The 114,189-nt window shown below is 58.4% G+C and carries 110 protein-coding genes, 4 tRNA genes, 1 pseudogene and 1 riboswitch (1 of these 116 only partly in view); of the genes and pseudogenes, 92 read left to right on the forward strand and 23 right to left on the reverse strand.

The genetic code is table 11. The annotated features are described in order from the left end of the window. Positions 1–124: 124 nt before the first annotated feature. Positions 125–1,216 carry a DUF5074 domain-containing protein gene (locus EI290_RS05475; RefSeq protein ID WP_125427584.1) on the reverse strand — a complete coding sequence of 364 codons (1,092 nt, stop codon included), beginning with the start codon at positions 1,214–1,216 and terminating at the stop codon, positions 125–127. Between the two features lie 30 nt (positions 1,217–1,246). Further along, the gene (locus tag EI290_RS05480; protein ID WP_125427586.1) at positions 1,247–3,211 is read right to left on the reverse strand and encodes a TonB-dependent receptor; all 1,965 of its coding nucleotides are present in this window, start codon (positions 3,209–3,211) and stop codon (positions 1,247–1,249) included. A 155-nt stretch (positions 3,212–3,366) separates the two neighbouring features. Further along, positions 3,367–3,586: riboswitch (cobalamin riboswitch) on the reverse strand. 49 nt (positions 3,587–3,635) lie between these two features. Between EI290_RS05480 and EI290_RS05485 the strand changes: the two genes are divergently transcribed. Further along, positions 3,636–4,244, forward strand: coding sequence for a DNA-3-methyladenine glycosylase (locus EI290_RS05485; RefSeq protein ID WP_125427588.1), 609 nt, complete (start codon positions 3,636–3,638; stop codon positions 4,242–4,244). A gap of 200 nt (positions 4,245–4,444) precedes the next feature. Here the strand turns inward: EI290_RS05485 and EI290_RS05490 are convergent, their stop codons facing one another. Further along, positions 4,445–5,635, reverse strand: a complete 1,191-nt coding sequence (locus EI290_RS05490) for a class I SAM-dependent methyltransferase (protein ID WP_125427590.1) — start codon at positions 5,633–5,635, stop codon at positions 4,445–4,447. A gap of 231 nt (positions 5,636–5,866) precedes the next feature. Beyond that, on the reverse strand, positions 5,867–6,487 hold the full coding sequence (locus EI290_RS05495) for an aldo-keto reductase family protein (RefSeq protein ID WP_125427592.1): 621 nt from the start codon (positions 6,485–6,487) through the stop codon (positions 5,867–5,869). A 147-nt stretch (positions 6,488–6,634) separates the two neighbouring features. Between EI290_RS05495 and EI290_RS05500 the strand changes: the two genes are divergently transcribed. Together EI290_RS05500 and ahcY are read left to right on the forward strand one after the other, a co-directional pair. Continuing rightward, positions 6,635–7,387 (forward strand): DUF4397 domain-containing protein, encoded by a 753-nt coding sequence (locus EI290_RS05500; protein WP_125427594.1) that lies wholly within the window; start codon positions 6,635–6,637, stop codon positions 7,385–7,387. 266 nt (positions 7,388–7,653) lie between these two features. Continuing rightward, positions 7,654–8,970: an adenosylhomocysteinase gene (gene ahcY / locus EI290_RS05505; protein ID WP_125427596.1), complete on the forward strand. Its 1,317-nt coding sequence runs from the start codon at positions 7,654–7,656 to the stop codon at positions 8,968–8,970. Positions 8,971–9,056: 86 nt separating this feature from the next. Here the strand turns inward: ahcY and EI290_RS05510 are convergent, their stop codons facing one another. From EI290_RS05510 to EI290_RS05535, 6 genes are all read right to left on the reverse strand, one after another. After that, positions 9,057–9,404, reverse strand: a complete 348-nt coding sequence (locus EI290_RS05510) for a DUF4870 domain-containing protein (RefSeq protein WP_125427598.1) — start codon at positions 9,402–9,404, stop codon at positions 9,057–9,059. Between the two features lie 73 nt (positions 9,405–9,477). Next, positions 9,478–10,515: an LLM class flavin-dependent oxidoreductase gene (locus EI290_RS05515; protein ID WP_125427600.1), complete on the reverse strand. Its 1,038-nt coding sequence runs from the start codon at positions 10,513–10,515 to the stop codon at positions 9,478–9,480. 67 nt (positions 10,516–10,582) lie between these two features. Then, positions 10,583–11,773 (reverse strand): hypothetical protein, encoded by a 1,191-nt coding sequence (locus EI290_RS05520; RefSeq protein ID WP_125427602.1) that lies wholly within the window; start codon positions 11,771–11,773, stop codon positions 10,583–10,585. A 114-nt stretch (positions 11,774–11,887) separates the two neighbouring features. Then, complete coding sequence (locus EI290_RS05525) at positions 11,888–12,763, reverse strand: SDR family oxidoreductase (protein ID WP_185816858.1); 876 nt, start codon at positions 12,761–12,763, stop codon at positions 11,888–11,890. Positions 12,764–13,049: 286 nt separating this feature from the next. After that, positions 13,050–13,856 (reverse strand): T9SS type A sorting domain-containing protein, encoded by an 807-nt coding sequence (locus EI290_RS05530; RefSeq protein WP_185816859.1) that lies wholly within the window; start codon positions 13,854–13,856, stop codon positions 13,050–13,052. A gap of 22 nt (positions 13,857–13,878) precedes the next feature. After that, positions 13,879–14,640: a tetratricopeptide repeat protein gene (locus tag EI290_RS05535; RefSeq protein WP_125427608.1), complete on the reverse strand. Its 762-nt coding sequence runs from the start codon at positions 14,638–14,640 to the stop codon at positions 13,879–13,881. Between the two features lie 106 nt (positions 14,641–14,746). Here EI290_RS05535 and EI290_RS05540 point away from each other — a divergent pair, with 106 nt between their 5' ends. The 6 genes from EI290_RS05540 (at position 14,747) to nadD (ending at position 19,141) form a co-directional block, all read left to right on the forward strand. Continuing rightward, positions 14,747–15,511 carry a glycosyltransferase family 2 protein gene (locus EI290_RS05540; protein ID WP_125427609.1) on the forward strand — a complete coding sequence of 255 codons (765 nt, stop codon included), beginning with the start codon at positions 14,747–14,749 and terminating at the stop codon, positions 15,509–15,511. Continuing rightward, positions 15,508–16,545, forward strand: a complete 1,038-nt coding sequence (locus EI290_RS05545) for a glycosyltransferase family 9 protein (RefSeq protein WP_125427611.1) — start codon at positions 15,508–15,510, stop codon at positions 16,543–16,545. The genes EI290_RS05540 and EI290_RS05545 overlap by 4 nt, the downstream gene beginning before the upstream one ends. Before the next feature lie 434 nt (positions 16,546–16,979). Next, on the forward strand, positions 16,980–17,627 hold the full coding sequence (locus EI290_RS05550) for a sigma-70 family RNA polymerase sigma factor (protein WP_125427613.1): 648 nt from the start codon (positions 16,980–16,982) through the stop codon (positions 17,625–17,627). A 24-nt stretch (positions 17,628–17,651) separates the two neighbouring features. After that, positions 17,652–17,942 carry a hypothetical protein gene (locus tag EI290_RS05555; protein ID WP_125427615.1) on the forward strand — a complete coding sequence of 97 codons (291 nt, stop codon included), beginning with the start codon at positions 17,652–17,654 and terminating at the stop codon, positions 17,940–17,942. Between the two features lie 9 nt (positions 17,943–17,951). After that, a complete protein-coding gene (gmk, locus tag EI290_RS05560) occupies positions 17,952–18,536 on the forward strand; it encodes a guanylate kinase (RefSeq protein ID WP_125427617.1) in 585 nt (194 codons plus the stop codon). Next, positions 18,533–19,141, forward strand: coding sequence for a nicotinate (nicotinamide) nucleotide adenylyltransferase (gene nadD / locus EI290_RS05565; RefSeq protein ID WP_125427619.1), 609 nt, complete (start codon positions 18,533–18,535; stop codon positions 19,139–19,141). Before gmk ends, nadD begins: the two co-directional genes overlap by 4 nt. Positions 19,142–19,248: 107 nt before the next feature. Here nadD and frr read toward each other — a convergent pair whose 3' ends face one another. From frr to EI290_RS05580, 3 genes are all read right to left on the reverse strand, one after another. Beyond that, positions 19,249–19,812, reverse strand: coding sequence for a ribosome recycling factor (gene frr, locus EI290_RS05570; protein WP_125427621.1), 564 nt, complete (start codon positions 19,810–19,812; stop codon positions 19,249–19,251). A gap of 100 nt (positions 19,813–19,912) precedes the next feature. Further along, complete coding sequence (gene pyrH / locus EI290_RS05575; protein WP_125427623.1) at positions 19,913–20,701, reverse strand: UMP kinase; 789 nt, start codon at positions 20,699–20,701, stop codon at positions 19,913–19,915. 112 nt (positions 20,702–20,813) lie between these two features. Continuing rightward, a complete protein-coding gene (locus EI290_RS05580) occupies positions 20,814–21,323 on the reverse strand; it encodes an acetyl-CoA carboxylase biotin carboxyl carrier protein subunit (protein ID WP_125427625.1) in 510 nt (169 codons plus the stop codon). 99 nt (positions 21,324–21,422) lie between these two features. Here EI290_RS05580 and EI290_RS05585 point away from each other — a divergent pair, with 99 nt between their 5' ends. From EI290_RS05585 to EI290_RS05855, 55 genes and pseudogenes are all read left to right on the forward strand, one after another. After that, a complete protein-coding gene (locus EI290_RS05585) occupies positions 21,423–24,020 on the forward strand; it encodes a M1 family metallopeptidase (RefSeq protein WP_125427627.1) in 2,598 nt (865 codons plus the stop codon). Between the two features lie 248 nt (positions 24,021–24,268). Then, positions 24,269–24,351 (forward strand) — tRNA-Tyr (locus EI290_RS05590). 86 nt (positions 24,352–24,437) lie between these two features. Further along, positions 24,438–24,510: transfer RNA gene (locus EI290_RS05595), tRNA-Gly, on the forward strand. Positions 24,511–24,602: 92 nt separating this feature from the next. Next, positions 24,603–24,674 (forward strand) — tRNA-Thr (locus EI290_RS05600). Positions 24,675–24,841: 167 nt separating this feature from the next. Continuing rightward, entirely contained in the window at positions 24,842–26,029 is a 1,188-nt protein-coding gene (tuf, locus tag EI290_RS05605) for an elongation factor Tu (protein ID WP_125427629.1), read from the forward strand. Positions 26,030–26,157: 128 nt separating this feature from the next. Further along, a tRNA-Trp gene (locus EI290_RS05610) sits at positions 26,158–26,231 on the forward strand. Between the two features lie 64 nt (positions 26,232–26,295). Next, positions 26,296–26,490 (forward strand): preprotein translocase subunit SecE, encoded by a 195-nt coding sequence (gene secE, locus EI290_RS05615; RefSeq protein ID WP_125428268.1) that lies wholly within the window; start codon positions 26,296–26,298, stop codon positions 26,488–26,490. 21 nt (positions 26,491–26,511) lie between these two features. Next, on the forward strand, positions 26,512–27,078 hold the full coding sequence (nusG, locus tag EI290_RS05620; protein WP_125427631.1) for a transcription termination/antitermination protein NusG: 567 nt from the start codon (positions 26,512–26,514) through the stop codon (positions 27,076–27,078). Positions 27,079–27,193: 115 nt separating this feature from the next. Then, a complete protein-coding gene (gene rplK, locus EI290_RS05625; protein WP_045688441.1) occupies positions 27,194–27,637 on the forward strand; it encodes a 50S ribosomal protein L11 in 444 nt (147 codons plus the stop codon). Between the two features lie 19 nt (positions 27,638–27,656). After that, positions 27,657–28,352, forward strand: coding sequence for a 50S ribosomal protein L1 (rplA, locus tag EI290_RS05630; protein WP_125427633.1), 696 nt, complete (start codon positions 27,657–27,659; stop codon positions 28,350–28,352). Positions 28,353–28,371: 19 nt separating this feature from the next. Then, positions 28,372–28,926, forward strand: a complete 555-nt coding sequence (rplJ, locus tag EI290_RS05635) for a 50S ribosomal protein L10 (RefSeq protein ID WP_125427635.1) — start codon at positions 28,372–28,374, stop codon at positions 28,924–28,926. A 140-nt stretch (positions 28,927–29,066) separates the two neighbouring features. Then, the gene (gene rplL, locus EI290_RS05640) at positions 29,067–29,444 is read left to right on the forward strand and encodes a 50S ribosomal protein L7/L12 (protein WP_125427637.1); all 378 of its coding nucleotides are present in this window, start codon (positions 29,067–29,069) and stop codon (positions 29,442–29,444) included. Positions 29,445–29,729: 285 nt separating this feature from the next. Next, complete coding sequence (gene rpoB / locus EI290_RS05645) at positions 29,730–33,605, forward strand: DNA-directed RNA polymerase subunit beta (protein WP_185816890.1); 3,876 nt, start codon at positions 29,730–29,732, stop codon at positions 33,603–33,605. A 326-nt stretch (positions 33,606–33,931) separates the two neighbouring features. Next, positions 33,932–38,284 carry a DNA-directed RNA polymerase subunit beta' gene (gene rpoC / locus EI290_RS05650; protein ID WP_125427639.1) on the forward strand — a complete coding sequence of 1,451 codons (4,353 nt, stop codon included), beginning with the start codon at positions 33,932–33,934 and terminating at the stop codon, positions 38,282–38,284. Between the two features lie 363 nt (positions 38,285–38,647). Next, positions 38,648–39,001, forward strand: coding sequence for a DUF3467 domain-containing protein (locus tag EI290_RS05655; RefSeq protein ID WP_125427641.1), 354 nt, complete (start codon positions 38,648–38,650; stop codon positions 38,999–39,001). 290 nt (positions 39,002–39,291) lie between these two features. Then, the gene (gene rpsL / locus EI290_RS05660) at positions 39,292–39,720 is read left to right on the forward strand and encodes a 30S ribosomal protein S12 (RefSeq protein ID WP_045688446.1); all 429 of its coding nucleotides are present in this window, start codon (positions 39,292–39,294) and stop codon (positions 39,718–39,720) included. A gap of 86 nt (positions 39,721–39,806) precedes the next feature. Further along, positions 39,807–40,274 (forward strand): 30S ribosomal protein S7, encoded by a 468-nt coding sequence (gene rpsG / locus EI290_RS05665; RefSeq protein WP_110976705.1) that lies wholly within the window; start codon positions 39,807–39,809, stop codon positions 40,272–40,274. A 105-nt stretch (positions 40,275–40,379) separates the two neighbouring features. Next, entirely contained in the window at positions 40,380–42,521 is a 2,142-nt protein-coding gene (fusA, locus tag EI290_RS05670; protein WP_125417660.1) for an elongation factor G, read from the forward strand. Between the two features lie 20 nt (positions 42,522–42,541). Next, the gene (rpsJ, locus tag EI290_RS05675) at positions 42,542–42,847 is read left to right on the forward strand and encodes a 30S ribosomal protein S10 (RefSeq protein ID WP_022822123.1); all 306 of its coding nucleotides are present in this window, start codon (positions 42,542–42,544) and stop codon (positions 42,845–42,847) included. A gap of 299 nt (positions 42,848–43,146) precedes the next feature. Then, complete coding sequence (locus tag EI290_RS05680; protein ID WP_185816861.1) at positions 43,147–44,301, forward strand: O-antigen ligase family protein; 1,155 nt, start codon at positions 43,147–43,149, stop codon at positions 44,299–44,301. A gap of 251 nt (positions 44,302–44,552) precedes the next feature. Further along, a complete protein-coding gene (gene rplC, locus EI290_RS05685; protein ID WP_125427645.1) occupies positions 44,553–45,173 on the forward strand; it encodes a 50S ribosomal protein L3 in 621 nt (206 codons plus the stop codon). Between the two features lie 9 nt (positions 45,174–45,182). After that, positions 45,183–45,821, forward strand: coding sequence for a 50S ribosomal protein L4 (gene rplD / locus EI290_RS05690; RefSeq protein ID WP_044003254.1), 639 nt, complete (start codon positions 45,183–45,185; stop codon positions 45,819–45,821). Next, the gene (gene rplW / locus EI290_RS05695) at positions 45,821–46,108 is read left to right on the forward strand and encodes a 50S ribosomal protein L23 (protein WP_125417664.1); all 288 of its coding nucleotides are present in this window, start codon (positions 45,821–45,823) and stop codon (positions 46,106–46,108) included. The genes rplD and rplW overlap by 1 nt, the downstream gene beginning before the upstream one ends. A gap of 40 nt (positions 46,109–46,148) precedes the next feature. Beyond that, positions 46,149–46,976 (forward strand): 50S ribosomal protein L2, encoded by an 828-nt coding sequence (gene rplB, locus EI290_RS05700; RefSeq protein ID WP_125427647.1) that lies wholly within the window; start codon positions 46,149–46,151, stop codon positions 46,974–46,976. Between the two features lie 3 nt (positions 46,977–46,979). After that, a complete protein-coding gene (rpsS, locus tag EI290_RS05705) occupies positions 46,980–47,258 on the forward strand; it encodes a 30S ribosomal protein S19 (protein ID WP_110976712.1) in 279 nt (92 codons plus the stop codon). 2 nt (positions 47,259–47,260) lie between these two features. Further along, positions 47,261–47,746 carry a 50S ribosomal protein L22 gene (gene rplV, locus EI290_RS05710; RefSeq protein WP_125417666.1) on the forward strand — a complete coding sequence of 162 codons (486 nt, stop codon included), beginning with the start codon at positions 47,261–47,263 and terminating at the stop codon, positions 47,744–47,746. A gap of 5 nt (positions 47,747–47,751) precedes the next feature. Beyond that, positions 47,752–48,621: a 30S ribosomal protein S3 gene (gene rpsC / locus EI290_RS05715; RefSeq protein ID WP_125427649.1), complete on the forward strand. Its 870-nt coding sequence runs from the start codon at positions 47,752–47,754 to the stop codon at positions 48,619–48,621. Positions 48,622–48,660: 39 nt separating this feature from the next. Next, on the forward strand, positions 48,661–49,086 hold the full coding sequence (gene rplP / locus EI290_RS05720; protein WP_125417668.1) for a 50S ribosomal protein L16: 426 nt from the start codon (positions 48,661–48,663) through the stop codon (positions 49,084–49,086). A 3-nt stretch (positions 49,087–49,089) separates the two neighbouring features. Further along, a complete protein-coding gene (gene rpmC, locus EI290_RS05725) occupies positions 49,090–49,302 on the forward strand; it encodes a 50S ribosomal protein L29 (RefSeq protein WP_125417669.1) in 213 nt (70 codons plus the stop codon). Between the two features lie 2 nt (positions 49,303–49,304). After that, positions 49,305–49,595 (forward strand): 30S ribosomal protein S17, encoded by a 291-nt coding sequence (gene rpsQ / locus EI290_RS05730; protein WP_125417670.1) that lies wholly within the window; start codon positions 49,305–49,307, stop codon positions 49,593–49,595. 1 nt (position 49,596) lies between these two features. Further along, positions 49,597–49,965, forward strand: a complete 369-nt coding sequence (gene rplN / locus EI290_RS05735; RefSeq protein WP_110976717.1) for a 50S ribosomal protein L14 — start codon at positions 49,597–49,599, stop codon at positions 49,963–49,965. A 3-nt stretch (positions 49,966–49,968) separates the two neighbouring features. Then, positions 49,969–50,217, forward strand: a pseudogene (gene rplX / locus EI290_RS05740) (50S ribosomal protein L24); the annotation flags it as partial. A gap of 29 nt (positions 50,218–50,246) precedes the next feature. Continuing rightward, entirely contained in the window at positions 50,247–50,807 is a 561-nt protein-coding gene (gene rplE, locus EI290_RS05745) for a 50S ribosomal protein L5 (RefSeq protein WP_125417672.1), read from the forward strand. Continuing rightward, on the forward strand, positions 50,800–51,069 hold the full coding sequence (gene rpsN / locus EI290_RS05750; protein ID WP_044003242.1) for a 30S ribosomal protein S14: 270 nt from the start codon (positions 50,800–50,802) through the stop codon (positions 51,067–51,069). Before rplE ends, rpsN begins: the two co-directional genes overlap by 8 nt. Positions 51,070–51,268: 199 nt before the next feature. Continuing rightward, positions 51,269–51,667 (forward strand): 30S ribosomal protein S8, encoded by a 399-nt coding sequence (rpsH, locus tag EI290_RS05755; RefSeq protein WP_044003241.1) that lies wholly within the window; start codon positions 51,269–51,271, stop codon positions 51,665–51,667. Between the two features lie 20 nt (positions 51,668–51,687). Beyond that, positions 51,688–52,242, forward strand: coding sequence for a 50S ribosomal protein L6 (rplF, locus tag EI290_RS05760; RefSeq protein ID WP_125427651.1), 555 nt, complete (start codon positions 51,688–51,690; stop codon positions 52,240–52,242). 9 nt (positions 52,243–52,251) lie between these two features. After that, positions 52,252–52,602, forward strand: coding sequence for a 50S ribosomal protein L18 (rplR, locus tag EI290_RS05765; RefSeq protein ID WP_044003239.1), 351 nt, complete (start codon positions 52,252–52,254; stop codon positions 52,600–52,602). 6 nt (positions 52,603–52,608) lie between these two features. Beyond that, entirely contained in the window at positions 52,609–53,217 is a 609-nt protein-coding gene (rpsE, locus tag EI290_RS05770; protein WP_246008866.1) for a 30S ribosomal protein S5, read from the forward strand. A 6-nt stretch (positions 53,218–53,223) separates the two neighbouring features. After that, positions 53,224–53,403: a 50S ribosomal protein L30 gene (gene rpmD, locus EI290_RS05775; RefSeq protein WP_044003237.1), complete on the forward strand. Its 180-nt coding sequence runs from the start codon at positions 53,224–53,226 to the stop codon at positions 53,401–53,403. A 13-nt stretch (positions 53,404–53,416) separates the two neighbouring features. Beyond that, positions 53,417–53,860, forward strand: a complete 444-nt coding sequence (rplO, locus tag EI290_RS05780; RefSeq protein ID WP_125427653.1) for a 50S ribosomal protein L15 — start codon at positions 53,417–53,419, stop codon at positions 53,858–53,860. 12 nt (positions 53,861–53,872) lie between these two features. After that, positions 53,873–55,189, forward strand: coding sequence for a preprotein translocase subunit SecY (gene secY, locus EI290_RS05785; RefSeq protein ID WP_125427655.1), 1,317 nt, complete (start codon positions 53,873–53,875; stop codon positions 55,187–55,189). A 1-nt stretch (position 55,190) separates the two neighbouring features. Then, positions 55,191–55,961, forward strand: a complete 771-nt coding sequence (gene map / locus EI290_RS05790; RefSeq protein WP_125427657.1) for a type I methionyl aminopeptidase — start codon at positions 55,191–55,193, stop codon at positions 55,959–55,961. Positions 55,962–55,965: 4 nt separating this feature from the next. Next, positions 55,966–56,184 carry a translation initiation factor IF-1 gene (gene infA, locus EI290_RS05795; protein WP_022822146.1) on the forward strand — a complete coding sequence of 73 codons (219 nt, stop codon included), beginning with the start codon at positions 55,966–55,968 and terminating at the stop codon, positions 56,182–56,184. Positions 56,185–56,193: 9 nt separating this feature from the next. Further along, positions 56,194–56,310, forward strand: coding sequence for a 50S ribosomal protein L36 (gene rpmJ, locus EI290_RS05800; protein ID WP_044003233.1), 117 nt, complete (start codon positions 56,194–56,196; stop codon positions 56,308–56,310). A gap of 27 nt (positions 56,311–56,337) precedes the next feature. After that, the gene (gene rpsM, locus EI290_RS05805) at positions 56,338–56,715 is read left to right on the forward strand and encodes a 30S ribosomal protein S13 (protein ID WP_045688471.1); all 378 of its coding nucleotides are present in this window, start codon (positions 56,338–56,340) and stop codon (positions 56,713–56,715) included. A 154-nt stretch (positions 56,716–56,869) separates the two neighbouring features. Continuing rightward, positions 56,870–57,262 carry a 30S ribosomal protein S11 gene (gene rpsK, locus EI290_RS05810; protein ID WP_044003231.1) on the forward strand — a complete coding sequence of 131 codons (393 nt, stop codon included), beginning with the start codon at positions 56,870–56,872 and terminating at the stop codon, positions 57,260–57,262. 124 nt (positions 57,263–57,386) lie between these two features. Further along, positions 57,387–57,992, forward strand: coding sequence for a 30S ribosomal protein S4 (gene rpsD / locus EI290_RS05815; protein ID WP_125417677.1), 606 nt, complete (start codon positions 57,387–57,389; stop codon positions 57,990–57,992). Between the two features lie 140 nt (positions 57,993–58,132). Next, positions 58,133–59,122 (forward strand): DNA-directed RNA polymerase subunit alpha, encoded by a 990-nt coding sequence (locus EI290_RS05820; protein ID WP_125427659.1) that lies wholly within the window; start codon positions 58,133–58,135, stop codon positions 59,120–59,122. 218 nt (positions 59,123–59,340) lie between these two features. After that, on the forward strand, positions 59,341–59,949 hold the full coding sequence (gene rplQ, locus EI290_RS05825) for a 50S ribosomal protein L17 (RefSeq protein WP_125427661.1): 609 nt from the start codon (positions 59,341–59,343) through the stop codon (positions 59,947–59,949). 189 nt (positions 59,950–60,138) lie between these two features. Continuing rightward, entirely contained in the window at positions 60,139–61,425 is a 1,287-nt protein-coding gene (locus EI290_RS05830) for an erythromycin esterase family protein (RefSeq protein WP_125427663.1), read from the forward strand. Positions 61,426–61,476: 51 nt separating this feature from the next. After that, positions 61,477–62,508, forward strand: coding sequence for a sensor histidine kinase (locus EI290_RS05835; protein WP_125427664.1), 1,032 nt, complete (start codon positions 61,477–61,479; stop codon positions 62,506–62,508). Between the two features lie 20 nt (positions 62,509–62,528). Next, complete coding sequence (locus tag EI290_RS05840; RefSeq protein WP_125427665.1) at positions 62,529–63,317, forward strand: LytR/AlgR family response regulator transcription factor; 789 nt, start codon at positions 62,529–62,531, stop codon at positions 63,315–63,317. 165 nt (positions 63,318–63,482) lie between these two features. After that, positions 63,483–64,754 (forward strand): phosphopyruvate hydratase, encoded by a 1,272-nt coding sequence (gene eno, locus EI290_RS05845; protein WP_125427673.1) that lies wholly within the window; start codon positions 63,483–63,485, stop codon positions 64,752–64,754. A 244-nt stretch (positions 64,755–64,998) separates the two neighbouring features. Further along, complete coding sequence (locus EI290_RS05850) at positions 64,999–65,313, forward strand: FtsB family cell division protein (RefSeq protein WP_125427675.1); 315 nt, start codon at positions 64,999–65,001, stop codon at positions 65,311–65,313. Between the two features lie 91 nt (positions 65,314–65,404). After that, the gene (locus tag EI290_RS05855) at positions 65,405–65,794 is read left to right on the forward strand and encodes a hypothetical protein (protein ID WP_125427677.1); all 390 of its coding nucleotides are present in this window, start codon (positions 65,405–65,407) and stop codon (positions 65,792–65,794) included. Between the two features lie 64 nt (positions 65,795–65,858). Here the strand turns inward: EI290_RS05855 and EI290_RS05860 are convergent, their stop codons facing one another. The 4 genes from EI290_RS05860 to hscA all read right to left on the reverse strand — a co-directional run bounded on the left by EI290_RS05860 (position 65,859) and on the right by hscA (position 73,696). Then, positions 65,859–67,220: a RagB/SusD family nutrient uptake outer membrane protein gene (locus EI290_RS05860; protein ID WP_246008867.1), complete on the reverse strand. Its 1,362-nt coding sequence runs from the start codon at positions 67,218–67,220 to the stop codon at positions 65,859–65,861. Positions 67,221–67,247: 27 nt separating this feature from the next. Then, positions 67,248–70,319, reverse strand: coding sequence for a SusC/RagA family TonB-linked outer membrane protein (locus EI290_RS05865; protein WP_125427679.1), 3,072 nt, complete (start codon positions 70,317–70,319; stop codon positions 67,248–67,250). 112 nt (positions 70,320–70,431) lie between these two features. Then, positions 70,432–71,643: an anhydro-N-acetylmuramic acid kinase gene (locus EI290_RS05870; protein ID WP_125427681.1), complete on the reverse strand. Its 1,212-nt coding sequence runs from the start codon at positions 71,641–71,643 to the stop codon at positions 70,432–70,434. A gap of 190 nt (positions 71,644–71,833) precedes the next feature. After that, positions 71,834–73,696, reverse strand: a complete 1,863-nt coding sequence (gene hscA / locus EI290_RS05875; protein WP_125427683.1) for a Fe-S protein assembly chaperone HscA — start codon at positions 73,694–73,696, stop codon at positions 71,834–71,836. A gap of 473 nt (positions 73,697–74,169) precedes the next feature. On the opposite strand from hscA, the gene EI290_RS05880 reads away from it, so the two are divergent. From EI290_RS05880 to EI290_RS05910, 7 genes are all read left to right on the forward strand, one after another. After that, entirely contained in the window at positions 74,170–76,254 is a 2,085-nt protein-coding gene (locus EI290_RS05880) for a DUF4331 family protein (protein ID WP_125427685.1), read from the forward strand. A 215-nt stretch (positions 76,255–76,469) separates the two neighbouring features. Continuing rightward, positions 76,470–77,768 (forward strand): tetratricopeptide repeat protein, encoded by a 1,299-nt coding sequence (locus EI290_RS05885; protein WP_125427687.1) that lies wholly within the window; start codon positions 76,470–76,472, stop codon positions 77,766–77,768. Positions 77,769–77,853: 85 nt separating this feature from the next. After that, the gene (locus EI290_RS05890; RefSeq protein ID WP_246008868.1) at positions 77,854–78,516 is read left to right on the forward strand and encodes a HupE/UreJ family protein; all 663 of its coding nucleotides are present in this window, start codon (positions 77,854–77,856) and stop codon (positions 78,514–78,516) included. A 210-nt stretch (positions 78,517–78,726) separates the two neighbouring features. Beyond that, positions 78,727–79,116 carry a hypothetical protein gene (locus EI290_RS05895; protein WP_125427689.1) on the forward strand — a complete coding sequence of 130 codons (390 nt, stop codon included), beginning with the start codon at positions 78,727–78,729 and terminating at the stop codon, positions 79,114–79,116. A gap of 134 nt (positions 79,117–79,250) precedes the next feature. Next, a complete protein-coding gene (locus EI290_RS05900; protein ID WP_185816862.1) occupies positions 79,251–81,536 on the forward strand; it encodes a TonB-dependent receptor in 2,286 nt (761 codons plus the stop codon). 422 nt (positions 81,537–81,958) lie between these two features. After that, a complete protein-coding gene (locus EI290_RS05905) occupies positions 81,959–82,816 on the forward strand; it encodes a murein L,D-transpeptidase catalytic domain family protein (RefSeq protein WP_185816863.1) in 858 nt (285 codons plus the stop codon). Positions 82,817–82,826: 10 nt separating this feature from the next. Continuing rightward, positions 82,827–83,279: a hypothetical protein gene (locus EI290_RS05910; protein WP_125427695.1), complete on the forward strand. Its 453-nt coding sequence runs from the start codon at positions 82,827–82,829 to the stop codon at positions 83,277–83,279. 55 nt (positions 83,280–83,334) lie between these two features. On the opposite strand, the gene EI290_RS05915 is transcribed toward EI290_RS05910, so the two are convergent. Continuing rightward, on the reverse strand, positions 83,335–85,701 hold the full coding sequence (locus tag EI290_RS05915) for an alpha-amylase family glycosyl hydrolase (RefSeq protein WP_125427696.1): 2,367 nt from the start codon (positions 85,699–85,701) through the stop codon (positions 83,335–83,337). 310 nt (positions 85,702–86,011) lie between these two features. On the opposite strand from EI290_RS05915, the gene EI290_RS05920 reads away from it, so the two are divergent. Beyond that, on the forward strand, positions 86,012–86,845 hold the full coding sequence (locus tag EI290_RS05920; RefSeq protein ID WP_125427698.1) for a murein L,D-transpeptidase catalytic domain family protein: 834 nt from the start codon (positions 86,012–86,014) through the stop codon (positions 86,843–86,845). A 106-nt stretch (positions 86,846–86,951) separates the two neighbouring features. On the opposite strand, the gene EI290_RS05925 is transcribed toward EI290_RS05920, so the two are convergent. From EI290_RS05925 to EI290_RS05935, 3 genes are all read right to left on the reverse strand, one after another. Next, a complete protein-coding gene (locus tag EI290_RS05925; protein WP_125427700.1) occupies positions 86,952–88,022 on the reverse strand; it encodes an Ldh family oxidoreductase in 1,071 nt (356 codons plus the stop codon). Positions 88,023–88,073: 51 nt separating this feature from the next. Beyond that, positions 88,074–89,027 (reverse strand): Ppx/GppA phosphatase family protein, encoded by a 954-nt coding sequence (locus tag EI290_RS05930; protein ID WP_125427702.1) that lies wholly within the window; start codon positions 89,025–89,027, stop codon positions 88,074–88,076. A 99-nt stretch (positions 89,028–89,126) separates the two neighbouring features. Continuing rightward, positions 89,127–90,011 carry a class I SAM-dependent methyltransferase gene (locus tag EI290_RS05935; protein ID WP_125427704.1) on the reverse strand — a complete coding sequence of 295 codons (885 nt, stop codon included), beginning with the start codon at positions 90,009–90,011 and terminating at the stop codon, positions 89,127–89,129. A 104-nt stretch (positions 90,012–90,115) separates the two neighbouring features. Between EI290_RS05935 and EI290_RS05940 the strand changes: the two genes are divergently transcribed. The 14 genes from EI290_RS05940 (at position 90,116) to EI290_RS06005 (ending at position 105,985) form a co-directional block, all read left to right on the forward strand. After that, positions 90,116–90,607: a DinB family protein gene (locus tag EI290_RS05940; protein WP_125427706.1), complete on the forward strand. Its 492-nt coding sequence runs from the start codon at positions 90,116–90,118 to the stop codon at positions 90,605–90,607. A 73-nt stretch (positions 90,608–90,680) separates the two neighbouring features. After that, positions 90,681–91,478 (forward strand): diaminopimelate epimerase, encoded by a 798-nt coding sequence (gene dapF / locus EI290_RS05945; protein ID WP_125427707.1) that lies wholly within the window; start codon positions 90,681–90,683, stop codon positions 91,476–91,478. Between the two features lie 56 nt (positions 91,479–91,534). Further along, the gene (locus EI290_RS05950) at positions 91,535–92,536 is read left to right on the forward strand and encodes an ABC transporter ATP-binding protein (RefSeq protein WP_125427709.1); all 1,002 of its coding nucleotides are present in this window, start codon (positions 91,535–91,537) and stop codon (positions 92,534–92,536) included. Between the two features lie 12 nt (positions 92,537–92,548). Then, positions 92,549–93,070 carry a GNAT family N-acetyltransferase gene (locus tag EI290_RS05955; protein ID WP_125427711.1) on the forward strand — a complete coding sequence of 174 codons (522 nt, stop codon included), beginning with the start codon at positions 92,549–92,551 and terminating at the stop codon, positions 93,068–93,070. 164 nt (positions 93,071–93,234) lie between these two features. Then, complete coding sequence (locus EI290_RS05960) at positions 93,235–94,446, forward strand: glycosyltransferase family 1 protein (protein WP_125427713.1); 1,212 nt, start codon at positions 93,235–93,237, stop codon at positions 94,444–94,446. An 89-nt stretch (positions 94,447–94,535) separates the two neighbouring features. Beyond that, complete coding sequence (gene glf / locus EI290_RS05965; RefSeq protein ID WP_125427715.1) at positions 94,536–95,714, forward strand: UDP-galactopyranose mutase; 1,179 nt, start codon at positions 94,536–94,538, stop codon at positions 95,712–95,714. Positions 95,715–96,077: 363 nt separating this feature from the next. After that, positions 96,078–99,479 carry a preprotein translocase subunit SecA gene (gene secA, locus EI290_RS05970; RefSeq protein ID WP_125427717.1) on the forward strand — a complete coding sequence of 1,134 codons (3,402 nt, stop codon included), beginning with the start codon at positions 96,078–96,080 and terminating at the stop codon, positions 99,477–99,479. Positions 99,480–99,676: 197 nt separating this feature from the next. Continuing rightward, a complete protein-coding gene (gene deoC / locus EI290_RS05975; RefSeq protein WP_246008869.1) occupies positions 99,677–100,408 on the forward strand; it encodes a deoxyribose-phosphate aldolase in 732 nt (243 codons plus the stop codon). Further along, entirely contained in the window at positions 100,389–100,949 is a 561-nt protein-coding gene (locus EI290_RS05980; RefSeq protein WP_125427719.1) for a sporulation protein, read from the forward strand. Before deoC ends, EI290_RS05980 begins: the two co-directional genes overlap by 20 nt. A 44-nt stretch (positions 100,950–100,993) precedes the next feature. Continuing rightward, on the forward strand, positions 100,994–101,380 hold the full coding sequence (locus tag EI290_RS05985; protein ID WP_125427721.1) for a hypothetical protein: 387 nt from the start codon (positions 100,994–100,996) through the stop codon (positions 101,378–101,380). A gap of 97 nt (positions 101,381–101,477) precedes the next feature. Then, positions 101,478–102,674 (forward strand): M20 metallopeptidase family protein, encoded by a 1,197-nt coding sequence (locus EI290_RS05990; protein ID WP_125427723.1) that lies wholly within the window; start codon positions 101,478–101,480, stop codon positions 102,672–102,674. A 57-nt stretch (positions 102,675–102,731) separates the two neighbouring features. Beyond that, the gene (locus EI290_RS05995; RefSeq protein WP_125427725.1) at positions 102,732–103,556 is read left to right on the forward strand and encodes a hypothetical protein; all 825 of its coding nucleotides are present in this window, start codon (positions 102,732–102,734) and stop codon (positions 103,554–103,556) included. Between the two features lie 212 nt (positions 103,557–103,768). After that, positions 103,769–104,203 carry an Hsp20/alpha crystallin family protein gene (locus EI290_RS06000; protein ID WP_125427727.1) on the forward strand — a complete coding sequence of 145 codons (435 nt, stop codon included), beginning with the start codon at positions 103,769–103,771 and terminating at the stop codon, positions 104,201–104,203. A gap of 273 nt (positions 104,204–104,476) precedes the next feature. Next, on the forward strand, positions 104,477–105,985 hold the full coding sequence (locus tag EI290_RS06005) for a Do family serine endopeptidase (RefSeq protein WP_246008870.1): 1,509 nt from the start codon (positions 104,477–104,479) through the stop codon (positions 105,983–105,985). Positions 105,986–106,059: 74 nt separating this feature from the next. Here EI290_RS06005 and EI290_RS06010 read toward each other — a convergent pair whose 3' ends face one another. Then, on the reverse strand, positions 106,060–106,464 hold the full coding sequence (locus EI290_RS06010) for a hypothetical protein (RefSeq protein ID WP_125427729.1): 405 nt from the start codon (positions 106,462–106,464) through the stop codon (positions 106,060–106,062). 116 nt (positions 106,465–106,580) lie between these two features. Between EI290_RS06010 and amaB the strand changes: the two genes are divergently transcribed. Further along, positions 106,581–108,179 carry an L-piperidine-6-carboxylate dehydrogenase gene (gene amaB / locus EI290_RS06015; RefSeq protein ID WP_125427731.1) on the forward strand — a complete coding sequence of 533 codons (1,599 nt, stop codon included), beginning with the start codon at positions 106,581–106,583 and terminating at the stop codon, positions 108,177–108,179. Between the two features lie 82 nt (positions 108,180–108,261). Here amaB and EI290_RS06020 read toward each other — a convergent pair whose 3' ends face one another. After that, positions 108,262–108,762, reverse strand: coding sequence for a hypothetical protein (locus tag EI290_RS06020; RefSeq protein ID WP_125427733.1), 501 nt, complete (start codon positions 108,760–108,762; stop codon positions 108,262–108,264). A gap of 190 nt (positions 108,763–108,952) precedes the next feature. Between EI290_RS06020 and EI290_RS06025 the strand changes: the two genes are divergently transcribed. From EI290_RS06025 to EI290_RS06045, 5 genes are all read left to right on the forward strand, one after another. Next, complete coding sequence (locus EI290_RS06025) at positions 108,953–109,516, forward strand: RNA polymerase sigma factor (protein WP_125427735.1); 564 nt, start codon at positions 108,953–108,955, stop codon at positions 109,514–109,516. 133 nt (positions 109,517–109,649) lie between these two features. Next, a complete protein-coding gene (locus tag EI290_RS06030; RefSeq protein ID WP_125427737.1) occupies positions 109,650–110,402 on the forward strand; it encodes a hypothetical protein in 753 nt (250 codons plus the stop codon). A 3-nt stretch (positions 110,403–110,405) separates the two neighbouring features. After that, positions 110,406–111,650 carry a DUF4097 family beta strand repeat-containing protein gene (locus EI290_RS06035; RefSeq protein ID WP_125427739.1) on the forward strand — a complete coding sequence of 415 codons (1,245 nt, stop codon included), beginning with the start codon at positions 110,406–110,408 and terminating at the stop codon, positions 111,648–111,650. Between the two features lie 236 nt (positions 111,651–111,886). After that, positions 111,887–112,438, forward strand: a complete 552-nt coding sequence (locus tag EI290_RS06040; protein WP_317127463.1) for a PPC domain-containing DNA-binding protein — start codon at positions 111,887–111,889, stop codon at positions 112,436–112,438. 120 nt (positions 112,439–112,558) lie between these two features. Continuing rightward, positions 112,559–114,189, forward strand: the 5' end (the start) of a protein-coding gene (locus EI290_RS06045) for a toxin-antitoxin system YwqK family antitoxin (RefSeq protein WP_185816864.1). Its footprint extends 1,678 nt past the window's final position; the window shows 1,631 of its 3,309 coding nt (coding positions 1–1,631); it begins with the start codon at positions 112,559–112,561; its stop codon lies beyond the right edge, outside the window.

Here is a 114,189-nt window from a genome sequence, read left to right on the forward strand (position 1 = left end):
GGTGCGGTCCGTGCTGACTGCACGCTTCCAAACACGTCACTTCTTCCGAACTCAACTCGGTGGCAGGTCGTCGCATGCCGCAAGCTACCAATTGCGCACTATACGCTTACTTCTGTATGGCTACTTAATAAAACACGAACCCATTGGGGCCGATACCGACTGTGAACGAGTCGATGGCCACGCCGGTGCTACGGTACCGGATTACCTTATCGGCAGCCGTAAACGAGCCAATACCCCCATAAATGGTACCATCCTGCGGGTCGACGCCTAAGCCGTAGAAGCTGCGCTTGATGAGCGGGGTGGCGGGCAGGGTAGCGTCGCCGGTACCCAGCGTGTACACGCCGCCCAGGTAGGTGAAGTACAGCTGGTTTTTGGCCCCGTTACTGGTGAGGCGGTTGGGGGTGCTGCGGTTGGAGGCCACCTCGCGGGTGGTAGCCGTCAGCTGGCCCGGCACAATCTTCGAGAGGCTGCCTTTGGTGGTGCGGGTGTAGTCGGTGCTGTAGTCGGCGTTGTAATACACTTTGCCGCCGCTAAGCACCCACACGTTGCCGCCGGCATCCTGCACCAGGCTGTTCGGCGAATCACCTACCGTAACAGTGCCCTCCACGGCATCGGTGGCGGTGCTGATAACCGTAACGGTGTTGCCGCCGCTGTTGGTTACGTACAGACGGGAGCCAGCCACCAGCAGCCGCTCGGGCTGCACGCCCACTTCAATGGTCTTAACGACGGTATTGGTTTTCAAATCAATCACCGATACGCGGCCGTTGCTGCCATTATAGGCCACGGTTTCGGTAACGTAGCCTTTAGCCGCTGAGGCCGCCGCAAAGTAGCGGGGCAGCTTGAGGCCGGTAACGGTGGCCTTGGAACGGAATTTGGCCAGCGACACTACCTCCAGCTTGTTGCTGTTATTGACCACAATGTAGCCGAGGCTGTCCTGCACGGCCATACTCTGGGCCACGTCGCCGAGGGCGCGGCCGTTGGCGGTGCTGAACAGGTTTTTGTTGGTAACGGTGCTACTGGCCTTGCTGAACAGGCTGATGTCGGCGTTGGAGCGCAGGAAGTTGCCTTCGTTCACCACAAACACACTGCTGGTTACAATGGGCGGGTCGGTCGGCTCCGGGTCGGTAGAAGGGTCGCAGGCCAGGAGGCCGAGAGTGGCCACGCCGCCCAGCAGCAGGCGGCTGGGTAGGCTGGCGAGGGAGTTCAGTGCTTTCATAAAGAAAATAAGGGAAGAGTGAATGACAGGTTAGTGCCACAGCAGCCGCAGGCTCAGGCTGCCGTGGCGGGGCGGCATGGCGCGGTTCTGGTAGCTTTGGTAGTGGCGGTTGGTGAGGTTGTAGCCCTGAACCAGCAGTTGCAGCCGCCACCCAGGCTGCACCGCCAGCGTGTAGCCGGCCGTGGCGTTTAGCAGCAGGTAGCTGGGCAGAAACTCCGTAGCCGACGCATCGGTGTAGCGGTAGCCGGAGAAGGTGAGGGCCGTGCTGAGCTGCCAGCCGCGCCAGGCATGGTCGGTACTGAAAGCACCGGTATGCAAGGGCACAAAGGGCAGCTGCCGGCCCACCGGGTCGGTATCGGTGGCTACTCCCCGCGTCTTCTCCGACTGCGTGAAGCTGTAGCTGGCCCGCGCCACGGCGCTGTAGCGCCCCGGTTTCCAGGTCAACTGGCTGCTGGCCTCCAGGCCCTGGGCCCGCACCTGCCGCAGGTTCCGCGGCGACCAGTACGAAGCGCCCGGCGTCCATTGCACCCAGTTATCAACCAGCTGGCGGTAGGCCGTTAGCTCGGTGTGCAGGGCCAGGTGGGTGGGGGCCAGGGTAAACGTATGGGCCAGCCCGCCCTCGTAGCCGATGCTCTGCTCCGGCAGCAGGCCAGGGTTGCCGCCGGGCCGCCAGTACCGTTCGTTCAGGGTAGGGGCCCGGTAGCTGCGCGAAGCTGAGCCTTTGAGCTGGAGCGTATGACGGGTTGCTTGGAAAGCTGTCCATTCGGCGCCGGCGGTGGGCGTAAGGGGTGGGCGGCGGCCGGGCAGCACGGCCTGGCGCAGGTTCAGGGACAGCCGCAAGCGGGGGCGAGGATCGTAGCGGAGCAGGGCAAAGCCGGAAAAGCGGTTTTCCGTGCGCGGCTGAGTTCCGTAGCCATCCACCTGCGCCGCAAAATGCTGGGCCTCGGCCCCCAGCCGGACTGTGGCATTGGGCGCAAACGTCCAGGTGTGCTCGGCCTGGGCCTGGCTGGTGCGCACCCTCGACTCGCTCAGGCCGCTCACCTCGTCCTGGTAGTTCAGCACGTCCTCAAACCAGGCCGCCCGCCCCGCCCATTCGTGGCGGGCCGTCACGTACCGGTAGCCGGCCGTGAGGCGGCGGCTTTGGTCCCGCTCCCGGGCGTGGGTGTTGTTGGTGCCGATGCCCGGCTGAATCTGGCGGTCCGCATCCGTCAGCCAGACGGCGGCCGTTGCTTCGCTTCGCTGCCCCAGTCGCAGGGTAAGATCCTGGGTGAAACTGGCTTGCCGGAAAGCCGCGTTTTCCTGGCGCACCCGCACCCGGCCCCGTGCTTCCCGGGTGTAGTAAGGAAAGTCGTTTTCGGCCTGACGGTATAGCAAGCTGGTGCGCACGGCCAGCTTCTGGTTGCTGAACGCCGCCTCCACGGTGCCGGCTCCCAGCCCGTAGCTGCCGTAGTCAGCCTGGGCCGTGCCCCGCCAGCCCGCGCCCCACCGCGTGCCGGTCGACAGCAGCACCGTACCCCCCACCGCGCCGTTGCCGTAGGTAGCCCCAGCCGGGCCGGGCTGAATATCCACCTGCGTACTGCCGCTGAGGGGCAGGAGGGAGAAATCGGCTTCCCCCAGGGAAGGCAGGTTGATGTTGAAGCCGTTCCAGAGCACGGCCGTGTGCCGGGCTGAGGTACCCCGCAGCGTAATGGATGCAAGCTGGCCGGGGCCGTAGTTTTTGAGGTAGATGGCCGTGCGGGCGCTCAGCACATCGGTGAGGGTGCCCGTGCGGTAGTTGGCCAGCGCCACCGAGTCCAGGGAGAAGCGGTGGCTGCCCACGGCAAACCGCTCCAGGCGCACGCCCGGAATCCGGACGGTGGGCAGCTGCTGCACCCGGGCCGTGTCGGGGGCAGTTTGGGCCAGCGCCGGCAGCGTGAGCACGCCCAGGCCCGCGGTAAGCCACTGCCAGAGTAGCCACCTGCGCCGGAGGGCCGAAAAATGCGTCTTGCGAACCAAAGTTTTCGAAATCGAAAAATTCAGTTCAAAACCCCGTTGCCCGGCCGTTACCTACAGCCAAACCCCGAAGCCGAGGCCGAAAACAGAAGAGTATGCTGCCCGGCCGAAGCCGTGCCACTGATTTCATTCTCCGCCTTTCCTCCGAAGGCGCTGAACATGGGGGAAATGCAAAGGCAGGTCTCCTGGCTTGCTCCGGGCGCGTCGCCTTCCCATTTCATGGCTTCCCGCAGGAAGCCGGTGCTGAAACAGTGGCTGGTGATGACGCGCCAACTCATGAAGCGTACAGTTGCGGGGACAGCTCCGGATTTCAACCGGATTCCCTTTTCAGCCGCGCCCCGCATGTGGGGGTTGGCCACCTCTACGGCAGCAAAGGTAGGCAATGGCCCGTATAGGTTGGCTATCCGCGTGAAATTCCTGCCTGCGTATGTCCAAACTGCCCCCGGCCTTCTACCGCCGCCCCGACCCCGTTCAGATTGCCCGCGAGCTGCTGGGCAAGCACGTATACTCCTGCCTTGATGGCCAGCTGACCGGGGGGCGCATCGTGGAAACGGAAGCCTATTCGCACGAAGGCGACGCTTCCATGCAGCTGCACCTGAAACGGCGGGGCACCCACGGCCGCGCCCTGCACGAGCCCGGCGGCCGGGCCTATCTGTACCAGGTGTACAACCGCCACACGCTGTTCAACATCAGCACCAACGCCGCCGACAAACCCGATACGGTGCTCATCCGGGCCATTGAGCCGCTGGTGGGCCTGGATGTAATGATGGCCCGGCGCGGCCTTACGGCTCCATCTGCCAAGCTCACGGCCGGCCCCGGTCTGCTCACGCAGGCGTTGGGGGTTACGCCCACTCTCAGCGGCACCGACCTGCAAGGCCCCATCCTCTGGCTTGAAGACCACGGGGAAGATGTACCCGAAACCGCCGTACGCCGCAGCCCCCGCGTCGGCCTGGCCTACGCCGGCGAAACCGCTGCCACCCTGCCCTGGCGCTTCCGCATCATCGGCAGCAAATGGACCAGCCCCGCAAACCACTGATTACCCGGAGTTCGTGGACGATTGACCGGTGGTGGCACACGCTGTAGCTTGTGCCAGGCGCCTAATTCTTGGTAGGAATAGCATTGTTATGAAAAGAGGCTTGCTATATAGCAAGCCTCTTTCGTTGTCACATGGAGTTGTTATGCGGCGCCCGGCACGAGCTACAGCGTGTGCCACAATCATGCGGAAAATCCGGGCAATCAGTAGTCCTTGGAGCATACCAGCACCATCAGCCGGCCTTCCAGGTTGGTGGTGGCGAAGAGATATAAGTCGCCGCCCTCCCGGATGCCGGTGCGGTGGCGAAATTCGGCCACCGAATCGGGGAAGTTGCGGGTAGTGACGTGGGCGCGGGCCTCGGGACCCAAGTGGGCGCGCAGGGCCTGCCCGTCGTACTTCTCCACCGCCCGAATCCGGAAGATGCGGCCTGGAAAGTCAGGCCTCAATACATCTGAGGTGTACAGATGGCTGTGCTGGTGCAGCTTCAGCAGCTCGAAAGCCGTGCCGATACTTTTAAACGCGCCGGCTTTCAGTACAGCCACATTGGGCTCATAAAGGTACTGCTGGGGCTCGGCGTAGCGGGCCACCGCGCGGGTTTCGCGGGCCCGGTTCAGCCGGAACTCCTGCTGCTGTCCGGTGCGCAGCAGGTTCACGGTGTACCGCTCGGGGTCGACGGCCGGCTCGGGCCCCAACTCGTACAGCACTTCCTTGCATTCATTATCCACGGCCACTACCCACAAGCGGCGCACCTGCCGCAGCTCCTGAATGGCCTGGTCAATATCGAGCATGGGGGAGGTTTTGAGCAGTACGCACCGGCTTTTGTGGAGCAGCAGCGGCATCAGGCGCAGCACGTCCGGCTCACAGTCCTGCAGCCGGAAAATCTTCTTGGCCGCCGTGTCGCGGCGGGCAGGGTCGAGGTAGAGCCAGTCGAACGTATCGGGCGTGTTGCGCAGAAACTGCACCGCGTCGGCGGTGTGGCACTGTACGTTCCGGATGCCCAGCTGCGCCAGGTTGAAGCGTACCACATCGGCCAGTGCCGCGTGGCGCTCCACGTAATGTACTTCTGCAACAGTAGCGGCAAAATGTGCCGCGTCCACTCCGAAGCCTCCTGTAAGATCGGCCAGCCGCTGGCCCTGCACCAACGAAGCCTTAAATTCGGCCGTACGGGCCGAGGAAGCCTGCTCCACGGATAAGGCCGGCGGAAAAATCAGGTCGGGATTTTCAGCCCAGGCCGGTAGTTTGGTTTTGGCTTTCTGCCGGGCCTGGATCTGGCGGATGAGGTCGGGCACTGGCAAGCCGGGGTGGCGCCGGGCCTGAAGGGCAAGCTGAGCGGGGTCGTCGTGCAGGTGCTTGGCAACGTATTGACGGGCCGCAGTCGGCAACGGGTAGTCCATGTAGGGTTCCTACGAAAAACAGGCCGGCCCCGGATATGGCTCCGCTACCAGCCCTGGCGAAAAGCTACACCAAACGTAAGCAGGAAATCCGGCAACAGCCAGTTCTGTTCGTGCTTGCCCGACTGCCCTTCGGTAAAACAGACATTCCGGCCCCGTACACGGGCGGGGGCATCTGTTACTTAGTGCCCCCGCCCGTGTACAGGGCCGGAATGTTTGAAAACGCCGCTGCTACTACCGCAGATTCCAACTCAGGGCCAGCAAAGGCTGGCCGTTACGGCTGGCCGTAAGCCCCACTGTACTAGGCCGCAGTTGGTACAACGCCCCCGTACGGGCGGCCGTAGAACCAGCATTGTGCGCCTCTACAGCCCGCTGGAAATGCGAATTGGTATGGCGTGAAATAAAGATATTACTCAACAGGCTAAAGGCAGCTACACCAATGGCAGCCTGTTGCTGCGTATTGAAATATTGCTGTTTTTCATCCTTGGCCAATACCTGCTGACCATACACGCCTACTGCCCCAACAAAGGTGAGGCGCTCGGCCAGAAACAGCCACTTTTGCCGCCGGTACCGGTTCAGGTTATCAAGGGCCTCCTGGTTGCCGGCCAGATAAGGACGGAGCCGCTGCCCGAAGAAACCGGCACTCTGATAATCAGACTCCATAGTTCCCACACCAGTAGTGAAATAGAAGTTTTTCTGCACTCCATTCTGCCCCCGGTTCTGGTCTTCCGGAGCCAGGCGAATGATAGTAGACTGCTGGGCCTGGGCAGTTGCAGAAACCCCCAATGCACACAAAGCAACAAAGGCAACACGACGTACTACGCCGGAAATACGGGTCAGATGAGGTTGGGGCATGAGGACAAATCTACTGCATATATAGTCAGCTTGCTAAGTGTTTGAGCGAGAAAAAAGTGCAATTCATCGAGGAAAAGTTTTAGTGCTCAGCCAACAAAAGCACCTCGTCCTTCGTTCTGGCAGGCAGTTCACCCAATTTCTTCGCTCATGAAAACGCTGACTTCTCTTTTCCGTCCGGCCCTGCTGTTGGCCGCTCTGCCTACGGCGCTGGCTTTTTCGGCTTGCTCCAACGACGACGACGACAACGCTACCCCCGTGCCAGACCAAGGCAAGGTAACGGCGGTACACGCGGCCCCGAATGCCAACGTAAAGGTGTCGCTGCTGGTCGATGACAAATCGGTGAAAGATCTGAACTACGGCGAAAATTCCGGCTACCTGGCTGTGGATGCAGGCAGCCGGGTCTTCAAGATCAACGTGGCAGGCTCTTCTACCACAGTAGCTACCGCCACTCAAACAGTGGCTAAGGATAAGAACTACTCGCTTTTCGCCTACAGCCCCACCACCCAGGCCAATTCCATCAGTGCCATTTGGGTGGAGGACGACCTAACGGCTCCGGCTGCCAACCAGGCTAAAGTTCGGGTGGTGCACCTGGGCCTGAATGCGCCTTCCCCGGTTAAACTCTCCCAGGAAACCGTGGCCGGCTCCACCGATGTACCCGGTATAAGCGCAGCATTTGGCGCGGCGTCTGCTTTTGCCTCTGTTCCGGCGGGCACTTACAACCTGCTGGTAACAACCGGTGCTGCATCCACGAAGGTGGTGGCCGTTGGCGACGGTAGTGGCTCCGGTACGGGCACCAAGAATTATGAAGCCGGCAAAATATACACTGTAGTAGTGCGAGGCAGCCTGGGCAACCTCGATGCCAACCTGCAACCTAAAGCAGTGCTGATCCAAAACAACTAGGCTGCATCCTGCAACTCAAATTGCCAAAGCCCGTCCTGCAATTCGCGTAGGGCGGGCTTTTGCTTGAGTCAGCGGTGTAGCCACGCAGGCAGGATAAGGTAGCACGGGCCTGAGTATCTGACTTTTGTCTGGGCGTGCTTCTTGGGTATTCAATCGGTCGTATCAGCTGGGCTTCTGGCCTTCACTGCAGGGTTCTGCAAACCACATATAACAAATCGAGTATCTTTGCGGTTAGAAACCGACAAACTCACTTCTGTATCTGACTGATGGAGACTAAGACCACGGCCTACGTTCCGTACAAAGTAAAAGACATGAGCCTCGCCGAGTGGGGCCGCAAGGAAATCCGCCTGGCCGAAGCCGAAATGCCCGGCCTCATGTCGCTGCGGGCGGAGTATGGTGCCAGCAAGCCGCTGAAAGGCGCGCGCATTGCCGGTTGCCTGCACATGACCATCCAGACGGCCGTGCTCATCGAAACCCTCATTGAGCTGGGCGCCGACGTAACGTGGTCGTCGTGCAACATCTTCTCCACTCAGGACCACGCCGCTGCAGCCATTGCTGCGGCCGGTATTCCGGTGTATGCTTGGAAAGGCATGAACGAGGAGGAGTTTAACTGGTGCATCGAGCAGACCTTGTTCTTCGGTGAGGAGCGGCAGCCCCTGAACATGATTCTGGACGACGGGGGCGACCTGACCAACATGGTGCTCGACCAGTTCCCCGAGCTGGCCAGCGGCATCAAAGGTATTTCAGAGGAAACCACCACGGGTGTACTGCGCCTGATTGAGCGGGTGAAAGCCGGTACGCTGCCCATGCCCGCGTTCAACATCAACGATTCGGTAACCAAGTCCAAGTTCGATAACAAGTACGGCTGCAAAGAGTCGGCCGTGGATGCTATCCGCCGTGCTACCGACGTGATGATGGCCGGCAAAGTGGCCGTAGTAGCCGGTTACGGCGACGTAGGAAAAGGTACCGCCGCTTCGTTGCGCGGTGCCGGAGCCCGTGTTATCGTGACGGAAATTGACCCCATCTGCGCTTTGCAGGCGGCCATGGACAGCTATGAGGTGAAGAAGATGGAAAACGCCATTCCGCGCGCCGACATCGTCATCACCACCACCGGCAACTGCGACATTATCCGGGAGGAGCATTTCCGTGCCCTGAAGGATAAGGCTATTGTCTGCAACATCGGCCACTTCGACGATGAAATTGACATGGCTTGGCTGAACAAGAACTACGGCCACACCAAAGACACCGTGAAGCCCCAGGTGGATATTTACACCATCGACGGCAAAGAGGTGATTATTCTGGCTGAAGGCCGCCTCGTGAACCTTGGCTGTGCCACCGGCCACCCCTCGTTCGTAATGTCGAACTCTTTCACCAACCAGACGCTGGCTCAGCTGGAACTGTGGCAGCACGCTGACAAGTACGAAAACGAGGTATATACCCTGCCCAAGCACCTTGATGAGAAGGTGGCCCGCCTGCACCTCGCCAAAATTGGCGTGGAGCTGGACGAGTTGACGCCCAAGCAGGCTGACTATATCAAAGTACCCGTGGAAGGCCCGTTCAAATCGGACCTGTACCGCTACTAAGCGGATCCGACTTCCCAAAGGAAAGCCCCACCTGGCACTGCGCCGGGTGGGGCTTTCCTTTGGGAAGAAGCCAGAAAATGAATTCGCTAGGAGATAAAGCGAATAGACAGCGGATAAGGCCAGACGATGCCCTCGTTGGCCTTGATGCCCCCGATAATAGGAAACACCAGCGTCAGAATGCCCAGGATGGCCAGCAGTGGAATGCCAATCAGCAGGAAGCTTAATATACCACATACTACGCCATATAGAAGGGCGCTGAGCAGCCAGTTCATCACTACTTTGCCGTGAGCATCAATTTCCGGTAGCTCGTTCTTCTTTATCTGCCATAGCACAATGGGCAGAATAAAGCCTGCCCCCGGTACCAGCAGGCCCGCTAACAGGGAGAAGTGCAGGAACATAGCCCACTGGCGGGTGTCCGAATCGGAATAGTGCATGGCGCGCTGACCGTAAACGGCGTCGGAGTTGACAGCCGACGGTAAGTAACACAAAAATTCTGGGTCCGATTGGCTACGCTGGTACTGCCAGCCGCTCGCGCACGGCGGGGGCTACTAGTTGCCCAAACAGCTCGGTGGAGCGGAGCACTGCTTCGTGGGGCATACCTTCCAGCATCAGCTGGCCAATAAAACGAGTGTTGCCAAACAAACCGTGCAGGTACACCAGCTTCTCAATGATTTCCTGTGGGGTACCCACAAACAATGGCCCCTGCGGTCCACGCAGGTGGTCAAACTGCTGCCGCGACATAGGCGGCCAGCCCCGCTCCCGGCCAATGCGGTTCATCACCAGAGAGTAGGCAGGAAAGAACTCATCGGCAGCCTGCCGGGAGTCTTCGGCCAGGTGAAAGTGGCAGTTAATGCACAGCGGCAGCGGGTCAGTATGGCCAGCTTGTTGAGCAGCGCGGCGGTGCAGCTCGGCAAACGATACGTACTGTGCCGGTGCCCCGCCCAAAATGGCAATGGTGAGCCCCAAGCCCAGGGCGCCGGCCCGGGCCGCCGAAGCGGGCGTACCGCCCACGCCAATCCAGATAGGTAGCTTGGGCTGTACGGGGCGCGGATATACCCCTTTTCCCGTAATGGCTGCCCGGTGCTTACCCTGCCAGGTTACTATTTCCTGCTCGTTGAGCTGCAGCAGCAGGCCCAGCTTCTCGGCAAACAGCGCATCGTAATCCTGCAGATCCTGCCCAAACAGCGGAAACGACTCAATGAAGGAGCCGCGTCCGGCAATAATTTCGGCCCGACCGTTGGAAATCAGATCCAGCGTGGCAAAGTTCTGAAACGTGCGCACCGGATCAGTGGAGCTAAGCACCGTTACGGCACTGGTAAGCCGTACGCGGCTACTCACGGCTGCCACCGCCGCCAACATTATCTCCGGCGACGATACCACGTAATCAGCCCGGTGATGCTCACCAATGGCTACTACATCCAGGCCCGCCTCGTCGGCCCGGCGGCCCAGCGCCACTAGTTCCTGCGTGCGTTGGGCCGCGGCCGTGTCGCCGCCAGCTACGTGGGCGGGCGCTATTTCCCCAAATGAGCTAATGCCAAGTTCCATACAATCGTGAATCAGGTAGGTACATGAATTTGGTTGCCTAACGTGGCAATACGCCAGTTTGTTCACGCTACCTGCTCACCGTGAACCACGGAATACCCAGCCGGCCCGGAAACTGATGTATCCGCACGGAGTCGCCGGGCATCGTTTGGTTGTAGATTTCTTCCGTCACGGTTACGTCGTCGGGTGTGGCTCGGGGGCCCCAGGCGCCTACTTCGAGGTAGTAGGTGGTGGTTTTGCCGGAGGAGTAATGCTTGCCTCGTACCGGTACGCGGTACACCTGTGGCCTGGCCTCCTCGAACGCGCAGTTATAGGCCACCGGGGCCGCGTAGGCATACGGTAGCACACAGAACGTCAGCATACCCACTACACCCCAGCGGCCGTTGGGGTCCTTGATAAACCGCCAGCTGCCGTATGCCAATAGCCCTCCAAACAGCCCGCCGATTGCCGCTATCCAGGGCCACACGGGCGTAACTTCCAGCAGCTCGAAGTCAAATAGGTCACGCAGCAGCAGCGCCAGCGGAGGGGAGAACAGGGCCGGGAGCAGAGACGGGTAAGCGCTGTCGTTCCGTTCGTCGGGCCGAATGAGGCCTTGGTGCCAGAGTAAGGCAGCCAAGGCCAGGGGCGGTAGCGTGAGGCCTGCCTGTAGCGCCCACTCGTAGGGCGTGGGGTAAAAGAGCAGCCAGGCGGCCACAGCCCAGGCCAGCGTGTTCAGCACGCGACACAGTTGCCGGGCCTGGGTCAGCTTTTCTTCCCGCTCCGGAGCGGTGCGGCCCAAGGTTTCGTCCTGCAGAATCTGCTGCGCCTCCTGCTCCCGCTGCTGCACATCCAGGTTCGGAAAGCGGACGGCCAGCCACTGCTGTATGCCCGCGTAGTTTTCACTGGTATAGCCTATTCTGATGGATGGATACTCCTTCGAGACGGGCACGATATACGTATATTTATCATCGAGCCGGTACCCCCTGATGGCCGTGCGCGGAATTTCCTTGCGGCGCAGTGCTCCTTCGTAGCGGATGCTGTGCTCAGTGAGAATGTGCCGCGCTTTGTGGGTTTCATATAGTCCGTAGATGAAGAACAGACCCATAGCCCAGAACACTCCTGATAAAGCAACCAAACCGGCATTCCAGCCTTTATCGGCAAATAGCAGCGGCGCGCCCAGAAACAGCAGAATCAGGGGCGGAACAAATACATAAATGAAAATACGCCAGCCCTTAGCGGTGCCGTAGCTGTGTACTGTATTGGTGGCGGTAGAAAGAGGCATTAGCAGGGTAAGCGGGCCAGAAATTCAAATAGATACCTCAAAGCTAGGTCCCTACATGACAACGACCAACCCGAAGAGCTGGCCGTTTGCGTAAGCGAGTAGGCTGACTCCTGGTTACTCCTGAAAAAACGGCTGCCCCACCAGCCGCTCCGATTCCTGCCACAGCCGCTGGGCATTATCGGGCGTGTTGAAACCAGACTTTACTGCCTCCGGGCGCTGCTTCACGAAGTAGCCGCCGCTGGTCTGGGCCACTTCCGGCGCCGTAGCCAGGTAGATGCTGGTCTGGGCTCCATCCTCGGAGGAAGTCATGAATGGCGCGGCTACTTTATAGAAGGCCCGCGTCAGCCAGGTAGAGTTGCTGCCGAAGTTGCTGGCTACCACGCCGGGATGCAGGCTGTTGGTACTCACGTTGTGGATGCCCCGTTCCCGCAGCCGCCGCGCCAGCTCCTGCGTGAACATGATGTTGAACAGCTTGGAGTTGGCGTAGGCCCGCATGGGCGAGTAGCTGCCGGCCACATCCAGGGTAGCAAAATCGGGTTTGGCGAACTGGTAAGCCATAGAAGCCACGTTGACGATGCGTGCCGCCGGACTCTGCTGCAACTTGGGCAGCAGCAAGCTGGTGAGCAGAAACGGGCCAAGGTGGTTGGTGGTCAGTGTCATTTCCGGGCCGCTGGCGGAGGTTTCCCGCTCGTTGCCGAACACCAGCCCGGCATTGTTTACCAGCACGTCCAGCCGGGCGTAGCGCTGATTGAATTCCTCCGCCGCCCGCCGCACCTGGTTCAGGTCCGATAGGTCGCAGAGTAGCACATCCACCCGGCGGCCGGGCCAGGCCTCCGGCTGAATTTCCTGGCGGGTACGGGCCGCTTTATCGGCATTTCGGGCCAGCAGTACTACGTGGTAGCCCTGCCGGGCCAGCTGTTGGGCCGTTACCTTACCAATACCGGAAGTAGCACCCGTAACGAGGGCAATAGGTTCAAAAGAAGTTGTCATATGGCAATTGGCTAGGCTCGGTAGACTATACGCAACCCGCTGGGGTAGGGTAGGTGCTCCGGCCGATTTGCCTGATGTTGGGTGGCAGTAGCAAGGAAGCGTCATTCTGAGCGTGGCCAGGAGCGAAGCAAAGGAGTTTTGCGTGCCGACGTTGCAATGGTACTCCTTGCGTTAGCACGTAGGATTGCTTCTTTCGCCGGTGTACCAAGTTTTGAAACAGATTTTGTCAACCGTCCACGCGCGTTAACAAGCCGGCAAACCCGCTACACCAGGCCATTCCAACACACTAACGGGCCACCACCAGCCGGCAGCTGGCCGGGCGGCCACCAACCGATTCAACCCGAACCAAGTAGGTAGCTGAGGGTAAATTGGTGGTAGAAAATGTAAAGGAAGCGGCAGCCGTGGAAAACGCCCCGACCAGTCGCCCCTGCAAGTCCAGCACCTGTATTTGCCGGTGCGCCGGGCCGGAGAAGCGCAGGGTAGTTTCGGTGGTGGCGGGGTTGGGGTAGAGTTCTGGCGCCGCCGTGGGCTGGGCCCCGGCCAGCGGCACCGCTCGTGCGTCAACGGCGGGCCGCAGCCGGTACGCCGGAAAACTATCGGGCATAGCAGCATAAAACGAGTGAAGCTGCCGCTTGTCGAAGCGTACCCGCACACTGTCGCCGCTGAAGCTGCGGAAGCGCACCAGCTGCGCAAACCGGCCTCCTTCAATGGCTCCCGATAAGTCTTGCATCTGCGCGTGGCCCGTGTTCAGACCTTGCACCAAGCCGCGCCGGATTCGGACGGCATGTACCCAGCTACCCCCCGAATTTGGCCGTGCGGTAACCAGGTAGTATAGTCCCCGATACCGGAAAGCCTGGGCACTGAGCCATTCTTCGCGGCTACTATCATGCTCTATGCTGAAGGTGTTGAGGCCCGTTTGAGCGTCGTACGTCAGGCCGAATTGGATGGTGTCTTCTGCCAGCAGCATCCCCCGCGGCCCCAGCACCTGCGCCAGATTCAGGGGCCGGGCCACCACAACCTCATCAAACCGGGCCGCCGGTTCCTCGCAGGCCGTTAGCAGGCTCAGCAGTATCAACAGAAAAGCAGTGCGCATACCGCAGATAGGACAAATGGAGTTACTTGCGGCGGATTTTACCTGGTGCCAACCGTGGCAACCGGGCCAGATATGGCCGCACGTAGGTATTGCGGGGGAACAGCCGCAAGGTTTGCTGCCCGAACTGACGGCAGAGGTCGGCCTCTCCCAACTCGAATAAGCACTCCGTCTGATACTGAAGCATTTGCTCCTGCAATTTGCTACCTGCGTACAGGTCAGTGGGAGCAGCCAGTACCGCCTGTGAGATGCAGAGCAACGCCTCGGCCCATTGCGCATTATCCATGTGCAAAGTCCCTAGTTTCCAGTACGCTTCCGCAAATTGCGCATCCACTACCACCGCTGAGTCACTGGCAGGAACGGCACTGCGTACCCGGTTCACTAACTGCTGATACAGCGTGTGGGCGCGGGGCTTTTGGGCATCGGTCCGGTAAAGGGCACGGGCCAGCTGATTCAGAATAAATGGATTATCCGGCTCTTTCTGATAAGCTTCCTCCACCAGAGCCGCCGCTTCGGCGTAGCGGCCCGCCCCGTAGGCCTCCTCCGACTTCACCAACGCTAGGCCATACCGCACCGACCGGATCAGCGGCATTTCGGAGGTATACCCCACTACTTGCCCGGGCTGAATTTTGGTGCCCAGTAGCCGGGTATCAAAGTCGACGTGCAGCATTTCAATTGTGTTAATACCCCGGGGCAGAACTACCTGTGGGCTGTGCACCCAATACCGGTTCTGAGCCTGGCCAGCTGTGGAGAGGCTGAAAAAGAGCAGTAGGAACAGGATGCGCATACTGGCGAAAGAGTTAGACAACGGATACCTCTCAATACCAGCAGCAGCCCTCACGTAACCCTACCAGGCGGCTGCCCCGGCATAAACCCCGATATTTGCCCGCGTTATGTCCCAGGTTCCGCTGTCCGTCGTCATCATCACCTTCAACGAAGAAGCCAACATTGCCCGCTGCCTCGAAGCCGCCCGCCCCATTGCCGACGAGCTGCTAGTGGTAGACAGCTTCTCCACCGACCGCACGACGGAAATTTGCCGGGAGCTGGGTGCCCGGGTGGTTCAGCACGCTTTTGAAGGATACGTGGAGCAGAAAAACTACGCCACGGAGCAGGCCCGCCACAACCACGTACTGCAGCTCGATGCCGATGAGGTACTGACCGAAGAGCTGCGCCACAGCATCCGGCGGGCCACGGAGCACTGGCAGGGCGGGGGCTATACTCTGGCCCGCCTCACCAACTACTGCGGCCATTGGGTGCGCCACGGCGGCTGGTACCCCGACCGGAAGCTGCGCCTCTACGACCGGCGCCTGGGCCGCTGGGAGGGTCTGCTGCTGCACGAGCGGTATGCGCTGGCCGCCGGCCAACCGGCCCCGCTGCCCCTGGCCGGCGACGCCCTGCACTACTCTTACAATTCCGTGGCGCAGCACGTAACCCAGCTCAACCGCTTCACCAGTATTGCCGCCGATGAGCTGTGGCTGCGGGGCAAGCGCCGCGTTACGCTGTTTCACCTGCTGCTGAAGCCCTGGTGGAAGTTCGTGCACGGCTACGTGCTGCGGCGGGGCTTCCTGGATGGATTTGCGGGCCTGAGCATTGCCGTCATTTCGGCCTGGGGCGTGTTTCTGAAGTTTGCCAAGCTCAAAACCAAAGCCTCCGCATGAGCCGCACCTTCCTGCTCAGCCGCACCGATGCCATCGGCGACGTGGTGCTCACGCTACCCGTGGCCGGCCGCCTGAAACAGCTGTTTCCGGGCTGCCGGGTGCTGCTGCTGGGGCGCACCTACACCCAGGCCGTAGCCGCCGCCTGCCCCTGGCTGGATGGGTTTCTGAATTTCGACGAACTACGGCAGCTGCCCGAAGCCGCTCAGGTAGCTGCCCTCCAGGCCACCGGCGCCGATATCATCCTGCACGTTTTTCCGAACCGCCACTTGGCCTGGCTGGCCCGCAAAGCCGGCATTGCGCACCGCCTCGGCACCTGCAGCCGGTGGTTTCACTGGCTTACCTGCACCCGGCTAGTGGCCTTAAGCCGCCGCCACTCGCCCCTGCATGAGGCCCAATTGAATCTGCAGCTGCTGCAAGGCCTGGGCATATCCGAAACCATGCCCCTGGCAGCCGTTGCGCCGCTGGTGCAGCTCACGCCCACCGTGCCGCTTCGGCCGGAGCTGTTGGCGCTTCTGCAGGCCCGCCAGCCTGGCCAGCTCAACCTTATCCTGCACCCGCGCAGCCGGGGCAGCGCCCGGGAGTGGGGACTGGCGCATTTTGGGCAGTTGGTCCGGCTGCTCTACCAGGCCGGGCACCGCGTATTCATCACCGGTACCGCCGCCGAGGGCGAGGAGCTACGGGAGTGGCTGCCGCAGCACCAGCCCTATCTGGCCGCCGACCTGACGGGTCAGCTCAGTCTGCCCGAGTTCATTGCCTTTATTGCCGCCGCCGACGGGCTGGTGGCCGGTAGCACCGGCCCTTTGCACTTGGCTGCCGCGTTGGGCCGATACGCGCTGGGACTGTATCCGCCTATTCGGCCCATGCACCCCGGCCGTTGGGCTCCATTGGGTCCTCACGCCGGGTTTATGGTGTTTGATAAACCCAACTGCCAGGACTGCCGCACCCAGCCGGCCGCCTGCACCTGCATTAAGGCGTTGGAGCCGCTCGGGGTGCTGGCGCGCATCCGGCAGTGGGTGCCGCTGCCTATTGCTTAAGCTGAGCCCCGCACGCCAAATAGTATAACCATGTGCTTTGCAGCAGAAATACGTCCGGGCCGAACGCAGGCGGGAGATTATCTTCCCGGGTAGTAATATTCTCCCCAGGCAATCTATATGTAGGGTAAGTATGCGGCCGCCTGCCAGTTTACAGTTGAGTTTGATCCTACTGTTTGGGCTGGAAGTGCAACCCGCATAACCTCCCTGCCCGTACGTGTACCATTCCCGACTGCTATGTTTGTCGATGCCTGATCAGGAAGGCCAGTTATTTTCTTGCACCATAGCACCACATACATAGTTTGGGGCCATTCCGTGGGCGCCGGCTCAAGCTAGGCGCTTCTACCGCAAAAACCTTCTTCCATCCCCGCGGTATAACCCATACATTTGTCTAACGGCGGTATTTTTTTAATATTCAGCCGCAATATTCAGCGTTCATGAGCGACTCTCCCGAGCGGATTCCTAAACTGAGTAAAGAGGAAAAGGACCGGCGTTTTCAGGCCGAACTAATGCCCGTACTCGACCCCCTGTACAACTTTGCGTTTCGCCTCACTCTCGATGAAGATGATGCAAATGACCTCGTGCAGGAAACTTATCTGAAAGCATATCGCTTCTTTGAGTACTTCGAGCCGGGAACAAACGCCAAAGCGTGGCTGTTTCGCATCCTGAAAAATTCGTTCATCAACGATTTTCGCAAAAAGAGCAAGCAGCCTGCTAAGGTTGACTATAGCGAAATCGAAGGATACTACAACTCGGAAGATGTAGAAGCCGACAGTGATGCTGGCTCTACTTCAACCGACATGCGGCAGCAGGCCGTGCGCGACCTGATCGGTGATGAGGTGGCGCGTGCGCTGAACTCGCTGCCCGTGGATTTTCGCACGGTCATCATCCTCTGCGACCTGGAAGGGTTCACGTATGAGGAAATGGCAAAAGTGCTGGACATCCCCATCGGTACGGTGCGCTCCCGCTTGCACCGGGCACGCAATTTCCTCAAAGAAAAACTCGAAAAATACGCTAAGTCGATGGGGTATGGCTCCGAAGGCGACGGCGAAGATGATTTTCCCCTTACTGAAGAGTCTGAATAACATCCCCTCAGCCAAGCCCCCGCTATGGAAACTACTTCTACAAAGCAAACCAACCAGAGCGGCGCCCCTGTCACCAGCGGCCCCGACTGTGAACGTGTGAATACCATACTCGACCAAATCATCGTTGGGCAGGATCCCACGGCGGAGGATGCAGATTATTTCGTCAACCACGCCGAAGATTGTTCCCCGTGCTTCGATAGCCTCGAAAAACAGCACATTTTCATCGACTTCCTGGGTGAGCATCTGGGGCGCAAAAAGGCCCCCGTAGCATTGTCAAACTCAATTCTTGCAAGACTTCAGGGAGAAATGGCCTAATTTTGCCCGATGCAGGGTAAAATCATCGCCTTTTCAGCCCCATCCGGAGCTGGCAAGACCACCATCGTACATCGGCTACTGGAGCGTATTCCGGAGCTAAGTTTTTCAATTTCAGCCTGTACCCGCGACAAGCGCGGGCGCACCGAAGCCAACGGCAAGGATTATTACTTCATCTCCGTTCAGGAGTTTCAGGAGAAAATCCGGCATGATGACTTTGTGGAATGGGAGGAAGTGTACGAAGGTGCCTTCTACGGCACGCTGAAGTCCGAAATTGAGCGCATCTGGGACAATGGTAACCACGCCATTCTGGATGTAGATGTGAAAGGCGGTCTTAGCATCAAGGAGTTTTACAAAGACCGTGCCCTTGCGGTATTTGTGAAGCCGCCGTCGTTGCAGGTGCTGGAACAGCGCCTGCGCAACCGTGCTACCGACTCCGAAGCCAGCATTTCAGCCCGCATTTACAAAGCCAACTTTGAGCTGACGTTTGAAGACCGCTTTGACGTGGTAATCGTTAACGACGACTTGGAGCGAGCCATCGACGAAGCTGAAAAGATGGTGCGCGCCTTTATTACTGCCGAGTCGGCCATTCTGTGAGCAGTCCCGCTACCGTTGCCCCTGTGGGCCGGAAAGTAGGACTGCTTTTTGGTTCCTTCAACCCCATCCACACCGGCCACCTGATTCTGGCCCACTTTATGGCCACGCACACCGATCTGGCTGAAGTATGGTTGGTGGTGTCTCCGCAGAGTCCGTTCAAAATAGGGCAGGAGTTGCTGGGTGAGAGGCAGCGGCTCGAACTGGTGGAACGAGCCATTGCCGGCAACCACCAGTTGCGGGCGTTGGATGTAGAGTTTGCCATGCCCAAACCCAGCTACACCATTGATACCCTGGATGAGCTGCGGCGGCAATACCCCACGCACCGGTTCGTGCTGCTGATGGGGGAGGATAACCTGCCGGGCCTGCCCCGCTGGAAACAAGCCGACCGAATTTTGGCCGAAAATGAAGTGTACGTGTACCCGCGCCCGGGTGTGGATGCCACTGAGGTAAATGCCCACCCCGGCGTACGGGTGGTAGAGGCTCCGCTGCTCGATATTTCGGCCACGTTCATCCGGGAGTGCGTGCGGGAGGGCAAATCCATCCGCTACCTCGTGCCGGAAGCCGTGGAGCAGCAGATTCTGGCAGCTGGTTACTGGCAAGGATAGAAGCGTAAGATGGTGAGATATGCGAAGTGAGACTTTCATTCTGTTGGCCCGGCAGGGTTCCAGAACGAAAGTCTCACTTCGCATATCTCACCATCTTACGTTTATAATCAGATGGTCATGATTTCTGATTCTTTCTTGCTGAGCAGCTCGTCTACCTTACTGATGTAGCTGTCCGTGAACTTCTGCACCTTGGCCTCCGCGTCTTTCACGGCGTCTTCCGAGGCACCCTCTTTCTGTAGTTTCCGCAACGACTCGTTTACATCCTTACGGATACCCCGAATGCGGACTTTTCCGTTTTCCGACTCGTTTTTAGCCTGCTTTACCAGGTCGCGGCGGCGCTCCTCCGTCATAGGCGGAATGTTCAGGCGTACACCCTCGGCATCCGACTGCGGATTCAGGCCCAGGTCACTGTTCTTAATGGCCTTGGCAATTTCGCTGATCATGTTTTTCTCCCAGGGCTTGATGAACAGCGTGCGGGCGTCGGGGGCTGCTACGTTAGCTACCTGGGCTACCGGCGTAGGCGTACCATAGTAGTCAACCCGCAACGAGTCGAGCATAGCGGGGGAGGCTTTGCCGGCCCGGATCCGGGCAAACTCAACTTGCGTGTGCTGCAGGGCTTTGCCCATCGACTCTTCGGCCTCGTCCAGGTAAAACTTAATTTCTTCGTCCACTTCGTAAAAAGTTGAGTGTTGAATGTAGAGAGTAGGTTAAACGCAGAGTAAATGGACCAGTGAGTGCCTACCAGGCTCTACGGCTGGCCCATCTGAAATGCTACGCCTGCTCCGAAGAGCCGGTATGTACTGCTGGTTGCAGGCTGCTATGGTTGGGGTCTGAGGTCGGGGCCTTGCTGCCGTGCATGCTGACCAAGGTGCCAATGCTTTCCCCATCCAGCAGGCGTTGCAGGTTGCCTTCCTTGTTCATATCGAATACAATGATAGGCAGGTTATTCTCTTTGCACAGCGTGAAGGCTGTCATATCCATCACGTTCAGGTTTTTCTCCATTACCTCGTCGAAGGTAATTTCGGGGAAGCGCACTGCCGTGGGGTCTTTCTCAGGGTCAGCAGTGTAGATACCGTCTACCCGGGTACCTTTCAGCACTACATCGGCCTCAATTTCAATGGCCCGCAAAGAGGCCGCCGAGTCGGTGGTGAAGTAGGGAGAGCCGATGCCAGCGCCAAAAATAACCACCCGACCCTTCTCCAGGTGACGCATGGCCCGGCGGCGGATGTACGGTTCACATACCCGCTGAATCGTCACGCCCGACAGCAGCCGGGTGCTGGTACCCAGCTTTTCCAGTGCGCTCTGCAGGGCCATGGAGTTGATAACGGTGGCCAGCATACCCATATAGTCGCCCTGCACCCGGTCGAGGCCAAACGCTTCGGCCTGTACTCCCCGGAAGATATTTCCACCGCCAATAACAACGGCTACCTGCGTGCCCGTATCGGCTACGGCTTTAATTTCTTCGGCGTATTGCATGAGCCGGGTGGCATCAATGCCATACTGTTGCTGGCCCATCAGAGCCTCGCCGCTTAGCTTCAGCAGGATTCGGTTGTACTTCAAGGTGAGAGAGATTAGGCGTGAAACACGAGTGTACGTACCAAGGCCGTAAGCAACTACCTGCGGAGAAGGCCGCATGGTATCCGCTTACGGCCCCGGTTAAAGAAAGTAGCAGTTAGCTGAACTGAACCAACACTTGGCCTTTGGTTACGTTGTCGCGCAAACTGACTTTAATAGCGGCAATGGTACCGTCGCCGGGGGCTTTCAGAATATTTTCCATCTTCATGGCCTCCAGCACCAGCAACGGGTCCCCTTTCTGAACTGTTTGGCCGGGCGCTACCCGAATATCCACGATAAGGCCCGGCATGGGGGCCTTCAGCTCGTTTACTTTCTGGCTGGTGGCGTTGCTCATGCCCAGCTTATCCAGCAGCAGGTCAAACCGGTCTTTGGCTTGTAGCTCCAGGCGCTGTCCGTTCAGCTTCAGCACCACCGCTTTGGTTGCATAGTCCACCGACACCAGCTCAGCCGTGAAAGAGCGTCCCGCCTGTAGCAAATGGAAGCGCCCATTGCCCAGTGCCGTCATATTCCAATCGAAAGGTTGCCCGTTTACGGTAATGGGGCCGTTCGGCTGATAATCAACTTCCCAGACCTGCTGGGGGGCGGCTTCGGTGCGTACCTGGAACATAGGGAATGGGTGGGGGTAGGGCGGAAAAGGGGCTTAAAGATAGGCCAATTCTGAAATAAATTCGGAACTTGACCCTCCAATGTCCTAGTGCCTTCCCGCATGAAATATCCACTCTTCGGTGCCCTTGTCCTGGTGCTGATGTGTTACGTATACGCTCCCGCTCAGGCCGTTAAGTCCAGCCGCCCTGCCTCCACGGTTAGTCATCCTGCGCGCAAAAAAGTAGCCGAACCGGTAGCTGCTCCGGTGGCAGTGGCAGCTAGTGTTGCTGTCCCTAACTGGTTGCCATCCACCAACCCCGTGCAGCCTTCCGCTACGGTTCTGCACGACCTCACCGATACCAAGCTCGATGTCCGCTTCGACTGGGCCAAACAGTGGCTGATCGGAACGGCCACGCTTACTCTGCGGCCCCATTTTTACCCACAAAGCCAGCTGCTGCTGGATGCCAAAGGCTTCGATGTGAAAAGCGTGGAGCTGATGAACGGCTCTCGCAAAGGCAAGGACCTCAAATTTAGCTACGATAAGAAAAAGCTGACCATCAGCCTCGACCGGCTCTACCAGCGCACCGAGCAGTATCAGGTGCGCATTCAGTATGTAGCCAAGCCTAACGAGCTGCCCAAGGGCGGCAGCGAGGCCATTACCGACGCTAAGGGCCTGTACTTTATCAACCCCTTGGGTGCCGATAAAACCAAGCCCCGCCAGGTCTGGACCCAGGGCGAGACGGAAGGTAGCTCTTGCTGGTTTCCAACCATCGACCGGCCCAACCAACGCATGACCCAGGAAATCAGCCTGACGGTAGAAAGCGGCCTGAAAACCTTGTCGAACGGACTGTTGGTTTCTTCCCGTCGCAACCCCGATGGTACCCGGACTGACCTGTGGAAACTCAGCCAGCCTCATGCGCCCTATCTGGCCATGCTGGCCGTCGGCGACTTTGCCGTAGTATCAGATACCTGGCGCGGCAAACCCGTGGATTATTATGTGGACCCGGCCTATCAGTACACCGCCAAACGAGTGTTCGGCAATACCCCCGAAATGCTGGAGTTCTTCTCCAAAAAACTGGCCGTCGACTATCCCTGGGACAAGTACGCTCAGGTAGCCGTCCACGATTTTGTGTCGGGTGCCATGGAAAATACCACGGCTTCTACCTTCCAGCAGCAGCTGGTGCAATTCACACCCCGGGAGCTAGCCGACGTGTCGTACGCTGCCTCCGAGTCGGTTATTGCTCATGAGCTGTTTCACCAGTGGTTCGGCGACTACGTGACTACGGAATCCTGGAGCAACCTTCCCCTCAACGAATCCTTTGCCGACTATTCCGAGCTACTGTGGGCTGAGCACAAGTACGGGGCTGATGCCGCGGCCTTGGTGCAGCAAACCAAACTGCGTAACTACCTGGAGGAAGCCCAAACCAAGCGGGAGCCCCTGATCCGGTACCAGTATGCGGAGCGGGAGGATATGTTCGACCGGCATTCTTACGACAAGGGTGGCCGGGTATTACACATGCTACGCAGCTATGTGGGGGATGAGGCCTTCTACGCCTCCCTTAATCGTTACCTCACGCACAACAAGTTTTCTACCACCGAAATAGCCAAGCTGCGCATTGCCTTCGAGGAAACCACGGGCGAGGACCTGATGTGGTTTTTCGACCAGTGGTTTATGCAGCGTGGTCACCCTGAGTTGCGCGTTACGCACAGCTTTGAAAACAGCCAGGTGGTGTTACGTGTGCAGCAGGTGCAGGATACTCTGCATCAACCCGTTTATCGGCTGCCGGTTACGGTAGCCACTTGGAGTGGTAACCAGGCGGCTGAACACCGCATCCTTATTACCAAAGCCGACCAAACCTTCCGGCTGTCAGTCAGTCAGCGCCCTAGCTTAGTCAAGTTTGATGACGAAGGCATACTGCTGGCAGACCTCGACGAAACCCAAAGCCAGGAAGAGCTCCTGTACCAGCTCAGCCATGCGCGCGGCTACTTACAGAAATACCAAGCCATCCAGGGCCTCCGCACCAAGTCCGCCGATTTGCTGGTTAGCTCAGCATTCCGCGCCGCTCTCAACGACCCTTTCTGGGCTACCCGCGTGGCTGCCCTGGACGGTTTGCGGCGGTATCGGGGAGCCGAGGGAAGCGCCGTCCGTAAAGATTTGCAGCGTGTCGCCTTAAGCGAGAAGAACGGTACAGTACGGGCCACTGCCATCAGTGTATTATCGTCTTTTCCCAATGAGGATTTCAGTGAAGTATACAACGCGGCCCTCAAGGATAGCTCTTATGTAGTGGCCAGTGCTGCTGTGAATGCCCTGGCACATGCGCCTACCTCCACTACCCGCGCCCAGCTTAGTGCTTTGCAGAGCACTAATAATGCAGCCTTGTTAACCGCATTATCTAACTATTATGGGTTAAATGGCACATTGGATGATTACCAATGGTTTCTGCAGCGCAGCAAGGATGCTCCCGCGGAAGTATTGTATGTAATGCTGGAAAACTTCGGGCTCCTGATGCAGCGAATTCCCCCCATTGAGCGGGAAAAGGGTATTCAGCGGCTGGAAGCATTAGCGCGCACGCATCCACAGATGTATGTGCGCCTGGGTGCCTACAAAGGACTACACGAATTAGTGGCCAGTATGCCCGCCCTAAAAACAACTCTGCAGGATATCCGCAATAAGGAAAAAGACAGTGGGCTGAAGTCGATGTACAGCTTGATTCAGTAAAAGCACAGTTTTTTCATTCGTGCCAGATTATTTTTCGGCAAGGCGCTTGTACTAGGTAGTCAGCCAATTACCAGTTGCGAGAACCATCTAACAGGTTTGCTAGCAGGAAAAAGTTAAAACCTTTTTGGTAGAAGGCTTGACTTGCATCAGAAAGCCACTAATTTTGCAACTCCAATCGACACAGTAACGGTTTCGGCCGCCAAAGTTGAGAGAGGAAAACCTGGGCAAGCGGCTCAGGAAATCTAGCTGGGGGCGTCGCATAGCGGCAATTGCGGGTGACTGTAACTCACCTCCTTCGGGTTCAAAGGTTCGAGTCCTTTCGCCCCCACCATAAAGTAAGGTATGAGTTTATAAGGGTAGGGGTGCATGAGGTTTCCTCTCACACACTTACCCTCATCGCCTCAGGTCTTATGAAATGCGGGAGTAGCTCAGTTGGTAGAGCGGCAGCCTTCCAAGCTGCAGGTCGCGGGTTCGAACCTCGTCTCCCGCTCGGTGTCAGGATTGGCAGCGAGAAGTTACATAGATAGCAGCGCTGGTAAATGTTTCTCTCCTGTTGTATCTTTGCCAAACAAACAAAAATAAGCCGTTTTAGCTCAGTGGTAGAGCACTTCCTTGGTAAGGAAGAGGTCATGGGTTCAAATCCCATAAATGGCTCAGAATTACGAGTACCAACGGGGCAGCGCGACTGCACCGTTTGGAACTGTCAGCAAAGTAAAGCGACGTGCAGTCCCGACTAAACGGAGCTGTGTTTCGCTTTCTTACTGTATAGTCTAGTCGCGTTTCCCCCTCATCACCTCAAAATTCCTCTTAATCTCTTTACAATGGCTAAAGAAAATTTTGACCGGTCCAAGCCGCACGTAAACATCGGCACGATTGGTCACGTGGACCACGGCAAAACCACCCTCACCGCTGCCATCACCACGGTTCTGGCTAACAAGGGTCTGGCTGCCAAGCGCGACTTCTCTTCGATTGACAATGCTCCCGAAGAAAAAGAGCGTGGTATCACCATCAACACCGCTCACGTAGAATACGCTACCGAAAACCGTCACTACGCTCACGTTGACTGCCCCGGTCACGCTGACTACGTGAAGAACATGGTAACGGGTGCTGCCCAGATGGACGGCGCTATCCTCGTAGTAGCTGCTACTGACGGCCCCATGCCCCAGACTCGTGAGCACATCCTGCTCGCTCGTCAGGTAGGTGTTCCTCAGTTGGTAGTGTTCATGAACAAAGTGGACATGGTGGATGACCCCGAGCTGCTCGAGCTGGTGGAGATGGAAATCCGTGAGCTGCTCTCGTTCTACGACTTCGACGGCGACAACATTCCGGTTATCCAGGGTTCGGCTCTGGGCGGCCTGAACGGCGACGCCAACTGGGTTCCCAAGATTGAGGAGTTGATGGCCGCTGTTGACAGCTACATTCCAATTCCTGCCCGTCTGACCGACCTGCCCTTCCTGATGCCCGTAGAGGACGTATTCTCTATCACGGGTCGTGGAACGGTTGCAACCGGCCGTATCGAGCGTGGCATCATCAACTCGGGTGAGCAAGTAGAAATCCTCGGTATGGGTGCTGAGAACCTCAAGTCGACCGTAACGGGCGTTGAGATGTTCCGCAAAATCCTTGACCGTGGTGAAGCTGGCGACAACGTAGGTCTGCTGCTCCGCGGTATTGAAAAAGAAGCCATCCGTCGCGGTATGGTTATCTGCAAGCCCGGTTCGGTTAAGCCCCACACCAAGTTCAAAGCTGAGGTGTACGTGCTGTCGAAAGAAGAAGGTGGCCGTCACACGCCCTTCTTCAACAACTACCGTCCTCAGTTCTATTTCCGCACCACCGACGTTACCGGCATCATCTCGCTGGGCGAAGGCGTAGAAATGGTAATGCCCGGTGACAACGTAACTATCTCGGTTGAGCTGATCAACTCGGTAGCTATGGAGAAAGGCCTACGTTTCGCTATCCGCGAGGGTGGCCGTACGGTAGGTGCCGGTCAGGTAACCGAAATTACTGAATAGTTTTCGCTGGAAACCTAGTGAAACAATACAATCCGCCTCCGATTTTTTCGGGGGCGGATTTGTTTTGTGTAAAGAGTTCCATACATTTGCAGTCCCAATCCAGTCCCTTGACTGGTTAGGACGCACACACGGGCGTAGTTCAAGGGTAGAATAGAGGTCTCCAAAACCTTTGATGGGAGTTCGAATCTCTCCGCCCGTGCCATTAATACAGAACTACGGCTGCTTCGGCAGCCGTAGTTTTACACCCCAAACCGGTGCTTATCATCATGAGCAAGCTCACCAACTACTTCCGGGAAACTTCTGAGGAAATGCGTTATAAGGTAACGTGGCCTTCTTTGGAAGAATTGCAGAAAAGCGCCGGGTTGGTGCTCATCGGCTCGTTGCTGTTTGCTGCTGTTGTAGGCGTGCTGGATGTAGCCTTCAAGGAAGGGTTAGAGGCTTTCTATAACTCAGTCCGTTAATCGGAAGAATATTCGACGACAATGGGTGAGTTGAAATGGTATGTGGTTCGCTCGGTCAGCGGACAGGAAAAAAAAGCCAAGACCTATCTGGAGACGGAAATCGGCCGCCACGGCCTTTCTGATTTGGTGCCCCAGGTGCTGATTCCGGTAGAAAAGGTATTCGAAATGCGCAATGGCAAAAAGCGTGTGCGCGAGCGTAACCTGTATCCTGGGTATATCATTATCCATGCTGATCTGACTCACGGAGAAGTGGACCACATTATTACCAGCACGCCTGGTGTAATCGGCTTCCTGAGTGATAAAGAAGGCAAAGCCGCTAACCAGAACACTAAACCAGTTCCGCTGCATATTTCTGAAGTAAACCGCATCCTTGGGATTGTGGATGAAGTGGAAGAGCAAGCTGCCACGCTGGAGACTCCTTTTGTGGTAGGTGAACTGGTAAAGATTGTGGACGGTGGTTTCGCGGGAATGTCGGGCACGGTGTCCGAAGTTTTCGAGGAACGGAAAAAATTGAATGTTATCGTGAAAATTTTCGGCCGTAGCACTCCTATGGAGCTCAGCTACACACAGGTTGAAAAGGAGGCGTAAACACCTATAACGTCACCGGTTATTCGCTCCGAACCGGTGGTGCTTCCACTTTGGAGCAATTTTCATCTGAGGGCCACTACGTGTTACCGTAGGAACCCGAAGCCTTTCAAACCAAATGGCCAAGGAAATTAGAGGTTATCTGAAGCTTCAGATAAAGGGAGGCGCCGCAAACCCTGCGCCGCCGGTTGGACCTGCACTTGGTAGCAAAGGCCTTAACATTATGGAGTTCTGCAAGCAGTTCAATGCGCGGACCCAGGATAAGGCCGGCCAAGTTTGTCCTGTACTCATCACCATGTACACCGACAAGTCGTTTGACTTCGTGGTGAAGACCCCCCCAGTGCCGGTTCTGCTCATGGACGCTGCCAAGCTCCAGAGCGGCTCGAAAGAGCCGAACCGTAACAAGGTAGGGTCGGTATCATGGGACCAAGTGCGCACCATCGCCGAGACGAAAATGCCCGACCTGAACGCCTTTAAGGTGGAGTCGGCCATGAAGCAGGTGGCTGGTACGGCTCGTAGCATGGGCATCACCATCTCGGGTACTTCTCCCTTTGCTGAATAATTAACGACGGAGAAGACACATGGCAAAGATTAGCAAGAAGCGCAAGGAAGCCCTTGCCAAGCACGACCTGACCGAAGTTCGGAACTTGGTGGAAGCTGCCAAAGTGGTAAAGGATATCACCTATACCAAATTTGACGCCTCCGTTGACATCGACGTGCGGCTGGGTGTGGACCCCCGTAAAGCTGACCAGATGGTACGTGGCGTAGCCACGCTGCCCCATGGCACCGGCAAAACGGTTCGCGTTCTGGCCCTCGTTACGGCCGACAAAGAAGCCGAAGCTACTGCAGCTGGTGCTGACTACGTTGGTCTGGACGACTACATCTCGAAAATCGAGAAAGGCTGGACTGATATCGACGTAATCATTACGATGCCGTCGGTAATGGCCAAGGTTGGCCGTCTGGGTCGCGTACTGGGTCCTCGTGGCCTGATGCCGAACCCCAAGTCGGGCACCGTAACCACGGATGTAGCCAAGGCTGTGCAGGAGGTGAAGGCTGGTAAAATCGACTTCAAAGTTGACAAAACCGGTATCATCCACTGCTCGGTTGGTAAAGTGTCATTCGATGACCAGAAGCTGGCTGAAAATGCCATTGAGGTTATCCAGACGCTGATTCGTCTGAAGCCTTCGTCGGCTAAAGGCACCTACATCAAGAGCATTACGCTTTCGAGCACGATGTCGCCCGCCGTTCCGGTTGACACCACGGTAACTTCCGCCTAATTTTAATCAACACGACGATATGATCCGGGAAGACAAACAAGCCCTCGTCGACGAGTTGAGCGAGAAGTTCCAATCGCACAACGCGTTCTACATTGCCGATGCTTCGGGAATGTCGGTGGCGAAAATCAATGAATTCCGTCGCCTGTGCTTCACGCGCGGTCTGGAGTTCAAGGTGTACAAGAACACGTTCATCCGCAAAGCCCTCGACACCCTGGGTGCTGATACTGCCGAGATGGACGCTGCGCTGAAAGGCCAATCGGGTATCCTGTTCTCGAAAGAGTCGGGTAACGCGCCTGCCAAACTGCTGCAAGACTTCTACAAGTCGCAGAATTACGGCAAGAACGTAGAGCCCAAGCCCGCTCTGAAAGGTGCTTACGTAGATGCCAGCATCTACATCGGTGCCAACCAGCTGGCTGGTCTGAGCACGCTGAAAGGCAAAAACGAGCTTATCGGTGATGTTATCGGTCTGCTCCAGTCGCCCGCCAAAAATGTTATCTCTGCTCTGTCGAGCGGCGGCAGCAAGCTGGCTGGTATCCTCAAAACGCTTTCCGAAAAAGAAGAGGTTGCAGGCTAACCGCTGCTCATCTTTTTCAAAGGAGTATTGAGTATCAGGTATTGTGTAGTAAGACAAAGGTCTATTATCTCAATACCAAGTACCCAATACTCAATACTGACAATTTCCTTCAACAACCCCCTTTTTAACAATCTACAGAAATGGCAGATTTGAAAGCATTCGCCGAGCAGCTCGTTAGCCTGACGGTAAAAGAAGTAAACGAACTGGCTACCATCCTGAAAGACGAGTATGGCATTGAGCCTGCTGCTGCTGCTCCCGTAATGGTTGCTGGTGGTGGTGCCGCTGCTGCTGATGCTCCCGAGGAGAAGACCTCGTTCGACGTAATCCTGAAGTCGGCTGGTGCTGGCAAACTGGCTGTGGTGAAACTGGTGAAGGACCTGACCGGTCTGGGCCTGAAAGAAGCCAAAGAACTGGTTGACGGTGCTCCCAAAGCTCTGAAAGAAGGTGTTGCCAAAGACGAGGCTGAAGGCCTGAAGAAGCAACTGGAAGAAGCCGGCGCTGAAGTAGAAATCAAGTAGTTTCTGCTGCCTGCTCTTAAAACCAGCAAATAAGGGAGAGGCCTGGCAACTAAGCCAGGTCTTTTCCTGTTTGTAGGCAACAAACTAATCGGAAGTTCGTTTGCGCGCCGCTTTGCGGCTTTTCGTGCCTACGGACGCCAGAGGCGCAAAGTTTTGCTTTGCGCTTTCGTGCGCTCAATACTTCCGGAATTTTCAAGGTAGGGGCGCTGCCGCTATCCTGTTCTGGATTCTCTCAGTATCCATTTCCTAACCCCACATACATTGGCTACACCGAAAGCAACAGGCCTGCAAAAGCTGCAGGCGGCTGACGAGCGGATCAACTTCGCCAAGATTAAAAAGGTTATTGAGTACCCGGATTTCCTCGACGTGCAGGTTCGCTCGTTCATGGATTTCTTCCAGCTGGAAACGGCTGCCGAGAGCCGGACCGATGAGGGGCTTTTCAAGGTATTCGCCGAGAATTTTCCGATTTCGGACTCGCGCGAAAACTTCGTGCTGACCTTCCTCGATTACCACGTTGACCCGCCCAAGTACTCCGTTGACGAGTGCATTGACCGGGGCCTCACGTACTCGGTACCGCTGAAAGCCAAGTTGCGCCTGGTCTGCAATGATACGGACAACGAGGATTTCGAGACGATTGAGCAAGAGGTTTTCTTAGGGAACATTCCCTACATGACCGAAAAGGGCTCGTTCGTTATTAATGGGGCGGAGCGCGTGATTGTGTCGCAGCTGCACCGCTCTCCGGGCGTATTCTTCGCTCAGAGCAAGCACACGAACGGCACCAAGCTGTACTCGGCCCGTATCATTCCGTTCAAAGGCTCGTGGATTGAGTTTGCCACGGACGTGAACAACGTAATGTACGCCTACATCGACCGGAAGAAGAAATTCCCGGTTACGACGCTGCTGCGCGCCATCGGCTACGGCACCGACAAAGACATTCTCGACTTGTTCGGGCTGTCGGAGGAAGTGAAGGCCGATAAAAAGAACCTCAAGAAAGCCGTTGGCCGCAAGCTGGCTGCCCGGGTGCTGCGCACCTGGACGGAAGACTTCGTGGACGAGGACACCGGCGAAGTGGTTTCCATCGACCGGAACGAGGTGCTGCTGGAGCGTGACTCCACCATCGAGGAGGAGGACATCGACACGATCCTGAATGCCGGGGCCAAGTCGGTGATTCTGCACCGCGAGAACGTAAACATTGCCGACTACGCAATCATTTACAACACGCTGCAGAAGGACAACTCCAACTCGGAGAAAGAAGCTGTGGAGCAAATCTATCGTCAGCTCCGGAACACGGAGGCTCCCGACGAAGAGACGGCCCGCGACATCATCCAAAAGCTGTTCTTCTCGGATAAGCGCTACGACCTCGGCGACGTAGGCCGCTACCGTATCAATAAGAAACTGGGTATCGACACCGGTTGGGACGCCCGCGTCCTGACCAATGAGGACATTGTTCTCATCGTGAAATACCTGATCGGTCTGATCAACTCGAAGGCCATTGTCGATGACATTGACCACTTGAGCAACCGCCGCGTGCGCACGGTAGGGGAGCAGCTCTACGCTCAGTTCGGCGTGGGCCTGGCCCGTATGGCGCGTACCATCAAGGAGCGCATGAACGTGCGTGATAACGAAGACTTCAAGCCGGTTGACCTGATCAACGCCCGTACGCTGTCGTCGGTTATCAACTCGTTCTTCGGTACCAACCAGCTGTCGCAGTTCATGGACCAGACCAACCCGCTGGCCGAGGTGACGCACAAGCGTCGCGTATCGGCACTGGGGCCGGGAGGTCTGTCGCGCGAGCGGGCTGGTTTCGAAGTACGTGACGTTCACTACACGCACTACGGCCGCCTTTGCACCATTGAAACGCCGGAAGGCCCGAACATCGGTCTGATTTCGTCGCTGTGCGTGCATGCCCGGGTTAACTCGATGGGCTTCATCGAGACGCCCTACCGCACGGTAGAAAACGGCAAGGTAGACACCACGGAAAACGTGAAATACCTGACCGCCGAAGAAGAAGATACCCACCACATTGCGCAGGCCAACGCCCGCATCGATGAGTCGGGTAACTTTATCAACGACTTGGTAAAAGGCCGTTTCGAAGGTGACTTCCCGGTAGTAGGTCCTACGGAGTACTCCTACATGGACGTAGCGCCGAACCAGATTGTATCGGTGGCTGCTTCGCTGATTCCGTTCCTGGAGCACGATGACGCAAACCGTGCCCTGATGGGTTCAAACATGCAACGCCAGGCCGTACCGCTGCTGCGCGCTGAGGCGCCCATCGTAGGTACCGGTCTGGAAGGCCGCGTGGCCATTGACTCCCGCACCCTAGTAGTAGCCGAGGGCGAAGGTGTGATTGACTACGTAGACGCCAACAAGATTGTGGTGAAGTACGACCTGACGGCCGACGATATCCTCGTAAGCTTCGACGCGGAGAAGATTTCGTACGACCTGATTAAGTTCCGTCGTACCAACCAGGATACCTGCATCAACCTGACGCCCATCGTGAAGAAGGGTGAGCGGGTAACCAAAGGACAGCCCCTGTGCGAAGGCTACGGCACGAACAAGGGTGAGCTGGCGCTGGGCCGCAACATGCAGGTGGCCTTCATGCCGTGGCAGGGCTACAACTTCGAGGATGCTATTGTTATTTCGGAGAAGGTAGTGCGCGACGACATCTTCACCTCGATTCACATTGAGGAGTTTGAGCTGGAAGTGCGCGAGACCAAGCGTGGCGAAGAAGAGCTGACCTCGGAAATTCCGAACGTAAGCGAAGAAGCCGTGCGCAACCTCGACGACAACGGCATCATCCGTCTAGGGGCTGAGGTGCGCGAAGGTGACATCCTCATCGGTAAGATTACGCCCAAAGGTGAAACCGATCCGACCCCGGAGGAGAAGCTGCTCCGCGCCATCTTCGGCGACAAAGCCGGCGACGTGAAGGATGCCTCCCTTAAGGCGCCACCGTCCTTGAACGGGGTGGTTATCGGCACCAAGCTGTTCTCGCGTCCGAAGAAAGACAAAAACCTGCGGGCCAAGTCGAAGAAGGAAGTAGAAGAGCTGAAGGAGTCGTACGCCCGCGAATTGCGCGGCATCAAAGCCGTGATGATTGAGAAGCTGGTGGACTTGCTGGAAGGCAAAACCTCCCAGGGCGTGAAGCACAAGTTCGGCGACGAAATCCTGACCAAAGGGGCCAAATTCGGGAAGAAGAACATCACGGAAGCGTTGTTTCCCGAGAAGAACCCTTATAAGGACGAGAGCAACTACGCCGTGCCGGAAGAGGTGAACATGTTCAAAGACCTCATTCTGGAGAACTGGACCGCCGACGCCCGCGTGAATGGGATGGTGCTCGAACTGGTGAAAAACTACACCAAGAAGCGCAATACCATCACGGCCCGCTTCAAGCGTGACCGGTTCACGCTGGAGGTTGGCGACGAGCTGCCCGCCGGTATCGTACAGCTGGCCAAAGTGTACATCGCCAAGAAGCGCAAGCTGAAGGTGGGCGACAAGATGGCTGGTCGTCACGGTAACAAAGGGGTAGTAGCCCGCATCGTGCGCGACGAGGACATGCCCTTCCTGCCCGATGGCACCCCGATGGACATCGTGCTCAACCCGCTGGGTGTACCGAGCCGGATGAACATCGGTCAGATTTACGAGACCGTACTGGGCTGGGCTGGCCTGAAGCTGGGCCGCACCTACGCTACCCCCATTTTCGATGGTGCAACCGAAGAGGAAGTATCGAAGGAACTGGAGGAGGCCGGGCTGCCGCACTTCGGCCGTGCCTACCTGCACGACGGTCTGACGGGTCAGCGTTTTGACCAGCCGGTGACTGTGGGCGTGATTTACATGCTCAAACTCGGTCACTTGGTTGACGACAAGATGCACGCCCGTTCGATCGGTCCGTACTCGCTCATCACGCAGCAGCCGCTGGGTGGTAAGGCACAGTTCGGTGGTCAGCGCTTCGGTGAGATGGAAGTGTGGGCGCTGGAAGCCTTCGGTGCTTCCAACGTGCTGCAGGAAATCCTGACGGTGAAGTCGGACGACGTGGTAGGCCGTGCAAAAGCGTACGAAGCCATTGTGAAAGGCGACGTTCTGCCCAAGCCGAATATCCCCGAGTCATTCAACGTACTCATCCACGAGCTACGCGGTCTGGCACTGGAAATTACGCTTGACTAAGGTTTGAAAGAGGTGGCTGCTGATGCGCGAGTATCGGCAGCCACTTTTCAAGTCTTACACTATAGAATACCGCAGCCGAAACTGCCGGCGTCGTTCCGAGATAAGGTCAGAACGACATCAACCGCCGACAGCCAACGCCGCAAATCGGTTCAGTTAGCTGAGCCACCCGCATACCAGACCTGGCGAAGAACTACTGCGCGGCGTACCTATCCGACCCACAGAGCACTTTTCGCAGAGTCGAACTGTTACGTTCTTTCTGACCCCTCTTAAGAGGGGCAGAGCCAACGGACAGAAAACAAGCCACCAGCTAACAACAGCTACCCTACATGGCGTTTGCAAAAAACAAGAAACTGGTACAGGACTTCTCGAAAGTTACCATTTCGCTGGCCTCGCCCGAATCCATTCTGGAGCGGTCGAACGGTGAGGTTGTGAAGCCCGAGACGATCAACTACCGGACGTACAAGCCCGAGATGGGCGGCCTGTTTTGCGAGCGGATTTTCGGTCCCGTGAAGGACTGGGAATGCCACTGCGGCAAATACAAGCGGATTCGCTACAAAGGCATCATCTGCGACCGTTGCGGCGTGGAGGTGACCGAGAAGAAAGTACGCCGGGAGCGGATGGGCCACATCGAACTGGTAGTGCCTGTTGCGCACATCTGGTACTTCAAGTCCCTGCCCAATAAAATCGGCTACCTGCTGGGCCTGCCCACCAAGAAGCTCGATCAAATCATCTATTACGAGCGGTATGTAGTCGTACAGCCGGGCGTACTGGGCGAAGAAGGCGTGCAACAGCTCGACTTCCTCACCGAAGACGAATACCTCGACATCATCGACAAACTCCCCCGGGAGAACCAGATGCTGCCGAACGAGGACCCCAACAAGTTCATTGCCCGCATGGGTGCCGATGCCCTGCAACTCCTGCTGGAGCGCATCAACTTGGACGAGCTGAGCTACTCGCTGCGTGACTCTGCCGCTCACGAAACGTCGCAGCAGCGTAAGGCTGAGGCGTTGAAGCGTCTGCGCGTAGTGGAAGCATTCCGTGATGCCGCTACCCGCGTGGAGAACAAGCCCGAGTGGATGGTAATCCGCATGGTGCCCGTTATTCCGCCGGAACTGCGTCCCCTCGTTCCACTGGACGGTGGCCGTTTCGCTACCTCCGACCTGAACGACTTGTACCGTCGCGTAATCATCCGCAACAACCGCCTCAAGCGCCTGATCGAAATCAAAGCGCCCGAGGTGATTCTGCGGAACGAGAAGCGCATGTTGCAGGAAGCCGTCGATTCGCTGTTCGACAACTCGCGTAAGGTGAATGCCGTGCGCGCCGAAGGCAACCGCGCCCTGAAGTCGCTGTCCGATATGCTGAAAGGCAAGCAGGGCCGCTTCCGTCAGAATCTGCTCGGTAAGCGTGTCGACTACTCCGGTCGTTCGGTTATTGTCGTTGGCCCTGAGTTGAAGCTGCACGAGTGCGGCTTGCCCAAGAATATGGCCGCCGAGCTATTCAAGCCGTTCATCATCCGTAAGCTCATTGAGCGCGGCATCGTGAAAACGGTAAAGTCGGCCAAGAAAATCGTGGACCGCAAGGACGCTGTGGTATGGGACATCCTGGAGAACGTGCTGAAAGGCCACCCGGTGCTCCTGAACCGGGCTCCTACGCTGCACCGCTTGGGTATCCAGGCGTTCCAGCCCCGCCTCATCGAGGGCAAGGCTATTCAGCTGCACCCGCTTGTTTGTACCGCCTTCAACGCTGACTTTGACGGTGACCAGATGGCTGTGCACGTTCCCCTGGGACCGGCCGCTATTCTGGAAGCCTCCATGCTCATGCTGGCGTCGCACAACATCCTGAACCCGGCCAACGGCGCACCCATTGCGGTACCGTCGCAGGACATGGTTCTGGGTCTGTACTACGTGACCAAAGGCAAGCGCAGCACCGACGACGAGCAGATCCAGGGCGAAGGCCGCATGTTCTACTCGGACGAAGAAGTGGTAATTGCTCTCAACGAAGGTCAACTGTCGAAGCACGCCTACATCAAGGTGCGCACGCAGGTTCGCGACGAGGACGATAACCTCGTAACGAAGATTATTGAGACGGTAGCTGGTCGCGTACTGTTCAACCAGCTCGTACCTACTGAAGTAGGTTTCGTGGATGAACTGCTGACCAAGAAGAAGCTGCAGCAAATCATTTCGATGGTGTTCAAGCGGACCGGCATGGCCCGCACCGCGCAGTTCCTCGACGACATCAAGACGCTGGGTTTCCAGTCGGCTTACAAAGGTGGTCTGTCGATGGGTCTGGGCGATATCAACATCCCCGCCGAGAAAGATATCCTCGTAGCGCAGGCGCAAGCCGACGTGAAAGCCGTAACCCAGAACTACCAGATGGGTCTGATTACGGACAACGAGCGGTACAACCAGGTTATCGACATCTGGACCCGCATCAACAACCAAATCACTGAAACCCTCATGGGTCGCCTCGAAAAGGAGAACCAGGGCTTCAACTCGATTTACATGATGATGCACTCCGGAGCCCGTGGTTCGCGCGAGCAGATTCGTCAGCTCGGCGGTATGCGGGGTCTGATGGCCAAGCCGCAGAAGTCGCTGCAGGGTTCGGTGGGTGAGATTATCGAAAACCCGATTCTGTCGAACTTCAAAGAAGGCCTCGACGTAATTGAGTACTTCATTTCGACCCACGGTGCCCGGAAAGGTCTGGCTGATACGGCTCTGAAGACGGCTGACGCCGGCTACCTGACCCGTCGTCTGGTAGACGTTTCGCAGGACGTAATCGTGAATGAAGTAGACTGCGGTACCCTCCGCGGCATCGAAACCTTCGCACTGAAAGACAACGAGGACGTAGTAGAACCCCTGGCCGAGCGTATCCTGGGCCGCGTAGCCGTGCACGACATCGTGGACCCGCTGACGGACGAAGTGATTCTGCCTGCCGGTGAGGAAATCACCGAAGAGGTAACCCGTCGCATCGATGCTACCAGCATCGAGTCGGTGGAAATCCGTTCGGTACTGACCTGCGAAAGCAAGCGTGGTATCTGCGGTAAGTGCTACGGCCGTAACCTGTCGTCGGGCCGCATGGTACAGAAGGGTGAGGCTGTCGGCGTAATTGCTGCTCAGTCAATCGGTGAACCTGGCACCCAGCTGACCCTGCGTACGTTCCACGTAGGTGGTACGGCTTCTAACATTGCCGTGGAAGCCAGCCTGCGCGCCAAGTTCGCCGGTGTAATTGAGTTTGAAGATATCCGCACTGTAGAAACCGCCAACGCCGATGGCGAGCCGGTGAAAGTAGTGATGGGTCGCTCGGGCGAGATTCGCATCGTGGAGAAAGGCACCGGCAAGGTGTTTATCTCGAACCACGTACCCTACGGCTCTTTCCTGCTCGTAAACGAAGGTCAGGAAGTAGAGAAAGGCCAGGAGTTGAACAACTGGGACCCCTACAACGCCGTTATTCTGGCCGAGTTTGATGGTACCGTTCAGTACGACGCCATCACCGAAGGCATTACCTACCGTGAGGAGTCAGACGAACAGACCGGTCACCGCGAGAAAGTAATCATCGAATCGAAGGCCAAGGACCAAAACCCAGCCATCATCGTGCGCCCCGGCAAAAAGGGCGACATGGAAGGTTCGAAAGGCTACTCCATCCCGGTGGGCTCTCACTTGAACGTGGAGAACGGCGAGAAAATCAAGGCTGGTCAGATTCTGGCCAAGATTCCGCGTGCCGTGGGCAAAACCCGCGACATTACCGGTGGTCTGCCCCGTGTTACGGAGCTCTTCGAAGCCCGTAACCCCTCGAACCCGGCCGTTGTGGCTGAAATCGACGGTGTAGTAACCTACGGTACGGTGAAGCGTGGTAACCGTGAAATCTTCGTGGAGTCGAAAGACGGCGTGAAGAAGAAATACATGGTGCCGCTGTCCAAGCACATTCTCGTGCAGGACAACGACTTCATCCGCGCTGGCTCGCCGCTGTCCGATGGTGCCATCACCCCGTCCGATATCCTGAACATTCAGGGTCCCGGCGCGGTGCAGGAGTACCTCGTGAACGAGATTCAGGAAGTGTACCGCTTGCAGGGTGTGAAAATCAACGATAAGCACATCGAGGTGGTTGTTCGCCAGATGATGCAGAAAGTGGTTATCCTCGACGCCGGCGACACGACCTTCCTGGAGCACCAGGTAATCGACAAGATTATCTTCATGGAGGAAAACGATACCATCATCGACATGAAGGTGGTAACCAACGCGGGCGACTCCACGAACCTGAAGCCCGGCCAGATTGTAACGGCTCGTCGCCTACGCGACGAGAACAGCAGCCTGCGCCGCCGCGACTTGCAGCTGGTAGAAGTACGCGACGCTCAGCCGGCCGTATCTCGCCCCACGCTGCAGGGTATCACCCAGGCTTCGTTGGGTACTCAGTCGTTCATCTCGGCCGCATCCTTCCAGGAAACGACCAAGGTGCTGTCGGAAGCCGCCATTCGTGGCAAGGCCGACGAACTGCTGGGCCTGAAGGAGAACGTAATCGTAGGTCACCTCATTCCGGCCGGTACCGGTCTGCGCGAGTACACTCGCCAGATTGTGGGCTCGAAAGAGGAAATGGAAGCCGCTCAGGCCGCCAAGACCGAGGAAGCCGCTGCTCCTACCAAGCGCCCCGCCCGTGCCTCGCGCCGCGAGTCGGTTTCGGAGTAGTTTTGAGTTGAGTGAATAAGAGAAGCCGGCTGGGGAAACCCGGCCGGCTTTTTCTTTTAATTTGCACTGATGAAAATACTACTCAATCTAGCATTGGCCCTTGCTTTTGCGCTTGCATTGTTCATGGCGCTTGGCTGTATGATATTGGCCTTTGTACTGATCAATTCTTCGTTGAAGCACAGTTTGACACAACAAGAATTCTTAGGAATGCTATTCACGCTTGTGCTCAACTTATTCTTAACATTCTTAGCAATTCGATTCACGAAGAAGCTATGGAAAAACAGATCCTAGCATTACGGTTATGTAGTAGCTACGATTACTTTTTTGAAAATTTAGAATCAATAAACCTTCTGTCTTAAATACATGGCCCAACAGAACCAACCCGAAAACACGCCCGAAACCATCCAACCCCAGGACCCCAACGCCATCAGCATCGAGCTGTCGGAGGAAATTGCCGAGGGTGAATACGCCAACCTTGCCATGATTGCGCACAGCAACAGCGAGTTCGTCATTGACTTTATCCGGCTGATGCCCGGCTTGCCCAAAGCCAAGGTAAAATCCCGCATCATCCTTACGCCGGAGCACGCCAAGCGGCTGGTTGCCGCCCTGAACGAGAACATCGAGCGGTTCGAGCAGGCCAACGGCACCATCAAGGAGCAACCCAACGACGGTCCGCTTTATCCAATGGGTTTCGGCGGGAAGATAGGAGAGGCCTAAAACCTCGTAATACTACAACACCTGAAGCGGCTTTTATCGAGAAGATAGAAGCCGCTTCTGCGTTGAGTGCAAAACCTGCCGGATGAATGCGCCACGGCACTGCCAGTGAGTTAGCCGTTTGGTACTACCAGCCGAATCAGCTCCGTAAGTCGGTGGAGTAGGGCCGGTTGACAGGCATGGAAGCACTCTAAAATTAACTAATTCAACCTGTTTGCTATTTGGCGGCAACTTGTCTACCTTTGCAAGCCTAATTTTTGGGAGAGAACCCTCCTTGACAAAACCTACCGTAGATGCCTACCATCAACCAGTTAGTACGAAAAGGCCGCGAGAAGCTGACGACCAAGTCGAAGTCGCCGGCTCTGGATTCGTGCCCGCAGCGCCGTGGCGTTTGCACCCGTGTGTACACCACCACGCCCAAGAAGCCGAACTCGGCTATGCGTAAAGTGGCCCGTGTGCGCCTCACCAACGGCAAAGAAGTTAACGCCTACATCCCTGGTGAAGGCCACAACCTGCAGGAGCACAGCATCGTGCTGATCCGTGGTGGCCGGGTGAAAGACCTTCCCGGCGTACGTTACCACATCATCCGTGGCGCTCTGGACACCGCCGGCGTAAACGGCCGTCTGCAGCGTCGCTCGAAATACGGCGCTAAGCGTCCGAAGCCCGGCCAGGCTGCAGCAGCTGGCAAAGGCGGCAAACCAGCTCCCGGCAAGAAAAAATAAGTGAAACCGAGGGCGGCAGCGCCCGGCGCCGGCTAGCAAATGGTTCTTAGCCCGTTGCCTGCTGTCCGTCGCTCATTTCTACACCCATGAGAAAGTCAAAACCAAAAAAGCGTATCCTCCTGCCCGACCCTAAGTTCAAGGAGACGCTGGTAACCCGTTTCGTCAACTACATGATGTACGACGGGAAGAAAAACCTGGCCTACACCATTTTCTACGATGCCTGCGAACTGGTTGAGCAGCGCACCAAGGAAAGCGGCCTGGAAATGTGGCGTAAGGCCCTGAACAACGTAATGCCGACCGTGGAGGTGAAAAGCCGCCGCGTAGGTGGTGCTACCTTCCAGGTGCCCACCGAGGTTCGTCCGGACCGTCGTATTGCTGTTGGCTCGAAGTGGCTGATTCAATATGCTCGTCGTCGTGGTGAGAAAACCATGAAAGACAAGCTGGCTGGCGAAATCATTGCCGCCGCCAAAGGTGAAGGTGCTGCCGTGAAGAAAAAAGACGACACGCACCGGATGGCAGAAGCCAACAAGGCTTTCTCGCACTTCCGCTTCTAATCAGACCAGCAGGAAGGCTAGAAGTTTGGCGCGGCTGGAATGCGAAATGCATTTTTCGCGTTCTGCCAGCTCAACTACGAACATTCCTACGTCACAACAAAAGCAATGGCTGTTAATCAAGATCTGCAATACCTCCGGAACATCGGGATTATGGCGCACATCGACGCCGGTAAGACCACCACGTCGGAGCGCATTCTCTACTACACCGGTAAAACCCACAAAATCGGGGAGGTGCACGAAGGTGCTGCCACGATGGACTGGATGGAGCAGGAGCAGGAGCGTGGTATCACCATCACGTCGGCTGCTACTACTACCTTCTGGAACTACCCGACCGTACAGGGCGACCCGACTCCGGAGACCAAGCAATACAAAATCAACCTGATCGATACCCCCGGTCACGTGGACTTCACCGTAGAGGTGGAACGTTCCCTGCGTGTACTGGACGGTGCCGTAGCACTGTTCTGCGCCGTTTCGGGCGTAGAGCCGCAGTCGGAAACCGTATGGCGTCAGGCTGACAAATACAAAGTGCCCCGCATCTGCTTCGTCAACAAGATGGACCGTGCCGGCGCTGACTTCTTCAAAGCCGTAAACGAAATCAAAGACAAGCTGGGTGCTAACCCCGTGCCGCTGCAGATTCCGATTGGCGCTGAAGACACGTTCAAAGGTGTAGTTGACCTGCTGACTGGCAAAGCCATCGTGTGGGACGATGCCACCCAGGGCAAAACCTACAAGGAAGTTCCGGTTCCCGAAGACCTCGTGGATACGGTAGCCGAGTGGCGTGAGAAGCTCGTGGAAAGCGTAGCCGAGTACGATGACACGTTGATGGAGAAATTCTTCGACGACCCGGACTCCATTACCCGTGAGGAAATGATGACGGTAATCCGCAAAGCGGTTATCGACATGAAGTTCTCGCCCGTAATGTGCGGCTCGGCCTTCAAAAACAAAGGTGTTCAGGCTATGCTGGACGCGGTAATGGCCTACCTGCCCTCGCCGCTGGACATGCCCGCCATCATCGGTACCAACCCCGATACCGGCGAGGAAGTAGAGCGTCACCCCGACAACTCGGAGCCCTTCACCGCCTTGGCGTTCAAAATTGCTACCGACCCCTTCGTAGGTCGTCTGTGCTTCTTCCGCTGCTACAGCGGTCAGCTCGACGCTGGTTCGTACGTGCACAACAACCGCACGAACAAGAAGGAGCGTATCTCGCGCCTGATGCAGATGCACTCCAACAAGCAGAACCCCATCGACAAAATCCAGGCTGGTGACATTGCTGCCGGCGTGGGTTTCAAAGACATCAAAACCGGTGACACGCTGACTGACGAGAAGTCGCGCGTAGTACTGGAATCGATGAGCTTCCCCGAGCCCGTAATCGGCTACGCCATTGAGCCCAAAACTCAGGCCGACGTTGATAAAATGGGTATGGCTATTGCCAAACTGGTAGAAGAAGACCCCACCCTGGTAGTGCAGACGGACCCCGAGACGGGCCAGACGGTACTGAAAGGCATGGGTGAGCTTCACCTTGAAATCATCATCGACCGGATGCGTCGTGAGTTCAAGGTTGAAATCAACCAGGGTGCTCCTCAGGTTGCTTACAAAGAGGTTCTTACCAAAACGGTTGAACACCGTGAGACCTACAAGAAGCAGACGGGTGGTCGTGGTAAATTCGGTGACATTGTATTCGAACTCGGTCCGAAACTGACCGATCCGGAGAAACCCGGCCTGGAGTTCGTAAACGACATCACGGGTGGTGTTATCCCCCGCGAATTCATTGCGCCGGTTCAGAAAGGTTTCGAAGAAGCCATGAAGAACGGTCCGCTGGCGGGCTTCCCCATCGAAGGCATGCGCGTGCGTCTGTTCTTCGGTTCGTACCACGACGTTGACTCGGACGCTCTGTCGTTCGAACTCGCTGCCCGTGGTGGTTTCCGGGAAGCTGGTAAGCAAGCTGGTCCTAAACTGCTCGAGCCTATCATGGCTGTAGAAGTAGTTTCGCCGGACGAGTACACCGGCTCGGTAACGGGTGACCTGAACCGTCGTCGGGGCATCATGAAGGGTATGGACACGAAAGGTGGTGCCAACGTTATCAAGGCTGACGTTCCACTGTCGGAACTGTTCGGCTACGTAACGTCGCTGCGTACCATCTCTTCGGGCCGTGCTTCCGCCTCGCTGACGTTCTCGCACTACGACCAGGTGCCCGCTAACTTGGCCGAAGGCATCATTGCTAAGCAAAAGGGTAACGCCATTCGCTAATACCGCTTTCATTCAAAGACATGAACCAGAAAATTCGCATCAAACTCAAATCCTACGACCACAACCTGGTGGACAAATCGTCGGAGAAGATTGTGAAGGCGGTAAAGGCTACGGGCGCCATCGTAAGCGGCCCCATTCCATTGCCGACCGACAAGGAAAAATTCACCGTTCTTCGTTCGCCCCACGTGAACAAGAAGTCGCGTGAGCAATTCCAGCTCTGCACCTACAAGCGCCTCGTGGACATCTACTCGACTTCGTCGAAGACCGTAGATGCCCTGATGAAGCTGGAACTGCCCAGCGGCGTTGACGTAGAAATCAAAGTCTGAGGACTGATTTCACCCGATAGGTGAGACAAACGCTCCACTGGTTCTTCGGAACCGGTGGAGCGTTTTCTATTTTTATTGATGCAACTTGTCCCTTAAGTAAAGGCTCGATGTACAGTGGAGCTTCTGGCCGACGTTGACGAACGGGCCACTTGGCAAGCTCCTTACTTAGTTTCATGGCATCTTCCATAGGGTCCGTTTTGACCATTCTCCGGCTGTTGGCAGCAGCCACCTTTTTCTGTGTCTGTATCATAGTTGGCTTATTTACCAGCAGCTTCTTCCGGGTGTTACCCAGCTTGGGTATGATGGGCCTGGCAGGTACTGCGCTTATCTGTTTCCTGTTGCACGGCCGCCGCTACCAACGAGCTACCATAAACAACTACCTGCCGTTTCTCCTGATTTTTCTGGTACATGTGGGGGCTGGGCTAACTACCTCGGCGGCCCGTATGGGGGAATACAGTCGGGACGTAGTGTTGCAGTTACCGTTCGTCGTGCTGCCCGTGGCGTTTTGGCTGCTGCCTCCGCTGTCGACCCGTCAACTGCGGCTGCTGTGGTTGGTACTGCTTACTACCACGGTAGTGGCTGCGCTGCTGAGTACGGGCAACTACCTGCTGCATTTCGACCAGATCAATGAAATGTATCTGCGCTCCAAAGTAATGCCCACGGAGCCGGATCATATTCGGTTTAGCCTATTGATTACCTTGGCTATTGTGGCTGGTGTCTGCTTATTAGCTCACCGGAGTATAGTAGGCCGGGGGCATGCGCTATTATGGGGGGCGGTGCTCTACCTGGCCTTTTATCAGCATTTGCTGGCAGTACGCAGTGGGCTGGTAACGCTCTATACAATGGCCGTAATTGCGCTACTCTGGCTGGTGTTCCGGACGCGTCAGTATCAACAGGCGCTAGTGCTGGCCGCTACTCTGGTGGTAATTCCGGCTATCAGCTACTCCGTGTTTCCGACGCTACAGAATAAATCGGCCAATACCCGCGAGGATATGGGTCGGGTTGATAATACGGCTTCAGCTAACAATTATTCCTTGGTTGGGCGGGTGTACTCCTACAAAGTGGCGCTGGACGTAGTGAAAGATAACCCCTGGTTTGGCGTAGGGCGGGCGGATATTGAGCCAGAAATGGCCGTGCGTTACCAGCGCGATTATCCAAACATCCGTCCGGAAGCCTATATCCAGCCCCATAACCAGTTTCTGTTTTCGGCCGTGGCATTTGGGCTGGTAGGCTTGGTGCTTTTTATCGTTGGCTTCTACTATGCTGGTATCAGCGTATGGCCGCAATACGCTCCACTACTACTGGCACAGTATTGTATCGTCACGCTTTCATTCTTGGTAGAATACACCCTGGAAACACAGGTTGGACTAGGGTATGCGCTGTTTTTCATTCTGCTGGCGCTGGAAGGGCAGAAGCCTGCTTTAGAGCCGGGAACAGAGTGGCGGCCGGTATAGCGCCTCCAAACAATTGCGAGCATTTGTATGCCAGCCGGTATCTTCTATCGGTTGGCATTCTACTTTATGTTCTAGCTAAAATGCTACCTCACTATTCGCCATAAGCCAGTTATAGAAGCTAACTATCTAACGCTTAAAATATTTCAGAAGGTAGTTAGATTATCACATAACAATTTCCTAGCTTTGCACTCCATTTCCGAAAACGCCACTTGGGCGTTTTCAAGTGTGTCTTTTTCTAAAACCCCAATCGAATGCCTGGCATCATCGGTAAAAAAATCGGTATGACAAGCCTCTTCACTCCGGACGGGAAGAACATCCCTGTTACGCTCATCGAAGCGGGTCCGTGCGTAGTGACGCAGGTTAAGACCATCGAAACGGACGGCTACACGGCCATCCAGCTCGGTTACGGCGAGAAGAAGGCGAAGAACACCACCAAAGCACTGGCTGGTCACTTCGCTAAAGCCGGAACCACCCCCAAGAAAAAACTCGTTGAGTTCCGCACCGACGAGACCAGCAGCTTCACTGCTGGTTCTACCATCGACGCTACCCTTTTCGAAGAAGGTGAGTTCGTTGACGTAGTAGGTACCTCCAAAGGTAAAGGCTTCCAGGGCGTTGTAAAGCGTTACAACTTCGCCGGTGTTGGTGGCCAGACCCACGGTCAGCACAACCGCGGCCGTCACCCCGGTTCTATCGGTGCTTGCTCCTGGCCTTCGCGCGTATTCAAAGGAATGCGCATGGGTGGCCGCATGGGCAACGACCGTGTGAAAGTGCAGAACCTGAAGGTAATGCGCATTGTAGCCGACAAAAACCTCATCGTGGTGAGCGGCTCGGTTCCCGGTGCCAAGAACTCTTTCGTGGTCCTGGAAAAATAAGCTAGCAAGATGGAACTGTCAGTAATCAACATCAAAGGCGAGGACACCGGCCGTAAGGTTACCCTGTCCGACGCCATCTTCGGCCTGGAGCCGAACGAGCACGTGATGTACCTCGACGTGAAGCAGTACCTGGCCAATCAGCGCCAGGGCACGCACAAGTCGAAGCAGCGCAACGAAGTACACGGCACCACCAAGAAGCTGAAAAAGCAAAAAGGTACGGGTGGAGCTCGTGCCGGCTCCATGAAGTCGGGTGTATTCGTAGGTGGTGGCCGTATTTTCGGTCCGCAGCCCCGCGACTATGGCTTCAAGCTGAACAAGAAAACCAAGCGTCTGGCTCGTCTGTCGGCTCTGTCGGCGCTGGCCAAAGACGGTAAGGTATCGGTAGTGGAAAACATTTCCCTGTCGACCCCCAAAACCAAGGAGTTTGCCGCCATCCTGGCTGGTCTGAAGCTGAACAACGGCCGCAAGACCCTGCTGGTAACTGGTTCGGTTGACAAGAACGTCGTTCTGTCGGCCCGCAACATTCAGCGCGTGAGCGTAGCTACCCCCGTAGCTCTCAACACCCACGACCTGCTGAACACCGACACCCTACTGCTGTCGGAAGATGGGTTGAGCGCACTGGAACAACTCTATACCACTGCTGAGTAATGAGCATCCTGAAGAAACCCATCGTAACTGAAAAGGCTACGGGTCTGAACGAGAAAAGCCAGTACGCTTTCGAAGTGGCCATCGACGCCAACAAGGTTCAGATCAAGAAAGAGATTGAGCAATTGTACGGGGTAACGGTAACGGGCATCAGCACCATCCGCACCATCGGCAAAGTGAAATCGAAGTTCACGAAAGGCGGCGCCGTTTCCGGTCGTCGTCCGCACGGCAAAAAAGCCATCGTGACCGTGAAAGAAGGCGACGTAATCGACTTCTATAGCACGCTCTAAGCCTGCCTTCCCGCCAAGAATTTTTTCCTAAGCAAGAGTAATGGCACTCAAAAAACTAAGACCAACATCACCGGGTCAGCGCTTCCGCATCGCCCCGGCCTTCGACGAGATTACCGCGTCGACGCCGGAGAAGTCGCTGTTGGCACCCCTGAAAAACTCCGGTGGCCGTAACAACTCGGGCAAAATGTCCAACCGCTACATCGGCGGTGGTCACAAAGCCAAGTACCGTATCATCGACTTCAAGCGTGATAAAGCCGGTGTTCCGGCCACGGTGAAGACGATTGAGTACGATCCTAACCGCACCGCCCGTATTGCCTTGCTGCAGTACGCCGATGGTGAGAAGCGCTACATCATTGCTCCTGCCGGCCTGGCCGTAGGTGCTTCGGTAGTGTCGGGTTCGGGCGTAGCTCCGGAAGTAGGCAACTCCCTGCCCCTGCGCGAGATTCCGCTGGGTACCATTGTGCACAACATCGAGCTGATGCCCGGTGGAGGAGCAGCTATGGCCCGCTCGGCTGGCACCTACGCGCAGCTGGTAGCCCGCGAAGACAAGTACGCCACCCTGAAACTGCCCTCCGGCGAAATGCGCATGGTACTGGTTACCTGCATGGCTACGGTTGGTACCGTTTCGAACGGTGACCACATGAACGTACGTCTCGGCAAAGCCGGTCGTAACCGGTGGTTGGGTCGTCGTCCGCGCGTACGTGGTGTAGCTATGAACCCCGTAGATCACCCCATGGGCGGTGGTGAAGGCAAGTCGTCGGGTGGTCACCCACGCAGCCGTAACGGTATCTTCGCGAAAGGCCAGAAGACCCGCAACAAGAATAAGTATTCCGAGAACCTGATCGTAAGCCGGAAAGGCAAGAAATAAGCAATGGCACGTTCACTAAAAAAAGGGCCGTACATTGACTTCCGGCTCGAGAAGAAAGTATCGGCAATGGACGAGTCCGGCAAAAAGTCGGTGGTGAAGACTTGGTCGCGCCGCTCGATGATTTCGCCTGATTTCGTTGGCCACACCTTCGCTGTGCACAACGGCAATAAGTTCATCCCGGTGTATGTAACGGAGAACATGGTAGGACACAAACTCGGTGAGTTTGCCCCCACCCGTAACTTCCGCGGCCATATCGCCAAGAAAGATAAAGGCAAGCGCTAATCATGGAAGCAGTAGCTAAACTCCGGAACGTGCCTACCTCGCCGCGCAAAATGCGCTTGGTAGCCAACCTGGTACGCGGTCAGAAAGTGACTCGTGCTCTGGGCCTGCTGAAATTCGAGGCTAACTCGGGTGCTCCTAAAATCGAAAAACTGCTCCTGTCGGCTCTGGCCAACTGGCAGCAGAAAAACGAGGATGAGCGCATCGAAGATGCTAACCTCTATATCAAAGAGATTTTCGTGGACGAAGGCCGTATGCTGAAGCGCCTGCGCCCCGCCCCCCAGGGCCGTGGCCACCGCATCCGCAAGCGCAGCAACCACGTGACGCTGATCATCGATTCGAAAGTGGAGCCCCTCGGTAGCAAAGCTGCCGCCAAGCAAGCTGCCGAAACTAAATCAGCTGCCACGGGTGTTGACGAGGCTCCGAAAAAATCGACCCGTCGCAGCTCGGCTAAAAAATCCACTGAAACCACGGCAGAAGCCACCGCATAAGCACTATGGGACAGAAAGTAAATCCGGTTGGCTTCCGTCTGGGCGTCATCAAAGGATGGGACTCGAACTGGTACGGCGGCAAGGACTTTGCCGACAAACTGGTTGAGGACGAGAAAATCCGCAAATACATCAACGCTCGTATCCCGAAAGGTGGCATCAGCCGCATCGTAATCGAGCGTACCCTGAAGCGTGTAACCATCACCATCAACACGGCTCGTCCGGGTGTGGTAATCGGTAAAGGCGGTCAGGAAGTTGATAAGATCAAAGACGAGCTGAAGCAGATTACCGGCAAAGACGTTCAGATCAACATCTTCGAAATTAAGCGCCCGGAACTCGACGCGAAACTGGTAGGTGAGAGCATTGCTCAGCAGCTGCAGGCGCGTATTTCGTTCCGTCGGGCCATGAAGATGGCTATCCAGGCTGCCCTGCGCGTTGGTGCCGAAGGCATCAAGATCCAGTGCGGTGGCCGTTTGGGCGGTGCTGAAATTGCTCGTTCCGAGCAATACAAAGAAGGACGCACTCCGCTGCATACCCTGCGCGCTGACATCGACTACGCTCTGTCGGAAGCTCAGACGGTGTATGGCAAAATCGGCATCAAGGTGTGGGTTATGCGTGGTGAGGTATTCGGCAAGCCCGACCTCTCCCCCAACCAGCAGCCGGCCGGTGGTCAGGGTGGCGACAGCCGCAACGACCGTGGCCCGCGCGGTGAGCGTGGTGACCGTGGCGGTGACCGTGGCCCGCGTCGCGACCGGAATGACCGGGGTGGCGAAGGCCGTGGCGGTGACAACCGTGGTGGCCAAGGTGGCGGACAGCGCCGCGGCGGCCAGGGTGGCCAGAACCGTGGCGGTCAGGGCGGTGGCGCCCCCCGTCGCTAGTCCTTTTCTTTTCTCTCGAATTTTAATTCAAGATAACTCATGTTACAACCGAAAAGGACCAAGTATCGCAAGATGCAAAAGGGTCGCGTGCATGGCTTAGCCCACCGCGGCAGCTCCATTGACTTCGGTTCGTTCGCCATCAAGTCGCTGGAACAAGCGTGGATTACGGCTCGCCAGATTGAGGCAGCTCGTATTGCCATGACCCGCGCCATGAAACGCGAAGGTCAAGTTTGGATCCGCATCTTCCCAGATAAGCCGATCACCAAGAAGCCCGCTGAAGTGCGGATGGGTAAGGGTAAAGGTTCGCCCGAGTATTGGGTAGCCTGCGTGAAGCCTGGCACCATCATGTTCGAATCGGATGGGGTTTCCCTAGAAGTAGCGCAGGAGTCGCTGCGTCTGGCTGCGCAGAAACTGCCAGTTCGGACCTCTTTTGTTGTTCGTCGCGACTACGTAGAAAGCAAGTAAAAGATGAAGAACGCAGAAATCCGCGCCCTCTCGCTGGAGGACCTCAAAAACCAGATTAAGTCGGAGCAGACCAACGGCCAGACCATGCGCTTTGCGCATGCCATCTCGCCCCTGGAGAACCCCCTCCGTCTGAAGCAAGCCCGCAAAAATGTCGCCCGTCTGCTGACCGAGTTGAAGCGTCGCGAGAACGAGCAGGCTACTAACACTGCTAACTAACGATGGCAAGCAACGAAGAACAGCAAGGCACTACCGCCGTTGAGCGGAACCTGCGCAAAGAAATCATCGGGCGCGTTACCTCCTCGAAAATGGACAAGTCCATTACGGTGATGGTAGAAAGCAAAATGAAACACCCGATCTACGGCAAGTTCGTTACCAAGTCGACCAAATTTATGGCCCACGACGAGAACAACGAATGTGGCGAAGGGGATACGGTTCGCATCATGTCGACCCGTCCACTGAGCAAGAACAAGCGGTGGAGACTGGTAGAAATTGTAGAACGCGCCAAGTAAGATGATACAGCAAGAATCCCGTCTGACCGTCGCTGATAACAGCGGCGCCAAAGAAGTTCTCTGCATCCGTGTCCTCGGTGGCACGGGCAAGAAATACGCCAGCGTAGGCGACAAGATTGTAGTAGCCATCAAATCGGCTATTCCTTCCGGCAACGCTAAAAAAGGCGCAGTTTCGAAAGCAGTAGTTGTTCGCACGAAGAAGGAAGTACGCCGCAAAGACGGTTCGTACATCCGCTTCGACGACAACGCTGCCGTACTGCTCAACAATAACGACGAGCCCCGCGGTACCCGCATCTTCGGCCCAGTGGCCCGCGAACTGCGTGAAAAGCAGTTCATGAAGATTGTTTCGCTGGCTCCTGAAGTTCTCTAAGCAATGGCAACGAAAACCAAAGCAACGCCCGCGAAACTGCACGTGAAAACCGGTGACACCGTTCTGGTGATTGCCGGCGACGAGAAAGGCAAAACCGGTGTTATCAAATCGGTGAACCGTTCGACGCAGCGTGTTATCGTGGAAGGCCTGAACCTGGCTACCAAGCACAACAAACCCAGTGCGAAGAATCCCCAGGGCGGCATCACCAAGATCGAGGCACCGATTCACGTGAGCAACGTGAAGCGCGTAGACTCGGCTAACGCCTAATCCGCTCTACGACCATGGCTCGACTGAAAGAAAAATATCAGAAAGAAGTAGTACCGGCGCTCCAAGAGAAATTCCAGTTCAAGAGCATCATGCAGGTACCGCGCATCACCAAAATCTGCATTAACCGCGGTATTGGTGCTGCTGTAGCTGACAAGAAGCTGGTTGACAACGGTGTTGATGAGTTGACCATCATCACCGGTCAGAAAGCTGTTCCAACCATTGCCAAGCGCTCGGTTTCGAACTTTAAGCTGCGTGAAGGTATGCCCATCGGCGCCCGCGTTACCCTGCGCGGTGAGCAGATGTACGAATTCCTTGACCGTCTGCTGACGGTGGCTCTGCCTCGTGTTCGTGACTTCAAAGGCATCAACGACAAAGGCTTCGATGGCCGCGGTAACTATACCCTGGGCATCAAAGAGCAAATCATCTTCCCGGAAATTTCGATTGACAAAATCAAGTCGATTGCCGGTATGGATATTACCTTCGTAACGACGGCTGAGAACGACGAGCAGAGCTACGAGCTGCTCCGCGCTTTCGGAATGCCTTTCGCTAACGCCAAGAAACAGAACAATGGCTAAGGAATCAATGAAAGCACGGGAGCGGAAGCGTATTGCTACCGTAGCCCGTTACGCTGAGAAGCGCAAGGCTCTGAAAGAGGCTGGCGACTTCGAAGGCCTAGACAAACTGCCGCGCAATGCGTCGCCCGTGCGTCTGCACAACCGCGACAAAATCGACGGCCGTCCCCGTGGTTACATGCGTAAGTTCGGCATCAGCCGCGTACGTTTCCGCGAAATGGCTCTCGCCGGCAAAATCCCCGGTGTAACCAAGTCCAGCTGGTAATCCCACTGTTCTTCCTGCCATTACAGAGCTTTCTGTAAGGCATTATTACTTGGCAGGTTGCCACAAGAAACCATCAGCCGAGCCCTCAAAAGCCGAGTTGAGTAGTCTTAACCGAAAATTTCGTCGCCTCTTTCCGTGGCGGCGAAATTTTCATATCTTTGCGGCTCCCTAAAAATGGGCGCTTCATTTTCATAATCGAATGAACACAGATCCAATTGCCGACTACCTGACCCGGGTACGCAATGCCATCAAGGCAAATCACCGGGTGGTAGAAATCCCGGCCAGCAACATCAAAAAGGAGATTACGAAAGTGCTCTATAAGAAGGGCTACATTCAGAGCTACCGGTTTGATGATGCCGCGGTACAGGGCACGATTAAAATCGCGCTGAAGTACAACCCGGCTACCAAAAAGCCCGCCATCACGAAGCTGGAGCGCATCAGCTCGCCTGGTCTGCGTACGTACGCTCACGTGGAGAACCTGCCGCGCGTACTCAGCGGTCTGGGTATTGCAATCCTGTCAACGTCCAAGGGCGTGATGACGGAGAAAGAGGCGAAAGCCGAGAACGTGGGCGGCGAAGTGCTGTGCTACGTCTACTAATCTGAAAGGAAAACGAGACTATGTCACGCATTGGTAAACTGCCCATCAGCCTGCCCAGCAACGTGCAGGTTGAAGTGAGCAACGAAAACACGGTTACCGTGAAGGGTCCGAAAGGCACTCTGACGGTTCCGGTTGACCGCGACATTACCGTAGCAACCGAAGACGGTCAGCTGGTAGTGACCCGCCCCACCGAACAGAAGCGCCACAAAGCCATGCACGGCCTGTACCGCTCGCTGCTCAACAACGCCGTGAACGGCGTGAGCAACGGTCAGGAAGTGAAGCTGGAACTGGTAGGTGTAGGTTACAAAGCCTCAATGGCTGGTACTACGCTGGAACTGTCGCTGGGTTACTCGCACAACATCTTCCTGGCTCTGCCGAAAGAAGTAACGGCTACAGCTGTAACAGAGAAAGGTAAAAACCCTATCGTTACGCTGACCAGCATTGATAAGCAACTGCTGGGCCAAGTAGCTGCCAAGATTCGCTCGTTGCGCAAAGTTGAGCCATACAAAGGCAAAGGCGTGCGCTTCGTGGGTGAGCAGATTCGTCGTAAGGCTGGTAAAACGGCTTCGAAATAACATCACACCATGGCTTTCGATAAAGCAACTAGAAGAAAACGGATCCAGCGCATCATCCGCACTAAGGTGGCTGGCACGTCCGAGCGTCCACGTTTGTCGGTGTTCCGCAGCAATACGGGCATTTATGCTCAGATTATTGACGACACCACCGGCCACACGCTGGCGTCTGCTTCCTCGAAGCACGTATCGGTGGAAGGGGGCAACGGAGTCGCCCTCGCTGCCGCAGTCGGCAAAGAACTTGCTGCCCGTGCTACAGGAAAAGGAATTTCGAAAGTGGTATTTGACCGTTCCGGTTACCTCTACCACGGCCGCGTAAAATCATTGGCAGAAGGAGCCCGCGAAGGCGGCCTCAATTTCTAAATCATCATGGCAGAATTTAACAACGGCCCACGTGGTGGCAACGGCGACAACCGTGGCGGTGGTAATGACCGTCGTGGTGGTGGCAATGACCGTCGCGGCGGCAATGACCGGAAGGAAGAGTCACGCACTGGCGACTCCGATTTGAAAGAAAAAGTGGTTGCTATCAACCGCGTGGCCAAAGTAGTAAAAGGCGGTCGTCGCTTCAGCTTCTCGGCTATTGTGGTAGTTGGTGACGGCAATGGCACCGTAGGTTACGGCTTGGGCAAAGCCAACGAAGTAACTGACGCCATTGCCAAAGGCATTGACGACGCGAAGAAAAACCTGGTGAAGGTACCGCTGTACAAGCACACGGTTCCTCACATCATGGAAGGCAAATACTCCGGCGGCTTCGTGCTGGTTCAGCCGGCTGCTGCTGGTACAGGTGTAATTGCTGGCGGTGCCATGCGTGCCGTATTCGAAAGCGCTGGTATTAAAGACGTACTGGCCAAGTCGAAAGGTTCGTCGAACCCCCACAACGTGGTAAAGGCTACTTTCGATGCCCTGCTGAAAATGCGTGACCCCATGCAAATCGCACAGGCTCGCGGCATTACTCTCTCCCAAGTTTTTAACGGTTAAGAGCAGATGGCGCAGATCCAAATCAAACTCGTAAAAAGCGTTATTGACCGCCCCGAGCGTCAGAAGCGCACTGTGCAGGCCCTGGGCCTCGGCAAAATGGGCAGCACCAAAAGCGTGGAGAACACGCCTCAGGTTGCTGGCATGATTAACGCCGTTAAGCACTTGTTGGAAGTAACCGAACTCTAGGAATCTCCCGAAAATGAATCTCAGCAATCTCCAACCCGCCGCTGGTGCCACGCGCAACGAAAAGCGCATTGGCCGTGGTACGGGTTCCGGCCGCGGCGGCACGTCGACGCGTGGTCACAAAGGTGCCAAGTCCCGTTCGGGTTACTCCAAGAAGTCGGGCTTCGAAGGTGGTCAGATGCCTCTGCAGCGCCGCGTACCTAAATTTGGTTTCAAGAACATCAACCGTGTAGAGTACAAAGCCATCAACTTGGATGTTCTGGCTGCTCTGACGGAGAATGGTGCTTCCACTTTGGATGCCGCCTTCTTCGTAACGGCTGGTCTGGCTTCGAAGAACGCCAAGATTAAAGTGCTAGGCCGTGGTGAAATCACCAAGGCATTGGAAGTACATGCTCATGCTTTCTCCAAATCGGCTGTTGAAGCCATTGAGAAGGCTGGTGGCAAAGCTGTGACGCTGTAAGCCTGACTGGCAATGAACAAGTTCATCACCACGATTAAGAACATTTTTGCTATTGAAGATCTGCGTATGCGGATCTTCAATACGCTTTTTTTCATTGCCATCTACCGGCTGGGTTCTTACGTGGTGCTCCCCGGCGTCGACCCAAATCGGTTGAAGCAGGAGGGGGCTACTGGTGTGTTGGGTATCTTAGATACTCTACTCGGCGGTGCATTCAGTCATGCTTCAATTTTCGCGCTGGGCATCATGCCCTATATTTCCGCGTCGATTGTCCTGCAACTGCTCACAATTGCCGTTCCTTACTTCCAGAAGCTCCAGAAGGAAGGGGAATCAGGACGTAAGAAGATCAACCAGTATACTCGTATTCTCACCATTCCCATTGTAGCTCTACAATCCGTAGGGTTTATAGCTACAATTAATGCGGAGGCCATCGTAAATCCTGGCGTGTTCTTCACCATCTCTACCGCTATGATTGTTACAGCAGGTACGCTGTTCTGCATGTGGTTGGGGGAGAAGATTACCGACAAAGGTATCGGCAACGGCATTTCCATGATTATCATGATTGGAATTGTGTCGCGCCTGCCTGGTGCGCTGATTGGCGAAGGACAAGCACGGGGTATGAATGGGGCGCTTCTCTTCCTGATTGAGCTGGTTCTGCTGTTTGTAGTTGTAATGGCAGTTATTATTCTCACGCAGGCAGTTCGCCAGATTCCTGTTCAATACGCTAAGCAAATTGGCGGTGCTGCAAGTCTCAGCTCACAGCGGCAGTATATTCCGATGAAGGTAAATGCGGCTGGTGTAATGCCAATCATCTTTGCCCAGTCACTCATGTTTGTGCCGGCTATTGCTGCTTCGGCATGGAATAAGAATAGTGATACCGCTACGCTCATTGGTACTTGGTTCCAACCGAATCACTGGGTGTACAATGTGGTGTTTGGGCTGTTAATCATCATCTTCACCTACTTCTACACTGCCATCAGTGTCAATCCTAATCAGATTGCCGACGACTTGAAGCGTAGTGGGGGATTCATTCCGGGTGTAAAACCTGGTCGTGATACCTCTGAGTATATCGATGATGTGCTAACTCGTATCACGCTTCCAGGAGCGGTTGCTCTGGCCGTAATTGCCATCCTGCCTTCGCTGGCTACGGTAGCTGGCGTTACTCGTCCATTCGCCCAATTCTATGGCGGCACTTCTCTGATCATTATGGTGGGGGTTGTACTAGATACCATGAACCAGGTGAAAAGCTACCTGCTCATGCGTCACTACGATGGCATGATGAAAACTGGTAAGGTGCGGGGACGGTCGCAAAACATTGCCCTCGCTTCGTAAGATGATTGTTTACAAAACCGAGGAGGAAATTGAGTTAATTCGGGCAAGTGCGAAAGTGCTTGCCCAAGCTCACGGTGAGGTAGCCAAACTCGTTCGGGAAGGAGTTATGACGCTAGAGCTGGACAAGCGGGCGGAAGAATTCATCCGGGATAATGGAGGTAAGCCTTCGTTTAAAGGGTATAGAGGATTTGAGTACAGCCTCTGCATCTCCCCGAATTCAGTAGTGGTGCACGGTTTTCCGGGCGACTATACACTGAAAAGCGGAGATGTTGTTTCCATCGACTGCGGAGTTGAACTCAACGGTTACCATGCCGACAGTGCATACACCCACCCGGTAGGGGAGGTAGCACCCGAGGTTCTTCAGTTGCTGGAGGAAACGAAAAAGTCGTTGTACCTGGGCATTGAACAGGCAGTGGCCGGTAACCGAATGGGCGACATAAGCTATGCTATTCAGAACCACGTTGAGAAACAGGGGTATGGCGTAGTACGGGAACTGGTCGGCCACGGTATTGGAAAAAAGCTGCATGAGCGGCCTGATGTTCCAAACTTTGGCAAGCGCGGAGCAGGTCTGAAACTGCAGAGCGGCTTAGTACTTGCCATTGAGCCTATGGTAAACTTGGGTACCAAAAGTATTTTTTTAGAAAAAGACGGTTGGACCTTTCGAACCAAAGACCTGAAGCCATCGGCTCATTTTGAACATACCGTAGTAATTCGCAAAGACAAGGCGGAAATCCTCACCTCCTTCGAATACATAGAAAAAGCCTTACAGTAGCCTTATGGCCAAACAAACTTCCATTGAGCAGGACGGTGTCATCCTGGAAGCCTTATCCAATGCCATGTTCCGCGTGGAGCTGGAAAATGGTCACCAGTTGATTGCCCACATTTCGGGCAAGATGCGGATGCACTACATCAAGATCCTGCCGGGAGATAAGGTAAAACTCGAAATGTCGCCCTACGATTTGTCGAAGGGACGCATTGTGTACCGTTACAAATAACCCGACGACATGAAAGTCAAAACCTCCGTAAAGAAGCGTAGCGTTGATTGCAAAATCATCCGCCGCAAAGGCAAGCTCTACGTGATCAACAAAAAGAACCCGCGCTATAAGCAGCGCCAGGGCTAGTAGCACCAGACCTTTTTACAAAAGCACATGGCTCGTATTGCAGGGGTAGATATCCCAGACAACAAGCGCGGCGAAATCGCGCTGACCTACATTTTCGGCATTGGCCGTCCTTCTGCCCAGCAGATCCTCACCAAAGCAGGCGTTGACCTGAACAAGAAGGTGAAAGACTGGACTGAAGCCGAAGCCGGTGAAATCCGCGGCGTGATTGCCGCCGAGTATAAGACCGAAGGTGTGCTGCGCTCAGAAGTGCAGTTGAACATCAAGCGCCTGATGGACATCGGTTGCTACCGGGGTCTGCGTCACCGCAAAGGTCTGCCGGTTCGTGGTCAGCGTACCAAGAACAACTCCCGCACCCGTAAGGGCAAGCGGAAGACCGTTGCTGGCAAGAAAAAGGCTACTAAATAATCTGTAGCGGGAATCGGCCTGCGGTGAATTAAAAATTGAGAATTAAAAATTAAAAATTTTGGTTGCGGGTAAACTTACTCGCTCTTGTAATTTTTAATTCTCAATTTTTAATTGATTTCAGCCAACACCTTCCGCAGTTTTTTGCGATAACCAAATGGCACAAAAAAGAAAAGACAAAGCCAAAAAGCGCGTTGTCGTTGTAGAACCCGTAGGTCAGGTACACATCAAGGCCTCGTTCAACAACATCATCATCTCCATTACCAACAACAACGGCCAGGTAATTTCCTGGGCATCGGCTGGTAAAATGGGCTTCCGCGGTTCGAAAAAGAACACGCCTTACGCCGCTCAAATGGCTATGACGGATTGCGGCAAAGTTGCTCACGACCTGGGCATGCGCAAAGCCGAAGTATTCGTGAAGGGTCCGGGTGCTGGTCGTGAATCGGCCATCCGTACGCTGGGTAACGTGGGTATTGAGGTAACGACCATTAAGGACGTGACGCCGCTGCCCCACAACGGCTGCCGTCCTCCCAAACGTCGTCGCGTTTGATTTATTGAACCTGTTCGCCTGGCGGACTTCCTGAGCCGGTTGCTGCAGCTGCTTCTCCCCCTTGCGAAGCCTGTTTCTGCCCGGTTCGAACGGTTCAACCCCCTCAACCCTCAACAACTCCGAAATGGCACGTTATACTGGTCCTAAAACCAAGATTGCCCGTCGCTTTAATGAGCCGATCTTCGGCCCAAGCAAGGCACTCACCAAAAAAGCATACCCTCCCGGCCAGCACGGCCGTGGCCGTCGTAAGAAGCAGAGCGAGTACGCTGTCCAGCTGATGGAAAAGCAGAAAGTGAAGTACATGTACGGCGTACTGGAAAAGCAGTTCGAGAACCTGTTCCACAAGGCTGCCACGATGCCCGGCATCACCGGCGACAACCTGCTGGGCCTGCTCGAGTCGCGCCTCGACAACACGGTGTACCGTTTGGGCATTGCTCCGACGCGCCGGGCTGCTCGTCAGCTCGTTTTGCACAAGCACATCACCGTGAACGGTGAGATTGTAAACATTGCTTCGTACAAACTGCGCGCTGGTGACGTTGTTGCCGTACGTGAGAAGTCGAAGTCGCTGGAGGCCATCACTACGAGCCTGAGCGCCCGCAACGCGCGTGCTTTCTCGTGGCTGGAGTGGGACGGCAAAGAAATGGTGGGCAAATTTATCAGTGCCCCCTCGCGTGAGCTGATTCCGGAGAAAATCACGGAGCAGCTTATCGTCGAGTTGTACTCGAAGTAATTTTTGGAACGGCCCGGCAGTCCGGGCCGTTTCTCTGCTTCGACCTTTTTACATGGATTCAGGTATTGGGTATTGGGTATTGGGACATTTTGTCTAACTACCTAATACCTTTTACTCAATACTAACAAACCGCCCCACTTATGTCAATCTTAGCTTTTCAAATGCCGGAGAAGGTGGTAATGGAGAAATCCGACGACTTCTACGGAACGTTTGAATTCAAACCGCTGGAGAAAGGCTACGGCGTCACGATCGGCAACGCTCTGCGCCGCATCCTGCTGTCGTCGCTGGAGGGCTATGCCATCACGTCGGTTCGCACCAACAGCGTTCTGCATGAGTTCATGACTATTGAAGGTGTGATTGAGGACATGTCCGAAATCATTCTGAACCTGAAACAGGTTCGTTTCAAGAAAGTGAGCGACGCCATCGAGGATAAAATCACGGTGCGCGTGAAAGGCCAAGACACCTTCTCGGCTGGCGACATCAACAAGTTTACGACCGGTTTCCAGGTACTAAACCCGGAGCTGGTTATCTGCAACGTGGACCCCAGCACCGAGCTGGAATTTGAATTCACGATTCAGAAAGGCCGTGGTTACGTTCCCGCCGAGGAGAACAAGCCGGCTGATCAGGTTTTCGGTCAGATTGCCATTGATGCCATCTTCACGCCCATCAAGAATGTGAAGTATAGCATTGAGAACACCCGCGTGGAGCAGAAGACGGACTATGAGAAGCTCGTTATTGAGATTCACACCGACGGCTCAATTCACCCGGAGGACGCGCTGAAAGGCGCTGCCAACATCCTGATTCAGCACTTCATGCTGTTCTCGGACAGCACTATGACCTTCGAAACGGTGAAAGCCGAAGAGGAGGAAACTGTGGACGAAGAGACGCTGCACATGCGTAAGGTGCTGAAGACGCCGCTGGCGGATATGGACCTGAGCGTGCGCGCTTACAACTGCCTCAAAGCCGCCGATATCAAAACCCTCGGCGACTTGGTGCAGCTGGACATGGCCGACATGATGAAGTTCCGCAACTTTGGTAAGAAGTCGCTGACGGAGCTGGAAAACCTGGTAGAGGAAAAGGGTTTAACCTTCGGGATGGACCTGAGCCGCTACAAGCTCGACGAAGAATAGGCGTTGGCCTGCTAATGTGCTGCTGCTGAATTGGTGCATTCCTGCACAATTTCGCAGCAGCACATTTTTTTTGCCTGGGTATTTCCTACCTTTGCACCCCCATCACACTTTTAACTTAGTAGGCCCGGAGGGGTAACGGTTCTAATGTGAGGACAGCTAGCTAGTCAGGCTGTTTTCCGCCGTGGTCGTTGCCCGCAAGCCTACATATTCTCTTTTTTATGCGTCACGGTAAAACCATCAACCACCTGGGCCGCACGGCCTCGCACCGCAACGCCATGTTGTCGAACATGGCCTCGTCGCTGATTCTGCACAAGCGCATCACCACGACGGTTGCCAAAGCCAAGGCACTGCGCAAGTTTGTAGAGCCTCTGCTCACCAAGTCCAAGAACGATACCACGCACTCGCGTCGTCTGGTGTTCTCAGAACTGGGCAACAAAGACGTGCTGAAAGAGCTGTTCGGCACGGTATCGGCTAAAATTGCTGGCCGTCCTGGTGGTTACACCCGGATCATCAAGCTGAGCCAGAACCGTCTGGGTGACAACGCTGAATTGTGCATTATTGAGCTGGTGGACTTCAATGACACCCTGCTGGAAGCCAAAAATGCTGGTGAAGCCAAGGCTACTACCACGCGCCGTTCGCGCCGTGGCGGCAGCAAAAAAGCTGCTGGCGACGTTACCACCGAAGCTGGTACCTCGGCTGAAGTAGTTGCTGAAGCAAAGCCCGCTAAGAAGGCTAAAGCTGCTACCACGGAGGTTTCGGCCCCCGAGGATACAGCCACCGAAACACTGAAAGACGGCGAAACCCGCGAGGAGAAAGCCGCTGAGTAGTTGCTTTGGTAAGCGCCAAGCTTACGTTTTGAAAGGGGCTGCGCCAGATGGCGCAGCCCCTTTCTATTTTACTTTGCTGGCCGTTTTGCTCGATTCAATGGTTCTAACAGTGGATTGGAAAGAATGGCATGAGGGAAGAGAGGCAGAAAGGAGTGATTTGAGGTAATCAACCACTTATTCTTCCTGATTATGCTGTACTCTCTCTCCGCATTCCGACTAGCCGCGCTGACGCTTGCGGCCCATTGCTGTCTGGTGGGCGCCACCCGGGCGCAGGATACCAGGCCGGACACGGCGCTATTCGTGGGCGTGCCGCAGGCTACGGTGTCGCTCGGACAGCCGACAACGTTTCCGGCGTTTGAGGCCGGTTTTTACGACAATCAGCTGTTTCTGCTGGGAGAAGCCCACGGCACGGAGCGCCCCCAGGAAATTGACCTGGCCTTGCTGCAACATCTGAACCAGCGGGCGGGAGTACGGACGTACGTGGGAGAGGTGGACTGTGCCAAAGCCTATTTCCTGAACGAGTACCTGCGTACCGGGAAGGAAGCAACCCTGGACCTGATATTTCGCAGCTGGCAGGCCGACGGGTCGCAGTGGGCCAATACGGCGATGCGCGCCAAGTTCCAGCGACTGCGCAGCTGGAATCAGACGCTGCCAGCCAAGCGGCGGGTGCGGGTGCTGGGGCTTGATCAGTTGCAGGATTTACCGCTGGCGGCCGAGTATCTGCACATACTGACGCGGGGGCTGGCATTACCGTCGGCCGTGCGGCTGCCGCTCGACTCGGTAGCCATGGCGTTGCAACGGGCGGATGGTAGGGCAGCGGCGGCGGGGGCTACCCGGATCATGCGCATGTTGGCAGAAAGCAAGGCTAACAACGCACTGTTCGACCTGAACCATTTGCTGCGTAACGTGGCCTATGACCGCCAAAACATGATGGTGCGGGAGCAGAACATTTTTGCCAATTTCCGGGAGCTGTATCAGGGGCTGCACCTGGAACGGGAGAAACTGTACGGCATGTGGGGGCTGGCGCACGTGTTGCAGAGCCCATTACAGAGCGGAACTACACTTTTTGCCGGGTTGGTGCGCCAGAGTAATCTGCCGGTGCGGGATAAGGTAGCGTCGTTGCTATGCGTGTTTGCCGATTGCCAGCTGCTGATGCCGACCAGCTTTCTGCCCGCCGCCTGGCAGGTTCCTGGCCAGCGGTACACCGCTACCAACAAATTCAACCACGACGGCCCCCTAACGCAAATTGCAGGATTGGACGAGCTGAAGCGCCGCACGCGGCCGGGTAGTACTACTATCTTCCAGCTCAACGCTCCGGCGGCCCCCACGAACCGGCAGCCCATCCGGGTGACGTACGCGCCGGGTATTCCGGCTGGCCAGCAGGTCCGGTTTCGGGCCGACTTGCCGGCTACGGCATATGTGCAGTACCTGGTGCTGGTGCGCGACTCACCGGCCCTTGCGCCCTTGGTGCCCTAGCGGACACCATGCGGGGGGAACTGGTATCTTGCCCACTCTGACTACGTAACTATGAAACTTACTGGGATGCGCCAGTGGGGCACCGGCTCCGATGCAAAGCTAATAGGGGGTTACTGGGCGGTGGTGGGGCCGGTGCTGCTGCTGCAATACGTGGCCGATACGGGCTGGGGCTGGTGGCGGGTGCTGCCGGTGCTGGCCGTGACGGTGCTGCTGGATACGACTATGGTGGCGGTGCTGGTGGAATGGTTTCTGCCCCTGTTCCTGAGCCGGAGCTGGTGGCGTGGCCTGTTGCAGCTGCCGTTGCTACTGCTGCTGAGCGGCAGCCTGTACCTGCTGTTATACGGAAGTCTGCTGGGACGCGGCATCGACTTGTCGGGGGCACGCATAGTGCTGGGGGTGGTGGCCCACGCCAAAAGCTATGGGCTGCTGGCCGTGCTGCTCACCGGTAAGCGGTACGTAGAGCTGCAACAAACCCTGCTGCGTACCCGCCAGGCCCAGACGGAAAGCGAGCTTCGCAATCTGAAAGCCCAACTCGACCCGCATTTCCTGTTCAACAACCTTAACGTACTGCGCGGCCTGATTCAGCACGACCCGGCGGAGGCCCACGAGTTTCTGAACCGCTTTGCCGCGCTGTACCGCTTTCTGATCCGCTACAAGGAAGAGGATGTGGTGCCGCTGAGCGAAGAGCTGCAATTTGTGCGGGAATACATCTATTTGCTGCGGCATCGTTTCGGGGCGGCCTATAGCTTCCGGGAGGAAATAGCCGATACTGTAGGTTTGCCGCGGGGGCTGGTGGTACCGGGGACGCTGCAACTGCTGGTGGAAAATGCCATCAAGCACAACGCCGGCGACGAAGAGAACCCGCTGCTCATCACCATTATGATAACGGAGGCGGCCCTGACGGTTGCGCACCCTCGCCGGCCCAAGCTCACCGCCGTGGAGTCGATGGGGACGGGACTGGCTAACCTGCGGGAGCGGTACCGCCTGCTGCTGGGCCGCAACATTGAGGTGGAGCAAAGCCCCGCCCACTTTACTGTAACGGTACCAGTTGTACCACCAGGCCGAATGGGGGCGGCAGCTTAGCAGCGTAATTGACAACCCACATGGATATTCTGATTCTGGAAGATGAGGAGCTGGCCGCCCGCCAAACGGTAGAGTTTCTGCGGCAGGCCGGGGCGGTGGCTGAAGCTGCCCCGCCCGTGCTGCGGAGCGTGGAAAAAGCGCTGGCCTGGTTGCAAACCAACCCCATGCCCGACCTGATTTTCTCCGATATTGAGTTACTGGATGGCAACGTATTCCTACTGTACGAGCGGTTTGCAGTGACCTGTCCCATTATTTTCACTACGGCCTACGACCAGTTTCTGCTGCCCGCCTTTCGTGGCAACGGCATTGCCTATTTGCTCAAGCCTTTCACCTACGAGCAGTTTCGGGAAGCACTGGCCAAGTATCAGGGCCTGAAAACCAGCCTGGGCAACTCCGGTCCGGCCCCGGCGCTGTCGCCGGAAGTACTCCACGAGCTGAGCCAGGCCCTGCGGCAAAACAGCCAGCCCCAGTACAAGCAGCGGTTTTCGGTGCGGATGCGCAACGGCCTGTACGTGCTCCCGGTGGAAGAAGTGGCGTATATGCAGGCCGATGAAGGCGTGGTATTCGCGGTAGACCGCACCGGTAGCCGCTACCCGCTGCAAGGCACGCTCACGGAGCTGGAGCGGCAGCTTGACCCCACCCGCTTTGGGCGGCTGAATCGCTCGGAGCTGGTTAATATTGCCTTCGTAGAGAAAAGTGAGGCCTACTTCAACAACCGCCTGGCCGTAACGCTGCGCGGGTTGCCGGGCACACCGCTTCTTACCAGCACTGCCCAGACCCCGGAATTTCGCCGCTGGCTGGAAGGGTAGTGCGCTATGCGCTTTTTTCGGTGCTGGCTTGGCAACTGCCGGATTTCGCACTGGGCAAAAACGACCAATTGAGTACCTTGCCCCCGCAACGCGGTACCGCGGCCCGGCGGGCCGGAGTGCAGCGGGGCACGGCGTTGTATTCCTTACTCAACCAACCTCTTTCACATGAGCATTATCACCGAAATTCACGCTCGTCAGATTTTCGATTCGCGCGGCAACCCGACCGTTGAGGTAGACGTGACCACCGAAAGCGGCACTGTGGGCCGCGCGGCCGTGCCTTCGGGAGCCAGCACCGGCAAACACGAAGCCGTGGAGCTGCGCGACGACGACAAAGCCAAGTACATGGGCAAGGGCGTGCTGAAGGCGGTGGAAAACGTGAATACCAAAATTGCCGAAGAGCTGGTGGGCTTCTCGGTGTTCGAGCAGGGTTTGCTCGATAAGATTATGCTGGAGCTGGATGGTACGCCCAACAAGGCCAACCTGGGGGCCAATGCCATTCTGGGGGCTTCGCTGGCCATTGCCCGCGCCGCTGCCGCCGAGGCCGGTATGCCGCTCTACCGCTACGTGGGGGGCGTGAATGCCACCACGCTGCCGGTGCCTATGATGAACATCCTGAACGGGGGCTCGCACGCCGACAACAGCATCGACTTCCAGGAATTCATGATTATGCCGGTGGGCGCTCCTTCGTTTTCGGAGGCGCTGCGCTGGGGCACGGAAATCTTCCACCACCTCAAAAACGTGCTCAAGAAGCAGGGCTTCAGCACCAACGTGGGCGACGAGGGCGGTTTTGCGCCCAACATCAAATCCAACGAAGACGCTATCAAGATTGTGTTGCAGGCCATTGAGACGGCCGGCTACAAGCCCGGCGACGACGTGATGATTGCCATGGACGCGGCGGCTTCGGAGTTCTATTCCGATGGCCACTACCACTTCAAGAAGAGCACCGGCGACAAGCTGACTTCCTCGGAAATGGTAAGCTACTGGACCGACTGGACCAAGAAGTACCCCATCATCAGCATTGAGGATGGCATGGACGAGGACGACTGGACGGGCTGGAAAAACCTGACTGACAGCATTGGCAGCACCACCCAACTGGTGGGCGACGACCTGTTTGTGACCAACGTAAACCGCTTGCAGCGTGGTATTGATGAGAAGATTGCCAACGCCATTCTCATCAAGGTAAACCAGATTGGCACCCTGTCGGAGACGATTGACGCCATCAACCTGGGCCGCCGCAATGGGTACAAGAGCATCATGAGCCACCGCTCGGGCGAAACGGAGGATAACACCATTGCCGACCTGGCCGTGGCCCTGAACACCGGCCAGATCAAGACTGGCTCGGCCTCGCGCTCCGACCGCATGGCCAAGTACAACCAACTGCTCCGCATTGAGGAAGAGCTGGGCGAAGTGGCTTATTTCCCCGGCCGCAAAATGTAAATCACGGATTTAGACGGATTTTTCGGATTACGCGGATTCCGTGTGCGAAACGGCACCGTTGCTTTCGGGCGACGGTGCCGTTTGTATTTCCGAAATGGTGCAGGTTGATGCATGAGGCCGGCTACGGGTGTGTAGTAGCGGCGGGTAGGGGAAGATGAGGACGGAATGCGGGGAATACCAGATATTTGTTGAGGTGACGCCAGCATCTGCGTCATCTGCGAAAAATCAGCGTAATCGGTGACTTATGAGTGCTTCGGAACTAGTTGAGCGGGTACCACGCTTTTTGCGCAGCTTTTATTTTCTGGCGGGGCTGGCTTTCCTGGTGTGGATGTTCCTGTTTGATGCCAACGACTTCATCAAGCAGTACGATATGTACGCCAAGTGGAAGGAGTTGAATACGGACAAGGAGTATTACCTGCGCGAAATTGATAAGGTGAAGAAGGACCGCGCGGAGCTGCTGAGTAGCCCGGAGCTGCTGGAGAAATTTGCCCGCGAAAAGTACATTATGAAGCGTCCTGGGGAGGATGTATTTGTGCTGGTACCACAGGAGAAAGAATAACCCTCCCTTAGCTGGCGTGGTACTTGCAGCGCAGCCAATTATGCAGACACACTTTTTGCGAACAATCGGCTGGTTGCTGCTACTGTTATTCATGCTGGCAGAACCGGCCCAGGCCCAGGCGGTAAAATCGTCGCAGGTACAGGTGGCGCGGCAGTTTCTGCTGGCGGTGCTGGCCGGCAACTGGGAGGGGGCCTATCAGCTGCTGAGCCCCGTTACCCAACGGCAAATGCCGCTGCCGGCGTTTCGGGCGGCCACTCAGCCTATCATCGACCAGGCCCGGACCTACGGCCCCGTTATCGACCTGTACAAGCTGGGGTACCGGTTGCGGGAGGAAGAAACCATTCAGCCCTTTGTCGGCTTCACCTACCGCGCCGACAGCTTGCGCCCCGGGCCGCACGTGCAGCTTGATGTGACATTTCAGGACTCCGCAGCCCGGCAGATTCAGGGTTTCAGCATCATTCCCCTGCGGATAAGTAAGTAGATGCACAATGCAAAAGGCCGCTATCCATAAGGAAGCGGCCTTTTTTGGCTGATGTGGTACCGGTTTAAATGGCTGGGTCGGCGGGCGTGTTGGAGTTGTTCACGCGCTCCTGTTGGGGGTAGGGGTAGAAGTTGCGGGTCCGTTCCGTGAGGCTGGTAGGCGGAGCAGGGCGGCCGAAGCGGCGGCTGTCGTCGAGGCGCAGACCGGAGAGGTAGAGCTCGGCGCTGCGCTGCTTGTACACTTCCAGGAGCAGATCGGGCACCGTAACCGGGCCGCTGTAGGCAGGCAGGTTGGCGTGCACGCCCCAGGGGTCGCCGCTGGCCTGGGTACGCACCGCGTTGATATCGAGGAGGGCGGCGGCGGTATTGGGCGTGGCGGCGCGCAGGTTGGCCTCGGCCCGGATCAGGCGCATCTCATCGGGCAGGTAGGCCGGTATTGGGCTGTTGATAGTGCCGAAGAAGCCCGCCAGAGTGCGGATGTTGTCGGTGCTGCCGTTGTTGGCATCCACTACCACTGGGCCGGTGAGGTAAAACGCCAGGCGGCCGTCCCCGGCTTCTACCAGGCTGGCGGGGAGGCCAAACCGGTCACGAGGGCGGAAATTGGTGCCGGGCAGGGCCGTGAACTGGTACACCGGGTTGGGGTTCTGGGCCGAGTAAGTGAAACCCGAGCGCACCGTTAGGGTTACCTGGTTGGCAGCCGTGAGGGCGGCGGCGTAGTTGCCGGCCATCAGGTTGAAGCGCGCCCGGTAGGCCTGCACGGTGTTGAGCAGGCTGAAGTCGGTTCCCAGTACCTGCGTAGTGAACTCCGCAGAGGGTGGGTTGGCAGTCAGCTCCTGCACAGCCTGATCGAGCAGACTAATGGCCTGCCCCAGCAACTGCTGCCGCGGCACGAAGCCCGGAGCCGTGCCCGTGGTCAACGGGCCCTGCTCAAAGCCCAGCGCCACGCCGGCCAGAGCCGCCGCCTTGAATAAGTACGCATGGGCCAGCACCCCACTACGGGCCGGCGCATCGGCCGCCAGCACGGTGGGGGCGGCAGCAATAAGGCGGTCGGCCACGCCAACTACGCGGTAGTTACGGGCAAACAGGGCGGACGTGTTGGCGTTGCTGGGGGAGAGGTTGGCGCCGCCCTGCTCCAGTTCGGTAACGTTGAAAAACGTGGTAATGCCCTTTACCTCGCGGCTGCTGGTACCGGTGGTCAGGATAATGGGCTCCAGGGCCGCCGTGGAGTAGAGTTGGCGCAGGCCCACGCTCAGGGCGAATACGCCTTCCCGCGTGGTCAGGGTCTGCTCGTCGGTGGCGGCGTTGGGGTTGGGCAGATCGAGCTGGCAGGCACCCAGCAGGCCCAGGCCGCTGAGCAGCAGCAGCGCCAAGCCGCGCCGCGCCCCAGCCGGCAAGCAGGATGATGGGCGGAGGAATCGGAAATTCATATCGAGAGGAAGTAAAAGCCGGAAAAATTAGAATGACGCATTCAGGCCCACCGACAAGGTGCGGGGAATGGGTACTTCCACGAAATCGAAGCCGCGCACGGCGTTGCTCTGGCCCGCAGCGCTAACCTCCGGGTCGTAGCCGGAGTAATCGGTGAACACCCAGAGGTTGCGGCCCGATACCGAAACGCGCAGATCTTTCAGGCCCAGTAGCTTCGGGCGCAGCAGGTAGCTGACGGAAGCCTCGCGCAGCTTCACAAAAGAGCCATCCTCAATCCAGACATCAAACGTGTTGTAGGTGGCCGTGCTGCTGCCCTTGGGTACTTCGCCGCGCAACTCCCGCTCGTAGCGGGCCAGGCCCCCGAAAATGTCGCGGGAGCCCACGCGCTGGGTGAAGTTGAACACGTCGAAGCCCTGCTGGGTGTCAAACTGCACCCGCAAGGTGAGGCGGCTGTCGAGCAGGCTGACTTCGTTGATGAGGGAGGCCACAAAATCGGGGTTTGGGTCGCCCAGCACCCCGTTCACCAGGTTGCCGGAGGGCTGGCCGTCGGCGGCGCGCAGGGGCGTGTTGGGCGCCCCGAAAGTACCCTGAATGCCCCGCTCGCGTTGGGGCAGGCCAGCCGGCGTGAGCAGCAGCGAGCCATCGGGGTTGCGGGCGGAGTAGGTGCCGTAGTAAGTTCCCAAGGGCTGGCCCTCCACCGCCGCCACCAGCCCGAAGCCGTTGGGGAAGGTCACCAGCCCGTTCGGAATGTTGGTGATGCGGTTGCGGTTGCGCGAGTACGTGGCCGTCACGTTCCAGCGCACCGCCGCGGTTTGCACCGGTGTGGCCCGCAGCAGTAGCTCCAGGCCCTTGTTGCGCATGTTACCCACGTTGTCAAAGCGGGTGCTGAAACCGGAGCTGAAGTTCAGGTCGCGCTGGAGCAGCAAATCCTCCACCCGCTTATCGTAGTACGAAAACTCCAGGCCCAGCCGGTCCTTGATAAAGCTGGCGTCGAAGCCGGCCTCAAACTCCTTCTGCCGCTCGGGCTTGAGCTGGTCGTTGCCCTGCAGAGTGGAGGTAACCAGGCCCGGCAGCGTACCCACCGTCACCGGGTCGAAGTTGGTAAACCGGTCGTAGGGGCCGATGGCCGTGAGGTTGCCGGCCTGCCCATAGGAGGCCCGCAGCTTGAATTGGGGCACCAGTTGGGCCAGGGAACCCGCCCGCCAGAATTCCTGATCCGACAGCACGTAGGAGGCGCTCAGCTTGGGGTAGTACTGGGTCCGGACTTTAGTGCCGTACACGGAGGCTGCATCCACGCGCAACGCACCAGTCAGAAACAGCCGGTTGTAGAGCCCCACCGTCTGCTGCACAAAGGCCCCGCGAATGGTACGCTCGGTGCGGTAGTCGCCGAGGTAGCGCGGGTTCTGCACCACCGACGTACCGCTGGCCGTCGTTTGAATAACCGGGGAGAGGCCGATGGTCTGCTGCGCAGTTTGCAACGACTGCTCCGACTGCAGGGTGCCGCCCAGGGTAGTAGTACTGGCCAGCCACTCTGTAAAGTCGCGGCGGTAGCCCAGGGTCAGGTCGTTGTTGACGAGCAGGGCCGTGCGGTCGGCGCGGCGGGCCAGGCCGGTGCTATAGGTAGGAGCCGTGCTGTTGGTGGGGATGAAGCCCGTGGCCACCTGGGTGCTGGCGTCATAGCCCAGCACGTAGTCAATGGTGAAGCCAGCAAATGGCGTCAGGTTCAGCTGCGCATCCCCGATAAAACGGGAGGTGCGCTGGCGGAAGTCGAAGCGGTCCACGGCTTCCAGCGGGTTGGTGCGGGCAATGTTGGCGGCGGTGCTGGGGTAGCGGCCCGTTACCGGGTCTCGCGCCGGGTTGAGGTAGTTGTTGGCGAAAATAAAGCCCGTAAGGGCCCCGTAGGCCTCGTTGATGCCCCCGTTGGGCACTTCCCGGCTCTGGCTGAGCGTGTAGTTAGCGCCCACGCTCACGCTGGCTTTGGAGCCCAGCGTCTGCTGGAGGCGCAGCCGCCCGCCGCCCCGGTTGAAGTCGGTATTTTCCACAATACCCTGATTGCGGAAGTAGTTGCCGGAGGCGAAATACTTGGTGCCCGCCGCCCCACCGGTTACTGATACATAGTTATCGGTACCCACAGCCGTGCGGAAAATATCCTTCTGCAGGTCGTAGCGCTGCACCGGTACCTGGGTCAGGTCGGCGTTGTTGGCGGTGTTGGCAAAGCGGAAAGGGTAGTCGTTGTAGTCGAGGGTTTTGCGAATCTGGGAAGTCAGAAACTGCGAGGACACCGTTACCTGGGGCTTACCTTCCTGGCCGCGCTTGGTAAAAATCTGGACCACCCCGTTGCTGGCCCGGGAGCCGTAGATGGCCGCCGCCGCCGCGCCCTTAATCACCTCAATGCGCTCCACGTCGTTGGGGCTGATATCCACGAGGCGGTTTTGGGCGTAGCCACCCAGATCCAGCAGCTGGGGGGAGTCGTTGTTGATGATAACCCCATCAATGATGTAGAGCGGATCGGAGGAGCCGGCCACGGTGCTGGGGCCGCGCAGGCGCACGGATATGCCACCGGCCGGGTTGCCGGAGTTCTGGGTAATCTGCACCCCCGAAAACTTGCCTTGCAAAGCCTGGTCAATCTGGGTGGGCACGGCCGTGCGCAGCTCCGCCCCCGAAACCGTGGCAATAGTGTTGCCCAGCTGCTTTTTGCTGGTGGCTACCGAGGTGCCGGTTACCACTACGTCGTTCAGGCGCACCAGATCCTCGCTCAATGTCACGTCGGGTACCGTCACGGTAGGGTCAGCACCCAGGGCAACGGTACGGCGCAGGGGGGTATAGCCCACCGAGCTGATTTCCAGCTGATACGTGCCGGGAGCAAGGCCGGAAGTCAGCTCAAATGTGCCCTCGGCGTTGGAGCTGGCCCCCAGCACCGTGTTGAGCAGACGCACGGTAGCGCCGGGCAGGGCCTCGCCGCGGGCATCCACCACGCGGCCCCGGATGGTGTAGCGGGTGGTCTGGGCCGTGGCAACCTGCAGAGTACCCAGCAGCGGAACCAGCAGGGCTATACCAGCCAGATAACGTCGGTGCCCAGTGAGAGAGTAGGCGTGTGGCATAGGAAGTAGGGTAGGGGTGAAAAAGAACGGCTTGCCCCGGCCCGATTCGCGCCGATGGCAAGCCATTAAACATAGTGAAAAGAAGGATGCTTTGTACTTCCCCTAGCTGCGTTTACCCCGGAAAAGAAATCTTACCCATGCTCACGGCCGGCACCCGCTGCCGCCCGGCCCCAATGCTCACCGGCTGGCCCGCCACGGCTTCATTGGCCAGCAAGGCAAACAGGATAGCCTCCTTGGCATCGGGCAGCACGCCCAGCGCCTCGGTGGTGGCAAAGGTGCAGGCGGGCAGCTGCCGCCGCAGGGCTGCCTGCAGGGCCGGGTTATGGGCCCCGCCCCCGCTGGCGTACACCGTCAACGCCGGCTGCGCCCCGAATACCTGTCGGGCTGCCCGCGCCACGCCCACGGCGCTTAGCTCGGTAAGGGTTGCCAGCGTGTCTTCCAGGCCCAGCTGCGTGGTGTGGCTGCGCGCCTGCGCCTGTTGCAGATACGCCGGGCCGAACAGCTCCGGTCCGGTAGTTTTGGGCAGGGGGGCGGCGAAAAACGGGTGGGCCAGCAGCTCCCGCAGTAGCCCCTCGTGCACCTGGCCGGCCAGGGCCAGGCGGCCGTCCTCATCGTAGGCCAGCCTGGGGCGGTGCTGGCGCACGGTGGCATCCAGCAGGGTATTGCCGGGGCCGGTATCGGTGCTGAAGGCGGTGCTGGCATCCTGACCAGTGCGAGGAAGGTAGGTGAAGTTGGCAATGCCGCCCAGGTTGAGCAGCAGCCGCTCCTCGTGGGGGCTGCTGAGCAGCAGATAGTCACCGTAGGCAGCCAATGGTGCCCCCTCGCCGCCGCCGGCAATGTGCTTCTGCCGGAAGTCGCTGAGGGTGATAATGCCGGTGCCCACCGCCACGTGGTCCCCGTCGCCGAGCTGCAGAGTGGCGTTCAGGCCCGCAAAATCGGGATGCTGGTGCTGGTGGGCGGGGGCGTGGTACACCGTCTGGCCGTGGCTGGCTACCAGATCAACATCCGAAGCAGTTACCTGCCACTGCTTCAGGCACTGCGTAATCATGGTGGCGTGCAGGCTACCCAGCCAGGGGTTCAGCAAGGTGAGGTACTCCAGGCTTACCTGCTCGCGGGCAAATACCTCCCGGATGCGGCGGCGCACGTCGTCGGGGTAGGGTACGGTGGCAAACTGCTCCAGCTCCAGCCGCGTGCCGGCACCGTGCCCGTGCAGGCGGCACAGGGCCACATCCAGCCCATCCAGGGAAGTGCCCGACATCAGCCCGATGATGCGGCGGCTGGGTTGCTGGGCTAGGCGGTGCAGGCGGGCGAGGTGCGGATTCATGGGAACTTTATGTGCTGTTTACTGCTGCTTCGGGAACCCAATGTAACCCCAAAATGTGCTGTGTGCCTTTTAGTGCTGGCCGCCGGATGATACAATGAGATGAGCAAGCCTACGAATCGGGAATAAAAAAGCCCGACGGTCAAGGCTGACCGCCGGGCTTTTACCGGTTAATTGTGCTCAGAAATACTCGTTAGCCAATTTTTTTACCCGCCATGGCCTGGCTGATGCTGATGTTCATCACCCGCTCGGCGAAGGGGCGGGTAAGTTCTTCCAGCTCATCCACGGCTTTCAGAATGGTATCTTTTTCCTTGGTTTCGAGGGCGGCCTTCAGCTTGGTTACACCAGCCTGGGTCTGGGTAACTTCCTCGGGCGTGAGGTGCTGCCCATTTTTGGCCACGAAGCGCTCTACCTGGTACAGCATCTGCTCGGCTACGGTGCGGGCCTCAATTACCATGCGGGCGGCAATATCCTCGCGGGCGTTGGTCATGGAGTCCAGCAGCATCTGCTCCACCTGTTCATCGGTAAGGCCGTACTGGGGCTTGATTTCCACGCTCTGGCGGGTGTTGGAGCGCAGTTCAATGGCTTCCACCTTCAGAATGCCGTCGGCGTTAAGCAGGAAGTTCACATCCACTTTGGGCAGGCCGGCGGGCATGGCCGGAATGCCGCGCAGGTCGAACTCGGCCAGCTTGCGGTTTTCCTTCACCAAATCCCGCTCACCCTGGTACACCGATATTTTCAGGTTCACCTGCCCGTCTACCGAGGTGGTGTACTGGCGGCCGGCTTTGGTAGGAATTTTAGAGTTGCGCGGGATAATGGGGTCCATCAGCCCGCCCATGGTTTCAATGCCCAGCGTGAGGGGCGTCACGTCCAGCAGCAGCACGTCGCGGCGGTTGCCGGCCAGGATGTCGGCCTGAATGGCAGCTCCCAGAGCCACTACCTCGTCGGGGTTGAGCGAGTTATTGGCGGCCTGTCCAAAAAACTGGCTTACGCTGTCGTACACCAGCGGCACGCGGGTGGAACCGCCCACCAGCAGCACGGCGTCGAGCTGCTGGGGCGTGAGCTTGGCGTCGGCCAGGGCCTGGCGGCAGGCCGCCAGGGTGCGGTCCACCAGGGGCTGTACCAGCTGGTTGAACTCGGTTTTGGTGAGGCGCACCACCACGTCGTCGCCCAGGTTGCCGGCAAAGTCGTCGTGCTGGCTGAGGTAGCGCTTGGCCGATTCGGCCAGCAGGCGCAGCTCCTGCTGCAGCGGGCCGTTGCCCTGCAGGCGTCCGCCGAGGCTGTGTTGGGCGGTCCAGTGGTCAGAAATGGCGCGGTCCAGGTCGTCGCCGCCCAGGTAGGTGTCGCCGTTGGTGCTCAGCACCTCAAAAATACCCTGGTGCAGGTGCAGGATGCTGATATCGAAGGTGCCGCCGCCCAGGTCGTACACGGCTACGGTTTTCTCCTCGTCGGGCGAGAGGCCGATGCCGTAGGCCAGGGCCGCGGCGGTGGGCTCGTTCACAATGCGCAGCACCTCCAGCCCGGCCAGGCGGCCGGCGTCGCGGGTGGCTTGGCGCTGGGAGTCGTTGAAGTAGGCCGGCACCGTAATAACGGCCTTGTTCACGGGCGTTTTGAGGGCGTGCTCGGCCCGGGCGCGCAGCTCCTTCAGGATTTCCGCCGACAGCTCAATAGGGGAGTAGAACGTGTCGCCCACCCGGATTTTCACCAGGCCCTCGGAGTTGTCGTCAATCACCTTGTAGCCCAGCTCCTGCGCGTGCTGGCCCAGGTCTTTGTAGCTCTTGCCCAGCAGGCGCTTCACCGAGTAAATAGTGTTCTGCGGGTCGGTCAGCAGATATTCCTTAGCCTCGGTGCCTACAATGGGGGCGTCGCCGGTGGTGGGAAAGTGCACCACGGAGGGCACGATGGTGCCCCGGCCCTGGTCGTTGATGGCCTGGGGCTGCCGGCCGTCCGGGTGAATGTAGGCCACCAGTGAGTTGGTAGTGCCCAGGTCAATGCCTACAATAATTTCTTCTTGCTGCAGGCTCCCGGTGGAGAGGTTGATTGCGACTTTGGCCATATAGTTAGGATGCGCTATTGTGAAGCGCCGGAGAGAGGCAGAGGAATATCCCTAGTTGCTAGAACTGTTTTGGGCGCGAAAAGGCACAAAAATACGCAACAAAAGTGCGCCGGCCGGTACCCCGTCAACTCACTACCATCGGGGTGGGCAAACCTACCTACAGCAGAAGAAAAGTGCGCGTAGGGAGCCGGAGCAAGATTAGTTCCAGTGCATTCAAAAATAGGTGTATAAGATTCAGGCTATTTAAATCCGGAGGGCGCTTTAAGGCCGTAGTGTAAATCAGTTATTCGCTCTATAAGCGGCTGGCCGGCAAACTAGCCGGGCAGTCCTTCTATTCAATCCGTCGGCAGGCTGGCGGAGTTGCACACACCGTTTTCTCTTGTCTTTTCCGCTCACCGCGCCAGCCGTGAGGTATTGCCCCGTCTGATTTCAGGCGGGCGTTTTTCATCCATCTTCCCAACCCTATTCACGTTATGGCAAAAGTGCTTACACGTCCTATTCTGCACCTGTCACTGGCCGCCGCGGCGGCAGTGGGCCTCCTGGCCTGGAGCGGACAACATGCTCCCCTGGAAGCTTCCAGTCACCGCGAGGCTCCGTTGATTGCCGACGACCCGTTGGCTGACAACACCGACCTGTACGCTTTCCGCGACCCGAACAACGCGGAGATGATCAACATCATCGCCAACTACATTCCGTTGGAGCTGCCGCAGGGCGGGCCCAACTTCAACACGTTCGGCGAAAACGTGCGCTACGAGATTCACATCAAGAACTCGGGTGCCAACCCCAACCAGGACGATATTACATACCGCTTCACTTTCAGGCGGACGAATGAAGATCCGACCACGTTCTTTAACGTGCGCCTGGGCAAGCAAAACCTGAAAGCCACTTACACGCTGGAAGTAAGCCGCAACGGGGGTGCCTTTACCACGCTCACCAGCACCGGCGTGGTGCCGCCACCCAACATTGGGCCCCGCTCTATTCAGGGCGCTGCCGGCCTGAACGCCTCCAGCTACGAAAGCCTGATGACTGGCGCCATTCAGACGGTGGGCACTAACGTGCGCGTATTCTGCGGACCGGTGGATGACCCGTTCTTCACCGATCTGGGCGGTATTTTTGATCTGGGGGGTATCCGGACGGCGGCAGCCCGCGACGGGCTGGCCCGCAAAAATACCCATACCATTGCCCTGCAGATTCCTATTTCGCAATTGCAGAAGGATGGTAAAACCGGCGCTCAGGCGGCCAACATCCTGGATTCGGACTACGTGATTGGGGTGTGGGCGTCGGCGAGTCGCCCGGCCCTGCGCACCCTCAACACCGACGGCACGCAAACCCATAGCGGCAACTGGGTGCAGGTGTCGCGCATTGGCATGCCGCTCACCAACGAGGTAATTCAGCCCATCGGGGCCAAGGATGCCTGGAATGCCGCTACGCCTTACACCGAAGCCGCCGCCACGGAAGACTATATGTCGAACCCGGAGCTGGGACTGTACGTGGCCGAGGGTACGGGCTACTTTGGCACGGCGGTACCCGGTCTGAGCCAGTTGCGCATTCAGCGCAGTTCACTGGGTACGTTTGACTTTGCCAACGGAAAAGACGGGGTGTCGGGCCTGCTGAACGCGCCGGCCGCTGATGTGGCCAATACGGCTTTTGCTAAAATTGCCAACGGTGGCTACGCCGAATACCTGCTGCGCCCCGGCAAGCCCCGCTCGGTAGATATTCTGCCGATTTTCCACACCGGCGTACCCAATGTGCGGCCTTACCAGCTGGCTACTGGTAAGCCCACCGGCCAGCCTCTGGCCGCCGGGAAACCATTCATCAACAACTTCCTGCCCCTCATCGACAACCCGGCCGCGGCTGGTGGGGTAGGCGGCGACATGCTGCGCCTGAACATGGCCGTGCCCACTACCCCGCGCAACTCGGCCGATTTCAGCTCGGAAGGTCTGCTGGCGGCGGCCGTACTGGGCCTCACCGACGCCCGCTTCAATACCACTACCAATCTGGAAGCTATTCCGAACATGGACGGTTTCCCGAACGGTCGGCGGTTGGAAGATGACGTGACCCGCATTGAGTTGCAAGCCGTAGGTGGCGTAGTGCTGGCCGCCATTGGCCTGCCCTACGAAACTACCACCGGCCTGGGCAACGTGCTGGCTTTCCGCACCGGCATTGAGGCGAATGATACCACTTTCCGCAACTCGTTCCCTTACGCCCAAACACCCTGGAGCGGTACTAAAGCCCAGCGCACCATCACGGCGCAGCGCGGTGCTTCGGGCCTGGGCCTGCAGCCCACCATTGTGGCCATGGCGCAAAACTATCCGAACCCCTTTGCTGAGTCCACGAGCCTGCACTACGAAGTGGCCGAGAAAACGCCGCTGACCATGTTTGTGAGTGACCTGACCGGCCGCCGCGTGGCTACGCTCATGAACGGCAAACTGCACAAGCCCGGTGCCTACGATATGACGTGGAAAGCTACCCCCGATCTGGCGGCTGGTACCTACGTGCTGACCATTGCGGCCGGCAATACCGTGCTGCAATCGGTGAAGCTGGTGCACACCCGCTAAACCTGTGCTTAACTGACCGGCCTGTTTACCCATGGTGGGCCGGCTGGTTTGGTACAGGTGGATAGCCGGGCCCTGGGTGAGTTCGGCTATCTTTTTTACTGCTTATAAGGGACCCAGCCAGTCGGTTGGGTCCCTTCTGGGCTGACATCTGCTTCTTCTATTCCAACCAATCAGAACCAAACAGGCGCGTGCGGAAATACTTCTACCCAATTCTAATGGTGTTGTTTCTGGGGTTTGTGGCCGTCATTTTCCTGACCCAGAAACCCGACCCTGTACCCACGCTCAAGGAACGCCACGGCGACCTGGCGGCGGGCGGGGAGTGGCTGAACACCAAAGCCGCCATCAACGGTCTGCTGGCCCGCTTGCGGGCTAAGCCCAACGACAACCAGGCCCGGGTGCTGCTGGCCGAGGCCTACATGCAGGAGGCCCGCGTTACGGGCGACCATCCGTACTACGATACGGCCGCCATGCAGCTGCTGGATCAGGCCCTGCGCCAGGAGCCGGAAAACTTCGAGGCCCTGTGCTGTAAAGCGTCGCTGTGCCTCACCCAGCACCATTTTTCGGAGGGGCTGGCCGTGGCCGAGAAAGCCGTGGCCGTGAATTCCCGCAATGCCTTTGTGTATGGGCTGCTGTGCGATGCCAACGTGGAGCTGGGCCGTTACCCCGAGGCCGTGCGCATGGCCGACAAGATGAACCAGGTGCGCCCCGATTTGCGCTCCTATACCCGCGTATCGTACCTGCGCGAAATTCACGGCGACCTGCCGGGGGCCATTGAGGCTATGCAGATGGCCGTGCAGGCCGGCTACGCGGGTCTGGAGCAAACGGAGTGGGCCCGCGTGATGCTGGGCCACCTCTACGAAACCAGCGGCAACCTAGGGCAGGCCGAGCAGCAGTACCAACTGGCCCTGACTGCCCGCCCGCACTACGCCTACGCCCTGGCCGGACTGGGCCGGGTGGCGCAGGCCCGCCAGAACTACGCGGCGGCTATCAAGTACCTGCAGGAAGCCCGTCTGACGGTAAAGGATTACGCCTTCGCCGATGAACTGGCCGACCTGTACCAGCAAAACCAACAGCCCGCCGAAGCCCGCCAAATGGCCCGGGAGGCCATTACCATGCTGGCTGCCGCCGCCAATGAGGCCGACGAAAACGAAGCTATGGGGCACTACGCCGACCGGGAGCTGGCCTACGCCTACCTAAAGACCGGTGAACTGGACAAAGCTCTCGAACACGCGCAAATTGAGTATGAACGCCGCCCCGACAACATTGACGCCTGCGAAACCATGGCTTGGGTGTACTATAAGCGGGGCGAATACGCCACGGCGGAAAAATTTATGAAAACGGCCCGCCGCACTAACTCGCAAAATCCCATGCTGTTGTGCCGGGCCGGGCTGATTGCCACCAAAAACGGTCGGCCTGCCGAAGGGCAGGCGCTTATCAAGCAAGCCTTGGCCATTAATCCCTACCTCTCGTTGGATCTGGCTGAGGAGGGCCGCAAGCTGCTGGCCGTGCGGTAGTTTTCCCGGCTGAGCCAACCGGTTCCTACAAACTGCAAGAGCGGATAGGAGCGGTGAAGCCGCCAGATTTCAGTTGCTTTGTCTGATGCCCGCTGTTCGCTATTTACGGTATGTGCTGCCTGCTGCCCTGCTGCTGTTGCCGGGCCTGGCTTCCGCGCACGTGCTGGATGCCGACCTGAGCAAACTCTCCCGCACCGACGTTTTCCTGACCTACCTTAAACTCGGCTTCACCCACATTCTGCCCCTGGGCTTCGACCACGTGCTGTTTGTGCTGAGTCTGTACTTGCTGGAGCCTCGCCTGAAACCGGTGCTGTGGCAGGCCACGGCCTTCACAGTGGCGCACTCCATCACGCTGGGCCTGGCCATGTACGGAGTGGTGTCGCCCCCGCCCACGCTGGTGGAGCCGCTGATTGCGCTATCTATCCTATTCGTGGCCATTGAAAACATTGTGGTGGAGCGGCTGAATCCGTGGCGGGTGGTAGTGGTATTCGGGTTTGGGCTGCTTCACGGGCTGGGCTTTGCCGGGGCACTGACTAGCCTGGGACTACCGCGGGCCATGTTTGTGGAGTCGTTGGTGGCGTTCAACGTGGGCGTAGAACTGGGCCAGGTAGCCGTGATTCTGCTGGCCTGGGTACTAGTGGGCCGCTGGGCCGCCGATAAGCCCTGGTACAAGCGCCGCGTATTGGTGCCCACCTCCGTGGCCATCGGCCTGCTGGCCGCCTACTGGACAATTGAGCGACTGAGTTAGTGGGCAGTTGGTAGAGCGGTTTTGCCAATGGCCGGCCAATTGAACGGCTCGTCCGAACCGCTTTATGCAACGTCAGCAACGAGGAAACGCGAAGTGTCGCGTCTCTACAAGCTGGTCCGACCGTGCCCGAATCCGTTATAGAGCTACCCGATAGGTATCAGAAACGGAGTATTGAAGAACTGTCACCAACCACGACCACCAACCAATCCAATGCTCCGCCACTGCCTTACTCTGCTGCTGTTGCTGCCCTACCTGCTGGGGCTGAGCGCGGGCTTGGTGGGCCGGCCGGAGCCGGTGGGCCCCACTGCCGCCCACCCATACGTACACAGCGCCGAGTGCCAGCGGCAGAACTACCTGCGCCTCGACTGCTTTGATACCTGCAACGGCGACCAGTACGCCGTGCAGGCCCAGTGCAAAACTAATACTGCCGCGCAGCTGCTGGCATCTTTTCAGAGCATTGACCTGCATTGCCTGCCCGAATTGCCGGGCGTGCAACCTATGCGGGTGCAATGGCTGCTGGCCCGGTATCAACCCCTGCCGCCGCGGCAGCCCCTGGCCGGGCTGGCTGCGGCCATCTACCAGCCCCCCCGGCAAGCATAAGCAGAACGGTGAGCCTGCCCGCAGGCTCACGCAGTCGGCGTGCCCTGAGCCAGCCGACATCTTCTCCTTATTCTTTCTACCCGACGCCTCCGTTTTTCCTGCCGCTGCGGCCGGAGGCGTCTCATCGTGGCTGTATGCGTTCTACTGTTTACTGGATTTTTGCCGCCGGCCTGGAGCTGGCGGCTTGGGGGGGCGCCACTACGGCCCAGGCCCAGCAAACCACGCTGCGCGGCACCGTGGCCGATTCGGCCACCGGCCGGCCCCTGAGTGGAGTGCACGTGCGGGTGCTGAATCACGCCGGCGGCACCACCGCCGATGAACTGGGCCACTTTCAGCTGGGTACTTTGCCGGCCGGTACCTACACGGTGCGGGCCGGCGGGCTGGGTTATGCCACGCGCAACCAAACGGTAACGCTCCTGGCTGGCCAGCCCGCCACTGTGGCGTTGCGCCTGCCCACGGCCCCCCTCGCGCTGGCCGAGGTAACGGTGGCCCAGCCCCGCGACCCAAACCAGACGCTGGCCGTCATTTCGCATATTGATAAGCTGCTGCGGCCCGTCAACTCGGCGCAGGACCTGCTACCGCTGGTGCCGGGCCTCGTCATTGCCCAGCACGCGGGTGGGGGCAAGGCCGAACAGATTTTCATCCGGGGCTTCGATGTGGACCACGGCACCGATTTCAACGTGAGCATTGACGGGCTGCCGGTGAACATGGTCAGCCACGCCCACGGCCAGGGCTACGCCGATTTCCACTTTGTAATCCCCGAGACGGTGGACCAGCTGCGGGTATATAAAGGCCCCTATACGGCCCGGTTCGGGGATTTCGCTACGGCCGGGGCGGGTGAATTCACTACCAAAACCCGCCTGGAGCAGAGCCAGGTAAAAGTGGAGCTGGGGCAGTTTGCTACCCGCCGGGCCGTGGCTTTGGTGAATTTACTGCCCGTGAATGGCCACCTGCTGGGCACCGGCCCCGAAAACGCCTACGTGGCCGCTGAGTACAGCTTCACCAACGCCTACTTCGACGCCAAGCAGCATTTCCGGCGGTTCAACGGGCTGGCTAAATACACCGGCCAGCTATCCGACCGCACTTCCCTCATGCTGCTGGCTTCCCGGTTTAACTCCCGCTGGGATGCCTCGGGGCAGGTGCCGGAGCGGGCTATCCGGGAGGGGCTGATTTCGCGCTTCGGCAGCATTGACCCCACCGAGGGCGGCTCCACGGGCCGCACCAACGCCACGGCGGTGCTTACCACCGACCTGCCCCACGCGGCCGTGCTGCGCCAGCAGGTGTACTACTCCCGCTACGACTTCAACCTGTTCTCCAACTTCACCTTCTTCCTGCGCAACCCGGTTGATGGGGACCAGATCCGGCAGACCGATGGCCGCCATATCTACGGCTACACCGGCACCTACGAGCGGAGCTTTCAACTGGGCAGCCGCACGCTACGCACCACCGCCGGCCTGGGCACCCGCCTCGACGACATCGATGTGGCCCTGCGCAACTCCGTGCGGCGCACCGTAACCGATACCATTGTAACGGGCCGCGTGTACGAGCAGAACCTGAATGGCTACCTCGATGCCACGCTCAGCCTCACCGACCGCCTGACCCTGAACGCCGCCCTACGCGCCGATTATTTCCGCTTCCGGTTCCGGGAAGACCGGGTCGATTCGCTGTCGGGCCGGGCGGGTAAGGCCCGGGTGAGCCCCAAGCTGAATCTGTACTATGATGTGACGCCGGCCGTGCAGCTGTTCGTGCGCTCGGGCTTCGGGTTTCACTCCAACGATGCCCGCGCCGTGGTTACCAACCCGGCCGGCAACGTGCTGCCCCGGGCCATTGGCTACGAGGTGGGTAGCACCTTTAAGCCGGTGCCTGCGCTGGTAGTCAATACCGCGCTGTGGGCCCTGCACCTGCAGGATGAGCTGGTGTACGTGGGCGACGAGGGCGTGGTGGAAAGCGCCGGCCGCACCCGCCGCTACGGCCTCGATGTGGCGGCCCGCTACCAGCTCACCCGCAGCCTGTTTGCCGATGTGGACCTGAATTTCAACCACGGCCGGCTGGTGGGGGAGCCCCGCACGGCCAACCGCATTCCGTTGGCCCCCACGTTCACCAGCGTAGGCGGCCTCACGCTGCGCCGGCCCGGCGGGCTGAGCGCCAGCCTGCGCTACCGCCACATCGATTCCCGCCCCGCCAACGAAGACAACTCAGTGCGGGCCCGGGGCTATTTTCTGCTCGATGCCGTGGTGAGCTATACCCGCCGACGCTTCCAAGTGGGCGCTACCGTGGAGAACCTGCTGAACGTAGCGTGGAATCAGGCCCAGTTTGATACCACCACCCGCCTGCGCAACGAGGCCGTGCCGGTGCAGGAACTGCACTTCACGCCCGGTACGCCCTTCTACGCCAAGCTCAACGCCAGCGTCCTGTTTTAGCCACGTCGGTCCGCGCCGTTGGCGGCCAATGCGCAACGCCGGTCAGATGGGCCATCTTCTCATTTTCTACTGCTGTTCATCATGTCTTTTCTGGTTCTACCCTCGCGTACTACCGTTGCCTCACAACTTCCCGCTGCCATCCGAACCCGCAGTGTTTCCGCTGAACCTGGGCTGCCCTTACCGCCACCCGTTTGGCAGCGCAGTTCGGGGCTGCCCGTGGCGGCCCGCTGCCGCAGCGGCGCCCGCACCAAACCGTACCAATCGGGTAAACGCTGGTAAACTCAGCCAGGAAAGGCCTTCCTCAATTGTAGAGGAAGGCCTTTTTATTGGTCACGTGCAAGCTGACCACGGTAGATAAAGAGCAGCCAGGCTTGGATAGCGGCCGGTAAATGCGGATTTTCGGCCAGGATTTCGTAGCCGCCATGATGTTGACTTCTATTCTGAACCGGCTGCCCGGGCGGCGGTATGTGTTAGGGTTTTTTCTAGGAGCTGCTGCGGCAGGGTGTCAATCCTCGGCCGGTGAAGTGGCAGCTACCCGCCTGCCGATAACCGCCGCCCGAGTTACGGACCCCGATTCGGCCGCTGCCCCGGCTTTACCCGACTCCTTGCGCCTCACGCCCCTGGCCCCCCTTACCGCTGTACCCGATTCCCTGCACCAAGCCGTGCAGCAACTGCACGCGCAACTGGGACTAGAGGCGGCGCAACTGCGGCCAGAAGTGCTGGAACGTGCCTGCGTGGGCTACCTCACCCTGCGGAAAGCGGGCAAAATCAGCCAGCCCGGCATTCTGGCGGTGGCCGATATGGACTTGCCCTCCTCCGAAAAGCGGCTCTGGGTGCTGGATTTACGCAAGGCCGAAGTGCTCCAGAACAGCCATGTAGCCCACGGCCGGGGCTCGGGCCATTTGCGCGCCCGGCGCTTCTCCAACGTCCTGAAATCGGCTTGTACAGCCCTCGGCTTCTACCGCACCCAGGATACCTACCAGGGTAAGCACGGCCTGTCCCGCCGCCTGCGCGGCCTCGATGCGGGCGAGAACGACAACGCCCTGCGCCGCTACGTGGTGCTGCACGCCGCCGACTACGTGAGCCGGCAGCACCTGCAGCGCCACGGCCAGGCCGGTTACAGCCGCGGCTGCCCCGCTTTGCCGCCTGATCAGTACCGCGCCATCATCCGCACGGTAGGGGAGGGCAGCTGCCTGTTTCTGAGCGGCCCCGGCCTGGAATCAAAATGGCTCAACCCTGCAGCAGCAGCCCAGCAGCTGGCGGCGCGAGGGTGGCGGTGAAGCGCCTGTTATGAAATCCCCTAACCGTATCCGCGTCGACTTTGAGCGGCCAAGCCACGGTTGGCTGCCGGTTAAAGTCATTATGAATGACTTTGAGCTTGATATTAACACTTCAGACGTTCCATTCAATCCCATATATCTGTTGTATTTAGCAATTCTAGATGTGGTTGATGGAATAGCGTCGAAGGTATGGTGGCATTTGGAGCCAGCTGGCTACTATTTCGATTTCACCCAGCCACAGCCGGGGGTATATCGTCTAGGTATCAGCTACCATTCCGATAGCCAAGTATCAGAATTTATGCACGAGACGAAGGGTAGCGCTGCCGACGTCATTCTACCATTTTGCCGGGCCATCAAAAATCTGAGTTCCTACAAGTATGACGAACAGGACTGGCCCAGTCTCGAAGAAAAGCAATTAAATCGTCTGTCAAACGTCATCGAGTTACTGAAGAAAAGAGCATAGAAAAGCCCCGCCGAAGCATTCCGGCGGGGCTTTTCAATTCAAACAGAGTCAGCAGTTACTTCACCACTACCTTCCGGCTCAGGTTCAGCTCGGGTATGCTAAGCACGTATACGCCGGCCGGCAGGCTACGGGCAACGCCCAGGCGCTGCTCGGTGGAGCCAGGGTACAAGCGTACCGACTGCTCATGCACAGCCCGGCCCAGCAGGTCAACCAGGCGCAGGGTTGCCGTCAGTTCCTTCGGCGACTGAATTACCACGTCAATCCGGTCGGAGGCCGTTGGGTTAGGATATACGGCCAAGCCAGCCCCTACAGTTGCTTCCTTGGTGGTAGCCGTTACGGTGGTTTCGCGCAGGGCCGTAGTGCTGAGCACGGCCGGTGCCGTGTAGGTTGCTTTCACAAATGCCCGCTGAGCCGGGTTGGCCGTGGAGGCGTTTTTGGCCCGTAGTGTCAGCCAGCCCGTAGCGGTGGGCGTGTAGGTGCCGGTAAGGGTGCCGGTGCCGGTTTTGCTGCTTACAATGGTGCTCGTGCCGCTTACCAGCTCCACCGTGAGGCTGCGGGTGGCATCGGTGGGGAACAGGTTGTAGGTGACAGCTTTGCCCGATTCTACGTAAATGCGGCCGGCCGTGCGGTAGGCCGTCGACGAAGCCGGCAGCTGTCCGCCCTGCTTGAGCGAGGACGCATGGGAGTCACCCAGGTCGTCGGCCAGTTCCCACTCCTGGGTGGTGGCCATGGCCGCCCGGTTGTAATTGTTGCCGATGCCCGTAGGAGCCCATACCGAGTAGCCCCGGCGGCCGCCACTGGCCGTACCGTTGCAGGGAGGCGTGTTAATGCTCACGGTTTGGGAAGCGCTAACTGTCACGGTAGCTGTGCCGTTGGCACCAGAGTAATCTTTCAGCACCGTGCCGGGCGCAAAGTCGCAGCTTACGGTGTTGTTCTGCCAAGCCGTCCAGTTGTCGTTAATACCAATAATGGCCTTGGTGCTACGCTCAATTACCAGGTGGTCCTGGGCCTGGTAGCGCACTTTGTAGGCCCCATCCTTAAACCGCAGATTCTGGTGGCACCAGATCAGGTTTTCGATGTCAGAGCGCTGCGGCAGGTCGGTGGTGCTGGTGGGCTGGTGCGAGTACCGCTTGCTGGTGCTGCCCACGTTGAATAGGTCCTCAAAAAAGATTTGGGGAGAGCCATCTACGGCCAGGGCAGCGGCATATGCCGCCGAGAGGCGCCCGTCGGAGGGGTCGATGTGGGGGGCCAGCTCCGAACCGGTATTCCAGCCGGTATAATTGCCATTGGCATCGGTCTGGGGCCGGAAAGTATCGTGGTTATTCACGAAAGGCACCGTGCGATGCACGTACGTGCCATTGATGTTTACCACGCGCGTTGCCTGCTGATAGCCAGGCAGACTGCCCAGGTCGAAGTTGCCGCCCCCACTCACAATGCTGTAGAGGCCATTGCGCAGGGAGAAGTCGAAGGTGCCGGCGCGGTTCTGTACGTTGGCTACCCATCCATCCATCTGGCCGCCACTGCCCACCCATTCGCCGACGGCATACATGGTGGCTCCGCCCGAAGCCCAGCCCGCATTGCTTTGCAGGTTATACAGGAAATCTTCGGAGGCAAAATCCGGGAAGTGCTTCACGGCGTCCATGCGCACCCCATCAAAGCCCTCCTGCTTTTTGTACCATACCAGCCAGTCGCGCACCCCGTTGCGCATATAGTCGGCGCCCTGGGCCGGGTTGAAGGTGGCATTGGAGCTCTGGCCGTAGGAGCCGTTGTAGTAGCTCACATCGGGCCCGAAATACACCGCATTCCAGTCGCCGGAGGTTGAGTTGTTGCCGGGATTGGGATTGAAGTTCTGCCAGTTTTTCGGGAAGCGGCCGTTACGGGCCAGGTAGTTGGCGGCATCCTCGGCCGTGGCGGGCTTGGAGTAGCTTACGTACCGGAAGTTTTTGTAGCGGCTGGTCGAGCCGTCGTCCCAGGCGGCGGGGTCCTGACCCCCGGCCCCGGTCTGGGAGCCAGCTCCGTCGTTGTGGTTCAGTACAATATCCTGTACTACCTCAATGCCATTGGCGTGGAGCACAGCCACTGCCCGCAGCAGCTCATCCTTAGTACCAAGGCGGGTAGCGGTAAAGCCTTTTTGGTACTTATCCCCCAGGTCGTAGTTATCGAAGGGAGAGTAGCCGTTGCCCTGGTTACCATTTTTAATGCTGGGTGGCAGCCACACGGCATCAATACCCATGGCCTTGAGGCGCGGGGCCAGCAGCGCAATGTAATTGGCCCAGCCGTTGGGGTAGTTGGAGTTCCAATAATCCCACCAGTAGCCTTGTAGGATTACTTTTTGGGCTTTTGCGGGCTGTCCGCCCAGAACTAACAGGGCAGCCGCGGCCAGGGTGAGCTTGCGCCACCAGGAGTGTGTACCAGTGTACATGTGGGAATTGTGGGATTTGGTTGGTGGGAAAAGAAACGGCGCGTGGGGGCGTCGAAAAGCGCGAGTTTGGGGTGTCTAAAATCAGTATTAAAATTGTAAAATATTGGTGTTGTATTATCGAATGATGGTTCTCTTTTAGCCAGTTCAAGTGCCAGAAGGAATTTTTCGGTCCGGACCGGCGTTGTAGCCAAAGCCCAAACTCCCGCACACCTCCTGCATCTGGAATGGTGCAGTTCTCGTAAAACTCCAGAGCAGCTGTTTCAGGCATTGAGGCGGCTGCTTTACCGCAACCCGAAACCGAACTGTGTCGATGGAAAATCAGAGTGTTGTTCGCCGTCAGCGTATTAAGCGCCGGGCCCGCCTAATGGCCCGGCGGGTACTGCCCTTCGTGGCTTCCTTGTTTCTGGCTACGCCCCTGGCGGCACCCGTTACCAAGTCGAAAGCGGCCACCACTGGCACGGAGCAGCGCCTGCCGGAGGTAGCCGTTACAAAGAGTATGCTCTTCGACCAACGCCTGCATGATATGTACCGTGACCTGCAGGTGGAGGAACAAGGTCTACGATTCGAGGTGTTTGAGAAGGCTATGACGGGCTATCTGAATCTGGAGAAGCAGGGCAAGCTTGGCAGCAAGCAACTGCTCACGGTAGTGGATTTTAGCCTGCCCTCTACCGAAAAGCGCCTGTGGGTGCTGGATTTGGCCGCCAAGCAGGTGAAGTTTCACACGCTGGTAGCCCATGGTCACAATTCCGGCGAAAACATGGCCACTAACTTCTCCAATGAGAATGAGTCGAACATGAGCAGCCTGGGTTTTTACGTGACGCAGGGCGAGTACCAGGGCAAGCACGGCCGCAGCCTTAAGTTGCAGGGTATGGATGAGGGGTACAATACCAATGCCCTCAGCCGCTCGGTGGTTATGCACGGCGCCGACTATGTGAGCGAAGATTTTATTCGTCAGTATGGTCGCCTGGGCCGCAGCCTGGGGTGCCCGGCGCTGCCTATGGATCAGAAAGATGCCATTATTGCAAGCGTAGAAGGCCAGACCTGCCTGTTCCTGAATGGTCCCGATCAGGCGTACTCCTCCAAGTACCTGAACCAGGATGTGGCCGTAACCAGCCTGCTGGACCGGGACAACCAGATGATATAAGGAGTTATTGGACTAACAAAACGGCCCGGCTGTACCTGCAGCCGGGCCGTTTTGCGGTAGGGCGCAGTTCCGCTCGTGCGTGAAGTGGAATAGCGCCCTACCACACTTACAGCTTTACGCCAAACTTGGCACCAACGCTTTCCAGATCCTGAATTACCGGGTCCAGCAGCGAAATTCCTTCCATAAGCCGTCTGGACGACATTTCCCGCTCCGGGTCGCCGGGAATGAGCACGTGCTGGCCTGCCACGGCCCGGGCCTCCCGGAATGTAGTTATCCAGTTGTCCATGTGGGCTTTAAACTCGGCAGCAGGACGGAAGGCATCCACGCGCATGGCCCCAAAAAAATGGCCCAGCCCGGCCCCGACCGGGTTGTCGGAAGGCTGCAGAAAAGCAACGAAAGGAGGTACCCAGGGCCCGTAATTAGCTCCGCTAAGCACGGCTGAGAAAATATCAACCACAGCCCCGAGGCCATAGCCTTTATGCGAGCCTGTGGCTCCGCCCAGCGGCAGCAGCGCACCGCCATTTTTTACGGCATTGGGGTCGGTGGTGCTTATGCCCTCGGCGGTTTGGGCCCAGCCTTCCGGAATGGGACTGTTTTTGCGCTGGGCAATTTCCAGCTTGCCATTGGCAGCAGTGGTAGTGGCCATATCCAGCACAAAATCGGGCTGGTCGCCGGCGGGTACGGCCACGGCAATGGGGTTGGTGCCCAGCAGCCGCTCCAGGGAGTAGGTGGGTGCCACCAGGGGCGAGGCATTGGTCATGGCAATGCCAATCATATCGTGAGCCAGGGCCTGCATGGCGTGGTAGCCGGCAATGCCGAAGTGGTTGGAGTTTTTCACCGACACCCAGCCGGAACCTACCTGACGGGCCTTTTCCAGGGCTACCTGCATGGCCTTGGGGCCTACCACCAGCCCCAGGCCCCCGTCGCCATCCACCACGGCAGTACTGGGGGTTTCGTAGGTAACGCCCACGCGCGGGGTGGCATTGATGCGGCCGGCTTCCCAGAGACGGACATAGCCGATAAGCCGGGCTACCCCGTGTGAATCTACCCCGCGTAAATCGGCGGAAAGCAGGGTTTCGGTGGCCAAGGTGGCGTCCTCGGCGGAGCAGCCCATACCGCTGAATACCGACTCCGTGAAGGTAAAAAGCTGAGTGTAGGAAAAAAGAGTTGGATTCATAAGTGCAATGAGCGGGTGGCGGAAGCCTCCGGGGAACTACGGAATGACAGGTTACTCTGCAGCTGAGCCCGCCAGCATTTCGGCCAGCAGCCCTTCTTTGAGGGCATAGGCTGAGGTGCGCATGTGCGTGATGCCGGTGAGCTGCAGAACCAGCTCAATCAGCACCGATGCTACCACCAGCATATCGGCGCGCATGGGCAGAATGCCGGGCAGGGCCGTGCGTTGCTCGTGGGTGAGGCTCAGCAGTTGCCCGTAGCTGCGGCGGAAGCTCTCCAGCGTCAGCTCGGAGGAGGGGGGCAGCTCCGCCTCCCTGCGCAGGCGCCCGATCTGCATATCGGCCAAGCTGTCGAAAGACCCCGAGGCGCCCACCAGCCCTACCGGCCGGTGCTGCTGCACGGCTGCCGACAGCGGAGCCAGTACCTCCCGCAGATACTCCTGTTCAGCGGCCACCGCCTCGGGAGGAAAAATCCCGCTGGGGTCCGGGAAAAACCTGTCTAGTAGTCGTTGCGCCCCAATTTCGAAGCTTTGCTTCCAGAAAATCTGGCTGTCGTTGGCAATAATAAACTCCACCGAGCCGCCGCCAATATCCAGAATCAGGTGGGGCTCCGGGCCGAGCGGTACCGCCTGCCGTACTCCTTTGGCAATTAGCTCAGCTTCCCGCTCCCCACCAATTACCTCCACCCGGATGCCGGTCTGCTCGAAAATATCCTGCACCAGTGCCGGGCCGTTCTGCGAAACCCGCATGGCGCTGGTGGCCGTAGCACGTACATCCGTTACCTGGTGCAGCTCCATTTCCTCCTTAAAACCGGCCAGGGCATGCAACGCCCGCTCGTAAGGCGCCTGCGCAATGCGCCCCTGACTGATGCCGCCCTCCCCCAGCCGAACGCCCACTTTAGTGCGCAGCAGGGTAATGGGCTGCGCGTGCCGGGCTTCGGGCATTTCCACAATCAGCAGATGAAACGTATTGGTGCCCATATCAATAAGGGCAAGGCGGCGGTGGCGCATAGCAGTTGTTCGTTGTCAGTTATCAGTTGCTGGTTATGCATTACTGGGGTTGATTGTTAGAACGACACTGACAACCAGCAACCAGCAACGGGCAACTAATCAGGTGGCAAACCGGCAAAACGTACCAAGCGGCAGCTTACGGGCAGCCCGGTCGTGCAGGTAAATCTCGCCTATTTCGCGGTGTTGGCGCGCTGCCGGAAAGATTTCGTGTACCAGGTTTTCCAGAATCAGGGCTGAGAAGCCGAGGGAATACAGATTGATAAGGAAAAAGTGGTCTTCGGGGTCGAGCAGCTCTTTGCAGAGCTTGAGCATTTCGTTCAACTCGTCCTCCAGCTGCCATTTCTCGCCGTTGGGGCCCCGGCCGTAGGCGGGTGGGTCCAGGATGAGGCCCTGGTACTTGGAGCCACGCTTTACTTCGCGTCGCACGTACTTCATGGCATCTTCTACCAGCCAGCGCACCCCATCCAGGCCGGAAGCCTCCATATTGTCGCGGGCCCAGAAGTTCACCTGCTTCACCGAGTCGAGGTGGGTGACGTCGGCTCCGGCGGCCCGGGCGGCCAGAGTAGCGGCTCCGGTGTAGGCAAACAGGTTCAGCACGCGCGGCTGGGCGGCTTTGCGCTGGCGCGTCTGGTTGTAGATGAACTGCCAGTTGGGGTCCTGCTCCGGAAACAGGCCCACGTGCTTGAAGGATGACATGCCCAGCCGGAACCGCAGCTTCAGTCCCTCGGGCCGCTCGTAGCCAATTATCCATTGTTCGGGCGTGCCTGCTTTAATTTTCCACTGGCCTCGTTCCTGGCTACCTTTTTCGCGGGTGAAAATGGCGTTGGCCCGCTGCCATTCCGAGGCGGGCAGGTGCGGGTCCCAGATGGCCTGGGGCTCGGGCCGGGCCAGAATGTGCTTGCCGAAGCGCTCCAGCTTCTCAAAATTGCCGGCATCAATCAGCTCGTAATCGGTCCAGGGGCTGGTAGTCAGAAACGTGTACATAGAACTGCGGGTATACTGCCTGCTAAGGCAGGCGGGCAAAGGTACGGTATGGCAAAGTTCTGGCCGGTGTCGTACAAGCCCTACACCTTGCCTACCCTCTCAACATGAGCGAAATCAACCGACTACTGGACCAGCTGCAGCGCGCCTTCGAGGGCGACGCCTGGTCGGGCCCCAACCTGCTGGCCACCCTGGCTGGCATTACGGCCGAGCAGGCGGCTGCCCGCCCGCTGGCCGGCGCGCACCGCATCTGGGAGCTGGTGCTGCACCTCACTACCTGGCTGCAAGTAGGGCGGCAGCGGCTGCTTACCCACTCGCTCATTGGTCCTTCGGAAGCCGAAAACTGGCCGGATGTTCCCGCCGAGGCCACCGAAGCGGCCTGGCAACAGGCGCTGCTTCGGCTTAGGCAGGCGCATGAGCAACTGCTGGCTGCCGTGGCCTCGCTCACCGATGCCGACCTGGACCGTAGCCCCAGGCCCCTGCCGGAATACCCGGCGGGCACTCCGGGCTCCTATTACGTGTTGCTGCATGGATTGGTGCAGCATAACCAGTACCACACCGGCCAGATAGCCCTGCTGCGAAAAGCATTGAGCGCCTGAATCTGTTCACAGACCAAAGGGTATGCGGTTGTCAGGCTGCAGTTACGCATCTTTGCTTCGTTAATCTGTAGCTATGAATACGCTTTCTTTTTTCAAATACCAAGGCACCGGCAACGACTTCGTGATGCTTGATGACCGGGAGCAGCGGTTCAATGAGGCCGATTACCACCTGGTGCGCCTGCTGTGCGACCGGCGGCGCGGTATTGGGGCCGATGGGTTGATCCTGATTCGGCTGCATCAGCAGCACGATTTTGAGATGGTGTATTTTAATGCTGATGGCTACCTCGGTTCCTTGTGCGGCAATGGAAGCCGCTGCGCCGTGGCGTTTGCCCAGGAGCTAGGCCTCATTGGTACGCATACCATCTTTATGGCTGCCGATGGCTCCCACGAAGCTCGCATCGATGCCGATGGCACCGTGCACCTGCGTATGCAGGATGTGCTGGGTCAGCAGGAGGTAGAAGAGTACGGCGTGTTTCTGGACACCGGCTCTCCTCACCTGGTGCGCTTTCAGCCTGCCAGCACCCTGGCCGAGCTGAACGTATTTGCCGAAGGCCGTGCGATACGCTACAACGAGCGGTTTCGGGAGAAAGGTACCAACGTGAACTTTGTGGAAGGACCCGCTACGCCCGGCCAGCCCTGGCAGGTACGCACCTACGAGCGGGGCGTGGAAGATGAAACCCTAAGCTGCGGCACGGGCGTAACGGCGGTGGCCCTGGCTGCCAGCCGGCGTGGGGCTACCAGCCCCGTGCACCTGCGTACCCCCGGCGGCGACCTGCACGTAGCTTTCGACGCCCGCCCCGATGGGTCTTTTACCAACGTATTCCTGAGCGGCCCCGCTCAGCGGGTATTCAGCGGCACCATCACCGTATAGGGCCGTAGCGCGAAGCAAGGGCTTTGCGCTACGCTACGTCTGTATATTCTCCTGCCATGCCCGATTCCGAAGAATTTCTGACCGTTACGGACCTGAGTCTGGAAGAGCGGGGGGCGGTGGCATTGCAGAACATCAGCTTCCGGCAGCAGCCCGGCCAGCGGCTGGCGCTGGTTGGCGAATCGGGGGCGGGTAAAAGCACCTTGCTGCAATGCATAGCCGGGCTGGTACAACCGAGCGGTGGTGAAATATGCTTTGCGGGACGGCGCGTGAAGGGCCCCCAGGAAGTGTTGGTGCCAGGCCATCCGGGCATCCTCTACCTGTCGCAAAAGTCGGAGCTGCCGCACTCATTGCGGGTAGGGCAGGTGCTGCGCTATGCCAACAAACAAGCCACTGCCGAGGCCGGGGCCGTGTACGAAATCTGCCGCATCACCCAGCTTATGAGCCGCCGCACCGACCAGCTTTCCGGGGGCGAGCAGCAGCGCGTGGCCCTGGCCCGGCTGCTGCTGTCGGCGCCCCGGCTGTTGCTGCTCGATGAGCCCTTCTCCAACCTCGACCGAAGCCATAAGCAGCAAATGCAGCGCATTGTCCGGGAAGTAGGGCAGGAGTTGGCCATTACCTGCCTGCTCGTGTCGCACGACTCGGTGGATACCCTGCCCTGGGCCGATGAGTTGCTGGTGCTCCACAAGGGCCGCCTGGTGCAGCAGGGGCCGCCGCAGCAGGTGTATCAGCAGCCCGCCAGCGAGTATACCGCCGCCTTGCTCGGCGACTACAGCCTGGCTCAGGGCTCCGATGTGCGGGCCTTGCTGGCTGCCCCGCGCCGCAAGCTGCCGGGTACTACGTTGCTGCTCCGCCCTGAAGCAGTGCAGGTGCATGGGCCCACGGAGCCCGGCGTACCGGCCCGGGTGCTGTCCGTACAGTTTATGGGCAGTTATTTTGAAGCAGACCTGCTGCTGCCGGCTGGTAGCCAGGTGCGGGCGCGGGTGCCGGTGGCTCCGCCCGTGCATAGTACTGTAGCGGTCCGGCTGGCAGTTGGGGTGCCACACGTGTTTTTCGCCTGATTTGCCTTGCTCATGCTCCGTTCCGACCTCATTTTTCTGCGCCCCCTGGAAGCCGACGACCTGGAGTTTCTGTACGCGCTGGAAAATGATCCGGCAGTGTGGGGCGTGTCAGACACCCTGGCTCCCGTGTCGCGGCATGTGCTGCGCCAGTACCTGGATAGCGCCGCCGCCGATTTTTTTGAGGTGCGGCAGCTGCGGCTGGTGATAGGGGAGGCGGCTACCGGTGCAGCCGTGGGCACGCTGGATATTTTTGGATTTGAGCCCCTGCACCAGCGGGCCGGGGTGGGCATTACGCTGCTGGCTGCGCATCGGCAACGGGGCTATGCCCAAGCGGCCTTGGCGCTGCTGTTGCCCTATGCCCGGCAGGTACTACGGCTTCACCAGCTGCACTGCACCGTGGCCGCCGATAATGAGGCCAGTCTGCGCCTGTTTGCGGCGGCCGGGTTCCGGGAGGTGGGTGTACGCTACCAGTGGCTGCGCACTGCAGCCGGCTGGCAGAATGCCGTAGAGTTTCAGCGGCTGCTGGCGGAGTAACGGCCCGGAAACACGGGCAGCAATACGGTCTGTAACCAACAGCCAGAACAGCTTTCAAGCTCGACAATATCCTTTTGCAGAGGGGGGCGTATAGTACATACCCGTTCGGTTAGTGGGCCCGTGTTGCTGCCGGATAGTACCTATCATCTCATTCCTGCCCCTCTATGCCGCTGTCCACAACTGCGGAGCCGCCCCTGCGTGCCTCTGCCACTTCTCAATCTGAACCCGCTGCCCCTGCCCAACCCGTACATTCTCCTTTACCCGACCTGGTGTGCTTTGCCCATTTGCACTGGGACTTTGTGTGGCAGCGCCCCCAGCACCTGATGTCGCGCTTTGCCCAGCACGGCCGGGTGTATTACGTGGAAGAGCCCTTCTTCCATATCGACGACCTGATTGAGCCCCACTTGGAAGTGAAGGAGCGCCAGCACGGATTGAAAGTGCTGGTAGTACACTTGCCCAGCCAGCTGCGTAGCCAGGAGGAAGCGGCCGACCAAGCTCAGTATGAGGTGCTCCGCCAGTATTTCGCCGAGCAGGAGCTGCAGCAGTACATTTTCTGGTACTACACGCCCATGGCCCTGGGCAAGTCGCGCCAGTTCTCGCCCGTCCTGACCATCTACGACTGCATGGATGAGCTGGCCGCTTTCAAGTTTGCGCCCCCTGCTTTACGGGAGCGGGAGCAGGAGTTGTTTGGCCGAGCTGAGTACGTTTTCACGGGTGGCCACACGCTCTACGAGGCCAAGCGCCAGCAGCACCCCAATGCGCACCCTTTTCCCAGCAGCATCGATAAAGCCCACTTTGGCCAGGCCCGGCAGCCCATGCCCGAGCCCCAGGACCAGGCCGGTATTGCGCACCCGCGCATTGGCTTCTTTGGTGTGGTTGATGAGCGGCTGGATATTGAGCTGCTGCGTCAGCTGGCCGATAACCACCCGGAGTGGCAGTTTGTCATTATTGGACCGGTGGTGAAGATTGACCCCGCTACCCTGCCCCGCCAACAGAACGTGCATTACCTGGGCAGTAAGGACTATCAGGAACTACCAGCGTATTTGCGGGGTTGGGATGTAGCCACGCTGCTCTTTGCCGATAACGAGAGCACCAAATTCATCTCGCCCACCAAAACACCGGAATACCTGGCCGCTGGCCGACCCGTGGTGAGCACCCCCATCCGCGACGTGGTACGCCCCTACGGCGAGTTGGACCTCGTGCAGATTGCTGCTACTGCCCCCGAATTCGGGGAGGCCATTGAGCGGGCCCTTACGCAAACCCAGGATGCTGATTGGCGCCAGCGCACCGATGCGTATCTGGCTACCATCAGCTGGGACCAGACCTGGGACCAGATGGTAGCACTCATACGCCACAAGCTACCGGCTTCCCGCTAATACTGATTGTGGCTTTCTGCCCCCTCCGCTCCGAGTACCACACAACCCGCCCCATTTCCCCTATCCTTTCTCCCCAAACACTGCTAGTTATGTTCGATTATCTCATCGTGGGCGCCGGTTTTGCCGGTAGTGTGCTAGCCGAGCGGCTGGCCACACGCTCCAACAAAAAAGTGCTGATTGTAGACAAGCGCTGCCACATTGCCGGCAATGCCTACGACCACTATAACGAGGAAGGCATCCTGGTCCATAAATACGGCCCGCATATCTTTCATACCAACTCCAAAGAGGTATTCGAATACCTCTCTAATTTCACCGAGTGGCGCCCGTATGAGCACCGCGTATTGGCTTCCGTGGACGGACAGCTGGTGCCCATGCCCATTAACCTGGACACCATTAATAAGCTCTACGGCCTCTCGCTGAACAGCTTCGAGGTGGAACAATTCTTTGAGTCGCAAGCCGAGGAAGTGCCCGTTATCCGCACCTCCGAAGATGTTGTGGTGAGCAAAGTAGGCCGCCAGCTCTACGAGAAGTTCTTCAAGAACTACACCCGTAAGCAGTGGGGCCTCGACCCCTCGGAGCTGGACAAATCAGTAACGAGCCGCGTACCCACTCGCACCAACCGCGACGACCGGTACTTCACCGACACGTATCAGGCCATGCCCCTGCACGGCTACACCCGCATGTTCGAGCGGCTGCTGGACCACCCCAACATTAAGGTGATGCTCAACACCGACTACCACGACATCATCGACTTCATTCCCTTCAAGGAAATGATTTTTACGGGCCCCGTGGACGAGTACTTCGACTTCAAGTACGGCAAGCTGCCCTACCGCTCCCTGGAGTTCAAGCATGAAACCCTGAACGTGGAGCAGCACCTGGCCGCCCCGGTAGTGAACTACCCCAACGACAACCTCTACACCCGCATCACCGAGTTCAAAGCCCTCACCGGCCAGAAACACCCCAAAACGGCCTTGGTGTACGAGTACCCCAAAGCCGAAGGCGACCCATACTATCCCGTACCGCGCCTGGAAAATGCTGAGCTGTACAACAAGTACAAGAAACTGGCCGATGAGACCCCCAACGTGCATTTCGTGGGTCGCCTAGCGACTTATAAGTACTACAACATGGATCAGGTAGTGGCCCAAGCCCTCACGCTCTACAAGAAGCTCACCGAGAAAGAGGAAAGCTTCAAGCCCAAAAAGCCCGCTATTACCGGCTCCACCTCCATCATGGAGAAGCTGGTCCCCCGCGACCCGGCCAAGGAGTAGCAGTGAAATGGTGAGGTTGGCGTAATTAGGTACTTGTCATCCTGAGCGCAGCGAAGGACCTTATCACGCTAGAACGGTTGTCGGAATAACGAATTGTCCAGCGTGATAAGGCCCTTCGCTGCGCTCAGAATGACAGGGGTTTCGTTCTTTCACTAGTCTGCAATTTCACCATCTCATCATCTCACCACTTCACCGTTCGTCTGACAAGAAATCCGAAACGACAAACCCCGCACACTCTTTGAGGTGCGGGGTTTGTCGTTTTGGGGGCCAGGGCGACGTGTTTGCGGCAAACTAGCCGGGAGTTTCCCGAAAAACGCCGTAAATTTGAGTTGCGCCCCGGCGTTTCAATTAAGGTAAACCAGCATGTTTGATTTTCTAGGGAAAACCGTCGCCAAAATTTTCGGCTCCAAATCGGAGCGGGATTTGAAGGAGATTGTACCGTATGTGGCGCTTGTAAACGCCGAATATGCCAAACTGGCACAACTCAGCGACGACGAGCTGCGCGCCCGCACCGACGAAGTACGGGCCCGCATTAATGCTCACCTGAAAGCCATCGACGACCAGATTGCCAACCTGCACACCCGCGTAAATGAGGACGCTTCGCTCGATGCCGTGCAAAAGGAGGAGCTGTTTGATCAGATTGACACGCTGGAAAAGCAGCGCAACAAGGAGCTGGAAGTAGTGCTCATGGAAGTGCTGCCGGTGGCCTTTGCCATCTGCAAGGAAACCGCCCGCCGCTATACTCAAAACGGCCAGCTGGTGGTTACCGCTACCGACTACGACCGGGAGTACGCCCGCCGCAAGCCCAACGTGCGCATTGAGGGCGACCTGGCCATCTGGAGCAATAAGTGGCTGGCGGCCGGGGCCGAGGTAACCTGGGACATGATTCACTACGACGTGCAGATTATCGGCGGCGTGGTGCTGCATCAGGGCAAGATTTCGGAAATGGCTACCGGCGAGGGCAAAACCCTGGTTTCGACTTTGCCGGCCTTCCTGAACTCGCTGGCCAAGCGCGGCGTGCACCTGGTAACGGTGAACGACTACCTGGCTAAGCGTGACTCGGAGTGGAATGCGCCCTTGTTCGAGTTCCACGGCATTACCGTGGACTGCATCGATAAGCACCAGCCCAACACCGACGCCCGCCGCAAAGCCTACCTGGCCGACATTACCTACGGCACCAACAACGAGTTCGGCTTCGATTACCTGCGCGACAACATGGCCCGCGACCCGGAGGAGCTGGTGCAGCGCCGCCACCACTACGCCATGGTGGACGAAGTGGACTCCGTGCTGATTGACGATGCCCGGACCCCGCTCATCATCTCCGGCCCTGTGCCCCGCGGTGATGTGCACGAGTTCTACCAGCTCAAGCCCCGCATTCAGAAGCTGGTAGAAGCCCAGAAAAAGCAGGTGCAGAACTACCTGGTGGAGGCCCGCAAGCTCATCAAGGAAGGCAACGATGGCCCCAAGGAGGGCGAAGGCGGCCTGATGCTGTTCCGCGCCCACCGCGGCCTGCCCAAGAGTAAGCCGCTCATCAAGTTTCTCTCGGAAACCGGCATGCGGGCCGTGCTCCAGAAAACGGAGAACTACTACCTCCAGGACAACCAGCGCCAGATGCCCAAGGCCGATGAGCCGCTGTTTTTCACCATCGACGAGAAAAACAACCAGATTGAGCTGACTGAAAAGGGCGTTGACCTGATTACCGGCGAGGGCGAAGACCACAGCTTCTTCATCATGCCCGATATCGGCTCGGAGCTGGCCAGCATTGAGAAGGATCAGAGCCTGAGCGGCGAAGACAAGCTGCACCGGAAGGAGAAAGTGATGGACGACTTCCAGGTGAAGTCGGAGCGCATTCACACCATCAACCAGCTGCTGAAAGCCTATACCCTGTTCGAGAAGGATGACCAGTACATCCTCACCGACGACGGCAAGGTGAAGATTGTGGACGAGCAGACCGGCCGCGTAATGGAAGGTCGCCGCTACTCCGATGGCCTGCACCAGGCCATTGAGGCCAAGGAAAACGTGCGCGTGGAAGACGCCACCCAGACCTACGCCACCGTAACCCTGCAGAACTATTTCCGCATGTACCACAAGCTGGGCGGCATGACGGGTACGGCCGAAACCGAGGCCGGCGAGTTCTGGGAAATCTACAAGCTCGACGTGGTGGTGATTCCCACCAACCGCGGCATTCAGCGCAAAGACGAGCACGACAAGGTGTACAAGACGGTGCGCGAGAAGTACAACGCCGTAGCCGAGGAAATCCAGACGCTGGTGAAAGCCGGTCGTCCGGTGCTGGTGGGTACGACCAGCGTGGAAATTTCGGAGCTGGTGAGCCGCATGCTCAAGCTGCGCAACATCCCGCACCAAGTTCTCAATGCCAAGCAGAACCAGCGCGAAGCCGAAATTGTGGCCGCCGCCGGCTACCCCGGCACCGTAACCATTGCCACCAACATGGCCGGCCGTGGTACCGACATCAAGCTGAAGGAAACCTCCAAGGAATCGGGCGGGCTGGCCATCATCGGCACCGAGCGCCACGAGTCGCGGCGCGTTGACCGCCAGCTGCGGGGCCGCGCCGGTCGCCAGGGCGACCCGGGCTCTTCGCAGTTCTTCGTTTCGCTGGAAGACAACCTGATGCGCCTGTTCGGCTCCGACCGCATTGCCAAGCTCATGGACCGCATGGGTCTGGAGGAAGGCGAGGTGATTCAGCACTCCATGATTACCAGCTCCATTGAGCGGGCGCAGAAGAAAGTGGAGGAAAACAACTTCGGCATCCGCAAGCGCCTGCTGGAGTACGACGACGTAATGAACGCCCAGCGCGAGGTAGTGTACAAGCGCCGCCGCAACGCTTTGCACGGCGAGCGGCTGGAGCTGGACATCTGGAACATGATCTACGACGTCTGCGAGGACATCGTGGTGGGCCACAAAGGCAACAACGACTTCGAGGATTTCAAGTTGGCCATCATTCGGGTGTTTGGTTACGATACCCACCTGACGGCCCAGGACCTGAACGGCATGGCCGCCGGCCCGCTTACCCAGAAGCTCTACGACGAGGCGCTGGGCTACTACCACAGCAAAAACGAGTTCATCGGCAATAACTCCATGCCGCTGATCAACGACCTGCTGAGCCAGAATGCGCCCTACGAGAACATTGCCATTCCCTTCACCGACGGCCGCAAGCAGATTCAGGCCGTAGCCAACCTGCGCCGGGCGCAGGCCACGCAGGGTCAGGAAATCATCCGGGGCATGGAGAAAGTAGTGGTGCTGTCGGTTATCGACGAGGCCTGGACCAAGCACCTGCGCGCCATGGACGACCTGAAACAGGTGGTGCAGAATGCCGTGTACGAGCAGAAAGACCCACTGCTGGTGTACAAGTTCGAGTCGTTCGAGCTGTTCAAGCAGATGATCAGCAAGGTGAACGAGGACACCATCCAGTTCCTGTTCCGCGCCGATGTGCCCATGCAGCCCGGCCAGGATGGCTACGACGAGCCGGAGTACTTTACCGAAGACGAACTGCCCGTAGCCCCGCCCCAGCCCAAGCTGAAAGCGGAGAAAGAGGTTTCGTCGGTTTCGCTTGGGGCCGGCCCCGAGGACCTGGAGCAGGACGGCACCCAGGTGCTGGAAAAGCAGACGCCCGCCAAGTCGCAGAAGATTGCCAACCGCAACGAGAAGGTAAGCGTGCAGTACATGGACGGCCGCATCGTGCGCGACGTGAAGTTCAAATCAGTGGAAGACGACCTGCTCAATGACCGGGCCGTGCTGATTGACTAAATCACGGATGTAGACGGATTTTTCGGATTACACGGATCTCGTTGACTATTACTGAACCGCCCCGGCCCTATGCCGGGGCGGTTTTTTGTAGCGCGCAGCTCTGCTTCGCGCACGAGCGAAGCGAGTAACAGGCATATGGTTCACACGCGCAGGAACTCGCTTCGCTCGTGCGCGAAGCAGAGCTGCGCGCTACTCATATGTTACTCGCTTTGCTCATGCGCGAGGCAGAGCTGCGCGCTACTCGTACCTTTGCCCTCGTGAACCTCGCCCCCTATATCGACCATACGCTGCTGAAGCCGGATGCCACGCCGGAGCAGATTGCCCGGCTTTGCGCCGAAGCCGCCCACTACCGTTTTGCCAGCGTGTGCGTGCCGCCCTGCTACGTGCGGCTGGCGGCCGAGGAGCTGCACGGCTCCGGCGTGCCGGTGTGTACGGTTATCGGCTTTCCGCTGGGCTACTCCCTGGCTAAAGTGAAGTTCTTCGAGGCGCACCAAGCGCTGGCCGAAGGCGCTACCGAACTGGACATGGTCATCAACGTGGGGGCGCTGAAGGCCGGTCGGCTGGAAGAAGTGGAGGAGGAAATCGGGCAGCTCACCGAGCTGTGCCACCTGCGTGGGGCCTTGCTCAAAGTCATCATTGAAACGGCCCTGCTGACGGAGCAGGAAATTGTAACAGCCTGCCGCCTGTGCGAAGAAGCCGGGGCCGACTTCGTAAAGACTTCTACCGGCTTCGCCAGCCGGGGCGCGTCGGTGGCCGATATTGCCCTGATGCGCCAATCGTTGCCGGCGGCTATTCGTATCAAAGCCTCGGGCGGTATCCGGGAGCGGGCGTTTGCCCTGGCGCTGGTGCAGGCCGGCGCCGACCGGATTGGTTCCTCCAATAGTCTGGCTTTAGTGGCCGAATCTTCCCATGAAACATCTGCTACGTAACGTGCTGCTGCTGTCTGCCCTGTTTTCACTTGGTGCCTGCGCCGGTTCGGGGCCAGCTGCTCCGGCTGCCTCCACTGCGCCTGATACCACGCGCAAAGCCACTACGGTACCAGCCACCACGCCCGCGGCCGAAGACCTGAGCCGCTACCGGCCGGTATTTGCTGCTCCCAAGGTATCTGCCACGGTTTCGGCGGCACCCGCCCGCCCCATAACGCCTACCAACCAGGTAAATGCCCAGGTAGAGCAGCGCCTGCGCGACCAGGCCTACACTAACCAGCAGGTGAAGTATGCTCAAGGCTACCGCATTCTGGCCTACGTGGGTCTGGAGAAAGATCAGGCTATGGCTATTCGCCGGGCCGTTATCAGCCGCTACCCCGAGGAAACTGATTATCTGGCCTTCAAACAGCCTATTTTCCGCCTCTGGGTTGGCGACTACCTGACCCGGCTGGAGGCGGAGCAGGCGCTGCTGCGCATCCGGCCGCTGGCGCCCAAAGCTGAGCTGGAATCGGCCCAGGTTATCATCAACAAGACCGCCTATTAATCAGCTGGGCCGCGTGGGGCCGATACACCTTCGGTATGGCAAGTATGCGCCAATTGCAGTGGGATGAGCTGGACCTGTTACAGGGGCTGGAAGTGGTTCCTACTGAAAACGACAACGGCGGCCTGCAGTTTGAGGTAGCCGAGGCCGGCCTGAAGCTGCTGGTAACGCTCTGGCCCCATGCCGGCGTAGTGGATGTCACGCTGGTGCACCAGGCCACCCGGGCTATTCTGCTGGATTTTACGGTGGCTGTGCGCGGCCGTATCCGCTACAACAACGACAAACGCGGCCAGTATCTGGAGTTTCCGGATTGCGTGCTGGTGAGCCGTATATCCTTTTCTTTGGAGCAGGATGAGGCCGCGTTTAATCCCAATACCTTGGGCCGGCCCATGCTCCTGGCGGTGCGCCCGTACCCCAGCGTCCTGTTCGAATAATTGCTGCCGGCCCGGCTGCCCGGTGGGAGCTTTTGTACCAGTCGGTGCGGCGTAGTCGTTTACGTTTTTACTTGTTCTGCAGCTGCAGCCTTGCCTTATGCTTCATCTGATACCCCGCATCAAAATGCTGGCCGCCGAGGCTGCCGCCGATACCGTAGCCCTGCGTCAGCACCTGCACGCCCACCCGGAGCTGTCGTTCCAGGAGCACAACACAATGGCCTTCGTCACGGGGCAGCTGCGCAAGCTGGGCCTGGAGCCGCAGCCCATTGCCGGTACCGGGGTGGTGGCCTTGGTAGAAGGCCGCAGCCCGGGCAAGCGCACCGTAGCCCTGCGTGCCGATATGGACGCGCTACCCATTACAGAGCAGAATGAGGTGCCCTACAAATCAACCAACCCCGGCGTGATGCACGCCTGCGGCCACGATGTGCACACGGCTTCCCTGCTGGGTGTGGCCCGTATTCTGGTGGCGCTGAAAGACGAGTTTGAGGGCACCGTGAAGCTCATGTTTCAGCCCGGCGAAGAGCTGCTGCCAGGCGGCGCTTCGTTGATGATTGAGGAAGGCGTGCTGGAAAACCCCAAGCCGGCCAGCGTACTGGGCCAGCACGTGTTTCCGCGCCTGCCGGCCGGCAAAGTGGGCCTGCGCGCCGGCCGCTACATGGCCAGCACCGACGAGCTGTACCTGACCGTGCGCGGCAAAGGGGGCCATGGGGCCATGCCCGAACAGAACATCGACCCCGTGCTGGTGGCCGCCCACATCATTGTGGCCGCTCAGCAGATTGTAAGCCGCCGCGCCAACCCCAAGCTGCCCTCGGTGCTGTCGTTCGGGAAAGTCATTGCCCAGGGCGCTACCAACGTCATTCCGAATGAGGTGTACCTGGAAGGCACGTTCCGGACCCTGAACGAGGAGTGGCGCAACGAGGCCCACGAGCACCTGCGCCGCCTCTGCGAAGGGCTGGCCGAGAGCATGGGTGCCACCTGTGAGCTGGAAATCCGCCGCGGCTACCCCTACCTGGAAAACGAGCCTGCCCTCACCGCCCGCACCGAGCAGGCCGCCGTGGAGTACCTGGGCCGCGAAAACGTGGTGGAGCTGGACCAGTGGATGGCCGCCGAGGACTTCGCCTATTTCAGCCAGGCCGCCAGCGCCTGCTTCTACCGCCTAGGCACCGCCGCCGCCGACGGCAGCAGCCGCTTCACGTCCTCCGTGCACACCCCCACCTTCGATATCGACGCTCAAGCCCTGCAAACCGGCCCCGGGCTGATGGCCTGGCTGGCACTGCGGGAGCTGGCAGAGTAACGAACCGTTCACTACCTGGCGTCCCTTCACCCTGGTTTTCAAGAAAATTTATATCCGATGCGTGTTTATCCCCTGTTGCTGGCAACCGTTGCCGTGCTGTTCTCCGCTTCCTCAGTCCAGGCCCAGCGCCGTACCAAGGGGTTTACCGTATTGCAGCCTCAGGTGCAAGCGGAGCTGCCGCTCAGCGGCAACGACTACCTGTTTGGAGCCCTGAACCTACAGCATTTCGATACCGACCTGGAGGCTACGCCGCTTTTTTCGGGGCAGGGCCTGCGGCTGGGCTATGAGCATTTTTTTAATGACCAATGGAGTTGGGGGGCAGTATTGAACGGGCAGCGCGTGCAAACAACTTCATTCTACTCCGCTGCAAGCTACTCGCACTTTTTGCTGCCCGAGGTTTTCGGCCGGCACTGGAATACGCTCGGTAGCGTCAATTTTCGACAACGGTTGGCTATTGGCTACACCTGGCCGTTGGATGTAGCGAATTCCGGCCGGTTTCTGGCCAGCCTCCGCCTGGACGTAGACCGGATTTTCCCGCTGGGTAGCAGTGGCCTAGCCCTGCGCCCGCGCCTGGCCCTGGAGCCTGTAACCTACCTCCGCTTCCAGCGCGACGCCAATGAAGCCAAAGAGCCATTCCTGGATTTCTCGGAGCTACGCGGAGAAGTAGGTGTGCGCCTCTCGCCCCGCTTCGATTTCACGCCTTGGTTTTCCTGGCAGAACAGCTACAGCATTGCCCTGCCCCAGTACAATGCCGATGGTACTGTGAAGATACCCGGCGGTAACAGCCGCTACGTGCAGCCAGCAGTGGGGCTGGATTTGCGCATCACGCTAGGCAAAAACGCGGGTAGTGCTGAGCGTCGGCAGCTGCCCACGCAGTATTAGTGTCATATTGTCTGATAACGTTTGCTCGGTAATTGTCACCCTGCAGCTCGTTTGGGGCGTTTTTTCGTAGATAGGTGACAAATAGTTATCTGATTATAAAAATATTAAGACATAATGTCATTAAAAGTCGATTGGTATAGGATTTATAGGTAGAGAGGGTGTCCGCGCAGTAGCGGCGGACATTCCTTCTCAACTTTAAACTCCATACTACCATGGCAACTCTGCTGTATAACAACCGCCCCGCCCGCGCTTTCAATTCGGTTCTCAGTGAAATGCTGCGCGACACCCTGCCTGCTCTCAATGAGCCGGTAAAAACCTTTGTTCCTCAGGCCGACGTGCTGGAAGGCCCCGCTGGGTTTGAACTGCACTTGCTGCTCCCAGGGGTGGCGAAGGAAGATGTGAAAATCGACTTCCAGGACAGCCAGCTTACCATCAGTGGGGAGCGTAAAGCTCCGGAAAGCACGGATGAGCAGACCCCGAAATTCCGCCGCGTGGAGTCGGGTTACGGCAGCTTCTCCCGCAGCTTCCGCCTGCCCGATACGGTGGAGGTAACGGCCATTGAGGCCGAACTCACCAACGGCATCCTGCGCCTGCAGCTGCCCTTCGACAGCAAGAAGGTAACCAAGCATCAGATAGAAGTGCGCTAACTCGCCAAAAAAGCACCGGCAACGGTGCTTTTTTGTTACGTACGGTAGCCAGGTATCCGGTTGGCGTACCTGCTGAGTGAAAAAATCTACCAACGGGCGCTTTTCTACCCTCAACAGCCATGCAACCGGACACCATTCAGGCGGTATCTGGCGTTAGGAAAGGGTGAAACCAATGCTGTGGCCCGGGTAACTGGGGCGCCGCTCATGGTCTGCTCACGTTTCCGTTGTATTTTCATCTCATCAACTTTTTTCATCCTCACCTTTTTCTTACCCATGCAAGCAAAACAAATGATGCTCGGCCTGCTCGGTTCCGCCGTTCTTGGTGGTGGCGTGGCGGTAGGTGGGTACAAGCTGCTGGAGCCGGAACGGGCCTACTCGCCCCAGGCTATTGCCGCTGACCCCAATGTGCGTTACACCAGTGAGCTGCGTAGCAGTACCTACACGGTGCCCGAAGGCCTGAATTTTACGGCTGCTGCTGCCTCCGTTACACCGGCCGTGGTGCACGTAATGACGGAATATGCTCCCAAAAACAACCAGGACGAGATGTCGCGCATGGACCCCTTCCTGCGGCAGTTTTTTGGGGATGAAATAGATCAGTACCAGGGCCGGGGCCGCCAGCAGGGGCCGCAGCAGGGCTCGGGCTCGGGCGTTATCATTGCTGCCAATGGCTACATCGTCACCAACAACCACGTGATTGATAAGGCCGATAAGATTGAGGTGGTGATGGACGATAAGCGCAAGTTCCAGGCGGAGCTGGTAGGTACCGACCCCACTACCGACCTGGCCTTGCTGAAAGTGAAGGCCGATAACCTGCCCTTTATCCGCTACGGCAACTCCGACCAGGTGAAGGTAGGGGAGTGGGTACTGGCCGTGGGCAACCCCTTCAACCTGAACTCCACCGTAACGGCCGGTATCATTTCGGCCAAGGGCCGCAACATCAACATCCTGCGCCGTGAAGACGGCATGGGCGTGGAATCGTTCCTGCAGACCGATGCCGTGGTGAACCCCGGCAACTCGGGCGGGGCGCTGGTGAACCTGAACGGCGACCTGATTGGCATCAACTCGGCCATTGCCTCGCAAACCGGCTCGTTTGTGGGCTACTCGTTTGCCGTGCCCAGCTCCATTGTGAGCAAGGTGGTAGACGACTTGCTGAAGTATAAAGTGGTGCAGCGGGCCCTGCTGGGCGTGCAGATCCGGGAGGTAGATGCCCAATTGGCTTCCGAGAAAAAGCTCAATACCCTGAACGGCGTGTACGTAATGGGCCTGGGCAAAAACAGCTCCGCCGCCGATGCCGGCCTGCGGGAAGGCGACATCATCACCGAAATCAACGGGTCCAAGGTGAATACCTCTTCGCAGCTGCAGGAGCAGGTGGCCCGCTTCCGCCCCGGCGACAAAATCAAAGTTACTTACCTGCGTGACGGCCGCGAGAATACGGCCAGCGCCACCCTGCGCAACTCCACCGGCACCACCGATATTATCCGGGAGGAAGTAGCTTCAGCCCTGAAGTATGAGGGAGCTACGCTGGCGCCGGTAACGCGCCAGGAACTGAATAAGCTGGGAATTGAAGGCGGCGCCAAAATCAGTGGCATCCGTAACTCCAACTTCCGCGAAACCGGCATTGCCGATGGGTTCATCATCACCCGCATCGACAAGAACAAAGTGGGCAAGCCCCAGGATGTGCAGCGCTACCTCGAAGCCGCCAAGGAAACGGAAGGTGCCCTGGTAGAAGGTGTGTATCCCGACGGCCGCAAGGCTTACTACCCGATCGGCCAGGCTCAGTAAAATCAGCTTGCAGGATTCTTTGTCAGAAAAGCCCTCTGCTACCGAAAGCAGAGGGCTTTTCTGGTATTGGACATTTAGCTCAACAGCCACTCCATAGCCAGGCCCTCCTCAATAAACAGGCGCAGGTCGTAGTTGCGGCCTGGCTCCAGGCCGTAGGCCAGATACTGCTGCTGAGTAGGGTCTGCTTCGTACACAGCCAGCCGAACCGGGGAGCAGAGCACCGCAATGCGCAACTGCTGCGGGGCCAGCTGGGTAGCGGCCTGGGGGTAAAATATGTGGGTAGTCCATTGGCCCAGCTCCGGGTTAAGCTGGTCGCGGCGGCGCACATCCAGCAGCCACCGCCCCAGGCCGTGCTGGTGGGCTGAGGCCAGGATGGTGGCATACTCGTGCTGGAGCTGCGCAGTAGGCCCATCGTCGGTCCAGCGGGCAACCAGAATATGTAAATCGGGGCGGGGAGTAAGGGACAGGGCGGTAGCCATGGGGTAAAGATACGGAGCAACCGTGTGCTCAGAATGGTTTTGCTAGCTTTGCTGAGCGCACAGCCGCTACCTCCTCCCAATTCTTATTCCACCCAACCATAACCCGTTTTTCTCCCATGAAACAAGCTCTTGAAGAAGCCGTTGCCACCGGCACCGATGTGCAGGACCACGACCACCACGGTATTGGGCAGGTGCTGCGCGAGCTGGGCGTTGCGGCCCATAATGCGGCCTGGAGCACCGGCCTAAGCTGGGGCGGGGCCGACAACGGCCAGACCCGTACCGTTACCTCCACCGCCGACGGCCGTACCATTGGTACCGTGGCCCTGGCCACCGCCGCCGACTATGAGCAGGTGGTGCAGAAGGCACAGGAAGCCTTTACAACCTGGCGGCTGGTGCCAGCGCCCAAGCGCGGCGAAATAGTGCGCCAGATTGGCAACAAGCTCCGCGAGTTCAAAGAACCGCTGGGCAAGCTGGTGAGCTACGAGATGGGCAAAATCCTGCAGGAAGGCCTCGGCGAAGTGCAGGAAATGATTGACATCTGCGACTTCGCGGTGGGCCTTTCGCGCCAGCTCACGGGCTATACCATGCACTCCGAGCGGCCCGGCCACCGCATGTACGAGCAGTACCATCCGCTGGGCGTAGTGGGCATTATCTCGGCCTTCAACTTCCCGGTGGCCGTGTGGAGCTGGAACGCCATGCTGGCCGCCGTGTGCGGCGACACCTGCATCTGGAAGCCCTCCGAGAAAACACCCCTCACGGCCGTAGCCGTGCAGCACATCCTGCAGGACGTACTGCGTGAGAACGAGCTGCCCGAGGGCATCTTCAACCTGATCATCGGCGACGCGGAAATTGGAGCCAAAATGGCCGCTGATACGCGCGTGCCGCTGGTGTCGGCCACGGGCAGTACCCGCATGGGCAAAAAAGTGGGCGAAGTGGTAGGCGCCCGGCTGGGCCGCGCCCTGCTGGAGTTGGGTGGCAACAACGCCATCATCCTCACCGAAAATGCCGACCTGGGCCTGGCCATGCCGGGCATCGTGTTCGGGGCTGTGGGCACGGCCGGGCAGCGCTGCACCACCACCCGCCGCCTGATTATTCACGACTCCATCTACGAGGACGTGAAGGCCCGCCTGCTCAAAATCTACCCCAGCCTACCCATCGGCCACCCGCTGCAGGAAGGCACGCTGGTTGGCCCGCTGATTGACCAGGATGCCGTAGCCAGCTTCCGGAAAGCCCTGGAAGCCGTGCAGGCCGAAGGCGGCACGCTGTTGATTGGGGGCGAAGTGCTCAGTGGTGCCGGCTACGAAACCGGCACGTACGTGCGGCCCGCCATTGTAGAGGCCCGCAACGAGTACCACACGGTGCAGGAAGAAACCTTTGCGCCCATCCTTTACCTCATCAAATACAGCGGCGGCGTGGAAAACGCCATTGACGTGCAGAACGGCGTGCGCCAGGGCCTGTCATCCAGCATCTTCACGGTGAACATGCGCGAGGCCGAAGCCTTCCTCAGCCACGCTGGCTCCGACTGCGGCATTGCCAACGTGAACATCGGCACCAGCGGCGCGGAAATCGGGGGGGCATTCGGGGGCGAAAAGGAAACCGGCGGCGGCCGGGAGTCGGGCTCCGACGCCTGGCGCGTGTACATGCGCCGCCAGACCAACACCATCAACTACAGCACCCAGCTCCCGCTGGCTCAGGGTATCAAGTTCGACGTGTAACGCGCGCATCAGCTTGCACAGATGCCAAAACGGCCCGCCTGGTTCAACCGGGCGGGCCGTTTTTTATACACCTGTCCTGTGGTTAATCAGCCATCCGGATGTCCCCGTGACCTTTACTGTATAACGTGTTGCCAGAGTAAAAAACGTAATACATACGGTACGTTTCGCCTTTTTTGAGTGAGCTGAAATCAAGCTGATACGAATAGTTCAGCGGGCCCTCCGCATAGTCCTGAACCACTTTGTACTTCCGATCTACTACCACCCAGGCTTGGCGAGTGGCGCTGCCCGGCCGCCGTACCGAAAACTGGGCTACCGTAGCCACGGGATTCGGAAACAGGCTGATTTCCTGAACGCCACCTTGCTGCGTGCCGTTCAGGTCCAGCTTAAGTGACTTGAATAACTCCAGCTCCTGCTTTTTCCAGGTGGCATCGGAGCTCCAGTCGGAGGAGTCAACGTGACCGGTCGGTCGGTTGTTGGTGTCCTTTTCGGTGATGCCACCGTCTTCGCCAAAATTCACCTTCTCGCAGGCGGAGACGAAAGTCAGAACAGCTATAAGGACCAGTAGTGTATGATAACGCTTCATCGGATAAAGTAAAAAAGCAGAGAAACGGCACAAAACTACTCAGTTAGTGTTTTCAGGCTGGACCCGGCTGCAACCCCGCCCGCCGCCCGCTGTCTTTCACCTGCTTACCTGATAGCACAAGCCTTTTTCGCCCGGAAAGTTGGATATTTACGATTCCCCCGTTTCCGAACATCCGCCAATTGAGCAACCCATGGAGGCATTTGCGTACACCGACATCAACGCCCCGCTGGTCGAGCGGTGCCGCCTGGGCGACCGGCGTGCCCAGGCCGAAATTTATAAACGCTACTCCAAGGCCATGTTCAACGCCTCGTTGCGCATCACCGGCGACTATGCCGAGGCCGAGGACGTGTTGCAGGAGTCGTTCCTGAGCGCCTTCCGCGAGCTGCATAGCTACAAGGGTGATTCGTCGTTTGGATCCTGGCTGAAACGCATTGTTATCAACAAGAGCATCAATTGTCTGCGCAACCGGCGCCTGCAGCTGGTGCCCCTGGCCGAGCAGCACGACGGCGCTGCCGCCGACCACGAGCCCCCCGGACTCGACTCGGAGGAACTAGGCTGGCGGGCCGATGTGGTGCGCCGCTGCGTGCAGGAACTCCCCGATGGGTACCGCGTAGTGCTGTCGCTTTACCTGCTGGAGGGCTATGACCACGCCGAAATTGCCGGTATTCTCAACATTACGGAATCCACCTCCAAGTCGCAGTACAGCCGGGCCCGCAAGAAGCTGCTGGAGCTGGCCCGCCAACACGGCCTGTAGCGTACCGGCATCCTTACCTTTTCTATTACCTCACCCGCCCCATGCGTTGTTTGCCGGCCCGGTAGTTTTTGCTGGTCCACCCGTTTGCCCAACCAGCCTGCCCCGCCTTACACCGCCTCTAGTACCACCTGACATGAACGAGAAGAAAACCGGACTGGAAGCCTTCGTGGAACACCACCGCGCCGACTTCGATGTGTTCGAGCCCCGCCCGAATCTGTGGGATGACATTGCACTTGACCTGGATGCCGCCGCAACGCTGGCAGAGGAGGCCGCGCCCCTGCGCGTGGTACCGCTGTTTCCGGCTGCTGAAACCCAGCCCCTGGCCCCGGCGGCAGCCCCCGACACGGCTGCGGTTCGCTCGGCCCGGCCTTACGGTGTGGCAGCGGCCGTAGCGGCCCTGCTGCTGGTAGGTACCTGGTTCTGGCAGCACCGCACCGAAGCCACCATCTGGACCCGGACCGGGCAGCCGGCCCTGACCATGGCCTCCGACCCCGACCATGACCTGTACTCCGGGCCGGCCCTGACGGCCACGGCCGCCGCCGATGGCCCGGAGCAGCGTCTGGCTAGTGCTGTACAGCGCATGGAATCCTATTATGCCGCCCAGATTGCGGAGCGCCAGCAGGAGTTGCGCGAAGTAACGGCCGAAACCGTTGGCCAAGCCCCCACCGCTGATTGGCAGCAGGAGCTGGCTGCGCTGGACTCTACCTATCAGCAGCTAAAAACCGAGCTGTACCGCAACCCCGAGCCCGATGTGGTGCTGGAGGCCATGAACCGCAACATGCAGATTCGGCTGGAGCTGCTTACTCAGCAGCTGCACACGCGGGAGCGGATTCGGGAGTACCACAGCCAACCCTACATGGTGGCCGACAGCCGCCGGATTCCGTAACCTATGCGTCCTTTTTCGCTGAATTGGAGCTGGGCCGGGCGTGCTGGGCTACTGGCTGGGTTGCTGGGTGTAGGTGTGCATACCGGACGGGCGCAACTAGTGCCGGTAGGGCCTGCCGTGGCCGCTACCTATTACCACGAGCCGGCTGCTGCTCCAGTGCCTGGTACGGAGCAAGGCACCCCCGATGCCCGCCAGGGCGGTAGCGGACAGGGGCCCCAGGAGGAAGCCCAGCCTACGCTGGCAGTGGAGAAAGTGCGCAAAATCAGCCGCACCTTTCCGGCCAGCGCCACCAAACTTTACACCCTCGATACCCGCTACGGCCGCGTGCAGGTGAACGTGTGGAATCGTCCCGAAGTCCGCACCGATGTGGACATTATCACGCGGGCCGAAACCGAGGAAAAGGCCCAGCAGCTGCAGGACATGATTCAGGTGCAGCTCCAGGATAAGGACCCCGTTACGGGGGGTATCGTGGCCCGCTCCCGTTTTGGAGCCATGCCGCGGGAGTGCTGGACGCGCACCAAGCTGTACGAAGTAAACTACACCATCTGGGTGCCCAAAAACACGCCCCTGGCGCTGCACAATACCTTCGGTGAAATCAGCCTGACCAGCGACGTGAGCGGGGCTACTGAGTTGGCCGTGGAGTACGGCAGCCTGCGCACGGCCCGGCTGGAAGGCCCGCGTAACACGGTGCGCCTGTGCAATGCGCAGTGCTCGGTGCCCTACGCCCGCCGCATGGTGGTGGATGCCTCCTACTCCAAGCTGCGCCTCACCGACGGCGGTACTATCGACCTGCGCAACAATTCCTCGGATATCGATATTGGTACGGTGCAGGACCTGACGGTGCACAGCAAGTACGGCGACGTGGCCCTGGGCACCGTGCGCAACCTGCGCGGCACGTCCGGCTACTCCCGCTTCAGCATTGACAAGCTCAGCAATCAGCTGGATATGAAGCTGCAGTATTGCCCGAACTTTGAGGTGCGCAACACTGGTAAAAACTTCCGGCAAATCAACCTCGACGGGGGCTACAGTACCATCCTGCTCAACTTCCCCGACGGTGCCGGCTTCGATTTTGACGTGAATACCGAGCACGGTAAGCTGCTGGTGGACAAGCGCCTGGTAAAAGTGGACTCCGAGGAAACCAGTGCTTCTTCCAGCGACATGCAGGGCACTTTTGGGGCTTTGCCTACCCGCAACGCCGGCAACGTTAACATTAAGGTGCGCTACGGCAACGTGAGCTTCAATCGGTAAGCACTTAGCCAAAAGAGCAGCTCCCCCGACACGCGCGAATATCAGCAGAGTAGAGGCTGAGGTTCGCGCGTGTCGGGGGAGCTGCTCTTTTGGCTATACCTTTAAGCCAAGGGGCAAACGATGTAACGCAGACTGCAGCCCACAGCCGCCGTGTTCCTTTCAGGCAGCGAAGCGCTATACCCAGCTAAGGACTACAGCCCGCGCTATGAGTTGAATATACTGTTCATGAAACTGCTATGATGCGTACTTTGCTGCTGGTATTTCTGCTAGTTGGTAGCTGCCCTGCTGCCACTGCTCAATCATCTTCCTCTCCAGCCATGACTCCCGCGCCTGCCTCTACTCTGCGTACCTATGCGCTGCGCCTGCGGCCGGGCCAGGATGTGCGCCAGGAGCTGCTGGCTTTTGTGCAGCAGCAACAGCTGCGCGCGGCGGCCGTCCTAACGGCGGTAGGCAGCCTGACCACGGCCACGCTGCGCCTGGCCAACCAGGAGGGGCCCAGCGTGTACCACGGCCACTTCGAGGTGGTGTCGTTGGTGGGCACGCTGTCCGTGAATGGCAGCCACCTGCACCTGGCCGTAGCCGACTCCACGGGCCGCACCCTGGGCGGGCACTTGCTGGATGGCAACCTTGTGTACACCACCCTGGAGTTGGTGCTGGGCGAGCTGCCAGAGCTGGAATTTCGGCGGGAAACCGATGCTACATTCGGGTATCAGGAGCTGGTGGTGTACCCTGCACCAGCCAGCAAGCCGCCTGCACCGCCAACTCCCAAACCAGCCCGAAAAAAATAGCGTCCGTCTGCGGAGGGTAGGACTTTTTCAAGCCAGCCAAAACTGGTATACTTGTAGAACTATCAACGTGCCACCGCAGGGGCGGAGGGGCCGATGGAGTATTTTATTCAGTTTATAGTAATGCGTGTTTTTACGTACGGTACGCTCCTGAGCCTGTGGGCCGGGGCGGCCGCTGCCGCGTACGGGCAACAACAGCCCGCCGCTCTGCCTACTGCTGCCCAGGTGCTGCCCGAGGCCATTGCCCTTCACGATAAAGGAGATTTTGCCGGGGCCATCCGGCAGTATCTGCTGGTACCCTCCTCCGATACGGGGTATGTGAATATTCAGGGCGAGTTGGCGCTGTCGTATCTGCAGAACAAGCAGTACAAGGAAGCTACCGAGGCCAGCCGCCGGGCCATTGCCCTCTACATGCACGACCCGCAGCCCTACTACGTGCTGGCCGAAGCCGAGGAAAACCTCAAACATGAGCCCGAAACGTTTCAGGCCTACGCCGACGGGCTCAAGCGCTTTCCCTACAACCAGCTGCTGTGGTTCAACCAGGGCGTAAGCTACGATGCCCTGAAAAAGCGGCCCGCCGCTCTGGCCAGCTGGACGCGCAGTCTGGAACTGTCGCCCACGCACCCGGGCACGCACTACCAGCTGGCCTGGCTGGCCCTGGAGCAGGGGCAGCCGGCCCGGGCCCTCATCAGCCTGCTTACCTACCTGGCCATCAACCCCGACGGGGAGAAAAGCCAGGAAGTACTGATTCTGGCTGAGCGCATTGCCCGTAATGCCCAGGAAATCGACCTCAAGGAGCAGGAAAAGCCCTTCGTGCCCAACGAGGCATTTCAGGACTTGGACCTGCTCATCACTTCAAAAGTGGCCCTGCGCAGCGACTATAAGTCGAAGGTGAAGTTTGATGCCAACATCGTGAAGCAGGCCCAGCTGCTGGTGGAGAAGTTTCCGGCGGCCGGCCCCAACGAAACCGACCTGTGGCTGCGGGCATACGGCCCCATGGTGGAAGCCCTGCGCCGCGACGATAACCTGACTGCCTTTACCTACCTCATCCTGTATTCGGCTGAGGATAAGCGGCCCGCCCAGTGGGTAAAGTCCAACAAGAGCAAGGTGGAGCGCATGAGCCAGGATGTGGCCCGGGCGCTCCTGAGCCTGCGCACTCAGCAGCCGGTAGTGGGGCAGCCGGAGGGCACCCGCCTGCAGGGCTGGTTTCACGAGAATAAGCTGCAAGGCATCGGGCAGGGCGTCTCCAAGGATGGCAACCTGCAAACCCTGAGCGGCCCCTGGCTGATTGTAGATAAAGCCGGCGCCGTTGTAAAGCAGGGCGCGTTTTCGGCCGATGGCAAGCGCACCGGCCCCTGGCGTGAGTACCACGACAACGGGCAGGTGGCCAAGGAGCTGAACTACGACGCCGAAGGTCGCCTCGACGGCCGCTACGTGGAGTACCATGACAACGGAACCCTCTCGGTAGAAGGTGCCTATAAAGCCGGGCAGATTGCGGGTACTGCCAAGCTCTACCACTACTGCGGCGAAGTGCGCGAAGTGCGCCCCTACGTGAACGGAGATGCCGTGGGCGAAGCCCTGTTCTACTACCCCAACGGCAAGCTGCAGCGCCGGGCCGTGTACAAAGCCGACAAGCTGGAGGGCGCTTCCACCAACTACTACCCCGACGGCACCACCGAAATGACGGCGACCTATGTGGCCGACAAGCGCCAGGGCCCGTTTGAGGTATTTTACCAGGACAAGACGCTGGAGCG

Source organism: Hymenobacter metallilatus (assembly GCF_003944705.1).
Taxonomy (GTDB): domain Bacteria; phylum Bacteroidota; class Bacteroidia; order Cytophagales; family Hymenobacteraceae; genus Hymenobacter; species Hymenobacter metallilatus.

Excerpts from the sequence above, each read along its gene's own strand:
- rplQ (WP_125427661.1), top strand. The coding sequence starts at position 59,341 with ATGCGTCACGGTAAAACCATCAACCACCTGGGCCGCACGGCCTCGCAC.
- EI290_RS05515 (WP_125427600.1), bottom strand. The coding sequence starts at position 10,515 with ATGGAACTTGGCATTAGCTCATTTGGGGAAATAGCGCCCGCCCACGTA.
- EI290_RS05520 (WP_125427602.1), bottom strand. The coding sequence starts at position 11,773 with ATGCCTCTTTCTACCGCCACCAATACAGTACACAGCTACGGCACCGCT.
- rplJ (WP_125427635.1), top strand. The coding sequence starts at position 28,372 with ATGATCCGGGAAGACAAACAAGCCCTCGTCGACGAGTTGAGCGAGAAG.
- amaB (WP_125427731.1), top strand. The coding sequence starts at position 106,581 with ATGAAACAAGCTCTTGAAGAAGCCGTTGCCACCGGCACCGATGTGCAG.
- EI290_RS05995 (WP_125427725.1), top strand. The coding sequence starts at position 102,732 with ATGCGTGTTTATCCCCTGTTGCTGGCAACCGTTGCCGTGCTGTTCTCC.
- EI290_RS06025 (WP_125427735.1), top strand. The coding sequence starts at position 108,953 with ATGGAGGCATTTGCGTACACCGACATCAACGCCCCGCTGGTCGAGCGG.
- EI290_RS05890 (WP_246008868.1), top strand. The coding sequence starts at position 77,854 with ATGCCCGCTGTTCGCTATTTACGGTATGTGCTGCCTGCTGCCCTGCTG.
- EI290_RS06000 (WP_125427727.1), top strand. The coding sequence starts at position 103,769 with ATGGCAACTCTGCTGTATAACAACCGCCCCGCCCGCGCTTTCAATTCG.
- EI290_RS05960 (WP_125427713.1), top strand. The coding sequence starts at position 93,235 with ATGCCGCTGTCCACAACTGCGGAGCCGCCCCTGCGTGCCTCTGCCACT.
- infA (WP_022822146.1), top strand. The coding sequence starts at position 55,966 with ATGGCCAAACAAACTTCCATTGAGCAGGACGGTGTCATCCTGGAAGCC.
- rpsQ (WP_125417670.1), top strand. The coding sequence starts at position 49,305 with ATGGCAAGCAACGAAGAACAGCAAGGCACTACCGCCGTTGAGCGGAAC.
- EI290_RS05985 (WP_125427721.1), top strand. The coding sequence starts at position 100,994 with ATGCGCCAATTGCAGTGGGATGAGCTGGACCTGTTACAGGGGCTGGAA.
- map (WP_125427657.1), top strand. The coding sequence starts at position 55,191 with ATGATTGTTTACAAAACCGAGGAGGAAATTGAGTTAATTCGGGCAAGT.
- EI290_RS05840 (WP_125427665.1), top strand. The coding sequence starts at position 62,529 with ATGGATATTCTGATTCTGGAAGATGAGGAGCTGGCCGCCCGCCAAACG.
- EI290_RS05990 (WP_125427723.1), top strand. The coding sequence starts at position 101,478 with ATGCTTCATCTGATACCCCGCATCAAAATGCTGGCCGCCGAGGCTGCC.
- rpsE (WP_246008866.1), top strand. The coding sequence starts at position 52,609 with ATGGCAGAATTTAACAACGGCCCACGTGGTGGCAACGGCGACAACCGT.
- EI290_RS05895 (WP_125427689.1), top strand. The coding sequence starts at position 78,727 with ATGCTCCGCCACTGCCTTACTCTGCTGCTGTTGCTGCCCTACCTGCTG.
- ahcY (WP_125427596.1), top strand. The coding sequence starts at position 7,654 with ATGGAGACTAAGACCACGGCCTACGTTCCGTACAAAGTAAAAGACATG.
- rpsL (WP_045688446.1), top strand. The coding sequence starts at position 39,292 with ATGCCTACCATCAACCAGTTAGTACGAAAAGGCCGCGAGAAGCTGACG.
- rplV (WP_125417666.1), top strand. The coding sequence starts at position 47,261 with ATGGAAGCAGTAGCTAAACTCCGGAACGTGCCTACCTCGCCGCGCAAA.
- EI290_RS05485 (WP_125427588.1), top strand. The coding sequence starts at position 3,636 with ATGTCCAAACTGCCCCCGGCCTTCTACCGCCGCCCCGACCCCGTTCAG.
- EI290_RS06030 (WP_125427737.1), top strand. The coding sequence starts at position 109,650 with ATGAACGAGAAGAAAACCGGACTGGAAGCCTTCGTGGAACACCACCGC.
- EI290_RS05830 (WP_125427663.1), top strand. The coding sequence starts at position 60,139 with ATGCTGTACTCTCTCTCCGCATTCCGACTAGCCGCGCTGACGCTTGCG.
- rpoC (WP_125427639.1), top strand. The coding sequence starts at position 33,932 with ATGGCGTTTGCAAAAAACAAGAAACTGGTACAGGACTTCTCGAAAGTT.
- rpsJ (WP_022822123.1), top strand. The coding sequence starts at position 42,542 with ATGAACCAGAAAATTCGCATCAAACTCAAATCCTACGACCACAACCTG.
- rplF (WP_125427651.1), top strand. The coding sequence starts at position 51,688 with ATGTCACGCATTGGTAAACTGCCCATCAGCCTGCCCAGCAACGTGCAG.
- EI290_RS05535 (WP_125427608.1), bottom strand. The coding sequence starts at position 14,640 with ATGCGCATCCTGTTCCTACTGCTCTTTTTCAGCCTCTCCACAGCTGGC.
- EI290_RS05980 (WP_125427719.1), top strand. The coding sequence starts at position 100,389 with ATGAAACATCTGCTACGTAACGTGCTGCTGCTGTCTGCCCTGTTTTCA.
- gmk (WP_125427617.1), top strand. The coding sequence starts at position 17,952 with ATGCAGGGTAAAATCATCGCCTTTTCAGCCCCATCCGGAGCTGGCAAG.
- EI290_RS06010 (WP_125427729.1), bottom strand. The coding sequence starts at position 106,464 with ATGGCTACCGCCCTGTCCCTTACTCCCCGCCCCGATTTACATATTCTG.
- rpsM (WP_045688471.1), top strand. The coding sequence starts at position 56,338 with ATGGCTCGTATTGCAGGGGTAGATATCCCAGACAACAAGCGCGGCGAA.
- rpsN (WP_044003242.1), top strand. The coding sequence starts at position 50,800 with ATGGCTAAGGAATCAATGAAAGCACGGGAGCGGAAGCGTATTGCTACC.
- EI290_RS05955 (WP_125427711.1), top strand. The coding sequence starts at position 92,549 with ATGCTCCGTTCCGACCTCATTTTTCTGCGCCCCCTGGAAGCCGACGAC.
- hscA (WP_125427683.1), bottom strand. The coding sequence starts at position 73,696 with ATGGCCAAAGTCGCAATCAACCTCTCCACCGGGAGCCTGCAGCAAGAA.
- EI290_RS05555 (WP_125427615.1), top strand. The coding sequence starts at position 17,652 with ATGGAAACTACTTCTACAAAGCAAACCAACCAGAGCGGCGCCCCTGTC.
- EI290_RS05910 (WP_125427695.1), top strand. The coding sequence starts at position 82,827 with ATGAAATCCCCTAACCGTATCCGCGTCGACTTTGAGCGGCCAAGCCAC.
- EI290_RS05880 (WP_125427685.1), top strand. The coding sequence starts at position 74,170 with ATGGCAAAAGTGCTTACACGTCCTATTCTGCACCTGTCACTGGCCGCC.
- rpmC (WP_125417669.1), top strand. The coding sequence starts at position 49,090 with ATGAAGAACGCAGAAATCCGCGCCCTCTCGCTGGAGGACCTCAAAAAC.
- EI290_RS05865 (WP_125427679.1), bottom strand. The coding sequence starts at position 70,319 with ATGCCACACGCCTACTCTCTCACTGGGCACCGACGTTATCTGGCTGGT.
- rplW (WP_125417664.1), top strand. The coding sequence starts at position 45,821 with ATGAGCATCCTGAAGAAACCCATCGTAACTGAAAAGGCTACGGGTCTG.
- EI290_RS05585 (WP_125427627.1), top strand. The coding sequence starts at position 21,423 with ATGAAATATCCACTCTTCGGTGCCCTTGTCCTGGTGCTGATGTGTTAC.
- rpsS (WP_110976712.1), top strand. The coding sequence starts at position 46,980 with ATGGCACGTTCACTAAAAAAAGGGCCGTACATTGACTTCCGGCTCGAG.
- EI290_RS06035 (WP_125427739.1), top strand. The coding sequence starts at position 110,406 with ATGCGTCCTTTTTCGCTGAATTGGAGCTGGGCCGGGCGTGCTGGGCTA.
- rpsG (WP_110976705.1), top strand. The coding sequence starts at position 39,807 with ATGAGAAAGTCAAAACCAAAAAAGCGTATCCTCCTGCCCGACCCTAAG.
- EI290_RS06020 (WP_125427733.1), bottom strand. The coding sequence starts at position 108,762 with ATGAAGCGTTATCATACACTACTGGTCCTTATAGCTGTTCTGACTTTC.
- EI290_RS05655 (WP_125427641.1), top strand. The coding sequence starts at position 38,648 with ATGGCCCAACAGAACCAACCCGAAAACACGCCCGAAACCATCCAACCC.
- EI290_RS05540 (WP_125427609.1), top strand. The coding sequence starts at position 14,747 with ATGTCCCAGGTTCCGCTGTCCGTCGTCATCATCACCTTCAACGAAGAA.
- EI290_RS05900 (WP_185816862.1), top strand. The coding sequence starts at position 79,251 with ATGCGTTCTACTGTTTACTGGATTTTTGCCGCCGGCCTGGAGCTGGCG.
- EI290_RS05545 (WP_125427611.1), top strand. The coding sequence starts at position 15,508 with ATGAGCCGCACCTTCCTGCTCAGCCGCACCGATGCCATCGGCGACGTG.
- EI290_RS05550 (WP_125427613.1), top strand. The coding sequence starts at position 16,980 with ATGAGCGACTCTCCCGAGCGGATTCCTAAACTGAGTAAAGAGGAAAAG.
- EI290_RS05525 (WP_185816858.1), bottom strand. The coding sequence starts at position 12,763 with ATGACAACTTCTTTTGAACCTATTGCCCTCGTTACGGGTGCTACTTCC.
- EI290_RS05920 (WP_125427698.1), top strand. The coding sequence starts at position 86,012 with ATGGAAAATCAGAGTGTTGTTCGCCGTCAGCGTATTAAGCGCCGGGCC.
- EI290_RS06040 (WP_317127463.1), top strand. The coding sequence starts at position 111,887 with ATGATGCGTACTTTGCTGCTGGTATTTCTGCTAGTTGGTAGCTGCCCT.
- EI290_RS05950 (WP_125427709.1), top strand. The coding sequence starts at position 91,535 with ATGCCCGATTCCGAAGAATTTCTGACCGTTACGGACCTGAGTCTGGAA.
- rplL (WP_125427637.1), top strand. The coding sequence starts at position 29,067 with ATGGCAGATTTGAAAGCATTCGCCGAGCAGCTCGTTAGCCTGACGGTA.
- rplB (WP_125427647.1), top strand. The coding sequence starts at position 46,149 with ATGGCACTCAAAAAACTAAGACCAACATCACCGGGTCAGCGCTTCCGC.
- EI290_RS05490 (WP_125427590.1), bottom strand. The coding sequence starts at position 5,635 with ATGGACTACCCGTTGCCGACTGCGGCCCGTCAATACGTTGCCAAGCAC.
- EI290_RS05475 (WP_125427584.1), bottom strand. The coding sequence starts at position 1,216 with ATGAAAGCACTGAACTCCCTCGCCAGCCTACCCAGCCGCCTGCTGCTG.
- EI290_RS05860 (WP_246008867.1), bottom strand. The coding sequence starts at position 67,220 with ATGAATTTCCGATTCCTCCGCCCATCATCCTGCTTGCCGGCTGGGGCG.
- EI290_RS05915 (WP_125427696.1), bottom strand. The coding sequence starts at position 85,701 with ATGTACACTGGTACACACTCCTGGTGGCGCAAGCTCACCCTGGCCGCG.
- glf (WP_125427715.1), top strand. The coding sequence starts at position 94,536 with ATGTTCGATTATCTCATCGTGGGCGCCGGTTTTGCCGGTAGTGTGCTA.
- rpmJ (WP_044003233.1), top strand. The coding sequence starts at position 56,194 with ATGAAAGTCAAAACCTCCGTAAAGAAGCGTAGCGTTGATTGCAAAATC.
- EI290_RS05855 (WP_125427677.1), top strand. The coding sequence starts at position 65,405 with ATGCTGGCAGAACCGGCCCAGGCCCAGGCGGTAAAATCGTCGCAGGTA.
- EI290_RS05835 (WP_125427664.1), top strand. The coding sequence starts at position 61,477 with ATGAAACTTACTGGGATGCGCCAGTGGGGCACCGGCTCCGATGCAAAG.
- secA (WP_125427717.1), top strand. The coding sequence starts at position 96,078 with ATGTTTGATTTTCTAGGGAAAACCGTCGCCAAAATTTTCGGCTCCAAA.
- rplO (WP_125427653.1), top strand. The coding sequence starts at position 53,417 with ATGAATCTCAGCAATCTCCAACCCGCCGCTGGTGCCACGCGCAACGAA.
- EI290_RS05905 (WP_185816863.1), top strand. The coding sequence starts at position 81,959 with ATGATGTTGACTTCTATTCTGAACCGGCTGCCCGGGCGGCGGTATGTG.
- EI290_RS05935 (WP_125427704.1), bottom strand. The coding sequence starts at position 90,011 with ATGTACACGTTTCTGACTACCAGCCCCTGGACCGATTACGAGCTGATT.
- EI290_RS05510 (WP_125427598.1), bottom strand. The coding sequence starts at position 9,404 with ATGCACTATTCCGATTCGGACACCCGCCAGTGGGCTATGTTCCTGCAC.
- rpsH (WP_044003241.1), top strand. The coding sequence starts at position 51,269 with ATGAACACAGATCCAATTGCCGACTACCTGACCCGGGTACGCAATGCC.
- EI290_RS05530 (WP_185816859.1), bottom strand. The coding sequence starts at position 13,856 with ATGCGCACTGCTTTTCTGTTGATACTGCTGAGCCTGCTAACGGCCTGC.
- EI290_RS05580 (WP_125427625.1), bottom strand. The coding sequence starts at position 21,323 with ATGTTCCAGGTACGCACCGAAGCCGCCCCCCAGCAGGTCTGGGAAGTT.
- EI290_RS05850 (WP_125427675.1), top strand. The coding sequence starts at position 64,999 with ATGAGTGCTTCGGAACTAGTTGAGCGGGTACCACGCTTTTTGCGCAGC.
- secE (WP_125428268.1), top strand. The coding sequence starts at position 26,296 with ATGAGCAAGCTCACCAACTACTTCCGGGAAACTTCTGAGGAAATGCGT.
- rplK (WP_045688441.1), top strand. The coding sequence starts at position 27,194 with ATGGCCAAGGAAATTAGAGGTTATCTGAAGCTTCAGATAAAGGGAGGC.
- rplN (WP_110976717.1), top strand. The coding sequence starts at position 49,597 with ATGATACAGCAAGAATCCCGTCTGACCGTCGCTGATAACAGCGGCGCC.
- secY (WP_125427655.1), top strand. The coding sequence starts at position 53,873 with ATGAACAAGTTCATCACCACGATTAAGAACATTTTTGCTATTGAAGAT.
- eno (WP_125427673.1), top strand. The coding sequence starts at position 63,483 with ATGAGCATTATCACCGAAATTCACGCTCGTCAGATTTTCGATTCGCGC.
- rplA (WP_125427633.1), top strand. The coding sequence starts at position 27,657 with ATGGCAAAGATTAGCAAGAAGCGCAAGGAAGCCCTTGCCAAGCACGAC.
- rpsC (WP_125427649.1), top strand. The coding sequence starts at position 47,752 with ATGGGACAGAAAGTAAATCCGGTTGGCTTCCGTCTGGGCGTCATCAAA.
- EI290_RS06005 (WP_246008870.1), top strand. The coding sequence starts at position 104,477 with ATGCAAGCAAAACAAATGATGCTCGGCCTGCTCGGTTCCGCCGTTCTT.
- EI290_RS05680 (WP_185816861.1), top strand. The coding sequence starts at position 43,147 with ATGATGGGCCTGGCAGGTACTGCGCTTATCTGTTTCCTGTTGCACGGC.
- EI290_RS05940 (WP_125427706.1), top strand. The coding sequence starts at position 90,116 with ATGAGCGAAATCAACCGACTACTGGACCAGCTGCAGCGCGCCTTCGAG.
- EI290_RS05930 (WP_125427702.1), bottom strand. The coding sequence starts at position 89,027 with ATGCGCCACCGCCGCCTTGCCCTTATTGATATGGGCACCAATACGTTT.
- rplE (WP_125417672.1), top strand. The coding sequence starts at position 50,247 with ATGGCTCGACTGAAAGAAAAATATCAGAAAGAAGTAGTACCGGCGCTC.
- rplD (WP_044003254.1), top strand. The coding sequence starts at position 45,183 with ATGGAACTGTCAGTAATCAACATCAAAGGCGAGGACACCGGCCGTAAG.
- EI290_RS05925 (WP_125427700.1), bottom strand. The coding sequence starts at position 88,022 with ATGAATCCAACTCTTTTTTCCTACACTCAGCTTTTTACCTTCACGGAG.
- nusG (WP_125427631.1), top strand. The coding sequence starts at position 26,512 with ATGGGTGAGTTGAAATGGTATGTGGTTCGCTCGGTCAGCGGACAGGAA.
- fusA (WP_125417660.1), top strand. The coding sequence starts at position 40,380 with ATGGCTGTTAATCAAGATCTGCAATACCTCCGGAACATCGGGATTATG.
- rplP (WP_125417668.1), top strand. The coding sequence starts at position 48,661 with ATGTTACAACCGAAAAGGACCAAGTATCGCAAGATGCAAAAGGGTCGC.
- rpsD (WP_125417677.1), top strand. The coding sequence starts at position 57,387 with ATGGCACGTTATACTGGTCCTAAAACCAAGATTGCCCGTCGCTTTAAT.
- dapF (WP_125427707.1), top strand. The coding sequence starts at position 90,681 with ATGAATACGCTTTCTTTTTTCAAATACCAAGGCACCGGCAACGACTTC.
- rplR (WP_044003239.1), top strand. The coding sequence starts at position 52,252 with ATGGCTTTCGATAAAGCAACTAGAAGAAAACGGATCCAGCGCATCATC.
- rplC (WP_125427645.1), top strand. The coding sequence starts at position 44,553 with ATGCCTGGCATCATCGGTAAAAAAATCGGTATGACAAGCCTCTTCACT.
- rpmD (WP_044003237.1), top strand. The coding sequence starts at position 53,224 with ATGGCGCAGATCCAAATCAAACTCGTAAAAAGCGTTATTGACCGCCCC.
- EI290_RS05495 (WP_125427592.1), bottom strand. The coding sequence starts at position 6,487 with ATGCCCCAACCTCATCTGACCCGTATTTCCGGCGTAGTACGTCGTGTT.
- deoC (WP_246008869.1), top strand. The coding sequence starts at position 99,677 with ATGTTACTCGCTTTGCTCATGCGCGAGGCAGAGCTGCGCGCTACTCGT.
- EI290_RS05885 (WP_125427687.1), top strand. The coding sequence starts at position 76,470 with ATGGTGTTGTTTCTGGGGTTTGTGGCCGTCATTTTCCTGACCCAGAAA.
- EI290_RS05500 (WP_125427594.1), top strand. The coding sequence starts at position 6,635 with ATGAAAACGCTGACTTCTCTTTTCCGTCCGGCCCTGCTGTTGGCCGCT.
- rpsK (WP_044003231.1), top strand. The coding sequence starts at position 56,870 with ATGGCACAAAAAAGAAAAGACAAAGCCAAAAAGCGCGTTGTCGTTGTA.
- EI290_RS05820 (WP_125427659.1), top strand. The coding sequence starts at position 58,133 with ATGTCAATCTTAGCTTTTCAAATGCCGGAGAAGGTGGTAATGGAGAAA.
- EI290_RS05870 (WP_125427681.1), bottom strand. The coding sequence starts at position 71,643 with ATGAATCCGCACCTCGCCCGCCTGCACCGCCTAGCCCAGCAACCCAGC.
- tuf (WP_125427629.1), top strand. The coding sequence starts at position 24,842 with ATGGCTAAAGAAAATTTTGACCGGTCCAAGCCGCACGTAAACATCGGC.